Origin of the sequence: Lactobacillus sp. B3795 (assembly GCF_026535805.1) — a bacterium.
Taxonomy (GTDB): Bacteria; Bacillota; Bacilli; order Lactobacillales; family Lactobacillaceae; genus Apilactobacillus; species Apilactobacillus kunkeei_C.
The window spans coordinates 173014-285089 of record NZ_JAFNPE010000015.1; the positions used below are offsets into that span (position 1 = coordinate 173014).

The following is a 112076-nucleotide window of genomic DNA, read 5'->3' on the forward strand; positions in this document are numbered from 1 at the left end:
AAGATATTAAAGATGATGAAGTTGGGCTTAATTCCATCGTGCTTGGTGACTACCAAGATGACTGCGATGACCAAACTGATAATTAATGAAATAATTCCGGATAAGATCACCATTTCAATCGTTTCGACAATTGATTGGGTGAATTCAGGCCAGTTCGTTCCAACGTTTGGAAATAGACTATTCAACATCGTTAATCACCTCCACTTCAATTCCAATGTTTAGTTTTAATTCCTTGTAGGCATTTTCGATATCTTCCTCGTTTCCTTCAACGGAGATAATCAACCCACCAACGAGTTTACCTTGGATTAATTTGATATCACCTAACAAGATGCTGATGTCGACGTTGTACTTTCTAGATACCAATGAAATAACTGGATCAATCGTGTTTTCATTGTTGTAAGTCACCCGAATTAAGCGGTGACCTTCAGGTAAACCTAGTGCTTGATACAATCCCTTTGAAACGTTTAAGTTGGTGGTTGTCTTGACGAAACGTTTGGTAATCTCTTCTTTTGGATGGGAGAAAACATCATAGACGTTTCCAGTCTCAACAATCCGACCATTATGTAGAACAGCAACATCTTCACAGATTTGCTCAATTACTTTCATTTCATGGGTTACCACAACGACTGTGATATTAAGTTTTTGATTTAGTTCTTTTAAGATTTCCAGGATTGAATCCGTCGTTTCCGGATCCAATGCACTAGTCGCTTCATCACAAAGCAATACCTTCGGGTCATTAATCAACGCTCTAGCAATCGCTACTCTTTGCTTTTGGCCTCCGGAAAGTGAATTCGGATATGCATCCGCTTTGTCGGATAGACCAACCAATGATAGTAGTTCGTCAACCTTAGCTGCCGTTTGCTTCTTTCCGATTTTTTTGTACTTAATCGGCAATGCGACGTTTTCAGCAATCGTTCTTTGGGGCATCAAGTTGAACTGTTGGAAAATCATACTGATTTCACTTCTCAAATCAATTAGTCCCTTTTCACTCAGTTCGTTGACCACCGTATCAAGATATTTGATGGATCCTGAAGTTGGTAGTTCCAAACCGTTAATACAACGAATTAACGTCGATTTACCGGCTCCGGAATATCCGATGATACCGAATATCTTACCTTGTTCAATTTTTAAATTTACACCGGACAAAACCTCGTTTTGTCCTTCATCAGTTTCGAACGTTTTATTGACGTTTTCAAAACTGATAATGTCGGTCTTACTCATATCTTCACCTCCTAATAAAAAACGGCATCCCTCGATTATTTATAATCAAAGGACGCCGTTAGCGTGGTACCACCCAGTTTGGTAATTTTCATTACCCACTCATCGTAAATTACGATTAATTGAATATCGGCAATTGACCGCATCCGTTGCTGGACGATACCTCCTAGACCATCTATAGAAAAATTAACTTACTGCTTTTCACCATCCGCAGCTCTCTATCAAAGTAATTAGTCTACTCTTCTATTCATTGGTATGTTTTGTTTATTATTCGCCCCAGATCTTCTTAGCAGTGTCGACTACTAATCTAATCTTGGCCCATTGTTGTTCTTCCGTTAGGTGGTTTCCTTCTTCAGTTGAAGCAAATCCACATTGAGTACTTAATGATAAGTGTTTTAAATCTACATATTCGGTAGCTTCGTTTACACGTTGAATTAAGACTTTTTGATCTTCTAGTTCTGGACGTTTGCTGGTAACTAGACCTAAGACAACGTCTTTTCCTTTTGAAACTTCAGCAAGTGGTGCAAAGTATCCTGAACGGTCATCGTCAAATTCTAGGTAGTATGCTTGAACGTTTTCCTTACCAAATAGTGTTTTGGCAACCGGAGCATAGCCACCTTTTGATGCCCATGTTGATGCGTAGTTACCACGACATACATGAGTGCTGATACGTAAGTCTTCAGGTAAGTCGCGAATGGCTTCGTTGTTGAATTTTAGGTTTAAGTCTAGTAATTGTTGGAGGTTATCAAAACCATCTTTTACTAATGCCCAACCATCTGGATCAGCAAGTAAGCCCCAGGTACAGTCGTCTAACTTAACGTCGCGACAACCAGCATCGTATAAAGCAAGAATTAAATCGTGGTATGCCAAACCTAAATCATGAATTAATGCGTCGGTGTCAGTTCCGTATACCTTTTGTAAGGCGGCGACATTTTCAGGTCCTCTTACTAGTTCTAAGTAACATTGAGCTGGTGATGGAATGCTTTGTCTGGCAATCACTTCATCATTGTCTTCAATCAATGATTGTAAGTACTTGAATGCTAATAAGTCAGGATGATTAGGATTGAACTTAATCTTGCCATCTAATTGAGCTGAGTCATTTCTGGTTTCAACGTCATGGAAGATGTAACCATGTTCTTGTTTGGTATGTTTGATTCCATCAAAACCCCAGAAGGTATCTAAATGCCAGTAGCTACGACGGAATTCACCGTCAGTAACAATCTTTAAACCGTTAGCAATTTCTTTTTTAACTAAATCTTTGATCAACTTGTTTTCAATCTCAGTCAATTCTGCTTTAGTAATCTTTTCGTTGCTGAAGTCTTCTCTTGCTTGCTTTAGTTCCTCTGGTCTTAAGAAACTACCTACGATATCAAAATGTTTTTGCTTAGTTGCTACTTGTGTCATATCAATCACTCCTCTAAAGTTTTAATGAATTTTTTATCAAATAAAAAAATCCGCTCCTAGTATAAATACTAGAAGCGGATTCCGCGGTACCATTCTAATTTGGATGCAGCTTACACTACATCCCTCACTAACGTCTATCAACGTGTGCAATTAATAATGGTTGCCACCCCATCAGCGTTTAAGTATCGACGCTGCCAATTAACGGGCCATCTTCACCTTTGTCGAATCGATCTACTCACAGCTACCGTAGACTTTCTGAACTATCTTCAAGGGTTACTCTCCCGATCTTTTTGTTGTCTGATTTATTTGATTGAATAAATACTAATGCCGTAAATAATAAAAGTCAACACTTTTTATCATATTTTTCTAATTTATTTTTAATTAAACAAGCAAAAAGACCGCTATTGCGGTCTTTTGAAAGGTATAATATTTTTAATCTTTTGGTAGATTTGGATTGTCTAAGTGGTTAATTTGCCCCTTAAACTCATCAGCGTTAACTTCGATATCCTTACTGTGATCCTTGCCAGTTTCACCGTATGAAACCATGTAATCGGCAGCTTCACCGTGTTCTACGATATCTAGTCCGGCTCTTTCTTCTTCTTCAGTTACACGCATTGGCATTACTAGTTTTAGTAGTGAAATAATAATTGCACAAGCCACTGCAACGAAGATGATTGTTACTAAAGTAGCGATGATTTGAGTTAGGAATAACTTGAAACCACCACCGTAGAATAGACCATTGTCTACAACTGAGCTGTTTACTGCCTTAGTAGCAAATAGACCAGTCATGATACTTCCGACCATTCCTGAAACTCCGTGACAACCGAATGCATCAAGTGTGTCATCTGCACCTACTTTAGCCTTTAGCACGTTTACGTAGAAGTAACTTACTAGAGTAGCAACGATTCCGATTGCAAAAGCTCCGGCGATAGTTACGAAACCAGCAGCTGGAGTGATACCAACAAGTCCACAAAGTGTACCAGTACAGATACCACCTAATTGTGGCTTACCAACAAAGTGCATATCTAATAGCATCCATACCATCATTGAAGTTGCGGCAGCAACAGTTGATGTCATGGTAGCTTGCATTGCGACATTGTTTACACCTAAAGCTGATCCGGCATTGAAACCATACCAACCAATCCAAAGAATGGTAGTACCTAACAATACCCATGAAAGGTTGTAGTGCTTAGTTTCTTTACCAAAGTTTAAACGCTTACCTAGGTAAATGGATAATACCAACGCAGTAACCCCTGCATTAATATGTACGACAGTTCCACCAGCAAAGTCTAAAGTACCAAGCTTTGCTAAGAATCCAGTTGGTGACCATACCATGTGTACCATTGGGTAGTAAATGATAATTGACCATAGTATTACAAACCATAATAAGAACTTGAAACGAATACGACCAACAATCGCACCAACGAATAGCGCTGGAGTAATAACCGCAAACATCATTTCAAAGATTGAGTAAATGCTTACTGGAATCTTAGTTGGTGTAAGTGATGTAAGATCAATTCCATTCATAAATGGATGGGCTAGGTTCCCAATAAATCCACCTATATCACCTGAGAATGAAAGGCTGTAACCAAATACAACCCAAAGAATAACTGCTAAACCAGTCATAATGAATACTGACATGGTAGTGTTAACAACGTTTTTCTTTGAAACTAGGCCCCCATAGAAGAATGCTAGACCCGGTGTCATAAACAGAACTAAAATACTTGAAATAAAAACAAATCCCGTACTTGCTAAATCCATCAATATCTACCTTCATTTCCTTATAATGTTATATCATGTAACATATTATATCATTAAAATTAAATAAGTACAGGGTTAATTGTCTTTAATTTGAATTTAAATCCAAGTTTATGGCACATTATGTTATATCATATGACATAATACCCTCTTTTTGCATTCATCTCGGTTTTCCCATAAAATAATAATTAAGCAACTCAAGGGAGTTAGACAATGGATAAAAAGAAACTACTTAAGAAAATGAAGAAAAATAAAAAAATCATTCATAAGCCTTCATACATCGAAAGAATGAAGAAGTACTATGATTTATTCAATGATTTTTCTGACATTAAATATCTAATCAATAACGTTTTAGAAGCAGACCGTTTATTACAACAAAACCAATTACCACAAGATTTACCGGTATTGTTATTGCCTGACGATATCCAAGACACCATCTTCGCTTACGTGAACGAAAAGTACCCAATGGGCGACCCTAAGGGCGACGCCGTCTGGAACCAATTCGTTGATCAATTACCAAAACTAGATCAAGACTTACGTGAATTCCGTGACTACTTAGAAGAACAATACGGGATGTGGGCATACATCTCCGCCCCATTCACCAATGACATTGCCAAGTTCTTAAATGGCAAAAAAGCCTTGGAAGTGATGGCCGGAAATGGATACATCTCAAAAGGATTACGTGAGAATGGTGCTGATGTCATTTGCACCGATAACCTTGCATGGAAGAAGGAAAACGAAACCGGTAAACATCTAGTTACCGACGTTGAATCATTGGACGCAATCGATGCCTTCAATAAGTACAAGGACGACATTGACTACATCATCATGTGCTGGTCACCTGATGGTATCGATATCGACTGGAAGTTATTATCAGCCATCCGTGAATCTGGTAAGGACATTCCACTAATCACCATTGGTGAAAAGTACGGTGCCACCGATTCTAAGCAATTCTGGGACAACGCAGAATTCATCGAAAACGATGACGTTAAAAACTTAAACCGTCACCACAAACCATTTGACTTAATCAAAGATCAACTATACTTAGTAAAATAAAAAGACTAGTTCGTATGAACTAGTCTTTTTTGTTGATTAAATTAATTAATTCTCTAATTGGTTCTGAAATGCTCTTTTCCTTTGGTGTGACAAGACTCATCTTCAAGAGAGAATGCATATCGTTAATCTTTAGAACATTTAACTTTGATGCATCAATTGAATCTAAATAAGATGTCGTCACAAAAGTAACAGCCTTCATTTCTTCGGCAATTCTGATACAGCTTTGGTAGTTGTTCAGTTCAAATTGGTAATTGGGCGTAATCAAATGACTAGCAAAATAATCATCCATCATCCCTCTAATAAAGTACCCATCCCTAAGTACGGCCATATCCTTGTTCTTTAATTCACTGGATGAAATAAAATCCGTTTCGTTCTTATCTTCAGAAAAATCCAAAGCGACAATTTCATCGTTAAAACTGGCATGCGTGACAAGCTGAGAATCACTAACATCCTCATATAGCACACCAATATCAATTTCGTTTTTCTTCAGTGAAGATAAAATCATATTGGTTTCCATTTCGTGAATCGATATCTTTAGGTTATTAAAATGTTTCTTTAAACGGTGGATATATTTATAGATAAATTGGTTACCAGATATCCCAATCTTTAGCGTCGCAGAATTTGGATCATTGAACTGACTAGCAACTTGATTAAGTGAGTCCACTTCTCTTAGCACCTGTCCAACTTTTAAAGTAATTTGTTTACCTTCTTCAGTTAGCTTAATATTGCGTCCAACCTTATTAAAGAGTTTGACACCAAATGCATTTTCTAACTGCTTAATTTGTTTACTTAACGCTGGTTCACTAATAAGGAGTTCTTCAGCGGCCGTTCGATAGTTCAACTTTTCCGCTAATTTATAGAAATATGATAACTGGTTAAGTGTATAGTTTTCCATCCATATGAACTCCCTTTCTTTAATTGATAACTTATTGTTATCAATATAGTAACACATTGATAATTGTTGGCCCCTTATTTTGGCAATATGATAATGATATTCAATATGCAAAGGGGATAATTTATTATGTATACAGTTTCAGATTACTTAATTGATGTTATTAAATTTATGGGAAATGACCACGTATTCGGTGTTCCCGGTGACTATAACCTAGAATTTCTAGACCACATCGTCGATCGTAATGATATGACATGGGTAGGAAACGCAAACGAACTAAATGCTGCCTATATGGCTGATGGTTACGCTAAGAAAACCGGCTTCGCTGCACTTGTGACAACATTTGGAGTTGGTGACCTAAGCTCCGATAACGGTTTAGCTGGTAGTTTAGCAGAAAACATTCCTGTTCTTTCAATTGTTGGTGCACCCAAAACTGAAAACATGGACCAAAAGTTATTGGTTCACCACACATTCGGAGATGGTGAATTTGAAAAATTCACTAAGATGCACGAAGTAATGGGATTAAAGGTTAAGGATCTAACCGCCAAAAATACAGTTGATGATATTAACGAAATCGTTAAATACATCATCAAAACTGGTAAGCCAGCTTACTTAACACTTCCAATTGATGTCGCTAAAATCCCAGTCAATCCAAGTATCAAAGAATCATTTGCTGCTATCTTCAATAGAGATGAAGAAGTAACCGACTTTAACAACACAATTGCAGAAAGACTAGTTCAAGCAATTAACAACGCTAAACACCCATTGGTATTAGTAGGTCACGAGTTAAAGAATCGTCAATTGGCCCATTTCATCGAAAGATTTGTCGTTAACAACAATTTATTATTCACCGACCTAGGTCTTGGTAAGTGTGCCTTAAATGAATCATTACCACAATTCATCGGAACTTATAGCGGTGCTTTAACTGATGAACCCACAAAGCAAATTGTCGATGAAGCGGATTTAGTAATCAATTTCGGAGCGAAATTAACCGACTTCGTAACATCTATGTTTACACAAAGTTTTACTGAAGAAAAAATCATCAACATTTCAAATGACGACTTCGATTTCTTTGGATCACACAGAGATTTAATTGGTGACTACAGTTTCTACCAAGTTGTTAAAGCAATCAGTGATAAGCATCTTAAACAACCACTTACAAATACAGTAGAATTAAAGCCCGTTTTACCAGCAACTCCTTCAGATAAAGTCCTAACTCAAGACTTCTACGATAGAGCTGTTATTAACTCTATTAAACCTGGTCAAACACTTGTTGCCGAAAGTGGTACTTCATTCTCAGGGCTATCACCTTTCACACTTCCAGATAGTGTCGATTTCAGTGCTCAACCACTTTGGGCATCTATCGGTTATGCTTTCCCCTCAATGATTGGTGGTCAACTAGCTGACAATAACAGTCGTCACGTCCTTTCTACCGGTGAAGGTTCACTACAACTTACCATCCAAGAATTAGGTACACTAATCAAACATGACCTACATCCAATCATGTTAGTAATCGACAACAACGGTTACACCGTTGAAAGACTTATTCATGGTATGAAGAAATCATACAATGACGTTGCCAAACTAGACTACACACTAATGCCTCAAGCGTTCGGTGCCAAGCAAGATCAATTTATGACATTTGACGTAAGTACAGAATCTGAATTAGTTGATGCTTTAGATAAAGCACAATCAACTGAAGATAAATTTGTTTTAATTCAAGTTCATATGGATCAAGAAGATGCCCCTTCATCACTAACTAAGATGGGTGAAATGATTCAAAACAAAAATAACTAAATAAAAAAGAGCGTAACTTCAAATGAAGTTACGCTCTTTTTGGCATCTACTAAGTAGACGGATAAGTGGTGTTCACATCACCAACATATCAGACACGCGAATTACGTCCGCATAATGTGTCCCCTTCGAAAATATCGCTTAATCACATCTTGTGAATACAACCGTAGTTGCGCGATCTCCTCGACTCATCGCAACAAGTAGTATAACACATAAGAGTGATTTAGACTATTTTTTCTTGGTAGTCTTTTTAGCAGTTTTCTTCTTAGCAGCTGGCTTTTTCTTGTCTGTCTTTTCGGCAGCTTCTTGTTCAATCTTTTGATTTTCTTCGATTGAAGCAAGTTGGTCATTTGCCCATGCACCCAATTTAGCACTTAAATCAGCGTTGACCGCAAAGTCATCTTGTGATGATAATTCATCAATACGCATCTTTGAACGGTTCACATCAGGTGATTCTACGAACATGTAGACGTTTAGTGGGCAGTTAGTTTCGTCACTCATCATCTTTGAGATATTCTTGATGTATCTATATGGTAAGTTAACGATATTGTTTTGTAGGTAAAAACTAATGTCTTCACCCTTCACTTGTAGTAATGCAGAGGCCAAACGGCCGCTGTTCACTTGTTCTTCCATGAATTCCATCAATGGTTGAAATGCCTTTGCAGTATCATTCTTCAAATCCTTCAAAGATACTTCAGCTGAGTAAGTTTCAAAACTTTCATCAGTTACATCATCGATAAATTTTTGTGCATCCATTTCCATATTATTAAAACACCTATCTTATTTTTTTACGTTCTTTTTAACGATTCTTACGTAGTCGCTTTTAATTTGTTTTGCGGCGATTCGATACCACAATAAGTTTACAATAATTCCTAGCACCGCAAATACGACTGCTAGTACTGAAACACCACTATGGCTTTGGGTCGCAAAGATAAATACAATTCTAATCATCGCTAAAGTATAGATACCCACAACAAATAATAGGAAGTGGTAAGCTAGACGCCACTTAAGTAAACCACCTATAATTAGAAGTAGATATAATACTGCGGCAACGATAATTGTCTTGATTAGATCTTGGGCATTTTCACCCATTAAAAAATCACATATAATAAACATTAATAGTGATAAGAGACTCCAAAGGCTGATAATCTTTTTATCCATAATGCCCTCCGGTTTAAAATTACTATTTACACCTTATCACAACTCGACTGAATATAGTAACACATTTGACTAAAAGAGGTGAAAAAATGCAAAAATGGGAATATAAACTAACTGTTTCAAAACTCAATGAAGAAACATCACTACGAGAATACCTACAAAAGCAATTATTAATCCCTAAGCACCTCATATTCGACTTGAGGACCAATGAACGGGTCTTGGTTAACAATAAGTATTTACCCATGAATTTCGCGATTAAGAACGGTGATGAAATCCATCTTACGTTTGTTGAAGATGATTTTTCGTTGCCGGTACAAAATTTAATCCCAGATAGTTCAATTAAACCTGAAATCTTATACGAAGATGCAGATTTATTGGTGGTCAATAAGCAAAGCGGATTCAAGACCCACCCTAATCAACCTGGTGAGACCAACACTCTATTGAACTTCTGTGAGGCCTACCTCAATCAAACCAATCAGCATGCATTTATGATTCACCGTTTGGATCAATTCACCTCAGGAGCCATCATTGTCGGCAAAAATCCTGCAGTGGTCCCTATATTGGTTCGACTAATCAAGGATAAGGTCATTCATCGAAACTACCTAGCCTGGACCGATGGCATCATCACTCCTCCAACCGGAACCATCGATAAGCCAATTGGCTTTGACCCAGGTGATAAACGCAAACGAAGAATTGATGGCATCAAACCTCTTAAAGCTAAAACCGACTATATGGTGCAATCTACCACTGACAACAATTCTTTAGTCGAATTATCTCTGCATACTGGGCGAACTCATCAACTTAGGGTCCATTTAGCATCCATTGGCCACCCGATTGTGGGCGACCCTTTGTATAACCCTAATTCAGATAATGATGATATGTTACTTCATTCTTGGAAGTTAACGTTAATTAGACCTTATTATATGGATCGAATCGAGATTAAGTCACCACTTCCCGATTCGTTTAAAATATTTATGTAAACAAAAAGAACCGTATCAAAAGATACGGTTCTTTTCTTTATGGTTTGACCATAAGTAAATCAGATAAATTATCTAATTACTTTAATGGTTTCCATTGCCATTCGTTAACTTCTGGTAAGTCAGTACCAACTTCACGGATGTAAGCATTGTGCTTGTCAACCATGTCGTTCATACGTTGTACGAATGATGCACCCTTAACAGAGTATTCTGGAATGTCGTTTACAACTTCCTTAGCTAGGTCGTAACGATCTAGTTGGTTCAATACACGCATGTCGAATGGTGTAGTGATATCACCGTTTTCACGGTAACCGTGAACGTGAACGTTGTGGTTGTGACGATCGAAGAATACATCCTTAACAAGACCTTCGAATCCGTGGAATGCGAATACAACTGGCTTGTCAGTAGTGAATAGACGGTCAAATTCTTCATCAGTTAAACCACGAGGGTCAACCTTAGGTGAACGTAGTTTCAAGAAGTCAACAACGTTGATGAATCTGATCTTCATTTCTGGGAATTCGTCGTGTAGTAATGAGATAGCAGCTAGTGATTCCCAAGTTGGTTCAGTACCAGCAGCAGCAATAACTACGTCAGGTTCTTGACCTTGGTCAGTTGAAGCCCAGTCGATGTAACCTAAACCATTGTTTACAAGGTTAGTAGCTTCTTCAATTGAGAACCATTGTGGACGTGGGTGTTTTGAAGTAATGATTAAGTTAATCTTTTCTTGGCTGGCGAAAGCAACGTTACCAACAGCTAATAATGTGTTAGCATCAGCTGGTAAGTATTCACGAATGAATTCTGGTTTCTTTTCAGCTAAGTGAGTTAACATACCTGGATCTTGGTGAGTGTAACCATTGTGATCTTGTTGGAATACAGTTGAAGTATCAACAAAGTTCAATGATGGGTACTTCTTTCTCCATGGTTGGTCAGCAGCTTTACGTAACCACTTGAAGTGTTGAGTTAACATTGAGTCAACAACACGACCGAATGATTCGTAAGTTGCGAAGAAACCATGACGACCAGTTAATACGTAACCTTCTAACCAACCTTCAGCTTGGTGTTCTGAAAGTTGTGAATCGATTAAACGACCTGATGGTGATACGTATTGGTCATTTGGTTCCATAATTTCTTCCATCCATTGACGGTTAGTTTCAGCAAACACACCGAATAGACGGTTTGACATTGATTCATCAGGACCAAATGCACGGAAGTTATCTGGGTTAGCCTTCATAACGGCACCTAACCAGTTACTCCATACAGCCATATCTTGGGCTACAGTTTCACCTGGAGTCTTAACGTCAACAGCAAATTCTTTAACGTCTGGTAAGATAAGTGGCTTAGGATCGATACCACCGTTAGTGATAGGGTTAACTGACATTCTTCTGTCACCCTTAGGTGCTAGAGCCTTAATGTCATCCTTGATAGTACCGTCATCGTTAAATAGTTCTTCTGGTTTGTATGACTTCAACCAGTTAACGATTAGGTCAGCGTGTTCCATCTTGTCTGATGAAACATCAACTGGGATTTGGTGAGCACGGAATGAGTTTTCAATTGGGTTACCGTCTAAGTCAAACTTAGGACCAGTCCAACCCTTTGGAGTTCTAACAACGATTACTGGCCATACTGGTTCAGTAGCAGTGTCAGCAGTTTGGTTTTCACGTGCATTCTTTTGTACGTCTTTAATTTCTTGAACAGCTTCGTCCATAACCTTAGCCATCTTTTCGTGGTAAGCCATGTGATCATCGAAGTCTTGTTCGTTTTCAACGAAGTAAGCTTTCCAGCCCATACCCTTGAAGTAGTCAGTAATTTCTTGGTCTGACATACGTGACATGATAGTTGGGTTAGAAATCTTGAAACCGTTTAAGTTAATGATTGGTAGAACGGCACCATCTTTAACTGGGTTGATAAACTTATCTGAGAACCAACTTGCAGCTAGAGGACCAGTTTCTAATTCACCATCACCAATTTCAACAGCGGCAATTACATCAGGGTTATCAAAGATAGCACCAACACCGTGGGCTAGTGAGTAACCTAATTCTCCACCTTCATGAATTGAACCTGGAGTTTCAGGGGCAGCATGTGATGCAACTCCACCAGGGAATGAGAATTGTTTGAATAATTTAGCCATACCCTTTTCATCTTGTGAGATGTTTGGGTAAATGTCTGAGTAACTACCATCAATGTATGAGTTAGATACCATAACTTGGCCACCGTGACCTGAACCTTCAATGTAGAACATGTTTAGGTCATACTTGTTAATAACACGGTTTAAATGTGCGTAAATAAAGTTTTGAGATACGATAGTACCCCAGTGACCGATAGGCTTAACTTTAACATCACTTGATGTTAATTCTCTCTTTAATAATGGGTTATCTTTTAGATATAGTTGACCTACTGATAAGTAGTTAGCAGTACGCCAGTATTTATCTAATTCTTCCAAGTATTGCTTGGAATCGAAATCTTGAGCCATTAATTAACACTCCTTTTAAAATAAAAACTATTGAAATTAATAATGGAAAAATCATCAGACTACGCCCGATAATTTTAATTACAATGAATATAATAAAGACTTTTTACAAAAAGTCAACCTTTTTGCAAATTGATACGGTCCAATTTCTTCATTGCGATTAAACCATTATTACATCGTCATTATTATGAACGATTTTTCGATAATAGTCCAATGATTTTCATAACTTTTTTGTATTAAATTTCTACACCATAACGAAAGTATTGTAACGCAAATATTGATAGTGCAGACGCATGTTTGAGACCTCAAATGGAGTCCCGTCATCTAGGAAGAAAATCCCTTCCATGACACCAACTGGTTCGGTTGGTTTTAAATTAAGTAGTTCTTGATCTTGTTCATTCGATGGACTAGCCAAAATTGATAGGAATGAACGTGTGACACTCTTGTTTATTGTGTCTTCAACATAGTTAAAGATCGACTTTTCAACAATCTCTTGTGTTAGTTCAGGAGCAATCTTAATTGGAATGTATCCTGTTTCTATCATGAACGGTTTGTCATCAAACAAACGAAGTCGTTGAATTTCATACACGAAATCTCCGTCAGCTAAGAATAAGTCTTGTTGAATTTCCTTGCTGGCAGGTACAACCTTGAAACTCAATAGCTTAATCTTTGGAACTTTCCCCTGACTCTTCATACTGTCAGTAATCCCTAGGTTAGAACCTTCGTAATGAAAAATAGTCTTATTCTTCATAAATAGTGGATTGATAAAAGTTCCTGAACCACGTTTTTTGAAAATAATGCCGTCATCAGCTAACACTTTCAACGCCCGTTTCACTGAACTGCGGCTTACGTGGTATGTCTCACTTAATGTTCGCTCGTCGGGCAAGCGCTTGTTAGGAAATTGGTTATCGACTATCTTTTGCTTCAAGTCGGATGACACTCTCCTGTAAACTAAATCAGCCATTTTCTACTCCTTGCGATTAATTTTCTAAAAATCAGTATAACAGATTTATCACGTTAACTTTGCAAAATTAAAATAAATTCTTTGGATGTGGTTTACCCACCATCTCATGTTTAACGTGTTGAACCATGTCTGAAATCATCTCTACTACGTGCGGATCGTCGACACCGTATAACACGCTGGTCCCGACTTTTTCCTTACAAACAATTTGATACTTATATAGGATACCTAGTTGTTTTGAAACCACCGGTTGATCGAGATTAGTCTCTCCGCAAATCTGATTAACACTTAATGATTTGTCCGCATCCATTAAGGAAGTAATTATTAAAATTCTGCGTTCATTACTCAATACCTTGTAAATGGCTGCAACCTCTTCAATGATTTTCATTTTATCCTGCATTTAAACATCCCCTAAAACCAAGAAACAATATGGGCAATTAAGCCGCTATCAAACAGTACGTAGATTCCGACACCGATGTAGACCACCTTTGTCATAATCTCACCGTATTTTTCCATCAAATCATTGATTGGTTTGATATTACCAATCCACTTGATAATCAAAATTACCAGAATTGATAAAACGGTTAATACCGCAATCACTTCTAATATTTGAATCGCACTAATAGTAGATAGCACCGGCAAGAACAATGCCAGGTTGCATCCAGCACATACTGATAGGTAAGTAACTAGTGTAATCACGACTGGTGACTTGTGATTCACCTCTTTAGCGTCTTCGTCCTCATCCTTTAAGGCCATGTAGATAGGTAGGATTCCCAGCAAACCTAGTATCCATTCCGGTAGAAAACGGTCTAAAATTTGACCAACACTAAAGCTTAGTATTAGTAGTACCCATAATCCAATTAGATACCCCATCATAACTGAACCTAATTTATGTTTCTTCAACAATAAAAGTAGGATGAAAAAGAAGTCTAGATTTACCCCTAAAAACGTAATTAAAATTAATAACCAATTCATATTATATTCCCCTTTTTAAAATATACCTTTTTAGATATATATCATTTTTGGTATATACTACATTAACGTTAATTGGTTGTCAATTCTATGCTAAAATAATTACCGAGGTGATTTTGAAATGGGAAAAAAGAAGAAAAATAAAGTTCATAAGACATTAGTCGAACAAATTCTTGATAAAAATAACATTTCTTATATCCAACACCAATTCGCAACACACGACGAAAATAACGTCGCTCAACTAGAAGTCGAAGAAGACATGGATCAACATCGTATCTACAAGACATTAGTGCTTGAAGGTAAGGAAACTGGTCCAGTTGTTGGCGTGGTGCCCTTGGATCAACATTTAGACGAAAAGAGACTTGCCAAAGAATCTGGCAACAAGAAGGTCAACATGGTTCCACTAAAGGATCTATTGAAGACCACTGGGTATGTCCATGGTGCAAACACACCTGTTGGAATCTACGAAAAGTTCCACTACCCTATCTATATTGATAACGAAGCTAAGCGCCAAGGCCAAATTCTGGTATCATCCGGACAAGTTGGTCGCTCCGTTGAACTAGATGCAACTGATTTAGTTAACTTAGTTCACGGTCACTTCGTTGATATCGTAAAGTAATTACGTATCTAATTAGTGAATGCCTTGCCATTCATCCTTAAATTCCCTCACAAAATCGTGCATATATTGACTACGTCTGTCCGCCATTTCTTTGGCAACCGGCGTATTCATTAAATCAGGTAGTTTGAATAACTTTTCATAAAAATGATTAATGACCGTTGTATGCTCACGATATTGACTTTTGTCCATATCATTGCGAGGCATTTGTTCGGGGTCATAGATGGTATCACCAAAGTGACCTCCGAAGTACATAGCTCTGGCAACGCCAATTGCGCCAATCGCATCTAGTCGATCGGCGTCTTGGACGATCTGCCCATTAATCGATAATTCATAGTGATGTTTTAAATTTGCACTGTAAGACATGTGCGTAATGATATCCATCACTTCATCAATTTGTGCTGAGGTGTAATCCAGTTGTACTAACTTGGATTGCACCTCTTTTTGTTTGTCATATGTATCATCGATTAACTTATCGTCAATCACGTCGTGCAAGTATGCAGCAGTTAAGACAATTAATAAATCAGCATTTTCTATTTGTTCACTAATTGTCTTGGCCAATGCAACAACTCTTTGAATGTGGGTGTAGTCGTGTCCGGTAGTGTCATCACCCAGTTGTTGTTCGACGTATTGTTTTAACTTATCGATAGTTTCCATGCCAATCCCCCATTTTTCTTATTATTATAATCTAAACAAAAAGCATCCTACAAACGTAGGATGCTTTTTTATTATTCATAAATCATATCTTCAAAGATTTCGTTGGCAATCAAGCGGTTAACAATTGTATCCGCGATTGAACTTAATAGTTGTTCAATCTCTGAATCGTTGTTAGCGACCGACTTACCGTCTGCGATATGGTGTAGCTTTTGAACCAACATTTCAATGAATTCATCATAGGCTTGTTTAGGAAATTGTTGCTTAGTAATTTCGTCAATTCCACGTCTGATGTCCTTAATTGAAAAGACTGGTTTCAATAAACTGATAATTATAATGTCTGCCACATGGACAGTTTGATATTTCTTTTTAACTGGCGCAAATGTCGCCTTGTTTTTTACGTAATTATTAACCATGGACTTAGTTACTGTATCCATCCCTAGTGGTCCAATCGCCTCGTTGACAACGGCCACTAGCTGATCCATGTATAAATCAAACTTGGGAAGTTCTTCCCACTTTGGTAAAGTAACTTCTTTCATTTGGTCCTGCCACTTGGTATATTTGCTGTTCATTAGATCACCTCAATGTCATTATTATACCACATCAAGTAGTTTTATATACTAGCTTAAATGGAGTCATCAAATTTTTCTGGATTAATCTTAATCAAGATTCGACAAACAACTGATGACATTACGATAAACACTGGTACAGCTGTCACAACAACTAGGGCTGCCGGAATGAAGATTGGCATCGTAAATACATCTACCAGTGAGAATACCGATGGGAAGAATAAGAAGATGGCCGCAAATATCACAATTGATGGCACAATGATGGATAACTTAACCTTGTTGAGTGGACGTGACGCTTTAAACAAGGCAATCCAGTAGATGAATCCTGTAACCAAGACACTGATTGTCGCTCTTTGGACAAAGTTAAAGTCAAAGGCCTTTCCAATGTAGATAATCAACACAACGTATCCAACAATCGTCATCGCTGCTGGCAACGCAATGTTGTATATCTTGGTACTAAACTGGTTGGTAACCCTTTGATAGTTAGGTGCTAATGCCAATAGGAATGATGGCAATCCAACCATAAAGGTGTTGATTGGTGTCAATTGAATTGGTTGAAATGGATAGCTGTGAATGCTAAACATAAACAAGATGGTTAATGACAATGAGAACATTGTCTTAATCAAGTATAGCGAAGCCACACTACCGATGTTATTGATAACACGGCGTCCTTCGGCTAGGACATCGATCATTGCCGAGAAGTTTGAATTAATCAAAACGAAGTCGGCAATTCCCTTGGTGCTTTCACTACCGGAAGCCATCGCAATTCCACAGTTGGCTTGTTTCATCGCCAACATATCGTTAACCCCGTCTCCGGTCATCGCAACGGTATTACCGTTTAATTGATATGAACGAATGAGGCGTTTCTTTTGTTGTGGTGTCACACGACCAAAGACCGCGTTGTCCTTTACCAATTCTTGGTAGTCGGCGTCAAACGGAACTTCAGTCATGTCGACAATCTTGTCGCTGTCCTTTAACCCTACTCGTTTGGCAATTGCGCTAACGGTCTTGGGATCGTCACCTGAAATCACCTTCAAACTAACTCCCTGTTCAACGAAATATTGAAGAGTACTCTTAGCGTCCGGTCTAATTTCATCACTGATTAGGATTAAACCTAGTAATTGGGCATCATCTAAATCCTCAGTTAAGTCCTTGTGACTTTGTAGCAATGCCAAGACACGGTATCCTTGGTTGGCATAATCGCTAATGGTGTCTGAGACTTCTTTACTCATGTTTTCGATAATGAACTGAGGAGCACCCATGATGAAGTTACCTTCATCGGTGTCGACCCCACTCCACTTCTTGTCAGAAGAAAATGGAAAACTCTTTACGACATTCACGTTAGGATTTGCGATTGCTTGTTTGATAGCTGAAGATGTTTCGTTATCGTCTTCAAACGCATATACCAAGCTACCTAAGACGTGCTTTAATTCATCCTTGGAATGATTGTTGAAAGGCAATACATCTTCAAACTTTAGTTTTCCAGAAGTAATGGTCCCAGTCTTATCCAAACAGATGGTATCAACACGCGCCAAAGTTTCAATCGCTGGTAGTTCACGCACTAAGACCTTGTGGCGTGCCAACTTAGCAGCTGAAACCGCCAATGTCACTGATGACAATAGAACAAGTCCTTCCGGAATCATTCCAATCATCGCAGCAACGGTTCCTAGCATCGCTTGGTCTATGTCATCCCCACGCATAATCTTGGTGTACAACAACAATGCACCAAGTGGCACAATCACAAAGGTTAACCACTTAATAATCTTGTTGATGGTCTTTAACATCTTGCTGTCAGAATCCTTCTTAGTACGACTAACTTCGAATTCCATTCTATTAACGAATGTATCCTCGCCGACTTCGGTCGCCACAATTCTAGCACTACCGCTTAAAACGACACTACCAGATGTAACTGAATCACCGTGATTCTTTTCAATCGAATTGGTTTCACCGGTGATTTGTGATTCGTCGACTTGAAGAGAATCTGAGGTTAAGACCTTCCCATCGATTGGAATTTGATCCCCATGTCCAATTAACAAAACATCCCCCAAGACGATGTGGTCATCTTCGACTTCTTTGATTTGGCCGTCGCGCACGACTCTAATCAATCCTTGAGATAAGATGGCCATCTTATCTAGTTGGCGTTTTGATCTGATTTCTTGGATACTTCCGATGATGGTGTTAGAAACTGCAATCACTAAAAACAATAGATTTTTGTAGTCGCCGGTATAGAAAACCATTGCCGCCAAAACGATATTGATAAAGTTAAATAATGTGAATGCATTTCCCTGTAAAATTTGTGGAATGGTCTTGGTAAACCCCTTCCGTTTGGTGTTATGCAAGCCTTGATCATATAGACGTTTGGCTTGTTTGGTAGTCAGTCCCTTTTGACTGTCAATTCGTGATTGCAAAAAGACACCCCTAACATGTAAAAAATTTGATTTATCTTGTTTTTATGGACTATCATTAATCGTGGTACTTAAATAATCAAAGGAGGCCATTATTATGCCTAACTCAATTAAAGATACCGTCAAGCTAAGAGATGGAAACCAAATGCCTGTAGAAGGCTTTGGAACCTACAAACTAGCTGATCAAGATAGTATGGATGCAGCAATTAAGTCCGCATATGAAGCTGGATATCGATTATTCGATACTGCACAATTCTATAATAATGAAGAACTACTAGGTAATTCAATTAAAAAGCTACAAATTAACAGAAATGAAATATTTATCACCACTAAAATCCCAGAACCAAAGCAAGGTTACCAATCAACTTTAGACGCGATTGATGAATCACTTGCCAAACTGCAAACTGACTACATCGACTTATTACTAGTTCACTGGCCAGTTCGTTCACACTTCTTTGAAACTTGGCGTGCGTTTGAAGACGCTAAGAAAGCCGGTAAGGTTAAGTCAATTGGGGTAAGTAACTACCACCAAACTCACTTGGATTTACTAAAGACTAAGGCTACTGAAATGCCAGTCGTAAACCAAATCGAAGTTCACCCTTACCTAAGCCAAAAATCAATGCTAAAGGCAAACGACGACGAAGGAATCGTTACCCAAGCATGGAGTCCAATGGGTCGTGGTGCTACGCTAAACGATGACACCATCCAAGAAATCGCTAGAGCACATGGCAAGTCCAGTGCTCAAATCATCTTGAGATGGCACTTACAAAACGGTGTCACAATCATTCCTAAGTCCAGCACTCCACAAAGAGTTGCTGAAAATGCTGACTTGTATGATTTTGAATTATCAGACCATGAAATGAAGTTAATTGACGACTTAAATCAAGACTTCCGTACTGGTGACGATCCAGAAGTAGTTTACGAAATCGAACACCAATACCCTCGTCACAAGTAAAAAATCAGCAAGTAATTGTACTACGTGTATAATTACTTGCTAACAATACATATTAAGGAGTTTTGGTTATGGGTTATATAATTGTCGCTTTGCTAGCAATGGTAGTTTTCCTATGTTTTGGTTACGTTCTCGTCTACGGTTATCTATTCATCGTTTGGCTAATCAGCTTGTTCTTCGATCGTGATGAACGCAGAAGAGCGAATGAAGAAACAAAAAGAAGCACTGAAATGTTTCGTCAAATGACTGAACAAATCCGAGTTCAAAACGAAGAAATGCGTCAAAGAACAGAACAACTAAAGGCAGAAAATCAACGCAAGCGAGAAGAAATTGCTCGTAGTCAAAATAAAAATCAATAACAAACATATACACAAAAAAGACGCCCAAATGGCGCCTTTTTTATTTACATTCAACTATTCTTGATACGAACATTTTTTGGTACTTGTTGAAAAAAAGTTCAAATTTAATTGTTGACAGTCAAATTTTTTTGGTCTATTCTTAAAAGCAACTTGAAAGTAGTAATTCAAATCGACATGTTAAGCGAGTATCTGACTTAGTGAAACGAGATACCTTGTCCTTGAATGAAGGCAGTCAAGATTTATCAATTGAATCGAAATCTTAATGCGCATTAAGAGCCAGAGGTATCAAGTGTGAACTTGATATAAAACTAAGGTGGAACAGTGTTACGACGCCCTTGTACGAAAGTACAAGGGCGTTTTTTATTTACCAAAAAGGAGAATGAATTATGTACGATTTTTCAAAAGAAGATCCAGAAATTTTCAAAGCGATTGAACACGAAAACAATCGCCAAGATAACGTAATTGAATTAATTGCATCAGAAAACATTGCATCCAAGGCTGTTTGCGCGGCTCAAGGTTCTGTATTAACTAATAAATACGCAGTAGGATATCCCGGAAAGCGTGTCTACACCGGGAACGAAGCAATCGATGAAATCGACAAGATTGCCAAGAAACGTGCGGAAGAATTATTCCATGCAGAATATGCAAATGTTCACCCTCACTCAGGAAGTCAAGCTAACCAAGCTGTCTATGCTGCCTTCTTACAACCAGGCGATAGAATTCTTGCAATGAGCGAACATGCTGGTGGTCATTTCACTCACGGTCAAAAACATAACTTCTCCGGTCAACTTTACGAATCACATTTCTATGGCGTTGACCCTAAAACAGAATTACTAGATTTTGAAAACATTCGCCAAATTGCTCTAGAAGTAAAACCAAAACTAATCATTGCTGGTGCATCAGCATACAGTCACATCATTTATTGGGACGAATTTAGAAAGATTGCTGATGAAGTCGGTGCCATCCTAATGGTCGACATGGCCCACATTGCCGGTCTAGTCGCTGCCGGTGTTCACCCTAATCCAGTTGAAGTTGCCGACGTGGTCACTACCACTACCCACAAGACATTACGTGGACCACGTGGTGGTATGATCCTAGCCAAAGCCAAGTATGCAGATAAGTTAGACTATGCAGTCTTTCCTATCTCACAAAGCGGTGCTTTGGAACATGTTATTGCTGCTAAGGCGGTTGCATTAGGTGAAGCATTAAAACCAGAATTTCATTACTACGCCAAAAACGTAGTCAAAAACGCTAAGGCCATGGCTAAGGTTTTCAACCAAGACGAAAAGATTCGTGTTGTATCAGGTGATACCGAAAACCATGAAATTACATTGGACTTAAATGCTGTTGGTTTAACCGGTGATCAAGCAGCCGAACTACTTTACTCAGTTGGTATCGCTACTAATAAAGAACTACTACCACTAGAAGATGGTGATACTATGGAAGGAATCCGTATCGGTACCCCTACCATCACCAGCCGTAACTTCAATGAAGAAGAAGCTGCTAAGGTAGCAACCATCATTGTGGATGTCTTAAACCACCCTGGTCATCAAAACATCTTAGACGATGCGAAGCAACAAGTGCATGACCTAGTCGTTAAACATCCCGTTACCAGATAAATATGTAAAATAAAAAAGACCTTCTTGAGAGAGAGCGGTCTTTTTTGAGAGAGATAAGAAAATATAAATTTATTAACGAGATGAGAGGTCTCATTAACATAATAAATATGAGTTAACTGATCGCCTTTATGCGAACAACTGTTCTTATTATATATGACGATCTAAAAAAACACAAGAATTAATATAAAATAAAAACGAACCATAAGCAAGGGTATATAACATATTTATATAATTTTTAATTAGATATTAATTATTTACAAATATACCTCTCTTTTAAATCCAATCTAATATAACCCTAGAATAACGGTAAATCGTTGATATCATCGATGATTTGATCACTATACTGTTCAATGCCACCGTTTTCTAATTTAACATCTTCATCGGAAAGCAAATCAGAATCAATCCACCATGATTTTAGTTTATCGATATCGTGTGGCTGAATTTTTTGTTCGTTATACTTCACTGTTTGTTCGAAGGAATCGTTAAAGTAATAAACTAATTGTTGACTACCGAAGTCCTCAATTAATCCGTTTAGCATTTCGCCATAAGTATCCTTGGATAATACCCCATCTAGGATGACATAATGGAAATGCTTTTTACCATAGTTAATCAACTTTTGAATCATTTGAATTTGCGTATCGGCATGTTCTTCAGTGATATCTTGTTGAACCAACATTACGTCGGTGGTTCCTAATCTTTCTTGTAGAGATGAGGCGACGCTGGTCTTACCAGTTGCCGCGTTTCCCCTAAGCACAATTAATACGGGATCCATATTTTCCTCCGTTTTCAATAATTAATGTATCTATTATAAACTTTTTTCTACTATAATATAGGTGTTTAAAATAATTTGTACTTTCAAAGGAGCTGTTTATTATCAAACGTCTTAATAAAGAAAATATCTCTTTGGTTTTATTTTTCATATTTATTTTAGTACTATTTGCCAGTAACGATTATGAATATTTTTCACTTTTGATTCCAGCAATCATAATATTTATGAATAACAAGAAAACAATTTACAAATCTTTGTTTGGAAATATTAAACCGCTATATATGTCAATTTTGTTTATAGTATTGATTGTTTTATTAATTATTTATAAGTACTTGATAAACAAATAAAGAATAATATTCAAAATAATATTAATAAAAGCAGCAGGCATTTCGCCTACTGCTTTTATTTATTTTCATATTCAGCTAAAACTTTTTTCCATTCAGCTACGTGTTCTGGTGTATCGGGCTTTGGCATTAACATGTAGTTAAACTTGATATCTTCAATATCATCAGTTGAAGTTACTTGTTCAACAAGTGGACGTAACTTCCAACCTAACATAGGATTAATCATTTTTGATGTATCCATGAAAACATCCCCCTTTGCTTTTGTCACCATTATATACGTGAACACATGAAAGGAAAAATATTAAGCATTTTTATTAATGATTGGTAATAATCGTTTGGCAACAAACGCAGCAATAACTGCCTTGATAATGTCTCCCGGAATAAATACCATGTTAGCAAGTAATGATTGTTTCAATGTGATGTGCATTTGCACACTGATCCATACAATCGCAATTGTGTATGAAATAATGATACTTACTATAATAGTAGAAATTAAAACATTCCAGAAACTATTCTTATCAATAACCCTGCTAAGTAGTTGGTTAAATAGAGCCATTAGCGAAGGCATTAATAGCCATGATAATAAGTATCCACCGGATGGTCCGATGAAAATAACGGCACCACCGTGACCTCCAGTTAAAACAGGTAAACCAACAGCAACCATCACCATTAGAATAGCGACAGAAATGGTCCCCTTCTTACCACCTAATAGTAAGCCGGCTAACATGATTCCAAAATTTTGTAGCACGATTGGCACCGGAATAATTGCAACTGGAATCGCTGGTACAAATGCCAGTGCGATAATTAGCGCTGTCATCAGCGCGATTTGTGTAACGTCTCTCGTTTTCATATCTCTCTCCTTATTGTTAACCATTTATTTATAACAAGTTAACAATTAAATATAATATCTATTGTTAACCAAAATGTCAAATCAAGTTGTTAATAAAAGAATACAAAAAAAGACACTATCGTTTGATAGCGTCTTTTTTAGATTACTTAGTTAACTTACGAACAGCTTTTCTTAGTTGGGCACGTTTAGCGATTAAGCTACGTCTGTGCTTCTTAGTTAAGTGTTTTTTCTTTAACTGTTTGCTGATTTTAGCAATTGCCTTTTTGTCGGCTTTTACTTTTTTAGCAGCACGTTTTGTTAACTTCTTTTGGTGCTTCTTAGCTTTTTTAGCAGCTTTTTTTGATTTCTTAGATGACTTCTTTGAAACTTTTTTTGACTTCTTAGTTGTCTTTTTGCTCTTCTTTGAAGACTTCTTAACGTGTTTCTTAACAGTCTTTTTAGCAACCTTCTTCTTAGCAGGCTTTACGTAGTTCTTCTTAATTTCTTTACGAAGAGCTGCTGCTTGCTTGTGAAGACGTTTTTTAGTCTTCTTAGAAATCTTCTTGCTGTGTAACTTCTTGTTGATCTTAGCAAGTTTCTTCTTGTCACGGCTTACGATGGCGCGCTTAATCTTGTTCTTTAGTGCGTGAATCTTCTTTAATAGCGCCTTCTTAGCACGTTTAGTCATCTTCTTGTGCTTTAGCTTCTTGTTTAGCTTAGCAAGTGACTTCTTTGATTTCTTAATTGAAACTTTCTTAGCCTTAGGAGCCTTCTTGGCAGGTTTCTTACCTGGCTTCTTAGGTTGACCAGCATTGTTCTTGTTTGATGGGTTAACCGCAGGTTGATCAGGTTTTACATCAGGTGTAAGAGTTGAATCATTGCCCTTGTCACCATCAATCTTAGTAGATGAAGCAGTATTGTCATCGTTGTTCTTTTGATTGTCTGATGGTTTCTTGTCATCGTTGGCCTTTGAATCGTCTGATGGTTTCTTATCATCGTTGGCCTTTGAATTATCTGATGGTTTCTTATCATCGTTTGCCTTTTGGTCATCTGATGGTTTCTTATCATCATTGGCCTTTTGGTCATCTGATGGCTTCTTGTCATCGTTGGCTTTTTGGTCATCAGATGGCTTCTTGTCATCGTTGGTCTTTTGGTCGTCTGATGGCTTCTTGTCATCGTTAGCTTTTTGGTCGTCTGATGGCTTCTTATCATCATTGTTCTTTTGGTCGTCTGATGGTTTCTTATCATCGTTGGCCTTTGAATCGTCTGATGGCTTCTTGTCATCGTTAGCTTTTTGGTCATCTGATGGCTTCTTGTCATCGTTGGCCTTTGAATCGTCTGATGGCTTCTTGTCATCATTGGCCTTTTGGTCATCTGATGGCTTCTTGTCATCATTGGCCTTTGAATCATCTGATGGTTGGTTGTTCATTGCATCTTCAAGTAATGCTTGAGCATAGTCAGCCTTTAATTGATTAATTTGCTTAGTTAAATCACTAAAGTCAGTTGTAGTGGTGTAATTTTGGTTAGCATCATCATTCTTAAGTGTATCGGCGTATCCATATAATTGTGATAAATCATCGCTTAATTCCTTTGATGAAATAACTTTATCAGCATCCATCTTATCCAAAATAGCTAACTTATCTTTCATTGAGTTAACATTTGCTAACTTAGTTTCAAGATTCTTAACAATGTTTTGAATTACTGATGACTTCTTAATGTTTTCAATCAAGTATTTGTTGAATTGTTTTTCGTAACCACTTGGAATTCCAGTTAATGGACGTTCTTGGTAATCATCAGAATCGTCATCTGAAGCTGTCATTCTTAATGATAATTTCTTACCATCATTTGAATTATCTTTAGCGGATTGTTGTTCATTAAACTTCTTATCAAATTCTGACATACCTTGATCAAATTTGGCATCTTCTTCTGCTGCTAATTTATCTAATTCATTTTCAACAGCATCGCCAAATGTGTCGTGGTATGCCTTGATGTCGTTATCAACGTCAGAAGCACCAGTTAAGTCAATTTTGGCATCATTAGATACCTTATCATTCATTGATTTAACAATGTTTTGAACATTTTGTACTGCCTTAGCATCGCTTAATCCGGCCTTCTTCAAACCAGCAAGTGCGTCTGATAAAGCATCGTAATTATGCTTGCTATCATTGCTCTTGAATTCATCAACACTACTAATTAGAGCATCTAACTCATCATTAACGTTGCTTTGTGCACCTTTTTTCATTTCACTGTTGTGTGATTTGTTATTAGCATCAGCTTGTGAAACTAAATCGTTCAATGCTTTTAGACCATTGCTAATTGAGCTTTGGTTATCATCAATAACAATATTGTCGTTTCTGCTTGAGTTGTTACTCAAATTAATAACTGTGTTGTTTAGTGAGTCCAATGCATTGTTGATACCATTAGCATTCATTACCGCAAATACATCAGTATTATTTGATTTAGCAGCAGTTAGTTTTTGTGATAAGTCATTTAAAGCATTGGCAATCTTAGTTTGGTTTTGCTTATCGTTATCAACTTTAATAGTGTTATTGTCACTGATAGCGCCATAGAAAGCATCATCAATTGATGATGTAGCATTACTAATTCTGCGTACAAATGAATCAATTCGCTTGTCAGCCTTCTTACTATGACCCTTGTAGTTATTTAATGTGCTTTCAAAGCTAGCTGTTTGCTTACCAATAGCAATTAAACCGTCTTGAACATCATTCTTGTTATCGATCTTGAATCCTTTGACCGCCTTACTTAGCGCCTTTAGATGTTTGTCAATCAATTTAACGTGTGACTTGCTCATGCGTGATGTGTTCTTGTCATTTTCCTTAGCAACTTTGGCAATTTCCTTACCTAGTTCGCTAACTTTAGCATTAATATCACTTAATTGTCCCTTGCTTAGAGCACTGTAGTCTTTTTGGTTTGAGCGTTTAACTTCATTAAATACGTTAACTAAATTAGCAGCAGAATCATTAATAGCTTTAACATCACCGTCAATTAACAATGAATCATTCTTACTGTTTACATTATTTGATTTAGCTTGAGCATCAATTAGTGCATTCAATCCATCATTGATGTCATCAACGTTAGATGCGTAAATCTTAGCATCGTTCTTTTCATTAATTTCGTTTGATGTTTGAATATCTTGATCAAATATACGCTTTAGACGATCCAAGTTATCATTAATATCTTGGATTAATGCATCGTTCATCTTAGCTTGGTTGGCATCATTTTGTTCTTGATATTTTTGAACGGCATCTGCCAATGCATTTACTGAATTATTTAGCTCATCCATTTGGTCATTCATTTCGTCTTGAAGATCAGCGTTTACAACACCATTAATGGTTTCTTTTGTTTTCTTTTCAGCATCTTTAAGTGCATTGTTTAATTCATCTAACTTGTCTTTAAAGTTATCTAAACTAACTTGAGCAAGAGTGTCGTTAGTGTCGTCTTCGGCCTTCTTTAGCGCATTGCTCAATTCATCTAAATTGTCCTTAAAGTCATCTAGACTTACTTGAGCTGCTGTTTCGTTAGTTCTATCTTCAGCCTTCTTTAGTGCATTACTTAGTTCATCTAATTTGTCTTTGAAATCGTCTAAACTAACTTGAGCTACTGTGTCGTTAGTTCTATCTTCGGCCTTCTTTAGCGCATTGTTTAATTCGTTTAGTTTGTCTTTAAAGTCGTCTAAACTTGCTTGAGCAAGAGTGTCGTTAGTGTTATTTTCGGCCTTCTTCAGTGCATTGTTTAATTCATCTAACTTATCATTAAAGTCATCTAAACTAACTTGAGCTACTGTGTCGTTAGTTCTATCTTCGGCCTTCTTTAGCGCATTGTTTAATTCATCTAACTTATCCTTAAAGTCATCTAAACTAACTTGAGCTACCGTGTCGTTAGTTCTATCTTCGGCCTTCTTTAGCGCATTGCTTAATTCATCTAGTTTGTCCTTAAAGTCATCTAGACTAACTTGAGCTATTGTGCCATTGGTATTGTCTTCAGCTTTTTTTAGTCCATCGCTTAATTCGCTTAGTTTATCTTTGAAGTCATCTAGACTTACTTTAGCAATGGTGCCGTTAGTGTTATCTTCAGCCTTTTTAAGAGCATCATTTAATTCGTTAAGTGTATCTTGAAAGTCCTTCAAGCTACTTTCAGCAACTGTGCCATTAGTGTTATCTTCAGCCTTCTTAAGTTCATTACTTAATTCATCTAGCTTATCCTTAAAGTCGTCAAAGCTAACATTTGCCATTGTGTCATTTGTTTGCTTTTCAGCATCCTTAATAGCTTCCTTAATAGTGTTAACTTGATCATTAATTACTTTAACATCTGTACCAACAGCTACAGATTGTGCTTCATCGATAACATGGTTCAAAACTTCTAAATGGTTATTAATGGATTCGCTCAAAGCGCTGATTTCCGCTTTGTCGTAACCCTTATCAGTAAATTCCTTTTGAACACGTCCAGCAGCTTCAATTGCCTTATCAAGATTATCAAGGTATCCATCGATATCTTGTTCTTCTGAATCGATAATTTTTACTGCTTCTTTGTTGTTATTTGCTTGTGCCTTCTTAACTGCATTGTTAATAGAATCATTTAATTGGTTTAAATCATCATCAATTGAATTTTTCAATTCATTGTATACAGCATCGTCTTTGGCATCGTTTAGCATCTTAGCTGCTTCATCAAGTGACTTAGAAATGTATTCCAAATAATTCAAATTCTTATCAAAATTATCTGTTGATTGTTCGAATGCCACAGAATCCTTAGCTGCTTGAATTTCCTTAGCAAATTCATCTTGTGTTTCTGGATCATAGTTGATAGCTTGGGCTAAGTCATTAATAAAGTCACCCTTAACATAACTTAATGTTCCATTGTAGTAATTTGATAGTTCTGATTGGATTTTGGCCGCTGCACCAATAATATCCTTAGATGACTTATTCACATCATCCTTCTTTGAACCATGATTACTGTTATTTACTGCTGCTTTCGCATAATCATTTGAAGCATATGACATTACCATAACCGAAAGTGGAATAATTGCTAATGCCATATTTTTGAACCGTTTGTTCATTTTGAAAAAATCCTCCCTAAAATATAAATGAAAATAATACGAATATTTTCATACTAGCATTTTCTTTTTTAAAAAAATTAAGTATGTTAAATGTTTTATTATCTTTTAATAATGATTAATTTATAATTAATACAAATAAGAGCATCCCCTAATTTTTCTCTTAATTAATAACGTTAAAATTATCAAGATATAACTATTTATATTTTTAGCGGCAAAAATGAGAATAAAAAAATAACCGGCTTCATACCGGTTATCAATTCATATTAGCATTTATTTTTTCATAATCATTCCGTAATTCACGAAAGTTATTAGAATACTTGTTTAGCAATATTGAACGCTGACCACGCTTTGGGCCAACCGACATAAAAGGATAAATGTGTAATCATTTCTGCAATTTCATCCTCAGTAATGCCATTTTGTTTTCCCATCTTAAGATGAGCTTCCAATTGTTCAAAGTTACCAGCAGCAATTATGCTACTGATGGTAATCATGCTTCGTTGTTTTAAAGATAACTGTGATTCTCTGCTCCACACCTGGCCGAATAAAACATCATCGTTAATTTCAGCAAACTTAGGAGCAAATTCACCTAGATTATCTCTTCCTGCTGTTTGTTTCTTCATATTAATCACGCTTTCCTTCATTATTAGCTTGGCTGTATTGTTCATCACTGACAGCTTCTAACCATTCCGGAGTCCCAGCGGTGATTGCGACATGTGAGAACCAACTGTCGGCAGTTGCTCCGTGCCAGTGTTTGACACCATCATGAGTGACTACGACATCCCCAGGTTGTAATAATCTAGCTGGTTTGCTTTCTTCTTGGTATAAACCCTTTCCTCCGATCACCAATAGTAGTTGGTATCCATCATGATGAATATGCCAGTTGTTACGACATCCTGGTTCAAAGGTCACGTTTCCCACACCAACGTTGACTTCTGCTTCCGGACTAATCAATCCTTGTAAGTAGCTTTGACCAGTAAAGTATTGTGCGTATGCATCGTTCTTAGGTCCGCGATTAAAAATAATTCCGTTCTTTACTTCTTCGTTCATTAGCGATAACTCCTATCTAAATCGTTTAAGATATTCTTCGAATCTTTCGTCGACCTTATGATTTAGTTTGCCGTCATACCAATCAATCTTATGAGATAAGATATTTAGATGGGACTTGCGTTCATTAATTTCAGCCAAACTTCTCTTTCTGACTGATTGCAGTAATCGCTTTCGTTGGTCAATGGTGGAATCACCCTGTTTACGCAACTCGACATATTCCTGAATCTCAGTCATTAACATACCTGTTCCCTTAAGATGCAATATGAATCCAATCCACTTTACGTCCTGATCATCGTAATAGCGACGATCGTTTTCATCACGCTTAGGGATAATTAACTTTTGTTTCTCATAGTATCTCAATGTGTATGTGGTCAAACCGACTTTGTTGGCAAAGTCACCAATGCTGTATTTACTCATAAAAAAGGTCCTTTCTACTAACTTCAAGAATAAATGTACTATTTAGAGTTAACTCTAAGTCAAGTATATAAAAAAAGAATCATCATTTCGATGATCTTTTTTATTTTGACTATTCTTTGTGAGCAGCCTTTTTGTGTGAAGCTTTCTTTTCAGCCTTCTTGTGTGAAGCCTTCTTAGCATGTTTCTTAGTTACTTTCTTTGCGTGCTTCTTTGAAGCTTTCTTTGAATGCTTCTTTGCATGTTTCTTAGCAGCAGCCTTCTTATGTGAAGTCTTCTTTACATGCTTCTTAGTTGCTTTCTTTGCATGTTTCTTAGTTGATTTTTTAGCAGCTTTCTTTTCTGCGGCCTTCTTAGCAGCAGCTTTCTTAGCAGCCTTTTTAGCTTCTTTCTTAGTTGTCTTCTTTACAACCTTCTTTGAAGCTTTCTTTGATGATTTTTTAGCTACATGTTTTTTGGCAGCTTTCTTTGCTTCTGGTTTAGCTTCTGATTTTGTAGTTTCAGTAGTTGTAGCAGTCTTGGTTGCTTCTGGTTTAGCTTCTGACTTAGTTGCTTCTTTCTTAGTGTCTGTTGATGTTGTGGTTGCTTCTTTCTTTGCGTCTGTTGTTGTAGCTGCATCCTTCTTTGCATCTGTTGATGTTGTAGTTGCATCCTTCTTTGCATCTGTTGATGTTGTGGTTGCATCCTTCTTTACATCTGTTGATGTTGTGGTTGCATCCTTCTTTGCATCTGTTGATGTTGTGGTTGCATCCTTCTTTGCATCTGCTGATGTTGTAGTTGCATCTTTCTTTGCATCTGTTGATGTTGTGGTTGCGTCTTTCTTTGCATCTGTTGATGTTGTGGTTGCATCCTTCTTTGCATCTGTTGATGTTGTGGTTGCATCCTTCTTTGCATCTGTTGATGTAGATGCATCCTTATTTGCGTCTGTTGAAGCAGATTTATCATCTGATTTTGATGCAGTTGTATCTGATGATTTAGCATCTGAACTCTTGTTGGAATCTGATGATGAAGCTGGTGTGGTTGAAGTACTTGTTGTAGTAGTTGAAGCAGTTGCTGGAGTGGTGGTTGATCCAGTTGTAGTAGTTGAACCAGTTGTAGATGAACTGTTTGAGCTACCTTCTGAACTACCCTTGCTTGAATCTGATGAAGGTTGTGCTGATGCTGGTGTTGATTCAGTAGCAGCAAATGCGCTTACACCAGTTGAGAAAAATAGAGTTGCGGCAGGTACTAGAGCTAGTACGGCCTTTTTAAAGTTCTTTTTCATAATAAAATCCCCCTTGATATCCTTATTCAGGATTCGTTTTCAATTTAAAAATTTCGGTAATGACGTTGTCATCATCGTGAAACAGTAAATCTAAAAACTGTATAGATGCATCATATATGTACTATACAATCAGGTGATCATTTCGGTTAAAATGAAAAATTCTAATCAAAAAATCATCTTTATTGATACAAAAAGCCAAGAATACAGTCACCCGTATTTCAGCAAAAACAACAGACAAGACACATATTGCAAACCAGAGTAGATTATAAGTTTATAATCTACGCTTAATATATCACTAATCTTAAAAAATAGATGAATAAAATAACACTAAATATTAGACACGGTGTGTATATACACGTAAGAAACGTTGATAGTATAGTGTTTAAAAGTATTAAATTTTTTTAAAGATAATCATACATATTTCAACAATGTCTTGAATCGGTGAAAAAAAGACACCTTGAACAAGGTGTCTTTTAAAAATTACTTTTTATGCTTTTTATGAGTTTGTTTCTTTGCATGAGATTTTTTGGTTATGTGTTTCTTTGAGCGAGACTTTTTAGCAACGTGCTTTCTTGAATGTTTCTTTTTACTAACTTTCTTTGATGCTTTTTTCTTACGTAAAGTCTTCGAGAATACTTTTTTGTTAGCACTCTTCTTTTTGATCTTGTTTAATGCCTTCTTATTGATTTTCTTTTTGGCAACTTTTTTCGCACGCTTTTTACTAACTTTCTTTGATGCTTTTTTCTTGTTCGTATTCTTCTTTACACGTTTCTTTCTTGTTTTATTTACTGGCTTCTTGTTGTTCTTCTTTTTGGCAACTTTTTTCGCATGCTTTTTACTAACTTTTTTTGATGCTTTTTTCTTGCGCGTATTATTCTTTACATACTTCTTTTTTGCCTTATTTGATAGCTTTTTATTAGATTTCTTTGTGTCTACTTTATTTGCATGTTTCTTTGCTTCTTTTTTGTGGCGGTGTATGCTCATATATTTTAAAGTAGTGTCTAATTTGTGAAGAATAATTTTATCATTATCAATAGATTTATTTGGAACTTTATCATATCCATGATAAGTCCCTGGGATCCATTTACCATTACTATACTCTAATATATTACCGGAGTGATTTTCGAAATAATTCAAATCATCAATTACATCTTCAACTGCAAAGTACGTTTTTAATGCATCAATTGATTTATTGCTTGATTTTTTAGCTAATTTAGAAAATTCGACAGCTGACTTTGTTGATTCTGTTTCATAATTAGAAAACAATCTATTTACGTAACTCAAATTAGCAGAGGTTATGATTGGTATACCTCCATATAATATTTGATCTTTATCGTCTTGAAAGACTCCTTTGTAACCATCTCTTCCCATCTGAACATTCATTTTATTAAAGTTAATTATGTTCTCGTTACTATACACTACATATTTTCCATAAACATATTTAGCCTTAACCGTATTATCTTTTAGTCCATCTATAAATGGTCGGAAGGCATCAGTAAAAGAGAAGTCCTTAACTGGAAAATATTTTTTCACATTTTCATATTCGCTATCTGGTAAATAACCCCAAAATTTTGTAGATGTTTCATAAATGTTATTAACGTTATCATAACTAATATCGTTAACATCATAATTATTTATTTTATTAAGTAAATTGTTGAATTCATTAAGTCTATTTTGTTGATTAATCACATAGTTTTGTTCATAAAAATTATATGTATTTTTAAAAGCACCACTTATATCATTTTCAACATTTGAAAGTGTACTATAAATTGACCTATCACTATTTTGTTTAGAAAAAATAGCGACTTTTTTATCCATAGTTTTTCTGTATTTAATACGACTTTGTTCTTTTTGCTTCATAATTTCTCTTGTTGACCAAGAATTTGAAGCTTGTGCTTTAATGAGCCCTGCATCTGACATAGTAAGTATTAAAGCTAGCATTATAAATAAATATTTCTTAAATTTTTTATACATATTTCCACCTCTAATTTAAAAAATGCTTTTATAATATAGCACCATATTTTTAGTATTTAACAATAAATTGATGAAAAATACATAATTATATAATTATATAAAATTCAGTAATAGATAATTCGGTTATTCCTAAAATATAAAAGACACCTTGAACAAGGTGTCTTTTAAAAATTCACTTTTACGACTTCACCATTATTAATGGTTGTTGATTTTCCATCAACATCTAACAACAAGTGACCTTCTTTATCAATTCCGGTGACAGTTCCATCAATTGTTTCCTTGGTAGTATCAACACTGACCTGTTTTCCATTTAAGAATGACATCTTTTGGTAGTCTTCTATGAAGTTAGCTTCTAAATAGTGTGGGAACTCTTCATCAAAGCCATTAACGATGTCGGCAACTAGCTTGTTCTTATCGATTTCCTTGTCGCTGATCCAACCAACCTTATCCTTCATTTCTTCGGGAATTTCTTTGGCAGATAGACTAATTCCAACACCGACAACGATTGCGGAAGGTTGCATTAATTCAGCATCCATCACTAATTCAGTTAGGATTCCAACAACCTTCTTGTTGTTTACATAGATATCATTGATCCATTTAACCAAGAAGTCTTCTTCTGGATAGCTCTTTTTTAACGCCTTGGCAACAACCACTGCTGTCATGGTAGTTAATAACCCTGGGTTTAAATGTTTAGCATCATGGAATGGCACTACCATGCTCATGTAGATTCCACTATGGGCAGGAGAATAGAAACTTCTTCCCCTTCTGCCATGTCCTTGCGTTTGCTTTTCAGCAATCACCAAACGATGTTTGCCATCTGGATTTTGATCGTTGATTTGTTTGGCATATGAATTAGTAGATGTGATTTCCTTTTTGAAGATAATTTCGTAATCATTATCTAAGTCAGATTCGATTAGTTGTGGATTTAGTTCGTCGTTTCCTATGTACTTGTAGCCTTGATTAGTCTTGCTGTCGATTTGATGACCTTGTTCTTTTAGTTGATTAATCAGTTTCCAAATCATGGTACGACTAATGTTCATTTCATTTGCTAGTTGGTTACCTGACACCCATTCATCCTTGTGTTCGATAAACAATTGCAATAATTGATCTTTTTTCATCGTGAACTTCCTTTCGTTACTAAGTAAATCATATCATAAAACAATAATAAATATCGCAATCTATATCATAATTAAAAAGCACTTTATTTATTGATATATCAATGTTGCAAAGAAACTTAGCTAACTATTTTTGACAAACTTTTATATAATTATCACAATCAATATTTGAAAAGGAAGCGATAAAAATGCAATTTGGTGATCGTTTAAAGCAACAAAGAAAAATCAAAAAATTAACCCAAGACGACGTAGCGGAAAAATTAAATGTGTCTCGTCAAACCATCTCCAGTTGGGAAAATGAAAAGAGCTACCCTGACATTAAGAGCCTAATTTCATTAAGTGATATGTATGATATTTCATTGGATACGATGCTAAAGGAAGATAGTGGGATGAAGGAATTCATCGAAAAAAATGACCTAAGTAAAAAGCTATTAGGTTTAAGGTGCTCCATTGCTTCTTTTACTATGTTTGCTTTGTTACTATACTTTTTAAATTCAGTAAATGCCATATCATCAACATACGAAAATGCGACCATCTTTTTAATGTACTTGCTCTTTGTATTAATTCTTTTATCATTCAATAAATTTATTAAGTCCATTAATCTGGAAAGATCACAAATATCTGATACATTTAGATTGAATAAATATTTAAAATTCATATTAGCTGCGTTACTTATAGTAACCATTGAATTAGCAAGATATCATATAATATTACCTTTAATCATACTTATTGCCGCTTTGGAAATCTTCATTTTCATCTACTATTTCCGTAACAAATAAAAAGTTATCACAAAAAAGTGATAACTTTTTTTGTTTTTCGCTTGCATTGGAGTCAACTCCAAGGTTTATACTTTTTAATAATCAAGTCTGGAGGTAATCAAATGAACATTAATGAAGTCAGCAAGAAACTAGATATATCAAAGGATACTCTTCGCTACTGGGAGAAAATTGGCCTACTTCCTCCCGTCAAAAGAAAAGCGAGTGGCTATCGTGATTACTCAGATCGAGACGCCAATTGGGTATATTACATCAAGGCATTGCGCAATGCTGGTATGTCGATTGAAAGATTGCTGGAATTCGTTCATCTCTATCTAAAAGACATTGATGATTTAGATCGTCGTAAGGAGCTATTAATCGAACAACGCAATGAATTATTAGCTGAGATTGCCAAACGACAAGAGACTGTCGATTATCTAACATTTAAAATCGACCATTTCGAAGAACACGTAATGAATCAAAAAGACGAAAACAAAGGAGAATAAGTATGAACAAAAGAACTTTAGCAAACAACGTTACTATCCCTACCCTTGGTTTTGGTGTTTTCCAAGTACCAAATGAAGGTGCTGCCAAGCAAGCCGTCATTGACGCCATCAAAACTGGTTACCGTTTAATCGACACCGCCGCTAGTTACGGAAATGAACAAGAAGTCGGTGAAGGAATCAAAGCAGTGATTGAAGAAGGCATCGTCAAACGTGAAGACCTATTCATCACTTCAAAGCTTTGGGTGCAAGATGTGACTGCTGCAAAGGCACCTAAGGCAATCCAAGATTCACTTGAACGCCTTCAATTAGACTACCTAGACTTATTGTTAATCCACCAACCATACAACGATGTATTTGGAGCATGGAAAGCAATGGAAGCAGCTTATAAAAAAGGTCTAGTTAAGTTAATCGGTGTTTCCAACTTTGACAACGCGCAAATTACTAACCTGGCCGAATTCAACGACATCAAACCAATGGTAGCTCAAATCGAAGTGAACCCATTCTGCCAAAACATTGAAAAGGTTCAATACATGCAAGACTATGGTGTTCAAATTGAAGCATGGGCTCCTTTCGCTGAAGGTCAGCATGACCTATTCAAGAATGAACTACTTCAATCAATCGGTGATAAATACAACAAGTCAGTCGCTCAAGTTGTGCTTAGATGGTTGTACCAAAGAGATATCATCCCTTTGGCCAAGTCTGTTAAACCAGAAAGAATGCAACAAAACATCGATGTCTTAGACTTCGAACTATCAGACGAAGATATGGAACAAATCAAGACACTAGATACTAACCAAAGCCAATTCTTTGATCACCATGATCCAAAGATGATTAAGTGGATGGCTGGACGTACAATCGAATACTAAAAGAAAAGACCTGACGTTTGTCAGGTCTTTTTTTATTCTTCATTGTCAATTGTAGAATTATAGACTTGCAACCGCAGAAAATCCGATAATCGTAAACGCCTCTTCGAATTGAGTTCTCTTATAATTTGATATATCATGTCTAAGTAATACATTAATTATGAACGGATGTGAAAATGAAATGGGATTCATTATTTTTCTACTAGTCCTTGCCGCACTTTACCTACTAGAAGTGTATGTACTAACCGATACTAAATATTTTTGGGTCGGTGGAATTCTACCACTACTAATTGATATCTTAACCATCTTCTTAATGGTTGCTTCAAATAGTTATTCATTCCATGACTTTGCAATGGTATTTCTTGTCTTCTTTGGAACCCTTTGTATTTGGGGATACGGTGACGATCGACACAAAAAGAAAAACGGTATTAAAAAAGATAAATAAAAGACCTGACGTACGTCAGGTCTTTTTTTGAACAAATATATCAAAAGTTATTAACTTTACTTAATAAGTACAATATTAAGTTATCTTTTTAGATATAATTGACATTAATTACAAGGGGGTAATATTTTGAAGAAATTTTTAGTTTTAGTAATGTCTGCTTTAAGCATCATTTTCATTCTGAATGTAACAGCTAAGGCCGACGATACATCTGACAATTCATTTACATACACGGAAGATGCACCAGCTCAACCACAAAAGACCGTTACTATTCATTACGTCAACACCAAGGGGCAAAAACTTGCTGACGACAAAGTAATGACATCAACTGGTAATGCCGTTTCTGCCTATAACATGGATTCAGATACTTTAGATCCAATTTGGAACGGTTACGTCAAAAAGATAAAAAATTACATGCCTTACTACCTATATCAAAATGTCGATTACGATAAGTTACCATCATCAATTACCGTAAAATATATTGATTTAAAGACTGTAAATTCTAAGATGACAGCCTATGTCCTAAAAGACATCAACAAAGTACGTCGTCAACATAAACTACATGCTCTAAAGACCACTAAGGATTTGGCCAAACGTGCTAAGGTTCGATCAGAAGAACTATTTAAAAAGTTCGATCACGTTCGTCCAAATGGCAAGTCTTACAACGCCAAACTAAGTGGTTATGGTGAAGTCATTGTTAACTATCCTAGTGCTGCTAATTTCTCATACCAAAGTACTTTCGATGGAGTTCCTTTCCTAGTATTTAATAACAACGGAAAAGGACGTCTTAACTTGCAGGCTTCCGCATATACAGCATTAGAACAATACCTAACTGTTGACAAACTACATCGTGACACCATTCTAAATAAATGGGCTCACTACGTAGCACCTGCAACAACATTCCACTCAGATACAGTTGGTATGAATACAATTTTATTCAAATACTAGTAAATAAAAAGGAACCGGCTAATTACCGATTCCTTTTTTGTTATTCTTTAGTTTCTTTCTTTTCGCCGTTTTGCTTTAGTAGTTTTGCAAAAGTAGTCATTTGACCATATGAGTCTGCACCATCATTTGGTACAACCACCATGTTGGTATCTGAATTAGCTAGATTACTGAATGCTTCGATGCTTTGAGCATTGAAGTACTTGTCATCGGCACCTTGCAAAGCTTCTTGAATCTTGTCGATTCTGTACTTTTCAGCATCAGCCTTAGTCTTAGTAGCTTGAGCATTGGCTTCAGCAGTCGCAACTAGAGCTTCGTTTTGCGCCTTAGTACGTAATTCAACTGACTTGGCATCCCCTTCAGCACGTGAAATTTCAGCTTGGCGTTCACGGTCAGCAGTAAGTTGAGTGTTCATGGCTTCTTGGATGGCCTTACTTGGAGTTAATTCATCGATGTTAATACGATCAACGTTAATTCCATAGATGTCGGTTAAATCACCAATTGCATCGGCTAGCTCTTTATTGATTTCCTTAGTAGAACCCAACACTTCGTTTAAATCCATACGACCGATGATGTCTCTTAAGTGACCACGGACTAATTGGACCATGGACATTACTGAATCGGTATTTTCGTATTGGTACTTAACGGGTTCAGTCACGTGGTAGTTCAAACTGACACTACCTAATACTTCAGCGTTATCCTTAGTAATCAATGAATACTTTGGTAGTAGCTTAGGTTGCATTGCTAGACTAACGGTTCTAACGCGTTGAATTAATGGAATGTAGAAGTGCAAACCAGAACTTAAAGTGTGGCTGTACTTTCCTAATGTTTCAACTAATCCTTCGTTATTTTGACGAATGACTTTAACTCCAAATGGCATAACAAATACCTCACTTAATTTTTTGTAAATGAAGAGTATTACCTGTGTTATTCACGACCGAGTATTTCGCTTGATCATCATAGGTAGAATTATCGGATAAATCATAACGATACCAAATACCACCAACTTGAACCAATGATTTGTCGGTCGAGAAATCGTCACTTGTAACGACCCTACCTAAAAACATTCGATGTTCTAAATTGTCAGTCACGAAAAACACCTCCCCCTTTATTCACGTCCCATTATCCCATTGTTGTATTTAATAGTCGATATATTTTGCATAAAAATATTTTTCTTTTAAAACGTTGATATATCAACATGTCCAAGAAACTTGGCTACCAAAAATAGCATTTTTTATATAAAATAAAGTCATTATCTTAAGAGAAAAGAGACGATACATAATGAAATTTGGTGAACGTATCAGAGAACAACGCAAAATCAAAAATATGACTCAAGAAGATGTCGCAAAACACTTACACGTTTCTCGCAAAACCATCTCAAGTTGGGAAAACGAAAACAGCTATCCAGACATCAAGAGTCTAGTGAAAATTAGTGATCTCTATCAAATTTCACTAGATACCCTTTTAAACGAGGATTCAGGACTAAAAGAATATCTACAAAAGGATAAGGTCCAAAGTAATTACTTGGAATTAAAGTATGGAATTTCTGCACTTGGTAGCCTTGCGATTACACTGTTAGCGGTTATGAATAATGCCACTGCGTTGGTCTTTTTCATTGGAATCGTACTTGTTCAAGCCGCTAATAACCAATTTATGAAAAAAACTGGTTTAGAGTCACCAGAAAACAAAAAGTCCATTCTTAAAGATCCTAATGCAAGGACCTCTGTTAAAATTCTAACCATTTTCCTTATTTTAATAGGAATAATAATCATTATATGGATGGGCTATATTTCTATTGTCAGCAATACAGTAATTGGACTTATTGTCATCGGAATCTATACTCAGATAGTCAATTTATTTGTATACATCATCGATAAATTCCATCTCAGATAAAAAAGACGCCACATAAGTGGCGTCTTTTTTCTGAATATAATTAATGACCTTTATGTTTTTCCATCTTTTTATGTTGCTTCATCTTGAAGTTCATTAATTTCTTTTCTCTGTTATATTCACTTTTTTTCTTTTTACTTGTCTTCTTTTCTAATTGGCTTTGTTCTTTTAAAGCTTGTTGAGCCTTAGTACCAATTCCTTTAGAAACTTCTTTTCTACTAATTCTTTGTAGCCTCTTAGGATTGATTCTTTTTTCGGAAATATCCACTTCGTCAGCAGCTTTTTGATAAAACCTAAATCTTGACCACTTCTTATTTATAAGATTGTTTATCGAATATGCAGATGGCTCAGATGTTCCTAAAGTTATCTTTGCAACTTCATAATTATCATCAAAAGTATTTTCGATAATCAAACGATAAAAAGGAGGATCAAATACAACAACTGCCTTACCTTTAACAAAATTATCGATATTCATCCCCTCCTTTTTATGAAAAACTAATTATGGTTAAATAATAAAATAATTAATAAATATTATCAAGATATAATTTATTTAAATAAAAAGACGCCACATAAGTGACGTCTTTTTGCTTAGTCTTGTTTTCTTCTCTTCTTAATTGCATATACTACCAATCCGATAATGATCCATAGAATTACTGCGTATGGATATAGATTTCCAGGGAAATCTGGGATTGGGTATAGGTTAGTCCACATTGGGTAAACTAACACTAAGATTCCTAGAATTGGAATCAAGATATGTTTGATAAATGAACGCTTGATGGTATCTCTGTGCTTGTGGAAGTATAGAATTGTTCCGACACAGGCCAAAGCATATACTGTCAACATACTTAATACACCAAGTGTTGATGAGTTTGCATAGATTACTTCAGGACCATAAGGAACACCGAAGATTAGGTATGCCACAGCCATGATTACAGTTAGTAACCAAATCGCACGAGTTGGACTGTTTAGTTTTTCGTTAAATTCACCGAAGTATTTTGGTAGGTACTTCTTAACACCCATTGCATAGATCATGTATGCACCGGCATTCATGATACCAAGAACTGAACCAAAGCTACTGATTAGGATGGCAAAGTCCATGATAAGTGCCATTGGGCGACCCATGTACATCAATGAAAGGTCATTCAATGGTGATGAAGAATGTGCGAAGTCTGAGACGTGGTTGATACCAAATCCGATAACTTGCATGTAACTTGCGATAACAAAGAAAATTCCAGCAAAAATAATTGTAACAATAATAGATAATGGCACTGAACGTTTTGGATTCTTTGTTCTAACAGCTACAGTGGTAACACCTTCGAAACCACAGAATGATAGGATGGCAAATACCATTCCTTGACCAATTCCAGATACACTACTGTGAGTTGGGACGAATGGTTGGGCACTGATTCCATCACGACCACCCTTGGCAAAGATAATGATGGTCAATACGACTAAGATTGCAATCGCTAAGAATTCAATCGCAATTGCTGATTTACTGGTAAGTTTCAAACCAAAAGTAAGAACTAATGCGGCAGCAATCAATAATACATAAGCAATAATCGTATCGTTAAAGTTAAATCCTAACTGTGCGAAAAATACGTGGGCAAAGTTAGCATTGGCAGCCATACATGAGACGGCCAAGTTGACGTAGGCAAACGTCAATGTCCACCCACTGACTAATCCTAGTCGTTCACCTAAAGCTTGTTGGTTGTAAGCATATACTGAACCAACATCTGAGATATGTTTTGATAATTCGGCGAAACTAATTCCAACAAATAATAATCCAATCGCACCAAGTAAGAATGCAATTGGTACGTTAATTCCAGCGAATGGAACTGCTGGTACGGCGTTAAACGCGATTGAACCAGTTGGGGCAACAGCGGCAACGGCTAGCGCGAACGTCTCAAATTTAGTAATCTTTTTTGACTCATCTAAATCCATTATTCATTTCACTTCCTAAGTATTATGATGTGATGTATATTCTCTCCTCCAAACAAAAAAGCCGCTGATCCCATCACTATAGGTCAGCAGCTCTTCTCAGATTAATCGTATGTATCACGACGCGATTAAATAACCAGAGGAGAAGCCGCCGGTTTACAACAATCGCACATGTACATGTTCATAAAGTTATTCATTTGTGACTCCTCCTCCGATATATTTTCTAACGATTAAATCGTATACTAAACGTTTATTTATGATAAGTCAATTAAAAACACCTAATCATTTTCTAATTTAAATTATGAAGGTATAAAAAAAGACCGACATCAGTCGATCTTTTAAATATTAATCGTTAACAACAGTAGCTTTGATAGTATTTCTTTCAGCCATGTCTTTGTATGCTTGGTTAATGTCTTCTAGTTTGTACTTACCAGTGAACACTTTACCTGGATGAATAGCACCAGATAATACGGCGTCCAATAGTTCTTGTCTGTCGTAAGTAGTAACTGAAGCGATACCACCAGCAAGCGCAATGTTCTTACCAAATGGAGTAACAACATCTAAGTTACCTGAGTGTGGCAAACCAACACGACCAACCTTAGCACCTGGACGAGCAACGTCTAGAGCAGTTTGAGTTGATAGTTCAGTACCAACACATTCTAAAACAGCGTCTGCACCGTTACCGTGAGTTAGTTCCATAACCTTCTTCACAGCTTCATCACCACGTTCAGCGATGATATCGGTAGCACCAAATTCTTTGGCTAACTTTTGTCTGTCTTCATGTCTACTCATTGCGATGATTTGTTTTGCACCACGTAGTTTTGCAGAAATCACACCACATAGACCAACGGCACCATCACCGATAACTACCGCAGTGTCACCCTTTTGAACATCAGCAGTACGAGCTGCGTGGTATCCAGTAGCCATAACATCTGAAAGAGCTAGTAGTGAATCTAGCATTTCATCACTGTAGTCTTCTGGTTTACCAAGAACCTTAACTAGTGACCATTCACCATGTTGAGCTCTTAGGTATTCAGCTTGGGCACTTTGAGTAAAGTTATCTGAATGGTTCAAACAACTTCCATCGTAACCAGCTAAACAAGCGGCACAGTGACCACAACCGTGAGTAAATGGCACGATTACGAAATCACCAGGTTGTAAAGTAGTGATATCCTTACCGACAGTTTCAACAACACCCAATGCTTCGTGACCATTGTTGTAAGCTGTCTTCTTGTATTCGTCTAATCCACGGTATGACCATAAGTCTGATCCACAGACACAGGTACGAACTACCTTTAGGATAACGTCGTCATCTTTTTCAATCTTTGGCATGTCGACATCTTGCACTTCGACCTTACCAGGTTCAATAAATACTGCACTTTTCATAATTGAAGCCTCCCATATTTTCGATAAGTACAATTATTCCATATAAAGTGCACTTTAAGTCAAATAATAAGACTCAAAATTTTCGATGTAAAACATTTGCATTATGCGAACAAATGTTCTATTATAAATACAACATACATTTATCCATGAATTCATTCAAAAAAGACATCTTACAACGCTGCGTAAGATGTCTTTTTTATTCCCCTTCGAATCTAAGTCTAACCTGATTAACGACTAAAATTGATTCTAAAACATTTAAGAATCCTTGTCCGTAGATGATGATTGTGTATCGGTGTAAATTAATCGTTAATATTACGGTTAGAAGTACGACGATTAACGGGATTATTAACCCTGCTAATACGAAGTGTTTTCCGGATCTAACGTAGCAGTGTGTGCAACATAGACCTAGAAAAAAGATAAAAAATAGTGTTTCTAACATTAAGTGCTTCTCTCCTCTTGAAGTACACTTTACACCCCTTATTCTAAAATGTCTTTAATAAATTTTCTCATAATCCAACTTTTTTGAAATTTCGGCATTTTATGGGTATCAAAAATGTTACAAACCCGTATTTTATATACAAAAAAGAAGACTCGCTGGAGTCTTCTTTTTTAATGTTACTTGTTCTTTCTTCTTAATCCAAAGATTGCCAAGATGAATCCTAGCACCATTGAGATTAGACCGAAACCGAATAAGTTACGTTGGTTTGTTTCATCACCAGTTTGAGGTAACTTACCTGCTTCTTTCTTGTTAGCAAATTGGCCACGATGACCATTTACTTCCTTAGCTGAAGCATTCTTTTCAGTTTCCTTGTTTGATTTCTTAGTAGTCTTCTTAGAAGCAGCCTTCTTTGCAACAACCTTGATATCACCAAGTGACTTAGTTAGGTCAATTGTTGATGGTAATTGTGATTCGTCTGCTACCTTGTAACCCTTAGAAGCCAAGTACTTAACAAATTCTGCCTTAGTCATTGTCTTCTTTGAGCTTTCTACTTTAATAGTCTTGTTTGAGCCAGCAACTTTAACGTTTTGAACGTAAACTTTGTTTGCTTGGTTCTTGTCAGCATCAGTTTTGTTTGATGCTTGGTTCTTATCTGAATCGTTGTTGCTTGATGCTTGAGTGTTGTTTGAAACGGCTTCGATGTCACTAACTGGCTTAGTTAAATCGATTGTTTCCGGTAGTTTTGATTCATCTGCTACCTTGTAGCCCTTGTCATCCAATTCCTTAACAAATTCATCCTTTGTCATGGTCTTGTTTGCACTTTCAACCTTAACAACATCGTTTGAGCCAGCAACCTTAACGTCTTGTGCATAAGTTTGTGCTGCTTGGTTCTTATCGGCATCATTGTTGCTTGATGCTTGGTTCTTATCAGCATCATTGTTGCTTGATGCTTGGTTCTTATCAGCATCATTGTTGCTTGATGCTTGGTTCTTGTCTGCATCATTGTTGCTTGATGCTTGGTTCTTGTCTGATACAAGTTCGATGTCACTAAGTGGCTCAGTTAGGTCGATTGTTTCTGGTAGTTTTGATTCATCTGCTACCTTGTAGCCCTTGTCGTTCAAGTACTTAACAAATTCGTCTTTTGTCATAGTCTCGTTTTGACTTTCAACCTTAATGGTATCGTTCGAACCGGCAACCTTAAAATCTTGTCCGTAAGTTATGCTTTCTTGCCCCTTGTCCGCATCTTTGTCGTTAGAAGCTTGGTTCTTATCAGCATCATTATTGCTTGCTGATTGATCCTTGTTTGATACAAGTTCAATGTCACTAAGTGGCTTAGTTAGGTCGATTGTTTCTGGTAATTTTGATTCGTCTGCTACCTTGTAACCCTTAGCATCCAAGTACTTAACAAATTCGTCCTTTGTCATAGTCTTGTTTTGACTTTCAACCTTAACAGTATCGTTTGAACCGGCAATCTTAGCATCTTGTGAGTAGCTAGTGTTGCTTTCATTCCTATTGCCTTCAACGTTTCCGGCTTTAGAAATGATTAGTCCCTTGAAATCGTCTGGGTTAGTCAAGTCTAGGGTATCATTCAAAGCATCTGGGTTCATTAGCTTGTAACCATCTGCTTCAACCCTGTTGATGAAGTCTTGTTTTGAGATAGTCTTGCTGTTTCCGCTCACTGAAATAGTGTCACCAGTACCAACAACACCGACGTTCATCTTGTAAGTTGTAAAACCTTCGATTAATGAAGCAACCTTCTTCATGTCATCTGAGTTAGTTAAGTTCAATACATCGTTTAGCTTACCAGTATCAGAAACGTTTAGTCCTTGATCCTTTAATTGATTGATTAAATCTTGCTTAGTGATAAGTGGAGTATCGTGTTTAACTACTGGTGACTTTTTACCGTCACTACTGTTTAGTGTGTTAGTGTAGCTTGATGCATTTGGTGTAGCATCGTAAGCCTTACCAGCACTTAGGTCAATTGATGCTGGTAGTGAATCCATATCTGCAATTGTGTAACCTTGTGCTGAAACAGCGTTAACAAAGTCAGACTTGTTTAGGTATGAATTTTGTGAACCAACGTTTACAGTGATTTCCTTAGTAGTACCGTCACTTTGTTTAACGTTTAGTTGAACAGCATGAGCAGAAGCATTTGGAATAACCACTGGGTTAACGTTATCAACTGCAACACTTAAAGGATCGCTTAATGCTGATGGGTTCGCAACAGTGTAACCATTGTCTAGCATTGCCTTTACATATTCTGATGCTGAAAGTGAACCGTTAGCTGAAGGAACGTATACAGTCTTGTTAGTGAATGTACCGTCTTCGTTAGCTACCTTCACAGTTTGTGGGTAGTTAGTAACAGCTTGCGCATTTGGTTTTACATTAATTGAGTTGTCCTTAGTTAAATCAAGTGGGTAAGTCACGCCAGCGTTATCAGGTAAAACGTAACCTTGAGCAGCTAATTCCTTAGCTAGGTCGTCTTTATCGATAGTTGATGACTTAGAGTTGATGTTAACCTTAGCATTTGTACCATCTGGAAGTACAACTGTTTGTTGGTAACTAGTTGGTGCATCAGTTGGTTGGTTTACCTTGTATGCGTTATTAGCATTTGTAAGATCAACGTTTGCTGGAATGTTTTCACTATTTTGGACGTCGTAGCCTAAATCTTTTAATGCCTTAACATAGTCGTCCTTACTCATTGTTGAAGTAGCACTTGTAATTGAAACAGTTTTTGGCTTGTAGCTACCGTCTTCTTGTTTTACATTTACAGTTTGTGGGTATGCAGTTGCCTTATTAGCGTCAGTTGAAGTAATTACTGTGTATGCTGGTTTGGCATCACTTAAATCAACTTGGTTGTTACCAATAGCTTTTTGTGCATCTTCAGATAGAGTAACACCTTGTGCTGCTAATTGTTTCTTGTAATCGTCAGCACTGATTTGTGGTGTTTCACTCTTAATGTTAACAGTGACGTCGTTACCTTTGTCATCCTTTAGAGTTTGAGTGTAACTAATTGGTGCATTAGGGTTAGCAATTACTAATGGAGTAGTAATTGCACTCAAGTCGACTGAATCTGATAGCTTGTTCTTTTGGTCATCAGTTAGTTTGTAGCCCTTGTCTTCTAATGCGTTGATGTAGTCATCTTTAGACATAGTTGGTGTCTTGCTGTTGATGCTTACTGATACATCATGAGTTTGACCATTGCCATCAGTGTAGGTTAATGATTGTGGGTAGCTCTTAGTTGTTGATGCGTCAGCATTTGGAGTAACTGTAATTGGATCAGTTGAACTTAAGTCAGTGTTTTGACCTAATTTAGCTTTTTCAGCATCTGTCAAAGTGTAACCTTGATCTGCTAAAGCTTTAGCTAAGGCGTTAGTATCCATGCTAGGATTGTCACTCTTAATATTTACAATAGCAGTCTTAGTCTTTCCATCAGCATCTACAAAACTAACAGTCTTAGGATATACGCTGTTTGAGTTAGCGTTAGGAGCAATTGTCAAACCAGTGTCACCATTGTTATCGGTTAAATCAACAGGAGTGTCACCTAACTTGTTAATATCATCTTGTGATAGTGTGTAACCTTGGTCTGCTAAAGCCTTTTGTAGTTCTTTAGGAGCGATTGTTGGGTTAGCACTGTTAACAGTTAATGAGATTGTGTTGCCGTTAGCATCCTTGAACTTCATTGCGTAACCTTCACCAGTCTTGTTAGTGTTAGCTGGTGTTGCAACTGTACTATCAACATAGATAGTAGCAACGTGATTACCGTTACCTTCATCTTTAATAGCTGGGTTTAACACGTATTGTGCTTGGAAGTTATCGTAAGTTTGTGAGTTGAATTGACTTGATAATGATGAAAGTTCTGGAGCATAATTTTGGCTCTTTAATGAGTTAACCTTGTCAGCGATTGAGATGTTGTCAAAATCAGTCACATTATCTTTTTGAAGTGAGTCAACAACCTTACCAGTACTCTTGTCAACAAAGTTAATTGTTAAGTTTGAAACTGGAGCAGTAACGTTAATCTTAACTGATTGATCCTTGTAGAATGCTGGAACAGCTTGGTTTGATACGATTGAGTTACTTGAATCTGGAGTAACACCCTTCTTAGTTACGGTGTTCAAAACATCCTTAATTGAAACCGGTTGGTTAATTGCTGAGGATGGTAGGTTTGTTGAGTAAACAACGTTTCCGTGTTGGTCAACAAATGAGATTGGTAGAGAGTTCTTGATTAACTTGATTGCATAACTATCACTGTTTGCAAAATTAATAGGGTCCGGAAGGTCGTTTGGATTTACAACTTGGAAACCTTGACCAGCTAATCTTGCCTTGAATTGATCAGCAGTCAATGTTGATGAATTACTTGTGAATCTGGCTTTCATTCCAGTCGGATTGTTATTATCGTCGTCGATAGATAAAGTTTTTTGATAGTTAACATTGATAGTGTATGTTTCTGGTGCTGATTCTTGAGCTCTAAATGAATGAGTTTTAACCATGTCATTTGTAGGATCTAGTACTAAATAGCTAGGAACTGAATTAAGCACATCTGAAATATCGTATGGCGCATCATTATTAGCCTGAATTGTTTTAGAATATGCAACATTTTGATTTGAATCGACGAAGTTAAATGTTTTATCTGTTTTGATGTGGTAATCAGAGAATCTAGCACTGTAGTTACCATTACCATCGTCTTCAATAGTTGGATTGGTTGAAATACTTTCTGGATCAACACCCCAGTTGCTAATCATGAAATCATAGATACTTGAGTTACCAGAGTTTTGATTAGGGTAAGGGATTTTCTTTAAATCCAAGACAGTACTATCATAAGGAACTGTGACATCAAAAGGAACATAATCTGATGGGTTCATTGCATTATACACAACTACCTTAACTGTTTTAGTTGCGTTTGCATCATTACTTGAAGTTGAATTTGATGAACCACTGTTAGAGGTGCTACCTTGGGCAGATGAGCTGTTGTTCGCACTTGATGATCCATTGTTTGAATCTGATGCGCTACTTTGAGCGGCTGAGCTACTGTCTACACTTGATGATTCATTGCTTGATTGTGAGGCATTGCTGCTTTGAGCTGATGAATCATTTGATGCGCTGCTTTCAGAAGCTGAACTGCTTTGTTGTGCAGCTGATGATTGTTGTGATGCAGAACTACTTGCAACTGGATTAGTTAGATTCTTAACATGAAAAGTATATGAACTTTGTGAACCATCAACTGTATTGTTATTCATAGCTGCTTTAACTTCTGAAGCATCATATTGAGTAATTCCACCAGTCAAGCTAGTGTAAAGTGTGCTTAAGTCAAACTTACCTTTACCGTTGACTGTCAATTTCAATCCATTTGGATAAACTTGAATACCTCTGTCATCAATAACGTAAACCTGAACTGAGGTTGCTTTCTTTGCTGTTGCAGCCTTAGCGTCAATAGAACCGTTATCAGTGTTTTGAGCTGCTTTAGCACCAGTGATTAACACACCGGTAACTGCTGCTGCGTAGATCCACTTTTTAGAAATCTTAGATCTATTTGAATTTTTATTATTGTCAAAAGATTGTTTCATAATTCTCCACATCCTCTTTCCGAAATCAAAATTTAAACTATCTGTCTTATTACGATTTAGATTATAAGGCTAAAAATTTTTAATTTGTACCCGATTTGATTGCTTTTAAATCATTCTTAACTAACTTAATATTTAGCTAATGATTTTAATCTTTTTATAAGGAATTTAAGGAAAAATTTAGAAAAATTATAAAACTGCTTTTAATACCTTTCATATCAATGATTTCAAGGTGCTTTTGCAAAAAAATGTTTAAAAGTTATAAGATACAAAGGCTGTTATATCAACGTTTTAAATATAAAACGCAATTAAGCTGGTTGATCGATTTTTTGCATAAAATTTTAAATATTTTTAGCAAATTACGGCTAAAAACGTCATTTTTTGCTGACTAAAAATAAGTTTATGGTTATATTTTTTGGATAAAAAGTACAATTAATTAAACGAATTTAATGTCAATTTTAGATAATTGTTAAACGTTTTTTGTCTCAAAATGCAAAAAAGACGACAAGATTACATACGTAATTTCATCGTCTTAATATTTATATAAAATTGAAACGTTTAACCTATTTGTTCTTTCTTCTTAGACCGAAATAAGCAAGACCTAGACCTAGTGCAATGGTAGCAACACCTAATGCGATTGCTCTAGCTTGGTTAGTGTTATCGCCAGTTTGTGGTAATTTAGCACGAACGTCCTTCTTTTCTGCAACTGGAGTTTGTTTAGTTTCCTTTGCAGCGGCTTTCTTTGCTTCACCCTTGTTTGCAATCACCATTGTCTTTTCATTACTCTTTGGAGCTTGTGATGCAGATGATGAAGCGGTTGATGATTGTGCTGAACTTTCAGTTGAAGTAGCTGTAGTTGATGATGCATTTTCTGATGTAGCAACTGAAGAAGCAGCTTCTGATTTTACGTTTTGAGTTGCTGCGCTTGACTGCTCAGTTGAGTCACTTGATTGTGATGATTGGGTAACTTCACATGATTGCTGAACAGTGGTTGTTGCCGCACTTGATTGTTCAACCGTTTTAGTAGATTCACTTACTGAAGCACTTTTCTTTTTGTCATCACTTGATGAAGATGATTGACCTGCTGTGCTTGAAGCATCGGAAGTTGGTTGAGTGTTAGTTGTGGTTGTTGGCTTTGTATTTGATTCTGAAGTAGAGTTATTCTGTTGTTCAGCCTTTTGAACTGTTGTTGGTGCAATTACGGAAATGTTAAAAGTCGTTAATCCATTATCAACAGTTGCTGGGAAGTCTGTGTATGAATATCTATTTGATTGGGCCCATTCACTTAATTCTTTTGTACTAGTTTGAGTGTACTGAGTTACTTCTGGTTTCACTTCTGTGTAAACAATATTGCCGTTTTGATCAACTAAGTTGATTGTTAGTCTATGAGTAGGTTGAGTCAAATGGAAAGTATAATTTCCAGCTTTACTCATATCTAAAGCATCTGGAACATCATTTGTATCCTTACTAATACCAGGAAAACTTGCTAAAGTTGAAAGAATTTGGTCTCTATTAACTTTTACGGGTTGAACTTGATAAGCATAACTAGCTAACGAAAATTCGTTACCATCAGCTGGCTTCTCAATTTGAGAGCCGAATTGGTTAACAAATGTAATTACCACTTTTGACGTTTGCCCAGTTTCATCCGCATGCACTGAGTATGTTGGCGCAAATTGACCTACTTGTGTTCCAGTCAACAATACCCCTGTAATTGCTGAAACGTAAACGACCTTTTTAGTGTTCTTTAATAGTTTTGAACCTTTCTTATCGAACTTCATCATGCAACATCTCTCTTCTGTATAAAAATTTAATTACAATAGAATTAACTTTCTTTAATCATTATATATTCTTTTTGACTTTTTTATGTACTTTTTGTCTTATTTTAAATAAAAAAAGAAGACCCAACCGGGTCTTCTTTTCGTATTTATAGATAGATTATCTATTCTTTCTTCTTAATCCAAAGAATCCAAGAACAGCACCAACAATCATTGCGATGATACCAACACCGGCAATTGCTTGTTGGTTAGTTTTGTCACCAGTTTGTGGTAACTTGCTTGCTTCAGCCTTTGCAGGTTCACCAGCATTGTTACCAGCCTTTTCTGCACCTGGATTTACAGGATCATAAATAACTGATGTCTTTTCATTTTCTTTATTAGCTTCTGACTTCTTTTCAGCCATTGATGACGCTACAGATGAAGCAACAGATGATTCAGCTGATGAAGTATTTGCGGCTTCAGAACTTTGGTTTTCAGCTTGTGATGAGGTAGTTGCTTCACTTGAAGCTTCTTCACTGCTTTGGCTAGCCTTTGAAGATTCAGCTGAGCTTTGTGTTGAGCTTTCAGCGCTTGATGCGTTTGAACTTTCAGCACTTGAAGCTTCGCTGGATTGACTTGAACTAGCTGCGCTTGATATTTCAGCTGATGAACTTTCACTTGAAGTAGAACTTTCATTAGTGTTAGTTCCAGTTGAAGCAGCAGCTGATGATGTAGTGGTTGAAGCACTTTGCTTGCCTTCGTTATCGTAAGATGCGGAAGTTTGACCATGAATAGTAGTACCACTAGCGCTTGATACGTTAGCCTTTGATACTTCAACGTTGTATTGGTCTTCGTAGTTAAATGGATCTGAGTAACTGTAGCTGTAGTCGTTTGAGAATGGTTCAACTAAGTCTTTGATGTCAGTTGTACCAAAGTCAGTTACAGTGTATCCCTTGGTGGCAAGAACGGCACCGGTATCCTTATCAATGACGTTAACTGTCAAAGTGTGAGTTGGTTGATTCAAGGTGTAGTTGTATTCTGACTTGCTTAAATCAATGGTGTCAGGGATATCCTTGTCGTTCTTGATTTGGTCAGTGAAGTCATATGTCTTGTTGTTGTAGTGCAAAGTGTATGAAAGACGTGACTTTTGGAAGTTGTTGCCATCACTTGAAGCAGTTACACCACCAAGTGAGTTCTTGTTTTGATCTTGGAATTTAATTGTTGAATTGTATTTGTATTGATGCTGAGACGTATTGTTTGTGGTATCCGCCTTAGATAAATAGTTACTGGATGAATTAGCATATTGGGCTCCAGCAAATAATACCCCAGTCATGGCTGCGGCATATACCCATTTCTTAGTATTATTGAATTTAGTCATAATACACAGCTTCTTTCCTATTTCTTTTTACAATTCTATTCTAGGAGCTTTTTGAACAAAGTGTATATTAATGCAGTGATTTTTACTCTTTTTTAAAAAAGGTTACAAAGTTTTTAAGGGCAAACTAAAAAGCAGGCCTATTCAGGTCTGCTTTAATTATTACTTATATTTCTTTACAAACTTAGTAGCTGCTTTCAATGAATTGTTAGCTTTCTTTAAAGCTTTTTGAACTTTAGCGGCTTTCTTCTTGTTGGCCTTTGAATGATTCTTCTTTAGTTTCTTCAATTGAGCAGTTAATGACTTAATTTGTTTGCTATCGTGATTGATAGTTGAAACGCTCTTGAAGTACTTAGTAACCTTTTCTTCCTGTGTTTTTACTGATTTAAGTGCTTTCTTTTCAACGGCTAATTTTGCTTGAAGTTTCTTGTAAGTCGTCTTTTGTTCTTTGGTAGCATGTTTTTTCATCTTTTTCTTCAAAGATTTCAATTTAGCTGTATCAGTATTAACAGCATGTTCACTTTGTTTGTATGTCTTAGTAATCGTTTTTAGTTGTTCTTTGGTTGGTTTGGCATTTTCAGTCTTAGCTTTCACAACTGGTTTGGCAGTTTGTGGAGCGGGTTTTACTACCGGTTTTGGTGCTGGAGCCGGTGTTTTCTTTGTTTCGGGCGCTGGTGTTGATTTCGCTGTAGAAACAACTGGAGAAGCGGTTGAGTGTGATTGAACAGCTGGGGCAGCAGGTTGTTCGGCTGGCACAGATGATGGTTGTGCACTACTTTTTGCTGGTTCAATTGATGGTTGTGATGCAGATGATTGCGGATCTGCTTGTTGTGTTTGATTTGATTGTGAAGACTGAGCAGATGAAGATGCTTGTTGTTCTGCAGCTGCTTGACTCTTGGCTGCTGCACTTGATGCTTGTAGACCTGATAATGTATCCGTACTGTGGAATGTGTATGGACCCTTGGTTAGATCAAGGAATGATGGCAAGTCTTTAACGTTATTAAAATTAACAGGTGAAGTATAGTCTTGATTTGCAGGACCTATGTTATTAGTACTAACCAATTGTGATTCTAAACTACCTACAAGTAAAGATACAATGTTATTACCATCAGCTCCTACGACATTAACGGTAGTATAGTAACCATCACTAGTAATCGGTTGTGAGGCATCTGAAACGTATGGACTTGCATAGCCGTAGTCATATGTTTTAACATCACTTGGGTTCGTTGGGGCAACGAATGTACTATCAGTAGTCACATTAACGGTTGCTGTATCTTGATTATTTGAGACGTATTGTTGTCCAGGGTTAATAGAAATTCCATTGTCGTTAAACTTAGATGCATCATCGTTAAAATTGGTATGTCCATAGTTTGTGACTTGTCTAATTGTCCTAAAAACTGTTACATTATTTTGATTAACATAATTAATAGTTAAAGCATGGGTTGGCGCTACTACAAAAAAGCAAAAAACATTATTCCCCTTATGTAACTCAGTAGTATTTCCAATATTCTCGTTGATTGTTAGATCAATGGGCAAGGGTGATGTACTATTGAATAAATTGTTTAATCTATACTTTATTTGTTCTTGATTTAAATCATTTATAATTTTTTGATAGTCTGGATTAGTTTTATTATTCCAATCATACTCGTTACTATCAGTGCTGGAATACTTAGACTCAATATAGTTATAATTTTGATCCTTAATTTCAAAAATAAGCTTATTACTACCATTCAAGTCATTAGGTTCTTGTTCTGCACCCGTTAAATTAACATAAAAAGTATTTGCATCTGGATTTTGGGCATTTTCTTGTGTAGTCGGTGTATATGTATCTGGAATATTAGAGACATCATATCCTAAATCTTGAAGTTTTGTTTTGTAGTAAACCAAATTTGTTGGTTTTCCAATATACCCATTTACAAAGTCTCCAATCGCTTCACTATGGTCATCTGCATTAATGAAATCGATACTAACTTGATCTGATTGATTTGAGCTTTGTGTATCTGAAACTGTATCTGCCTTTGTTGGAACTGAGTCTACATATTGTCCACCAATAAAAATTGCACCAAGTAAAATAGATGAGTACAATGCTTTTTTCCAATATCTAGAAACCTTCAAATTATTATCATTTGATTCCTTCATACAATATCTCCCCTAAATATAAATTGTTAAGAATTTATTAAATTATAACTGTATTATAATATATTTAATCAGAATTTAAAAATCTGATTATATCGAAATTATTAATATCGTAAAAGCAAATTAAAAAGCAGACCTGTTAAGATCTGCTTTTTAATTACTTGTAGTTCTTTACAAACTTAGTAGCTGCTTTCAATGAATTATTTGCTTTCTTTAAAGCCTTTTTGTCCTTGGCATATTTCTTCTTACTTGCCTTAGAATGCTTTTTCTTTAGTTTCTTCATTTGGGCAGTTAATGACTTAATTTGCTTATTATCACGACCGATGGTTGCAACACCCTTGAAGTACTTAGATAGTTTTCCTTCTTGAGTTTTTACTGAATTAAATGTTTTCTTTTCTGCGGCTAATTTTGTTTGAAGTTTCTTGTAAGTCGCTTTTTGTTTCTTTGTGGCATGCTTCTTCATCTTTTTCTTCAAAGCTTTAAGTTTTGAAGTATCAGTTTTAACAACATGTTCACTTTTTTTGTATGTTTTAGTAATAGCTTTTAATTGTGCTTTGGTTGGTTTTGAACTATCAGCCTTAGCTTTAACAACCGGCTTAGCAGATTGTGAAGTTGTTTTAACTGCTGGTTGTGGTGCTGGAGATTGTGTTTGCTTTGGTGCTTGTGCAGGTGCTGGTGTTGCTTTCTCTGTAGAAGTTACTGGTGCAGCAGTTGCGTGTGATTGAACAACCGGAGCTGTTGTTGGTGCTGGTTGTGTACTACTCTTAGCAGGTTCAGCAGCTGATTGTTGATTGCTTTGAGCCGTTTGAGAAGAATTCACATCACTCTTGGTAGTTTGAGGTTCAGTTTGTTGTGAATTATTTTGGGCTTGTTGTTGATTTGAGTTTGAAGGTGTTGAAGTTGATTGTTGTGTATCATTTTTTGAAGACGACACATTATTAGAAGGTAAATTACTACTAGAATCATCATCTAGTGCCTTTTGATTTTCATACTGCAGCTTCTTAGATCCGCCTTCTCTCCATTCATTATCAATATTATCATCGTGGATAAAAGTATCGCCATGTGAAGCTAAGTATTCATCTGAAACTGTAAAAGTATATGGTCCCTTGTCCAAATCTAATACTGTAGGTATTACATTATCATCCATATACTTATCGGCCGTAAACAAATGAGTAAACCTTGTATAAATTAAATTGCTTTTTTGATTACTGAAAATTGCAGAATCTAAAAGTTTACCATTCTTATCAAAAAAATTAACTTTTGTGTGAAATTCATTTTCAGCTGGATTATATGAATCATCATTTCCCTCAGCTGAAGATACGTTATCAATATCTGGAATATCTCTTACATTTTCGTCACCATAAAAAGATTCATTATTTGGATTAAAATTAGATGTCCTATTTACCACAATGTCATAATTTGTTTCATTATTGGGTACATTTTTTAATAAATCATTGGGATTAGCGATTGAATACTCATCGTCTAATCTATCCTTAACATAATCTGTGCTGGTTGTTCCATAATTTGTAACTGCATATAAATACTTAGTTATAATTTTATTATTGGTACTATCTACGGTGTTAATGCTCAATACATGATAAGGCAGTTGAACAATTAAGTCATACACTTGATTTTTATTAGTTGTATCAATAATGCTGGATGAAGGTCTATAAACAACGTTATATCCGTCGTTTTTTATTTTGTTAATTAAATTATCAATATTATAGGTACTGCTTGGGGTATCATAATAACTTTTAATGTAATTACCATTAAAATCAATTAATTTAAATTGAGCCAATCCATCCTTGTGATCAACTGATTTCATTTGAATATGAATACCTTTATCATTCATAGTGACAGTACTAGGAATATTATATGTCTCGAATCCCTTGTCTTTTAAATATTGTGAAGCAAAAGAAGTATTAACTATAGTTCCTTTGTCGTAAACTCCAGCATAACTATTAGGATCATCCGGATCTGAAATTATGTATTTACCATTGTATGGAGTATCAAAATTTTCGGCACCAGGATAGTAATATGCATAATCAGGATCAAAATATATTTCTCCACCATCAGAGCTAGAAATAACTGGACCATCCCATGAATCATTGTCTGTCGTCTTAGAATCAACACCATTTTGATTGTTTTCACTTGCTTGAGCTTGAACAATACCTAGGTATTGCCACCCTGAGTATAATGCTCCCATTAAAATTGATGAATAAATTAATTTCATCAAACAATTAAATAATTTATTGTGGTTCGTTGAATCATTTTTCATTTAGCATCCCCCTGATATATTAAAATGTTTTTATCGAACTATAATAATATTATAATTCTTTTAGCAACCATTTAACAATGCATTTATTTTTCATTAACTATTTCCATATACATACGCACAAAAAAAGACCGACTCAATCGAGTCGGTCTAATTCTTTAAATATTCCACTTGCCGTCTACCTTTTTGAACTTAGGTGCACGGTGTTTTTTAATATCTTCTTCAGCTTCACTTACAGCTTGTTCACGAATGTCTTCTGAGTATTCGGAAATCATATCAATGAAGTCGTCGTCGGTGATATTTTGATCATTTTGGCTGTTGTATTCTTCCTTACTATTCTTTAATAGCACTTGGCCAATTTCTTCGACGTCAGCGTCACTTAAGTCTGAGTAGACAGCTACCCATAAATTATACATGTAATTAAAAACGATTTTATCGTTAAACACGTTATTGTCCCTCCTGATATGATTTACATTATTATACTTATAATTTTACTATATTTGCTAATAAATTTATATGCTATATCGTAAAATGATTATTCTAACACCGTAATTGTCCCTGTATTGGACTTAAATTGGTATTGCTTGTCGGTATTAACCGCCTTTACCGCTGTTTTTACAGTTGGTTTAGGACCTGATGTATTCACATCTAGTCTGGCATCTTCTGATTTCTTTAGCTGCGCAAAGATATTACCAGTGTCAGTAATAACTGAAAGATGGCTTTCAATTGTCGGTCTGTCAATATTGACATCCCCTGTAGTTGACTTGATTGCTAATGATTTAAAACTACTATTGTGTAAATCAACGTAGTTGTCTCCGGCATCAATTTGGCTAGCATCCCCATTGAATGTACTATCGGCGATTGAGACACGGTCTTCAATGCCGCGCACGCGAATGGATTTAGCATTAACGTCCTTTATTTTGACGTTCCCCCATCCGGTAACATCCAATGGTGACTTATTACTGTAGTGTTTTAGTTTTAGACTGAAACGATTATCTAAACCATCAACCTTAGTCAATTGGTGACTAGGCACAGTCACTGTCACAAATGATAGTCTTGATAGTTCACCCATTTGAAAGTTGGTTGAGAAGCTACTTTCGTTATTGTCTTGGCGTAATTCCAAAGTCCCATTTTGCACCTTATATACTAGTGGATGATCCTTTGAATCAGTGGATGTGATGGTAAACTCACTACCGGATTTTATTGTTAGGTTGATGTTTCCATACGCGCTAATCTTATCGTATGCCTTCACCGGCTTGGTGTATGTCTTATCCATATTACGACTAAAGAAAATATCGGTGATACTTTGGTCGGACTTAGCGTATCCGATTGAAAAGACGATTCCTCCAGCAACGATTAGACCTAATCCGATTAGACTAAATTTCTTCATTGTTGACTCTCCCTTCATCATTGCCATATCTTAGGCACTTCTTGTATGTCCAGATTGTGACGTGTTGAATCCAGTTGGCCAATCTTTTCACTAACCATTTTGATAATGGATATAATTCCATGGATAGACCAAGGGAGAATAGTGCCATCCCTAATACCATGATGCTTTCAAACAAGTGACCTGTGATGTTGGTCACACCCCATACCGTTGCACATAGAAAAACGATAAAGCTCAAAATTAGTACTAATACAACCGCAAGCACCATTAGGCTGGCTGCCAAAACGGCACCAAAAATCACTAGGATTAGACTAATTACGACCGGAATTAATAGTGGGCTGGCAAACAATGCCAAGATCACAATTGATGGTAATTCCCAGAACTTTTGCGGTGTTGAACTATCTGAATTGTTGATAGAAATATCGGCACGTATTTGTAGTGCTAAACGCTTCGGTGCGCCCAATTCCTTCACACATTCCTCGTATGTATTTAAGTTTCCATCCGTTAGATAGTCGGCGTAGTAGCTGATAGCGTCCATCGCGTCTTGTTCGCTAAGTTTCTTCAAGTGTTGAGTCAGTTCCTCGATATACTGATTCAATTTTATCCCCCCATTAAATCATCGATGCCGTTCTTAAACGTCATCCATTCTGTCTTTACTTCTTCTAGCTGTGTCTTCCCTGCTTCAGTAATTCGGTAGTATCTGCGGTTACGGCCTTCAAACGATTCATCGTATGTGTCGACCAATCCTTCTGATTTTAAACGGCGCATGACCGGATACATTGTCGAATTAGAAACGTTAATGGATTCTTGAACTCGCTTAGTAAGTTCATACCCATACATATCTTCTTGTTCCAATAGACCCAAGACACAACCATCTAATAGCTTTGTTGCTACTTTAATGGCCATTTGAACATCTCCAGTTATATTTCAAATTATATTATATGACATATAATATTATACAAAAATAAAAAAAGCAACTAGAAATTTAATCTAGCTGCTTTTCATTTAAAACCGGTCTGAGTATTTATCGGCTAATTTTTCTGTTCTAAAAAAGCCAACCTTATCTCCGGTATTATTGTTTAGCATCACTAATGTTTCATGTCCTCTGTACTCACCATATCCATAAGTCGTCTCTGGATCGGTCGACTTGCTGGTCCCCCATGGCTTTGAGAAGTATTCATTGTGACCGTTTTGTCTGTAGTATCCGCTGTAGACCGGAGTGAAAAACGTTGCTTTACGGACTTTGACGTTCTTTGCGTTAATACTATAAATCTTGCTTCCGGTTTCTGATCCGTTACCATCCACGAAAACGGCCTTCTTTTTATCAAAGGAAATCGACATGTGATAATCTTGACCATCAATTTCTTTTTCACCATACCAGGTTCCACGAATGCTCTTTGGATTAGAGCTAATGTATTGGACTTGCGCTGAGGCTTTGGTGGTTGAAAAACTAACGGCAATGAATGCAAACATTATTAACACTATCAATTCGATAATGCTTTTCAGCTTCATAAATGTATCCCCCGATACGTAATTATTACAATCCTATTATGATTATATTATTAAGTATTGATTAAGTCGATAAAAATAAAACCGGCAACCAGAAATATAACTAGTTGCCGTTTTCTTACATGTTACTGATTTTGTTTTGTTTAACACTCATATTTTCACTATTAACCCTGACTTCATTACCGTCGTGGAAGAATTGTCCGGTCATGGTAATCTTGCCGCCTAGGATGTAGATTTCAAATACTGTGTTGTCTAAATAGAAATCGACTGATGAAGCTTCACCCTTGAATGTGCGAATTGAAGCATCTTCACCGACATTCTTGCGTTTCAATGTCCATTCTTGGTCACTTTCATCGTATGACAAACGAAGATAGCTATCTTCTGATTCCAAGTTCAAATTGAAGTGTTCATCAAATGGTGCCGCTTCAATGTGTTTTTGTAAATCAGTGTCACTTGCTTCATCTTCTTCGATTAATTGTTTGAATTCTTGGACTGGGCGTTGAGTTAAGTCACCATCTTCAATGTGTAATTCTCTTACCATTGAAAGTTCACCTTCCCAACCTTCTTGATCGGATAGGTATTCGGTATCAGGCAAACCAATCCAACCGACAGATAGCAAGCGACCATCGGGAGCATTCAATACTTGAGTGGCGTAGTAGTCGAAACCTTCATCAAGTTGTTTCATTTCCGAAGGATTAATCAATTTCATTTCTTCGAAGTCTAAGTCATCCGCAACAATGTATGCGTTTGGGTGAACGTTGTCATAATGGAATTCGTGTTTGTCGGCACCTTGTGGGCAGAAGATTACTACGACTTTTCCATCGATGAAACCAACGTTTGGACATTCAGCCATGTAGCCTAGGTTGTCAGTTCCAAGATCTAACTTCTTGTATAGTTCCCAGCCGTTTTCAATGTCTTTAGTGCGGTAGGTTAGGATTTCACCGGCATTATCGACGGTTTGGGCACCCAAAAATGCGTAGTAGTAGTCGCCGTTCTTAATGACTTGGGGGTCTCTAAAGTGACCGGTAACTCCAGTTGGTTCACTTTCAATCAATGGGTGATCTAGTTTTGAGATATTATTATCGTCATCCATCCAAGCACCTAATTGGTAAGGATGTCTGGCCATCTCTTCACCCTCAAATGTGTTTCCGGTGTACATCAAGAATAGCTTGTCGTCAACGTTAATGGCACTACCGGAATAACATCCATTACGGTCAGAATATAAGTCCGGCACCATTGGCTTGTCGATGAACTTCCAGTGAACTAAGTCATCTGACACCATGTGTTGCCAACTCTTTAGTCCATGAACAGCACCGTATGGGAATGCTTGGTAGAACAAGTGCCATTGGTTATTGAAGTATGAAAAACCGTTGGGGTCATTCAATAAACCGGTTTGAGTAGTAATGTGGTATCCAGGACGCCAGTGAGATTTAGCAATCTTTGTTTCCAATTTATTTAACACTTCTGGGTCCCAATCTTTGTATAGTCGACCTAATCGATCGATATTCCAGTACTTTGTATCCATTTCTCTAGCCTCACTTTTTTCGTATTATTGTGTCTAATTGTAGCAGGTTTACGGGTTAAATGAAACCGTTTACATTATCTTTATGAAATCTTTAAAAAACCCGCCATTATAGTTATATATCCATGACAATTGATTTTTCAATTCTTAACCTTTTTTTAACTATTTTTTACTTGTATTTAGAAAAATCGGGTCCATAATAAAAATTGGGAGCGCATTCAAAAACTAATACTCCCCATAGAAAAAGGTTAAAGGAGATTCAACTATGAAATTTGGTAGCATTGAAGCAGGCGGAACAAAATTTGTTTGCGCCGTAGGTAATGAAAACTATGAAATTCTTGACAGTGTGAGAATTCCTACCACCACTCCTGATGAAACATTAAGCAAATGTATTGAATACTTCGAAAAATTCGACGACTTAACCGCCATGAGTATTGCGTCATTTGGTCCCATCGAAGTGCGCACAGACTCACCAAAATATGGTTATATAACAGACACACCAAAACCAAACTGGTCCAACACTAACTTCTTAGGAACAATGAAGAAACATTTCGATATTCCTATTTTTTGGACTACTGATGTTAATGGTTCCGCTTATGGTGAATACATTACATCAATTAGAAATCATAATCCATTACAAACACTGGTATACTACACTTTCGGTACTGGTGTTGGAGCCGGAATTATCAATGAAGGCTCATTCATTGGTTCTCTAGGTCACCCTGAAGCTGGACACATTTATCTAAAACGCCACCCAGACGATTTAGACTTTAAGGGATTATGTCCATACCACCACAGCTGTCTAGAAGGTCTAGCAGCTGGTCCTACTTTTGACGTTCGTTGTGGTAAGAAAGGTAAAGATGTTCCTATGGATGATCCTGTATGGGACATCATGGCTTACTACATTGCCCAAGCAGTAATGCAAGCTACCCTATTCATCCGTCCACAAAAAGTTATTTTAGGTGGTGGAGTAATTTCAGAACCAGTTATCAAGAAAGTTCGTGAACAATTCAAGGAAATGTTCAACGACTACGTTGAAGTTGGCGACTTAGACTACTACATCACTATGCCAGCATGTGAAGACAACGGTTCAGCTACAATCGGTAACTTCGCATTAGCATCAAGACAATACTACAAAGAAAACATCGTTAAAATTGATTAATCGATGGAGGAACATAAAATGAAACGAGTTGAATTAGACACCAAAGGTCTAAAGTCCTTTGTGCAATCAAATGAATTAAAGGAAATCGCCCCAATGGTACAAACCGCCCGTGACTTATTAGTTCACGGAACCGGTGTTGAAGCCAAAATGGGTGACTGGGTAAACTTACCAGACGAATACGATCCCGTTGAATTCGACCGTATTAAAGACGCTGCCAGAGACATTCAAGAAAAATCAGATGTCCTAGTTGTTATCGGTATTGGTGGTTCATACCTAGGTGCCAAGATGGCATTAGATTTCCTACACGGCAGTTTCTTCAACTTAGAAGGTACTGACAAGCACCCTCAAATCTTCTTCGCAGGTAACACAATTAGCCCTGCTTACACTGCCGACTTACTACGTGTAATCGGTGATCGTGACTTCTCAGTTAACGTTATTTCTAAGTCAGGTACCACTACTGAACCAGCAATGGCATTTAGAATCTTCAAAGAAAAGTTAATTGAAAAATACGGTGAAGAAGAAGCTAACAAGCGTATTTACGTAACTACCGACGCTAAGAAAGGTGCTTTACACGATGAAGCAATCGATCAAGGCTACACTAGTTTCGTAATCCCTAATGGAATTGGTGGAAGATACTCAGTACTAACTCCGGTTGGTCTTCTTCCAATCGCCGCATCAGGTGCTAACATCGATGATTTAATGGACGGTGCACACGAAGCTCAAGTTGCATTAAAGGACGCTCCTTTATATGAAAACGACTCACTTCTATACGCTGCTTACAGAAACATCTTATACCGTAAGGGCTACACTAATGAAATCCTTGAAAGTTACGAACCACATCTTCGTTTTCTAGCCGAATGGTGGAAACAACTTGCGGGTGAAACCGAAGGAAAGAACTACAAGGGTATCTACCCTAGTTCAGCTATCTTCAGTACTGATTTACACTCATTAGGTCAATACATCCAAGAAGGGATGCGTAACCTAATGGAAACAGTTGTTGAAATCAAACAACCTGCTTCAAACCTAGGTATTCCTGCCAACGAAGAAAACTTAGATGGTCTAAAGTACTTGGAAAACACTACAATGGACGAAGTTAACAAGACTGCAAGAGAAGCCGTTGTTATCGCCCACACAAATGGTGGCGTACCAAACATGTTGGTAACCGCTGAAGACAACAGTGAAGCTACTTTAGGTTACTTAATCTACTTCTTCGAATTTGCGATTGCAGTTTCAGGTTACCTAAACGGTATTAACCCATTCAACCAACCAGGTGTTGAAGACTACAAGCAAAACATGTTTGCCCTACTTGGTAAACCAGGATACGAAGAAAGACGTAAGGAAATTCAAGAACAAGATAACGAAAAATTTCACTAAAAAGAGGCGTTGAATATGTTATTAGGAAGTCTCTGTACCACTGATCACAACCAAATGGTTTGTGCTGTTGGTGACGGTAAGTGCAACATCTCAGACTGGATTGTAATTGATTTAACTGAACCTCAAGAAACTTTGAAAAAAGCTATCGACTACTTCAAAGGTTTTGACGATTTAGCAGCTATTGGTATCTCATCATTCGGTCCTTTGGAACTTCGTACTTACTCTTCTCAATACGGTTATATTAAAGAATCTTCCCGCCCTAACTGGCAAAATATTAACCTATTGGGTACATTCAAACATCATTTCAATATTCCAATCTCATTTACAACTGATGTTAACAGCCGTGCCTATGGAGAGTACATTAGCTCGATTCTAAAAGATGATCCTATCTTGAGTCTGGCATACATCACAATCAGTGATGGTGTCGGTGTCGGAATTGTAAACGATGGAAAGTTTGTTGGACACATGGGAAGCCCTGAAATTGGTCATATCATCCCCCAAAGAAACGTTAACGACCAAGACTTCAAGGGAACCTGTCCATATCAAGGTGACTGTTTAGAAGGACTTGTATCAACCAAGGCCATTGAAGCCAGAACTCACCAACGCCCACAAGAAATCTCAATGTTTAACCCCCTATGGGATACTGTGGCATTCTACATCGCACAATCCGTAATTCAAACCACTGTCTTCATCAGACCACAAAAGGTTATCTTAGGTGGTAGTATTTTAAACGAAATAGAATTAGGCAAGATTAAGGAACAATTCAAGAAGCTATTTGATGGCTACCTTGATGTTGGTGATATCGATCAATACATCACCCTTCCTAGTCAAGACGCTGACAAGTTATCAATCATTGGTAACCTTGCTTTAGCAAAACAACAATTCTACTCAGAAGACATTAGATAAATAAAAAAGACGCCGTAATGGCGTCTTTTTTATTGATATATTCATACTGTTATGCCAAAATATATGCAATCTTATGTTATGAGGAGATAGAATATGGATAATTTTATTTTTGATTTTGATGGTACACTAGCCAATTCCGGAAAAACAGGTGAATTAGCTACGAAATTAGCATTCAAGGAATTTGATTTAAAAGAACCAAGCTCCGATGATATTAACTACTATATGGGAATCCCAATTGAAGTGTCATTCAAAAAAATGGCACCAGATAAAAAGTTTTCAGACGCTGAATTTGAAAATTTATTATCTATATTCAGAAAGTGTTACAAGGATTTAGAAACGAGTAATCTTACTCTTTTTGACGGGATTTTTGATTCTTTAAAAGAACTACATCGTCAAAAAAGAAAACTCTTCGTTGTGTCCAGCAAGCACTCTACAGCATTAACTAGAAATTTGGAATCATTAAATATTAATCAATTTTTTGATGGTGTAATTGGATCCGATCAAGTTGAGCACTTCAAACCTGCTCCTGATGGTGTATTGGAAACACTAAGTAAATTTAATTTGTCACCTGATAAATCAATCATGATTGGAGATGCCATCTTTGATTTACAAATGGGTAAATCGGCTGGTGTCCATACTGCTGGTGTAATTTGGGGTGCCCATGATGTTGAAGCATTAAAACAAGAAAATCCAGACTATATTCTAAAATCTCCAAAAGAATTACTAGAATTATAAAAAAAGACGCCAAACGGCGCCTTTTTTATTATGTTTACTTGTTTTCGTTTTCACGTTGGCTACGACGTTCTTCTGACTTACGACGAGCTTCATCGAAGCTGTCCTTCGCCTTACCGAAGAAGTTTTGTGCCTTACCCTTTAATTCATCTAGCTTGCTACCGGTGGCCTTACCTTTTAGTTCGGTTGCTTTACCTACAATCTTGTCTTTTGTATTTTCCAAATTCATAATATCACCTCAAGATATAGATTGGATAAATTCCTTTATCTGCCCCTATCATAGAACATTTTTCGTGTAATAGTGGTAAAGATTTTACTAAGATTATGTTACAGTTTTGGAGTTGGTAAAGTTGTCCAATTAAAGATATAATAATGACAAATACTTCGGAGGCGATTAAAATGAAAATCCTAGTTATTCAAGGTCATCCAGATGGAAAGTCATTTTCACATGGCAACGCCATGAACTATGTAGAACATGCTAAATCCTTAGGTCACGAAGTTGAAGTAGTCGACTTGAGTGATGCTGATTTTGATCCCGTTTTACGTTACGGATACAGACAACACATGGAAGATGAGTCATTTCCAAATCACGTCCAAGAATTGGTAAAGAATGCTGACCATATCGCCTTCTTCTTTCCAATCTGGTGGTCAGCTGAACCTTCAGTATTGAAGGGACTATTCGATCGTGTCTTCACTCCTAAATTTGCCTACATCTACCACCCAAATGGAAAACATGAAAAGCTACTAACTGGTAAAACAGCTAGCGTCTTCACAACCAGTCATGGACCAGCATTTTTCTACAAGATGTTTGGTAACGTGTTATTTAGATGGAAGTACCTACTACTTGCCTACTGTGGTATCAAGGCTACTCACTGTTTTGATTTAGGAAACATGGAAGACAAAGTAGACACTCCTGAACGCCGTCAACAATATATTGAAAAGTGTGCCAACACAATTAAATAACTTCGGAGGTTTTCACCAATGAAAAACATCTATACAATCTTGATGATTGTCCTATTATTAATCAATTTAGCACTAATTAGTAACGATATCCTACCGCACACTCCTTCCGGTACTATCTTTCACATAATCATAATTATCGCTTTATTCACCACCGTTATTTTATGGATTAGAGATCGTCATAAAAAATAAAAAGGCTGCTCGCTTGAGCAGTCTTTTTTATTTAACTAATTCTTTCTCGCAAGTATTCACCAAATTCCGCAATAATCTCATCGACAGACACGCGCTTGGAGATGCTATCAATATGATTATTCACGGAGACGATTCCACCTTCAATATTTCCATCAAGCATCCCTGTCTTCATACCACAAAGCTTTTTAATCTCTGTGTTTACATCAATGGGATTACCCTTATCAACATAAATATTATGTAGTTGTTGAGCTTTTGATGTGTTAATTGAACGAAGTTTAGATGAAACACTAATCAAATCGCCTGATTTGGAGCTAATGATTAGGTCTTTAGCAGACTCTGAGATTGGTGATTCTTTGGTGGCAATGAATAATGTTCCCATGAACAAACCACCAATTTGATATGAACTAAGTGCATTAATATCATCGATGCTATTAATACCACCTGCCGCAAATAAAGGAACGTGGATGTGTGGAATCACTCGTTTGATGATTTCAGCTGTCGTTAATTGTTGTTGTGGAAGTGATCCACCGGCCTCACATCCGGTAGCCACTAAGATATCAGCGCCGTTTGCTTCTGCTTGCATCATGTTTTCAATAGTTGGGGTAATTGGACGGTGAATTATAATTCCGCCATGATGCTTAATTTCATCAAACACTATTTTATTCGGTACGCCAACCGTCACATAGTACTTGATGTCCTCCGCAAAAGAAACTTCCAACATTTTTTGCACGTAATCTGTAATGTCATCCATTGCATCATGCATAACAATGTTGATTGCAAATGATTTATCGGTTAGCTTCTTAGCTTTTTGAATCTCGATCTGCATCTTTCTAGCAGCATCTGAAGCGTTATCAGCTTTTTGGTGTTGACCTGCATTTGCGCCTAATACTCCTAGTCCACCAGCATTTGAAATTCTGCTGACAAAATCAGCGTTTGTGATCCACGACATTGGTCCTTGAATGATGGGATATTCTATATTTAGAATTTCCATCGCCTTTGTTTGCATACTCATATCTACTCATCTCCAAAACTCTCAATCTATAGACCGAAGACCGGTCCAACCATATATACTCCAAATCCCATTACGATTAGTGAAAAGGCAATCGTCAAAAACTTGTAGATGCCCTTCATTCTAAATTGTTTTGGTAGTGCTTTGCTTTCTAGAACTAGTAGGAAACCAAGTACGATTGGAATCATCAATGCATTTACTACTTCAACAGTAATCGCTGTAGAAACAAGATTCTTATTGAACAATACTAGCCCGGCACTGATCATTAGGGTAATGGCATACATTGTGTAAAAACCAATGTTGCTCTTATTCACCCTTTCATTCAAAGAATGGCGCCAGTTCAATACTTCGGTCATGCCCCATGTTCCGGCAAGTACAACGACGATTGCAGCTACTAGCGCTCCACCCAATATGCTGGAACCTAGTATCGCCTTTGCATTTTGAATGCCGATAAAGTTGCCCATCGAATATACCAAGTCACTGACTGTATCTTCACTGGCCTTCATGTGTGTTGTGAAGACGGTAGCAGCGAACAATACAACGAAACCAATCATGATGCCTTGGGTAATGAATGTTCCAACAAATGTGTCAGTTTGTTCTTTTTTAATCATGCTTGGTTTTAGGTGCTTGTCGACGACGGCACTTTGTTGATAGAAAATCATCCAGGGCATAATCACGGATCCAACGTTTGCAGCAATTAGATAAACGTAGGAAGAATCATGAATTGGAACTGATTGAATTCCTTGCATAAACGAACCCATATTAGGATGAACCATAAAGATTCCAATGATGAAGGTTAGTTCGAAAATGCCGAATAGAATCCCAATCTTTTCAACGCGACGATAGCTTCCAGCGAATCCGATTAGAATCAATACAGCGGTGCTCATTGGAACGGTGACGAATTTGGAGATTCCAAATAGTTCTCCGACACCGGCAATTCCAATGAACTCTGTCAACAATGCGCCAATACAGGAAATCATTAGTGTAATAGCTGAAATATAGGCCCAATATCTACCGAAATATTGTCTTATTAGTTCACCATGACCCTTCTTGGTGATGATCCCTAGTCTTACTGTGATTTCTTGAACCATGAAAAGAATCGGAATCAATGCAATCTGTGGTAATACCATGGCATAGCCATAGGTTGCTCCCGATTGTGCGGCAGTAATCAAACAACCAGCATCAGTGTCGGCTAGCATCACAATTAAACCTGGTCCCACCACCATCATCCATTTCTTTAGTTTATCCACCCAGCTGCTTGCCTTTACTGCAATGTTTGTATTCATTGCTTCACTAGTTACTGCACTTGCTCTCATACCACCACTTCCCTTCTATGGTCATTTTAAAAATTTAGTGTATTCCAAGTTGTAACCTTGCTTCCCTGGACATGTTATCTATGGTCCAGGCGGGTTCGAAGATTAGATTAACTTTGACGTCATCAATTTCTTCAAACCCAATTAGTTGTTCCTTAATTTGATCGAATAAATAATCACTTAATGGGCAGCCCATGATTGTTAATGTCATGGTGACCACGCATTGTTTATTGTCATCGACTTCGACTCGATAGATTAAACCCAAGTTCACGATATCGATATATAATTCGGGGTCGATGACGCTTTCTAAAGCATCAATGTATTTATTTCTTTTGATTTCCATTTGCTCCTCCTAACCGATTGAACCTTCCATTTCAAAACTAATTAGGCGGTTCAATTCAACAGCGTATTCCATTGGAAGTTCCTTGGTGAAAGGTTCAATGAAACTCATGATAATCATTTCAGTCGCCTTTTGTTCGGTAATTCCTCTAGACATCAAGTAGTACAATTGTTCTTCTGAAATCTTAGAAACCTTGGCTTCGTGTTCCATTGAAACGTCACTGTTATAAATTTCGTTATAAGGAATCGTGTCACTGGTTGATTTGTCATCCATGATGATGGTGTCACATTCAACGTGACAATGTGATCCAGCACTTTCCTTGGCAAAGCGAACCTTTCCTCTGTAATCAACAGAGCCACCATCTTTTGCGATGGACTTAGAAATGATTGATGAAGAAGTTTCCGGTGCGTTGTGAATCATTTGAGCTCCTGTATCTGAGCGAATGTTGTTACCAGCAACCGCAATTGATAGCATGGTTCCCTTAGCACCACGACCGTTTAGATATACTGATGGGTATTTCATAGTAACCTTTGATCCTAAGTTTCCATCAACCCATTCCATGACGGCATCTTCTAGTGCTTGGGCACGCTTGGTTTCAAGACTGTAAACATTGTTTGACCAGTTTTGAATTGTTGTGTATCGACAATATGCATGTGGTAATACGTTTACTTCCACCACGGCGGCGTGAAGACTGTCGGCATTATAGGTAGGTGCAGTACATCCTTCGACGTATTCCAGATGAGCGCCTTCATCAACGATGATTAATGTTCTTTCGAACTGACCTGACTTAGCAGCATTGATTCTAAAATAGGTTTGAATCGGTGCTGATACTGTGACTCCCTTTGGTACATAGATGAAGGTTCCACCTGACCAAACGGCTCCGTTTAATGCGGCAAACTTGTTGTTGGTTGGTTTGATTAACTTACCGAACCACTTCTTGAATAGCTCTGGATACTTCTGTAATGCGGTATCGGTGTCGGTGAAGATGACCCCTTGTTTGTCTAATTCATCCTTCATGTGATGGTAAACGGATTCTGATTCGTATTGAGCTGATGAACCAGCTAAGTACTTTCTTTCCGCTTCCGGAACCCCTAATCTATCGAATGTTTCCTTAATCTTATCTGGAACATCATCCCAATCACGGTACTTCTTATCGGTCTGCTTTTGGTAGTATTTCATGTGTTCCAAATCAAGACCGCTTAAGTCAGGGCCAAATGGTGGATCTTCTATTTTTAGATATGTTTGATAACACCTTAGGCGGTAATCTAACATCCATTCGGGCTCGTTTTTTTCTTTGGAAATCTGTCTGATAATATCTTCATTGATTCCTTCACCTGTTGAGAAGAATGGTTTGATATCATCATGGAAACCAAATTCATAATCTTTATCGGGTAGAACTTCAGCGATATCAGTCATATGAAATCACTCCTTTATAGTCATTAATTAGTTTGTCTGTGGCATGCCATCCTAATGTCGCGCATCGGATTCTGGTGGGAAACTTCGCCAAATCACTTAATAATCTGGCATCCCCCAGCATCTTCTTATCGTCATCATCGATGTCTTTTTTGATAATATTGTCGGAAAAGGCCTTGATGATTTTCTTGGCATCGTCGACGTTTTTTCCCTTAATCTCTTGAGACATGATGCTAGTCGAGGCTTTAGAAATGGTGCAGCCGACGCATGTGTACTTAATATCTTTAATCACGTCGTCTTCAATATTGACGAAAACCTTAATAATATCTCCGCAGCTAGGATTTCTTAGTTCAACGGAACCGGTGCAATTATCCAAAGAACCAAAGTTTCTAGGGTGCATTGAATGATCGAAGATAACGGATTTATATAATTGATTCATCCTGTCGATTCCCATTGGCAAAGAACTCCTTTACGTTGATTAAGGCTTCAATGAACCTTTTGACATCATCTTGATTGTTGTAGAAGTAAAAGCTAACTCGGACGGTGGATTCAACTTCCAAGTAGTCCATCAATGGTTGCGCGCAATGATGACCCGCTCTTACTTCGATTCCTTGTAAATCAAGGCCGGTTGCTACATCGTGGGGGTGAATTCCTTTGATGTTAAATGTGATAATGCCGTTATGATGTTTGAAATCATCTGATCCATAAATCGTGATTCCATCTATCTTTTGCATCTCTTGCATGCAGGACTGCGTTAGTTGTTCCTCGTACTCATGGATGTTGTCCATCCCGATTGAATTTAGGTAATCAATTGCTGTGCCTAAGGCAATCGCTCCGGCAATGTTGGGTGTCCCAGCTTCAAACTTATGTGGCACCGGTTGAAAAGTTGCGGATTGTCTTGAGACAATATCAATCATTTCACCGCCAAACTGAACTGGGTCCATCTCGTCTAAGACATCCATCTTGCCGTATAGGACACCAATGCCAGTTGGTGCTAACATCTTGTGTCCGGAGAATGCTAAGAAATCGCAATCAATATCGGTTACATCCACTGGCATGTGTGGTGCGGCTTGTGCTGCGTCGACTATCATCTTGGCGCCCACAGCATGGGCCATATTAGTAACCTCTTTAACTGGATTGGTGGCACCCATGACATTTGATACCATCGCCATCGATACGATTTTGGTCTTGTCAGTAATCTGACGTTTGGTATCGTGTAAGTCGATTTGGCCCTCATCATTGACCTGGACGTACTTTAATTTGGCTCCCGTACTTGCGGCAACCTGTTGCCATGGAATGATATTACTGTGGTGTTCGGCCACGCTGATGACGATTTCATCACCCGGCATCAATCTGTCCTTAGCGTATCCATTGGCAATCCAATTTAATGATTCAGTTGTTGATCTGGTAAAAACGATTTGGCGGTCTGATTCAGCATTGATGAACTTGGCGACTTTTCCTCTGGCTTGTTCATACTCATCGGTTGCTTGAACTGAGATACTGCTGACACCGCGATGTACATTGGCGTTAGTGTTGGTGTAATAATCAGTAATCTTGTCGATAACCACTTGGGGCTTTTGTGAGGTAGCGGCACTATCAAGATAGATCATCGGTGCGTCGTTAATGCGACGACTCAAGATTGGGAAATCTTCTCTTATTGAAGATTTATCCATTGGCTAGTTTTCCTTCAATGATATTAATCATTTGGTCCTTAATGGCTTCTGATGGAATGTGAGAAAGAATAATTCCTAGGAAACCTCTAATTACCAATTTCTTTGCTACCTCGGGTTTAATCCCGCGACTCATTAGATAGTACAATTGACGTTCATCAATCTTACCGATGCTGGCCTTGTGACCGGCAATTACGTCGTTTTCATCGATTAATAAGATTGGGTTAGCATCACCTGTCGCTTCATCTGATAACATCAAAACACTGTTTTCTTGTTGGTTGTTGGCACCATGAGCACCATGAGCAACCTTTCCGATTCCGTTAAACACAATCTTGGCACGATCTAAGATGGCACCACGTTGGCTAATTTCACCATCGGAATGTTTACCATAGTTAGTCACTCTGGTGTTGATACCTTGTTGTTGACGGCCATTAGCTAATGAAACGATTCTGGTATTACCCTTTGAACCTTCACCGTTTAAATCGGTGGAAACATCAGAAATGGTATTTCCATCATTGAATGATCCAATCATCCAGTTCATCTTGGCCTTTCTACCAACGTCTGAATGACGCATCACATAGGTGATATTTTGTTCACCCATTGCATCTAATGCGAAGAATTGAACGTTGCTATCGTCCTTGGCGTAGACATCGATGTTGACGTGTGAGACCTTCTTGTTACTTCCGACACTGACTAATTTTTGGACAACATCGAACTTACTATTCTGATCTCCGACAACGATTAATCTGCTAAAGGTAGACTTGGTTTGGTAATTATTTTCAATCATGTAGACACTGATGGGTTCCTTTAACTCAACATTCTTGGGTACATAGATGAAGATTCCATTATTAATCATGGAGCTTTCAAGGCAGCTTAAGCGGTTGTTTTGCATCGCTTCGTTCTTAGTGAAGTATTCTTGAACAATTTCTGGATACTTGCTAATCGCTGTCTTAAAGTCACAACAGATCACTTTGTTTTGAATCATTTCATCATTTGGGTGCATCCCAATCGTCTTGGTTCCCATAGTAGTAATGCTGTAGTTAGCGATTTCTTTTTCGATGTGATTATCAATCACCTGTTCTTGGTTCTTGTCATCGTTGTTAGTACTGATGAACTTCCAAGCGTGATAATCCATCTTATCAATTTGTGGTAACTGCTTAGTTGCCATCTTTTCAAAGGCGTCACGACGGAAATCAGTCATCCATTCTGGTTCTTGATCAAATGTTGAATCTTCGACCATTTCCGGACTCATTTGACGCATGAATTTATCTTTTATCATTGGCCAATCCCCCTTATTTATTAGACATCTTCATCGGTAAGATTAATGTCTAATCCAAGTTCGTCTCTAAGTGAGGCATATCCATTATTTTCTAGTTCGGCAGCTAAGCTAGAGTCACCGGTCTTAACGATTCGTCCGCCCATCATGACGTGAACGAAATCTGGTTTGATGTAGTTTAAGATTCTTTGGTAGTGGGTAATCATTAATGTTCCTAATTCCTTGTTATCCATGGAATTAACACCACGTGAGACAACTTGGAGTGCATCAATATCTAGTCCTGAATCGATTTCGTCTAAGATTGAAAACTTAGGTTTAATCATCATCATTTGTAAAATTTCGTTACGCTTCTTTTCACCACCGGAGAATCCTTCGTTTAAGTAACGATCCACCATTTCTTGGCTCATGTTTAAGATTTTCAAACTGTGGTCTAATTCATCGATGAATTCACCAACCGGCACTGGGTTGTCTTCACTTCTTCTGGCGTTGACCGCTGCTTGAATGAATTCCGCATTGGTAATTCCTTTGATTTCTGCCGGATATTGCATGGCTAAGAATAACCCAGCACGTGCTCTTTCATCCACGGTCTTATCTAAGATGCTTTCCCCATCGATTAAAATGTCCCCTTGGGTGATGGTGTAGTTGGAATTACCCATGATGGTTTCGGATAAAGTAGATTTACCGGTCCCATTGGGTCCCATGATGGCATGGGTTTCCCCGGTTCTAATGGTTAGGTTGACTCCCTTTAAAATCTCTTTGGATGTTTCTTCTTCCTCGTCAATGAAACTTACGTGTAAATCTTTTACTTCAAGTGTGGTCATAATAAACGCCTCCAATATTAGTTAAAGTCAGGAATGTGACTTTCGTATTCTTTAATTTCATCCATCATGTTCATCGTGATGGCGATATCATCTAATCCGTTCACTAGTTTGTATTTGATTCGTTCATCAATGTCGAAGAAAAATTCCTTGTCATTGATTTGAACCTTTTGATCGATTAAGTTAACGGTAATTTTTTGTTCTGGTGGAACGTTTGCTAAGTATTCGCGTTGGTCCTTAGGTAATTTAATAGCTAAGACCCCGTTCTTAGTACTATTCATATAGAAGATGTCACTGTATCCACCAGCGATGATGACCTTAAATCCGTAGTCCTTTAAAGCCCAAACAGCGTGTTCTCTAGATGAACCACAACCAAAGTTTTCACCGGTGACTAAAATTTGTGCACCCTGTCTTTCTGGTTTATTTAACACAAAGTCAGGATTAGGAACGTTGGGTTTTAAATAACGCCAATCGTATAATAAGTCCTTCCCAAAACCAGTCTTTAAGATGTTCTTTAGGAATTGCTTTGGAATAATTTGGTCAGTATCAATGTTGTCATTCATTAATGGCACTGATCTGGCTGAGAAAATTTTGATGGCATCCATCTAAATCGCTTCCTTTCTAATGTCGATAAAGTGACCGTGAATCGCTGCGGCAGCAACCATTGCGGGACTTGCCAAGTGGGTGATTGAACCAACACCTTGGCGTCCTTCAAAATTACGGTTCGAAGTCGATGCACAATGGATGCCGGCAGGAACATGGTCGGGGTTCATCCCTAGACAAGCCGAGCATCCTGGCTCACGCCATTCACAACCTGCATCCTTGAAGATTTTATCGATGCCTAACTTTTCAGCGGTTTCCTTAATCGTTCTAGATGCTGGAACCACCCAGGCGGTGATGCCTTCAGCGATATGGCGACCCTTTAAAATGCTGGCCGCAATCTTCAAATCGGATAATCTACCGTTGGTACAAGAACCAAAGAATATCCATTTCAAATCGACATCCTTAAGTGATTGACCAGGTTGTAAATGTACATAGTCGTAAGCCTTTTGATCATCTGCGTTCTTAATCTCAGGAGTGGTCTTATCAATTGGAATGGCCATTCCTGGGTTGGTTCCCCATGAGACAAATGGTGCTAACTTGGTAGCATCCAAGTCGATGATTTTATCGTATGCACTTTCGTCATCTGTGTAGAATTGCTTCCAGTGGGCAATCGCCTTTTCCATGTTCTTTGGTGCGTATTTACGACCGCGAACATATTCATATGTCTTTTCATCAGAAGCGACACATGCCATCTTGGCACCACCTTCGATGGCCATGTTACATAAAGTCATGCGTTCTTCCATTTCCATGTTTCTGATGGTGTCACCGTAGAATTCGGCACCGTATCCAGTTCCAAAGGCAACCCCTTCTCTGGCAATCACGCCCATAATGACATCCTTGGCATAGACACCCTTAGGTAACTTCCCGTGAACGCGAATCCCCATCTTCTTGGGCTTGTTTTGCCATAAAGTCTGGGTAGCTAAAACGTGTTCGACTTCACTGGTCCCAATCCCAAAAGCGATGGATCCAAATGAACCGTGGGTGGCAGTATGTGAATCACCACAGACAATTAACATTCCCGGTTGGGTTAATCCTAATTGTGGTCCAATTGCATGAATGATTCCTTGGTCAGCATGTCCCATGTCGGCAACGCGGACGCCAAAGTCCTTACAGTTTTGACCTAATGTTTCAATTTGTTTCTTTGAAATCATGTCCTTAACGTTGAAGATATCAACGGTTGGAACATTATGGTCCATGGTGGCAAATGTCTTATCGGTTCTTCTGACCGGACGGTTATTTTCCCTTAAACCTTCAAAGGCTTGGGGTGAGGTAACTTCATGAAGTAAGTGCAAATCTACGTATAATAATTGCGGTTCGCCCTCTTTTCCTTTAATCACGTGTTGATCCCAAATCTTGTCAATCATTGTTTTAGCCATTCTGATTCCCTCTTTCATATGTTATCGATGACTGCATCAGTAACCTGTTCTGTCTTGTAGTGTCCACCTAAGTCCGGTGTGACAGCGCCATCTGTAATCACTTGATTGATTGCTTGATAAATTTTTTGCGCTAAGTCGTTGCGGTTAAACGAGTTGGCTAACATCATTGCCACCGAATTAATCATTGAAAATGGATTAGCAACGCCTAATCCGGCAATGTCTGGTGCTGAACCATGAATTGGTTCGTATAAGGCCGGACCGCCATCCCCGATACTCATTGATGGAATCGTTCCTAACGATCCGGTAATTTGTGCTGCCTCATCACTTAAGATGTCACCGAATAAGTTCTCGGTTAAGATGACATCGAATTGACCAGGGTTACTGATAATCTTCATCGAAGCAGCATCGACGTAGCAGTAGTCTAATGTCACATCCGGGTAATCCTTGGCAACCTCTGCGACAACTTCTCGCCAGAACTTGGAAGTATCTAAGACGTTTGATTTATCAACTAACGTCACGTGATGGCGTCTTCTTTCCGCCATATCAAACGCGATTTTGGTAACTCGTTTGATCTCTTCTCTGGTGTAATACATCGTATCTAAGGCTTGGAAGTCGTCCTTATGACGAGGAGTGCCGAAGTAAATCCCACTGGTTAATTCCCTGACAATAACGAAGTCGACATCATTTGCATTCTTAATTGGTGAATATTGCGTCATCGCTTCAGAAATGTTGGTAGGTCGGATGTTGCTATATAAGTTCAGCTTTGATCGAATCTGTAACAATCCTTGTTCCGGTCTTTTTTCAGCGTGGTCCCATTTTGGTCCGCCAATCGCTGATAGTAGGACGGCATCACTTGATTGGCATTTTTCGATTGTCTTGGGCGGCAGTGGATCACCGCATTCATCGATTGCTTCGCCACCAAAAGGGGCTTCAACAATCTGATAATCGAATCCATATTTATTAGCAATGGCTTCTAAGACTTTTAGTCCGGCATTCATAATTTCAGGGCCAATGTAGTCACCCTTTAGTACTGTAATCTGATTAGGCATGAGACATCACTCCTACTCTTTTCATAATTATTTTTAGGTCGTTGTCGTCAATAATTGCTTTATGGTCGGCAACACTTTTGAAGACTGGAAAAATCTTCTTCATTTCTTCTTTTGAAACATCGAAACCGATATTTTGTAATTCTTGCATGACCGCGTGTGAACCAGATAGTTTACCTAAAACGATATGGGTCGCATCCATTCCAACTGATTGTGGAGTTAGGATTTCGTAGGTGCTGCGATTCTTTAACATCCCGTCTTGGTGGATTCCCGATTCATGTGAGAATGCATTGTTTCCAATCACCGCTTTATTGTTTGGAATCGCCATCTTAGTAAATTCACTGATCATATCTGCAGTTTTTTTGGTTTCTTTTAAATTAATGTTAGTGGTGAAATGGTAGTAATCATTTCTGACCATGAATGCCGCTGCAACTTCTTCTAAGGCTGTGTTTCCAGCGCGTTCACCAATTCCATTGACGGTTCCTTCAATTCTTGAGGCACCGTGTTGGACTCCGGCGATTGCGTTTGCGACCGACATTCCTAAATCATCATGACAATGTACGGAGAAGACTACGTCGTCAAAACGTTCAACGTTTGCTCTTAAGTAATCGAATAACTGGCCAAACTCGATTGGATTGGTATATCCAACGGTGTCTGCAATGTTGATAACACTTGCGCCAGCATCGATAGCTGTATTGATTGCTTCTACTAAGTAGTCAGGTTCAGTTCTGGTTGCATCTTCAGGTGAGAATTGAACGATGTCGAAGAATTGTCTAGCGTAGCTGACCCACTTATGGATGGCAGCTAAGTTTTCTTCTTTGGTCATGTTCAATTTGTATTCACGGTGAATTGGGCTAGTACCGATAAAGACATGGATTTGCTTGTGCTTAGCATTCTTGGTCGCTTCCACACATGCATCGATGTCGCCTTGTTTGGCTCTGGCTAAACCAGTGACGCAAACTCGATCAACACTCTCCGCTACTGCCTTCACGGCTTTAAAGTCATCCTTTGAAGCGACTGGAAAACCAGCTTCAATAACGTCGACTCCCCATTTTTCCATTTGTTGAGCAATCTTTACTTTTTGATCAATTGAAAAGTTAACTCCAATGGTTTGTTCACCGTCTCTTAGTGATGTATCAAAAATCTGAATCTTCTTATCCTCTTTTGTCATAACAATTCCTCCATTTCATCTATAAATAAAAAACGTCCTAACTATCCCAAACCATTTAAATGGTCAGAATAGAAAGGACGCCTAACGTGGTACCACCTTTATTCGCTGATTACTCACATAACCAGCCTCATTGAGTACTTTCTCGAATTCACATTCACCAGATTTATACTCAGACATTGATAATGGTAGTCGCACCAGAATTTCTCGAAAAAAATTCATCATAATATCGACTTTTCGATTTAAGTTAATGCATTGTCACACCAACCAATGCTCTCTTTGAAAAACTTAAGTCTGATTTCTCGGTAAATTAGATCACATATTTTAGAATGCTCTTCGGCGTTATCAATTTATCATGATTTCAAAATGATAATGATTATTGTTTGTGCCTCTGAGATTGTGAATAGAATAACACCCCGAGAAAACTTTAAAAGTCATACTAGATATAATAGTACAAGTTGTAAAAGAATTTGAATCCTATTAAATCAACGTTTGTAGCAGGTCAATGATCAAAAATACCTCTTATATTAAACTTTCTAATGGTAGAATAAGCAAATTTTATATCCCTTCGCTTTTCACAAACTTTCATTTTATAGACATGCTGTCTAAAAGCTGTTTTAACACTGATTTCACGCCCTTTTTCGTTTTATTTATAATGGTTACAAACAAATAATTCACATAATATATGATGATTTTGATTTGAAATAAAAAAATTCGAGGAATATACTCAGTCTGAAATTATGAATGGTCATGGATAAATGGGATAAATCCAACATTTTTTATCAAGAAAGGATAATGCTTATGATCAATATGATTGATAGCCAGAATAATCTTGGCGAAAGAATGGACTCTGCAAAAGAATCACCTTTGTTTTTTAAGGTGTTTAGTTTAATCGGAGTCGGCCTACTGCTGGATAGCTCAGACGTTTATATGGCAAGCAATGTTAACTCATCAATTGTTGCCACCCACTTTGCTAGCCTGACACAGGGTTCAATGTTCTTATCTGCCGGATTTTTTGGTTTATTTATCGGATCAATTATTACTGGATTTATCGGTGATTACTTTGGTAGACGCAGTGCATTTCAATGGAATCTATTAATCTTTGGGTTCGCAACATTAATTGATGCCTTCTCTCCTAACATCTATTTCCTAATCTTTATGCGCTTCATTGCTGCAATCGGATTAGGTGCCGAAGTTGTTACCGGGTTTGCGATGGTCAGCGAATTTGCTCCCGTTAAAAACAGAGGTAAATGGAGTGGCTTTGCCTCAGTGATTGCCAACCTGGGGGCACCTTTTGGTTTCTTCTTGTCTACTATTTTGATAAGTCGATTCGGTTGGCGCTCAATGTTCATCGTTTTAGGTGTATTCGCGCTAATTGTTTGGTTCATGCGTCGTAATCTACCAGAATCACCACGTTGGCTAATCAGTCATCATGATGACAAGAAAGCAAACGTCATTATCAACCAACTAGAAAAGAATGGCCACTATGATAAGAACCAAATGAAGAAAAACGACAACGGTCACATCAGTCGCTTCAAAGGTACCATCATCGCTACTGTCGGTGTGTCCGCTACTTTGCTTTGCCAATACATGTTCACATCATGGGTACCAACCTTGTTATTGAGTCGTGGACTAAACATCGTTCACTCAATGTGGTTCTCCACCATCATGATGACAGGTGCTCCCCTTGGTGCATTGATGGGAGTAATCCTAGTCGATGTGATTGGTAGAAAGAAAACCATCGTTCCTTCTTTTGTACTTATTGCGGTTGCCGGAATTATGTATGCTTTTGAAACTACTAGTACCGGTATTTTGATCAATGGTTTTGTACTAACCATGCTTATGTACCTATCAATGGCCAGCAACATCTCCGTATATGCTCCCGAACTATTTACCACTGACTTTCGATTCAGAGGAAATGGCTATGCAAACGGTGTTGCTAAACTATTGACGACACTTTCCCCTTACTTTGTTCTTTGGATTATTAAGGCTCATGGGGTTACATCCCTATTCATCGCTATCTCTGCGATTGCCATCTTTGCTTCACTATTCATCGCGATTTTTGGTCCAGAAACAAAGAAAACATCAATTCAATAACAAAATAAAAAGGCTGCTCGTTTGAGCAGTCTTTTTTATTTGCTTAGGATATTTAGTATTTCGTCTGCCACCTCTAAAGGTGTCTTGTCATCGGTAAAAATGGTGTGGTCGGATAGCTCGCTGTAGATGACGTCTCGTTCATGCTTCAACTCGATAATCCCATTTAACCCGTGCTTATCTACTAGTGGACGGCCCTCGTTTTCACTTAGCCGGCGTTGGATGGTCTCGTCTTTGGCATCCAATAGAAAAACTGGTAAATCCATGTTCTTAATGACATCGACATTGTAGATTGGCGTACCTCCACCAGTCGCTAAGATGCCGTTTAGACTAACCGATTGTTTTAAAACCTCAGTCTCAACTTCTCGAAACTTTTCTTCACTATTGTCTTCGAAGAAGTCGCTAATCGATTGGCCAATGTGGTCGACAATCAGACTATCCAAGTCCATGAAATTCACGTTTAACTTCTCGGCTAATAACTGGGTGACGGTGGTCTTACCACTGCCCATGAATCCAATAATAATTGCGTCCATCCCGACACCTCCTAGTCTGATAAATTTTGTAAGTGGTCGAAGAATTGTGGGTAGGAAATGCTAATCGCATCTTCGCCATTCAATTGCACGTCAGTGTCCAATAGCAGTGCTGCCACCGCCAAAGTCATCCCGATTCGATGATCGCCGTGGCTATCCAATGATGCATCGACTACCTGCCAATCCTTGGAACCATCGATTGAAAAACCATCGGGTAATTCTTCAATGTGAATACCGATTTTTTGGAGTTCTGCTACAACCGTCTTGATACGGTCGGTTTCTTTAAAACGCAGTTCCTCGGCACCGGTGATGGTGCTATGACCATTAGATCTAGCAGCCAATAAGGCCACCAAGGGTAACTCATCAATCATCAATGGGATGCTTTCTTCATTCAATTTGATTGGTTTTAAATCCGGTGTGTATGTCACTTCAATGTCGGCGGTTGGTTCACTTCCGTTGGTTTGATTAAGTAGTTTGATGTTAGCACCCATTTTGATTAATACGTCTAAAATCCCAGTTCTAGTGGGATTAATGCCGACGTTTTTCAACACAATGTGTGAGTTTGGTACCAATGTGGCGGCGACCAAGAAGAATGCGGCTGATGAGATATCGCCAGGAACATTGAATTCCTGTGCGGTTAATTTAGGTTGGTGATGAACAGTAATTTCATTGCCGTGTCTTTCAATCACACTATCACCAAACTGATTCAGCATCGTTTCGGTGTGATCTCTGGTCACCTGTGGTTCGATAATGACACTGTCCTCATCGGCATTTAAAGCAGCCAGGATAATCGCACTTTTGACCTGCGCACTCGCCATTGGTAATTCGTATTTCACCGCCTTGATATTCCCAGGATTAATGGTCATTGGTAAGTGCCCGTCGGTAGTTTCAATTGAGGCACCCATCATTGATAACGGTTCACTCACGCGTTTCATTGGTCGTTTGGATAATGAGTCATCACCAATCAATTCTGTGGTGAACTTTTGGGCGGCCAATAGGCCTGATAGTAAACGGGTGGTGGTTCCGGAGTTCCCCATTTCTAACTTAGTTTGCGGTGCTTGTAATCCATTCAAACCGATTCTAGTTACGGTTAGTTCATCCCCAGCTAAATCAATCTTGACGCCCATTTCACGGAAGGCGTTGATGGTGGAGATACAGTCGTCGGAAGCTAGAAAGTGATGAATGTGACTGGTGCCCTCACTGATGGAAGACAGGATGACACTGCGGTGAGAAATGCTTTTGTCACCTGGAACTGCTAGGTCGCCATGCAAACCAGTATTCTGATCTACTACTAATTTTTTCATCGCTTTTCCTCCTAGAATTCATTAATTTCTTGTCTGTAATCCTTTAGTTGTCTGGTTAATCTTTCCATGTTGCTGCCGTCGAAAGTTTCAGTGATGATGTTGGCAATTTCAATCGCAATTACACTTTCAATCACGATGGAAGCCGGCACAATCGCCGTTACGTCTGAACGTTCGATGTTGGCCTTGCTGACTTCCTTGCTGTTAACGTCAACACTCTTTAAAGGTTTGTATAGTGTTGGAATTGGCTTCATTGCGGCTTGGACAATAATTGGCATTCCGTTGGTCATTCCACCTTCGAACCCACCAAGATTGTCGGAGTCTCTAAACCAACCCTTTTCTTCGTTCCAGTCGATTGGATCCATTACCTGACTACCAAACTTGGTAGCCGCTGCGAATCCTTCACCGATTTCGACACCCTTCATGGCATTCACACCCATTGCGGCGAAAGCTAGACGGGCATCGAATTTTTGATTCCATCCAGTGTAGCTACCCAAACTGGCAGGGACGTTTTCAGCAACGACCTTGATAATTCCACCCAGGGTATCACCATCACGTTTGGTTTGATCAATCATGGCGTGGACTTCATCGACCTTGTCTTCATTTAAAACGCGTAGGTCATTGTTCTTAATCTTGTCTTCGATTTCTGAAACCGGTAGTAAGTGGTCAACGTCGGCGTTAACTTGGCCAATTTGTTTGACGTAGCCGACAATGTTGATGCCTAATTGTTCTAGTAGTTGTTTGCAGATGGCACCGATGGCCACACGCATGGCGGTCTCTCTGGCGGATGAACGTTCCAAAACGTTTCTAAAATCGCGGTGGTTGTACTTCATCCCACCGACTAGGTCGGCATGACCAGGACGGGGACGAGTCACCTTTCTGACTGAGTTTTCCGCGGTTTCTTCTGCGGTTGGGTCCATGATTTCATTCCAGTGTTTGTGGTCTCTGTTCATCACGGTCAATGAAATGGGTGAACCCAAGGTAATCTTGTGGCGAACCCCACCGGTAATTTGAACAACATCGTGTTCTATGGCCTGGCGGTTACCACGACCGTAGCCACCTTGGCGTTTGGCTAGTTGATCGTTAATCGCGTCGATATCTAGTTTTAATCCTGCTGGAACACCTTCTAAGATTCCAGTTAATTGCGGTCCGTGTGATTCTCCTGCTGTGATAAAGTTCATAGTTGATTCTCCTATTCGATGTTTTTAGCTTGTTGCATGATTTCTTCAAAGACGATTTTGATTTCTTCGCCGTACTTTGTTGCGGTGGCTTCAATTCCCGCTAGAACCTCTTGTTCTCTTTTTTCGTCTAAGATTGGGAGATTGTTTGCACGCTTAATCTCGCCAACCTTCTTACATAGTTCAAAGCGTTGTTCTAACAACTTGATAATCTCGTTATCAATGTCGGTAATTTGTTTTCTGATTTCTTGCATGGCCCTACTCCTTATTGGATTTCATAATTATCATTACTAAAATCACGAAGACTGAGCTGATTAGTGAGATTAGGATGCTGAAGTTAAATGCTAGACCGATGCCCTTAGTTGATAGTAAACCAGTTACCAATGGGACGGTTAGTGAAGCGATACTACCGAAGAAGTAGAAGATTCCGGTGATGGCGCCTCTGTGCTTAGGGAATAGTTTCATGAAGATTGTTAGACCAGTTTGCATTACCCCTCCAGCTGCTGAGAAGCCAAATACTAGACTGGCCGCTTCAACGACTAGCGGTGTTGTTGCTAGGTTAATCACGACAAGTGCCAATAATGCGGTTAGGTTCAAGATAACGACTAGTAGTTCTTCACATGATTTTTGTTTCAAAATAAATGAAATTACTAACACCCCGGTAATTGATCCGATACTGTACAAGGAAAGTAGGAAGTGTGAGGTAATCGCACTTAGGTGAAGCACCTTTAGGCCGTACAAAGTAATCCATTGGGTGAAGATAAGCATTAAGGCCATTGAAGTGTATCCGTATACTAGTAATCCGATAGTGGCAAAAATCTTCTTTACCTTGCTGATGGATGAACTAATCATTTCCATGCTGTCGTTAATTTGTTGAATGTCTGGGAACTTGATACTTAGGATGTTGAATAAGTTCAAAATCAAGATGGTCGCAGGAAGAATGAATGAAATTCCAAACCATAAATGTCTGCTATCTAGGAAAAAGACTAGTAGTGGTAGGATGAAATCCCCCGCTGACATGAAGGCCTTGATTAACACTGTCGACTTACCTGAACCATTGTTAATTTCAACCAAAGTGGTGTAGGTTCCAGCATCCAATGCTGAGTTCCCAACACCTGCCAAGATTGCTAATATGTACGCGAATACAATGTTGCTAGCAAATGGCATCGCAGATAGGAAGATGATGTATAAAATCATGCCAATTAATACGAATGTCTTTCTGTTTAGTCGATCGGATAGGATTCCTGTGATTGGGTATGCAATCAGACGGCCAATTCCGATACCGGAAATTACGTATGACACGACTGCGATGGAAGTTGACCAGCTATGTGCCAGTGACAACATGTTTTGCATCAAGATTACCAATACCATGCCATGCACGAAGTAATTGATGAATAACGCTAAAGATAATCTCTTCTTACTTGTAATATGAATATTGTGATCCTCATTAATCATTTCCATGTTTAATTCCCCCTGAAGTAAAAAAACGCCGACTAGACAAAATCTAGTCGACGTTTTCTAAAAGAATATAATTTATGGTTATACCTTCGACTAGATTTTTTAGTTAATCATCTAATCGAACGGTTAGTATTCGGGCGAACTCCCACTTAACAGCAACTCGATTAGACTTTACAGGTATCTAATCGAATTTGTTATAGCAACTTCGTTAGATACAAGCATCATGTGCTTGCATCCAACAAATCAAATGCAAGCACTACATAAAGTACCAATAGTTGCTATAATAACTGGCTGCTAAGTTCTTCATAAATTACATCCTCCTTCGGTTTTAAATTAAAATATCATTAAATTATCATTAGAGAAAGCATAATTCTAAACGCAATAATTGTCAACGTTTATTTGCCAATTATTTTATACAGACACCAAATCATGGTAGGAGAAAAACGTTTAATCACTTCAAACCGACTACCGTCAATCCCTTGATTCGTCGAGCTTTCAAACCATTCCTCACTGACAATCGCATAGGCATAATCACCGCGTAAAAAATTTTTCAGTGCTTCTGGTTTACTGGAAACGTAGTCATGGATCAAATCGTCGTCAAAATCATGTAAGAATGCTGATGTAGCTGGGTGTAAGACGACTTTTTGATTATCTTGGTGTAGATTATGCACCAAAATCATCGGCATGGTCGGTAGGAAAAAAGTATCGACAATCGATAGTTGATCGACGTATTTGTAGTTATTATCGACCCAGTTATCATTACTTTGAGCACTGCGGAAAGCCACTGGTACCAACATATATTGCCCTTTTAGTTTTGCTAGTTCACTATAAATATCATCAAAACTAGCGTGTAGTCTGATATCCACTTCTTGTCTTTCTGCAAGATACTGGGCGGCTTGATAGCTATCGGTCTGCTTAGGGCCCAATGTATTGATAATCTTCATCGTCATCACTCAATTTCTCTAATCGTTTTCTAATAATTAATTATACTAAGTGGATTTTCCTAGTTTGTCAAAATAAATATAAAAAACGACCCACCAATTACTGGCGAGTCGTTTTTTCGTTTGCCTAAATCATTTTAAGCAAATGTTATTTAATTTTTTGAACTAAGTTCTTGTTAGCACTGATGTAACTACCATTATTTAATTGCAATCTGTAAGTAGTACCAATCTTCTTCACTGCTTTAACGTTCAAAACAGTTCCGCGTTTGTATGACTTAACAGACTTAGTTAACTTAACGTTCTTGTAGGCGCGGATTCTAGAACCGATTACGCGAACCGAACGTACCTTGCTGCTGTAGTACAAAGGTTTTACGTATGAAGGCTTAGTGGTGATGTAACCCCACTTCTTGTGATCTACTCTAAATAGTCCCTTCTTGTTACGAACGATTTGGTATACCTTGTATCTCTTTAGTCCATTCTTGTTGGTAGTTTCGCCAACAATTCTGAACATCACAGCGTTTGGACGAGCTTGCTTCTTGTAACCTTGGATTCTGTTCTTGTGACTGAAGTTAACACTTGAGTATCTGTAGAATCCTTTAACCATGTATACGTTACGTGGTGTTGTTTGCTTACGAACCAAGTTCTTGTTAGCGGTAATGTAGTGACCGTTAGTTAATTGTAATCTGTATGTGCTACCGTACTTCTTGACTGCCTTGACCTTCAAAACAGTACCGTGCTTGTAGCCCTTCACAGCCTTACTTAACTTAACATTCTTGTATTCACGGATTCCCTTACCAATAACCTTGATTTGTTGAACGTTGCTACGGTAGTACAAAGGTCTCATGTAAGAAGGTTTAGCGGTGATGTAACCCCACTTCTTACGGTCCACTTTGAATGAGCCGTTCTTCTTAACAACGATTTGGTATACCTTGTATCTCTTTACACCGTTCTTGTTGGTAGTTTCACCGATGATTCTAAACATTACAGCGTTTGGACGGGATGTAGCCTTGTAACCTTGAACACGGTTCTTCTTAGTGAAGGTAGTGCTTAGGTATCTGTAGAAGTTCTTAACCATGTAAACATTACGTGGAATAGTTTGTTCAGGACCACTTCCGTTGTTTTGTTTCTTAACATGTTGAATATCCAAGATGTGTAATTGTGGCAAAATCCTAGCTTTAATGGTATCTGCATTTCTTGATGAATCAATTTCTGCTTCAGCATTGACCTTGGCACGTTCAAGATTCTTCTTTTGACGTGCCTTTTCAGCACTGCTCAATGTTTTATCAGCATCAATTGCCGCTCTAACCTTGTTGGCCTCTTCTTCAATTCTTGCCTTTGCAGCTGATCTTTGAGCATCCAATGATTGACCGGCAACATGATCTGCATCAATCTTTGCGTTGGTGTCGCTGATGATTTGGTTAATGCTATCAGCATTAGTTGCATTATCAATAGCTTGTTCACTGGCTGATTTATCAGCGTCAACTTTGGCCATTTGAGCATCCTTTTCAGATTGAGTCAATGTGGCATCGTTTGCGATGTCATTCTTAACCTTAGCGGCCTTGGCATCTAGGTCAGCCTTAGCGGCACTCTTTTGGTCATCAACTGGTTTGCCTGGAACATAGTCAGAAGCAATCTTAGTATTACCATTGCTGATAGCTTGGTTAATGCTGTCAGCGTCTGGTGCGTTGTCGATGGCTTGTTCAGCGGCAGATTTATCAGCATCTACTTGAGCCATTTGAGCATCCTTTTCTGCTTGGGTTAGAGTGGCATCATTTGCGATGTCATTCTTAATCTTGGCAGCTTGGGCATCTAATTGAGCCTTGGCGTTGCTCTTTTGGTCGGGTAGTGAAGTCTTGCCTGGAACGTAATCGGCGTCCATCTTGGCATTGCTATCACTGACTGCTTGGTTAATACCATCAGCATCTAAAGCATCGTCGATAGCCTTTTCTCCAGCGGTCTTATCAGCATCTACTTGAGCCATTTGGGTATCCTTTTCAGCCTTAGTTAATGTGGCGTCATTTAAGATATCGTTCTTAACCTTAGTAGCTTCTTCTTCAAGTTTAGCCTTGGCATTAGTCTTTTGATCACTCAATGAAACCTTACCTGGTACATATTGAGCATCAATTTCTTCGACACCTTGAGCAGTCATTGCATTGATGTTGTCAGCATTAGTTTGAGCATCAACATTGTCTTGGGCTGCCTTGTTCTTGGCATCCACATTAGCCTTTTGTTGTGCTTTTTCAGCACTAGTCAATGTCTTGTCAGCATCAATGGTTGCCTTGGTCTTGTCAGCTTCAGCATCTAGTTGCTTCTTAGCTGCGTCCTTTTGGTCAGTTAGTGACTTACCTGGAACGTAATCAGAAACGATAGAGTTGTTGCTATCAACCAATGCTTGGTTAATTGTATCAGCGTTCTTGGCATCATCAATTGCCTTTTCTCCAGCAGTCTTGTCAGCTTCAACCTTAGCGATTTGTGCTTCCTTTTCTGCTTGAGTCAATGTGGCATCATTTGTGATGTCTTGCTTAATCTTAGTAGCTTGGTCTTCCAATTGTTTCTTAGCAACAGATTTTTGACTATCTACTGGTGTGCCAGCAACGTGTTCCTTATCAACTTGAGCGTTAGTATCACTAACTGCTTTGTTAATGTTATCAGCTTCTGTGGAATTGTCGATAGCTTCTTTTCCGGCTTTGACATCGGCATCAACCTTAGCCTTTTGAACGTCTTTTTCATCACTGGTTAAGGAGTTATCGTTATCGATATCACTCTTAACCTTGGTTGCTTCAGCATCTAGTTGAGCTTTGGCGTTGTCCTTTTGAGTATCTACTGAAGTTCCTGATTGATGATCGTTAGAAATATTGTTGTTTCCATCAGCAATTGCCTTGTTAATGGAATCAGCATCTGTGGCATCATCAACCGCTTTTTCAGCAGCAGTCTTGTCTGCATCCACCTTAGCAACTTGGGCATCCCTTTGTGCTTGAGTTAATGTGGCATCGTTTTGGATGTCTTGCTTAGTCTTAGCAGCTTGTGCTTCTAGTTGTTGCTTTGCTGAGGACTTTTGATCATCTACTGATGTGCCTGGTATGTGGTCACCAGTAATCTTGGTGTTACCATCACTTACTGATTTATTGATATTGTCAGCATTTTGAGCGTTATCAACTGCATTTGAAGCTTCATTCATATCTGAAGTTGCTTGAGCTTTTTGAGCATTCTTTTGGTCGGTAGTTAATGTGTCATCATCGAAGATTTGTTTAATTAAATCATCTAATTTTTGAGATAGTTGTTTCTTAGCAGCAGATTTTTGATCTGACAATGGTGTTCCTGGTGCATAGTTGTTATCAACATTTCCAATCATTCGGTCAGATAAATCATTGATATCGTCTGCATTAGTTGCTGCATCAATGTTCTTCTTAGTATCTTCTGCTTCGCTATCAACCTTGTTCTTTTGTGCTTCTTTTTCTGCACTGGTTAAGGTGTTATCAGAATCGATTTTATCTTTTGTACTTTTAGCTGCAGCATCAACCGCATTTTTGGCGTCAGATTTTTGCTTATCTAATGATGTCCCTGATTGATGGTCTTTAGAAATCTTATCTTTTCCATTGCTAATTGCCTTATTAATATCGTCTGCATTTGTAGCAGCAGATACAGCTTTTTCAGCAGCAGTCTTGTCTGCATCTACCTTATCTGTTTGTTCCTTCTTTTGGTCAGAAGTTAATGTTACATCATTTTGAATATCATTCTTAATCTTAGCTGCTTGATCATCTAATTGCTTCTTAGCAGCATCTTGTTGATCCTTAACTGATGTACCTGATTTATGTTGACCATCAATATTAGTATTACCATCTTTTATTGCACCGTTAATTTCATCTGCATTTGAAGCATCATCAATCTTAGCTTGGGCAGCTTTATTAGCATCATCAACATTCTTCTTTTGTTGTGCTTTTTCTGCACTAGTCAAAGTGTCATCAGCGTCAATATCTGCCTTAATCTTGTTAGCTTCAGCGTCTAATTGCTTCTTAGCGTCAGATTTCTGAGTGTCTAATGGTGTACCTGATTTGTGTTCACCATCAATCTTTTGGTTACTGCTATCAACAGCTTGTTTGATACCTTCTGCATCGGAGGCAGCGTCGATAGCCTTCTTACCAGCGTCAACATCAGCATCGATGGCTGCCTTTTGAGCATCCTTTTTGGCTTGAGTTAATGTGTTATCGCTATCAATTTGACTCTTAACCTTGTTGGCTTCGTTGTCTAGGTCATTCTTCTTGGCTGCCTTTTGAGCATCCACGGATTGTCCTGAAACGTGGTCACCATTGATTTTACCTGTAGTGTCACTGACTAACTTGTTGATGTCATCGGCGTTAGTTGCACTATCAATGGATTTTTCGCCGGCTTCTCTATCAGCGTCAACCTTGGCACTTTGGGCATCTTTTTCGGCTTGGGTTAATGTCGCATCGTTTGCGATATCTTGTTTAATCTTAGTTGCTTGGTCGTCCAATGACTTCTTAGCAACTGCCTTTTGGTCATCAACTGATTCACCTGGTACATGGTCACCATTGATTTTATCGTTACCATTATCAGTTGCTTCTTTGACACCTTCAGCATCAGTGGCAGCGTCGATAGCCTTTTCAGCAGCTTCCTTATCGGCTTCTACCTTGGCAGTTTGAGCGTCCTTTTCTGCTTGGGTCAATGTTGCATCGTTTTGGATATCGTTCTTAGTCTTAGCTGCTAGGTCTTCTAATTGTTTCTTAGCAACGGACTTTTGGTCATCAACTGATGTTCCTGAATTGTGATCGTTAGAAATATTCTTATTACCATTATCGCTGGCTTCCTTGACACCTTCCGCATCTGAAGCGTTATCGATTGCCTTTTCAGCAGCTGTCTTGTCAGCATCCACCTTAGCAGTTTGGGCATCTTTTTCAGCTTGAGTTAATGTCGCATCGTTTGCGATGTCTTGCTTAGTCTTAGTTGCTAAGTCTTCTAATTGCTTCTTAGCATTACTCTTTTGATCTTGTAATGGTACGGTACTTGTTACGTAATCATTATCAACTTGAGTATTAGTATCACTGATTACTTTGTTGATACTATCCGCATCTGCAGCCTTTTCAATAGCATCTTTACCAGCTTGAGCGTCAGAATCAACTTTATTCTTCTGAGCTTGCTTTTCAGCATTAGTTAATGTCTTATCAGCATCAATTTTATCTTTTGTAGCTTTAGCTTCAGCATCAATCTCATTTTTAGCGTTAGATTTTTGTGTGTCTAATGATGTTCCTGGTGTGTAGTCAACATCAATAGCCTTGTTAGCATCACTAAGCGCCTTGTTGATGCTGTCGGCATCTGTTGCGTTATTAATAGCTTGCTTACCAGTTTGAACATCAGCATCAACCTTAGCCTTTTGGGCATCCCTTTCAGCTTGAGTTAATGTTGCATCGTTTTGGATTTTATCCTTAATACTATTTGCTTCTGCATCTAATTGAGAAGTTGCATTACTCTTTTGACTGTCTACTGATGTTCCTGGTACGTGTTCACCAGCAACCTTCTTATTAGCATCACTCAATGCATCATTAATACCGTCAGCGTCGGTTGCACTATTAATAGCATTCATACCGTTTGTAACATCTTGGTCAATGTTAGCTTTTTGAGCCTTCTTTTGGTCACTTGTTAATGTGGCATCATTGTCAATATCTTGCTTAATCTTAGCAGCTTGGGCATTTAATTGATCTTGAGCAGTTTTCTTTTGGTCTGACAATGGAGTACCAGAAACATGTTCACCATCAATTTTATTCTTAGCATCAATAATTGCTTGGTTAATGCCATCAGCATTTGATTGCTTGTCAATGGCATCCTTACCAGCTTGAACATCGTTATCAACCTTGGCCTTTTGAGCATCTTTGGCTGACTTACTCAATGTTGGGTCGTTATCGATGTCTTGTTTAATCTTGTTAGCTTCAACGTCTAATTGCTTCTTAGCGGCATCTTGTTGGTCCTTAACTGATGTACCTGGTTGGTGTTGACCATCAATATTAGTATTACCATCTTTGATTGCTTGGTTAATTTCATCAGCATTTGAGGCATCATCAATCTTAGCTTGGGCAGCTTTGTTAGCATCATCAACATTCTTCTTTTGTGCTTCTTTTTCAGCACCAGTCAAAGTGTCATCAGCATCAATAGCAGCCTTAATCTTGTTGGCTTCAGCATCCATTTGTGACTTAGCATCATTCTTTTGGTCAGCCACAGACTTACCTGAATGGTGTTCACCATCAATCTTTTGGTTGGTACTGTCTACGGCTTGTTTGATACCTTCTGCGTCGGAAGCAGCGTCAATAGCCTTCTTACCAGCGTTAACATCAGCATCAATGGCTGCCTTTTGAGCATCCTTTTCGGCTTGACTTAAGGTGTTGTCAGCATCAATAGCTGCCTTAACCTTGTTCGCTTCTGTATCTAGGTCATTCTTCTTAGCTGTCTTTTGATCAGCTACTGCTTGGCCTGAAGTGTGGTCACCATTGATTTTAGTTGTAGTGTCACTGATTAACTTGTTGATGGCATCGGCATTAGTTGCGCCATCAATGGCCTTTTCGCCAGCGTCTCTATCAGCGTCAACCTTTGCGCTTTGGGCGTCTTTTTCAGCTTGAGTTAATGTTGTATCGTTTGCGATGTCTTGTTTAATCTTAGCTGCTTGGTCATCCAATTGCTTCTTAGCAGCAGCCTTTTGATCATCAACTGATTTACCTGGTACATGGTCAGCATTAATTTGCTTGTTACCAGCATCAGTGGCTTTCTTGACACCTTCAGCATCTAAGGCAGCGTCGATTGCCTTTTCAGCAGCTTCTTTATCGGCTTCTACCTTGGCAGTTTGAGCATCCTTTTCCGCTTGAGTCAATGTGTTATCGTTTGCGATATCTTGTTTAACTTTGGCTGCTTGGTCGTCCAATGTCTTCTTATTACTTGCCTTTTGGTCATCTACCGATGCATGTGAAACGTGGTCGGCAGCAATCTTATCTTTGTTGTCTTTAATCAAGCTGTTAATGCTATCAGCATCAGCTGCGTTGTCGATTGCTTGTTTGCCGGCATTTGTATCTGCATCAACCTTGGCGCTTTGAGCATCCTTATCAGCTTGAGTCAATGTCGCATCATTTGCGATGTCTTGTTTAATCTTAGCTGCTTGAGCATCCAATTGTGACTTGGCAGCTGCCTTTTGGTCGGCTAAACTCTCACCTGATTGGTGTACATCATCAATGTCGGACACACTTTGAGTGATTTGGTTATGGATGTCATCCACATTTGTTAAACCATCAATCTTAGCTTGTTCAGCAGAGCTTACACTATCAACCTTGTTCTTTTGATCAGCCTTTTCATCACTAGTTAAAGTTGGGTCTGCATCGATTGCCGCTTTAACCTTGTCAGCTTCAGCTTGAATAGCTGCCTTAGCGTCAGCTTTTTGATCAGCAATTGGCTTACCTGGTTGGTGATCTTTTTCAATAGTTCCATTCCAATCGCTAATTGCTTGGTTAACACCATCGGCATCTTTAGCATTGTCAATTGCTGATTCAGCTGATTGTCTATCAGCATCAACCTTGGCCATTTGGGCATCTTTTTGACTTTGGGTTAATGTGGCATCGTTTGCGATGTCTTGCTTAATCTTGGCAGCTTGGGCATCTAATTGAGCTTTTGCATTAGCCTTTTGGTCAGGTAATGAAGTCTTTCCTGGAACATATTGAGCATCAATATCTTTGATACCTTGGTCGTATGCAGCCTTAATACCATCAGCATTAGTTGCAGCATTAATCTTAGCTTCAGCAGCTGCCTTTACGCTTTCCACATTACTCTTTTGTTGGTCTTTTTCTTTACCAGTTAATGAAACGTCAGCATCAATTTGGTTCTTAACCTTGGTTGCTTCAGCATCCAAGTTAGTGTTGTTAGAATCCTTTTGATTATCAACTGAGCTTCCTGGTTGGTGATCGTTAGCGATTTGACCACTGTTATCACTTAGTGCCTTGTTGATGCTATCAGCATCAGTAGCGTTTTGGATTGCTTGTTTACCAGCGGCTGCGTCGGCGTCTACCTTGGCAGTTTGAGCATCCTTTTGCGCTTGAGTTAATGTTGCATCGTTTGCGATGTCTTGTTTAATCTTAGCTGCTTTTTCATCTAATTGGTTTAAAGCATCTGATCTTTGACTGTCTACTGGTGCCTTGGAAGTGTGATCAGCATCAATGTTGCTTGTTCCATCACTGATTGCTTTATTAACACTGTCGGCATCACTTGCATTATCAATTGCCTTTGATGCGGCATCTGCGTCAGCATTTACCTTAGCAGTTTGAGCATCTTTTTGCGCTTGAGTTAATGTTGCATCGTTTGCGATGTCTTGCTTAATCTTGTTTGCTTCATTAGTAATTTGTGACTTAGCGTTAGATTTTTGCGTATCTAATGGTGTACCTGATACGTGTTTGCCATCAACGTCGGAAATACCTTGTTTGATTGCTGAATTGATATCGTCGGCGTTTGTTAAACCGTCAATATTAGTTTGGGCCGCGGCAGAAGCTGAATCTACAGCATTCTTTTGCTTTGCTTTTTCTTCACTAGTCAAACTGGAATCCGCAGCAATGGCAGCTTTTACCTTGTTAGCCTCAGCTTGAATAGCTTGTTTAGCAGTTGCCTTTTGATTATCAATCGCTTGGCCAGGTTGATGGTCCGCTTCCATATTCAAATTACCATCACCCAATGCCTTATTAATGTCATCCGCATCAGCAGCATTATCAATTGCTTGCTCAGCAGCAACTTTATCAGCTGCTAACTGATCCATTTGGTCATTCTTTTGATCTTGCGTTAATGTAGCATCATTTGCGATATCATTTTTAATCTTAGCTGCTTGGACATCCAAATCAGCCTTAGCGTTAGTCTTTTGGTCGGCTAATGAAGTCTTACCTGGAACGTATTGGTTATCAATGTCTGTGACACCATTATTGTATGCGGTATTAATGTCATCGGCGTTAGTTGCAGCATTAATAGCAGCTTGTGCAACACCCTTTGTACTATCAACATTGGCTTTTTGAGTATTCTTTTCTGCTGTAGTCAAAGTGTTATCGGCATCGATTTGATTCTTAACCTTGGTTGCTTCTGCTTCTAGGTTAGCGTTGGCATTTGCTTGTTGATCAGCAACTGAGGTCTTACCTGGAACGTATTGTTTATCAATGTCAGTAATTCCTTGGTTGTATGCGTTATTGATGTCATCGGCATTGGTTGCGGCATCAATTTTTGCTTGGTCAGTCGCTTTGACACTATCAACGTTGGCTTTTTGACTGCTCTTATCTGAAGTAGTCAAACTGTTATCGGCATTGATTTGATTTTTAATCTTGGTTGCTTCTGCTTCTAGTTGAGCCTTAGCATTAGCCTTTTGGTCAGTTAATGAAGTCTTTCCTGGGGCGTATTGGTTATCAATGTCTGTGACACCTTGGCTATAAGCATTATTGACGCCATCAGCATTAGTTGCTGCATCAATATTGCCTTGGTCATTTACTTTGACATTGTCGACGTTATTCTTTTGAGTAGCTTTTTCTGCGCTAGTCAAAGTGTTATCCGCATCAATTTGATTCTTAATCTTGGTTGCTTCTGCTTCTAGATTAGCCTTGGCATTAGCCTTTTGGTCAGCTAATGATGTCTTTGACGGAACGTATTGGTTATCAATAATTTTAACACCGCTGGTATTCAAATTGATGATATCGTCTGCGACATTGGAAGCATCAATTTGAGATTCAAGGCTAGCAAGAGCACTATCAACATTATTCTTTTGTTGTGTCTTTTCGGCACTAGTTAATGTGTTGTCAGCATCAATTTGACTCTTAACCCAACCAGCTTCATTCTCTAATTGATTTTTGGCTTCAGATCTGCGTTGATCTAATGTTTTTGAACTTGGTGCATATTGTGCGTCAATATTTTGGATACCTTTATCACGTGCATCGTTGATTTTATCAGCAGTAAATGAATTTTGAATATTTGATCGTGCCTCACCTCTAGCCTGAACTAGGTTTGATATTTCTCGTTCTTTTTCGTCAGAGGTTAGTGTGTTATCAGCATTAATAGCATTCTTCATCTTTGTGAATTCAGCATCGATAGTAGCTTGAGCGGTAATCTTTTGATTAGGAATACTTGGACCCGGAACATATTCACCATTAATTTGGTTTACACCTTGGGTACGAATACCCGCTACGTTTGCAATATCAGTAACGGCTTGTAGTTGACTAGTGTAGTTATTCTTATCTGCCACAACATTTTGCAATTGTTGGTCAGATTGGTCCTTAGCAATTGTTCTATCATTTTGAATATTATTAGTAGTGTTTGTAACGGCATTGTTAATATCATTAATGGCGGAATTAATGGTAGCTTGTAGTTCCACCTTCTTAATAGAATTAATACCATCTGATAAAGCACCAGCGATTTGACTTGATTGAGAAACGCCCAATAAGTTTGCTTGTGCTGTTTGCAATGCACTATTAACAGAATTAGTAAATGATTGCTTATCATTAGAAGACAAGTTGCTTAGGTTTGAAACGTTGCTTGTTGATGTAGATGCTTGGTTACTTAATTGAGAAAGCGCGTTAGATAGTGAAGTATTGTCAGCTCTATATGCGCTTTGAATAGCGTTCAATTGAGAAATAAAGTCACCATCGGTTGTAACTGCATTAATTTGAGAAGTGTAGTTATTTAATAGTTGAGTGGCTTGATTTAATGGAGTTGTTTGGTTTAAATCATTTAAAGTTCTACCTCGCAAATTGTCAAGTAACTTAGAGTTAAAGTCATTACCGAATTTGTCATATGTCAAACTTCTAGTGGATGAGAAAGCAATTTGAGTACTAGGTTTAATAAGTTCTCCCTTACTATTTTCTCTATGAGTGGACATGAATGCTGAAATCCAGTCATCAGGGGTCACCTTAACTGGATCAACATATACTGCTAAATCAATATTTCCACCAACAACTCTACCGGTCCTATACTTGATATAATATCTACCATTATTCATTGTTAAATCCTTAGTACCATCATCATTAGAAACAGTTACTCTGCTAACTCTGCTTGATAGGTTAGGACTCAAATTCAATGCGAATTCTAGAACACGATCTACCCCACCGGTACTACTAATTACTTCAGAACCGAATTGAAAGTTGATAATGTATTTATTACTGGAAGGGTCATAAGTTACCCCGTTATAAGTTAACTTAGTATTGGCAATGGCTTTCTTATATTGAGCACCATTTTCTCCACCAGGTCCACCTATAAAAGTATTGCTATCAGCAGGAGCACCACTTCCATCCCTCAATGATAGTCCTTCATTACTATCGTCTGAGCTAGATGAAGAGCTTGCCAAAGAAGCGTCTGATGATGTTGATGAGGCGCTTGATTGTTGTGATTGAGAATCACTTGAACTTTGACTATTTTGATCAGCACTTGAACTAGCATCACTGGATGCATTTGAGTCACTACCATCTTGGTTTGCAACATGACTTGCATCAATATTATTCTTACCGTCACTTAGTGCTTGGTTAATGCTGTCAGTGTCAGTAGCATTGTCGATTGCTTGTTCACCTGCTGCCTTGTATGAATCTACTTCAGCATTTTGGCTATCCTTATCGGATTGAGACAAAGAAGCATCATTGTTGATGGCATCCTTGACCTTGCTAGCTTCAGCGTCTAGTTGAGCCTTAGCTTCGTTTTTTTGGTTATCAATAGTTGAATTATTACTGTTATTATCTTTGTTATTATCTTGATCAGTGGTTGTATTTGCGGAAACTTGAGTTTCACTAGCAAATGCAACATTTTGGTTAGATTGCATTACAGCAGCGGCTCCAATTAGTGAAAATGAAGCTACTGATAAAACAACCCAATTTTTCTTTACTTTTCTCATAATTTTCTTGTCAGAATTTTTTCTGAACTGTTTGTGGTTGTATAACATTTTATTAACCTCCTATCAGAAAATAAATTTTTTTCAGCAAAGGAAATTATAAACCGAAATTTAATTCTATCAAGGTCACCAACGGCTGATATATCAATACCTAGTCTACTTTTTATAATGTTTTTTTAATCAAGGTTGTCACAAGCTTGATTTATAGGCATTATGAAAGTAAAAAATATTAGAAAATCCATTGTTTAAGTTTTGTTTAAATTTCATCCAACCGTGATAATTCACAGAAAATGAGAGGTAAATGAAAGATTGATATATTAACAATGATGTGACAGTGTGCATATATCATTCATTAAAAAAATAAATATTTTTAAACAAATGTCTAATTTTTTTGAAATAAAAAAGACTGCTCAAATTGGCAGTCTTTTTATTTCAAATTTTTGGCTAAATGGCTAAATGTAGCCATGTATCTTTGGCTAAATAGATACATTTATTTGCGATGAAGTCGTTTGATATTAGTCGCCATAATTAATGGAACTAACATCAATAGTGACATTAATAGTGTTTGGTAGTGATAAGCGGTAATCACATTAGCAATTCCGGCGGTCAAAGTGACCACTAGTGACAATAGAATCGAACTCCCTAGTTGATGGAAGACGTTAACGGCACTGGAAGTCGCCCCACCCAATTCCTTTGGTGTGTTGGCAACACCTGATACCGTCAGTGGACCGAAGGAGAATCCTTGACCGATCCCAATCACAATCATTGGTAGTGCCACTGAAATCATGTAGCCGTGTTTTAAATCCAAACCGAATAGCATTAAGACACCAATCAAGGTCACGATGGTACCAAATAGCAATAAGTTTTCGTTTTTATACTTGCTTGATAGCTTGGATTGAATCATCCCAAACAAGAATTGTGGAATCGTTTCTGGCATGAAACCAAACGCGGAAAGTAGCGGCGTGAATCCATAGTACTTTTGTAATACCTGTGGGACTAAAAAGAAGAATGAAAACATTGATCCGATATAAAAGAATCTGGCGATATATGCGGAAACACGTTCTGGATCCTTGAAGATTGCCATTGGCATGATTGGATTATCAATCTTAACTTCGCGGAATAAGAAGATCACCAATAATACGACAAAAATGGCGATAAATAGTCCCTTGTGACCGGTACCGTTAATTGCATTAACCAGTGATAAGATAGCTAGCACGGACAGAATTGAGCCGATATAGTCCAAATGACTGTGCACTCGGGCGTTTGCATTTGGCACGAAGAAAATAGTTAATAAAATCAATAAAATGCCCAGTGGGACGTTGATTAGAAAGCCTAATCGCCAGGAATAAAATGTCGTCACTAATCCCCCGATGATTAATCCGACACTGGCACCTAATCCGGCGGTCACTCCGTAAAATGAAATGGCTTTTTCTCGTTTCTTCCCCTCATAAGTATCAAGTAGTAATGCTAGTGAGGTTGGCGCTAGAATAGCGGAACCGATTCCTTGAAACGCACGCATCACGATGATAAATAAGCCGTTTGGTGCGATACCAACTAGTAGTGAGAATAATGTGAAGATGACCAGACCAATTAAGAAGACTGGTTTTCTTCCATACAAATCACCTAAACGACCACCTAGTAACAACAGACTACCAAAGACCAATGCATAGATATTCGTAATCCATGCAACACTTTGACTAGTCATGTGCAAGCTGCTGGCGATTTGGACCGTACTAGTAAATACGACGGAATTATCCAATAGAATCAAAAAATAGCTAATTAAAATAATCGGCAGGATAATGCCAAATTTATACTTCATGCTTGTGTCCTCCTAAAAATATGATAAAGTAATCATATTACTTAAAGTTAACTTTAATGCAAGACATTGAGGTGAAAAATTTTGAACATTAAAGAAGCCAGTCAAATTACTGATGTGCCAGCATCTACCATCCGTTATTACGAAAAGGAACACATCATCCCCGCCGTCGACAGAAACGAATCTGGCGTGCGTGACTTCGATGACCATGCGATTAGACGAATTAGTTTTGCGAAGAAAATGCGTGATGCCGGAATGGAAATCAGCACATTGAAAAAATACATTAACCTGTTCGATAACGTTGAAGACAGTGAAGATGAACAACTAGCCCTACTAGTTGAACAAAAGCGTCTAATGGAAGAAAAACGCGACAAGATGAATGATGCCATCGACCACTTGGCTCACAAGATTGAGAACTTCGACACCCACATGTTAAGAATCGAAGACGAATTAAGAGCAATGAAGGCAAATAAAAAAGAACGACTATAACAGTCGTTCTTTTATTATGCTTGTTCTTCATTTGCAGCTACGAAATGGTAGATGATGTAGCTAACAGTCCAAACAAAGATGAACACTAGAAAGATTAGGAGTGCTTTTACATCTAATTCGATGTTGAAGTTCAAGAATCCCTTTAGCTTGATGATGTTAAAACCTAATAATGATCCCCAGGCACCTTTAGAGTGCACCAAAAGTTCTACAAAACTATCAAGTAAAATTAGAACCAGGTACAAGATGGTACCATATGAGAACCAATTAAATGTCTTTTTTAACATGGTCTTCCTCCTAAATATCGGTTACTGTTATTATACACAAAAAGCAATCCTTTGTCGGATTGCTTTTTGTTTTATCTTGGCTAATTCTATGAATGCGAGGCCTAACAGCACTGTAAGTAAAGGATGAGGTAAAGGATTAAATTCCTCATGGCGTGATGTTAATTATTAATAGTGATTACGGAAACTATAATCGATCAATTAATCTTTTCGGCTGGAGATAAACGACAATTACCTACCATAATCACCATGCATCCAGTCGACGAATTAGCCAAGTTACGGCCTTTCTTCATATTATTCGTTCAAAATACAAGTCATCTCAATTATTTTTCGTAATCAACCTTCATGCTAGCTGATTCCTTTACCTTGTGGCTTTGTAGATACTTAGCACCCTTTTGGGCGTAACTTAGATCACCAACCTTTCCAAATGTAGCCTTACCTGTCTTTACGTTGTAGTAGACTTTGGTAACACCTGAGTTAGGAATTAGTCCGTTAGTTAATAAGCTCTTGTCGGTCTTGCTTAGGTTATGGTCATATTTTGATAAATATGCCCCAATAATTTCACCTGAACTGACTACTAAAGCATTCTTACCGTGCTTTTTGTATGTTGCATCAGCAACTCGTTTGATACCCGCTGCTTCTCTAGCTAGTACCTGATTAGCACTTTCTGCACGGTCTTCAGCAGGTGTTGAGTCATTCTTTTTATCTAGTTCATAGATTGCTTGAATTCGTTTGGCAGTGGTATCTAGACCAAACTTCTTGGACAATGCAGCATTGTCTTTTACTCCATAATAGTCATCAATTGCCTTACTGTGATCAGCTTCTTGATATAATTCGTACTTTCCGCCACCAACTTCTCTCAACTGAGGAGTCTCTAGAACAGTTAGTTTACTATTACCTGAATAGTCCAACATGTCTTTGATTGTGTCTAAATGACGCACCAGTTTACCACACGCTGCTTCTGTGAAGTGAACTCCTCGAAGTCCTGCTCCCACCTGTTTGGCAACCAAGTCACCCTGCGGCGTCAATGGATAGTCATCCCATCCTTCCGCTAGTGTCATTACGTTCCCGGTGGTCTGCCCATGTCGAGCAAGATAAACCGTCACAACGTCATTACTCTTATTTGAACTTGGTGCTTTACTCTTGGCTGAAGCGGCCACCCCAGTACTTGAAAGTGTTAAAAATAGCAATAAGCCACTCATTAATTTGGCTTTGGAAATCATTAGCGTCATCTCCTGATGAATTATTTATGGAACATCTTTAATATATGCCTTCCATGTAAATTTGCTATAAAGATTATGTAAAAGTTATGTAAATATAAAAAAGAGAGGCGCCGATAAAGCGCTTCTCTTTTTATTTATTAGTTTAAGTCGATATCTACGGTGTGGTTATCGAAGAAATTAGGTTGGTATTCCAACTTTAACTTAGCGTTTGGATTAGCTTGACCGATTAAGTAACCAGTAACTTTTGAACCTTCATCTAAGGTACCGCTATCGATAGTATTATTATCATAAGTATCATTACCAGTAGTTTCATCTAGATCAGTACCATTACCATCAGCACTCAACTTAAAATCAAAAGGATTGTAGTCTTGCTTGTCACCAGTATCGTTTTGGATGGTAACATTAATTGCAACATACTTATTACCACTCTTAGGAGTGTCAATATCATCACCATCATCATACTTAATATCATTTACAGTGACTTTGTATCCCTTGTAATTAATGGTTTCTCCAACCTTGTATTGTTTGTTCAATACAGCTTCAGAATCTGATTTTGAAGATGAGTCTGTGTCTGAGTCTGTGTCTGTGTCTTGTGATGATTTTGTTTTACCTTGTGTAGTAGAAACATCACTGTCTGATGAACTTGAGCTTGAACCATGTGATGATGCAGTAGCAATAATTGCAATTGAAAGAAGTACTGAAACAGCAATAACTACCCAAATCCACCATACCTTATACCAAGGAGCAATTACATCATTTACTTGTGATGCTTTCTTGGCTGGTTTTTGTAGAAATTCAAAAACAACAGCGATTATAAGTAATACAATTGATGGGAAAGCAAAAATCATTGATAAACCAGATATCGCACTACCAATAATCCCCAATACTGGCCCTACGATTGAAATATTTAATTGCTTAGCATAATACAATGAAACAGTGTTTAAAATCACACCGATCCATGTAACTAAATAGAAAAATCCCCCGTTGGTATTTCCATTATTTGCAATTGCTTGCGCAATTACGACAAACCATGAAATAAACAACATTAAACAGTTAAAAATGTTAAACGCTGCAGTCCATATATTAATTTTAGACTTCATGTAAAAAATTCCCCCTAAATTTTAATCCATATTTAATAATATCATAACGAAAAATCAATTCAAAGGAATCTTTTATTAAGATATTAGTGAATAATACTTCACAAAGGGTTATACTCTAATTAAAAATAGGAAGTGATAATTATGAATAATATCGCTGAATTTAAGCTGGATAGACAAAATTATGGTCTAGCGTTAGTCGAAGAATTTATGTCCACCGAAATTTACGACATCATTAACAAAGACCGCGAAGAATTAGCCAAGTGGCTACCATGGGCTAAGGACATGCAATCAATTGATGACGAAGCAAAATTCATTCGCTATGCTAAAGAACACAATATATTCGTTCTAGCAATTTTAAATGGTGCAAAACCAGTCGGTATGATTGATCTACACAATGTGGATCAAGTTAACCATACCGCTGAAATTGGCTACTGGTTATCCAGTGAATATCAAGGTAAAGGAATCATGTACAACAGTGTGCAATCACTTGTTAGTTATGCATTTAACTTCTTTGATATGGAAGAGCTAATTATTAAAGCTGAAGTTGACAATGAACCAAGCAGACACGTTGCTGAACGCGCTGGATTCACATTCCAAAAAACAGAAGAACCATTTGCGATTTATGCAAAACAAAAGAACGGCTAATTTAGCCGTTCTTTTTATTAGACTTTAAACAATTTATCATTTGACGATAGCTTTAATATCTTAAATTCATCTTTTTTGGCACTATCAAATTCAGTATTTTTCAAGGAATTTTCTAAATGTTCATTTAACACAGAAACAATAAACTGTGATTCAGATAGTTCTGCCTTCTCTATAATCCTACCTAAAACATCGCTTTCTATATTTTCGATAAGATCATGGACAATAAATCTAGGAGTTACTTTATCAATCTCTTTAGCATAACCTTGATAGGCCAAATCGTATGCGGCTATCATCGATTTCCTGCTACCCTCGCTGGAGCTGCTGACATTGTTAATATCTATTGGGAACTTTTTTAATTCATCATTATACTTTATCTTCGGAATTTCTCCATTTATATATTCGGTATAACTAGTAAAATACTTATTAAATAAATCTATTCTATTTTGATTAATGTCATAGTTATTTATTAACTCATCAAGACTATCTTTATATTTCTCTATATCACTTTTACAAGAAGTTATAGATTTATACAAAGCCTGTTTTTCAGATAATTCATTTTGAAAATGAATTAATTTTTCTCCCAATGATAGATAATCATCTATTTCATCATTGTTAATCAGAGAAATGTATTCCATATTATCTCTTTCTAATATTTTTAAATCATTTTCTCTATCATTCTTTTCCTTTATCAAATCGTCATTTAAATGTCTTAAGTATTTTATCCTATTAATCATTAATTTACGATTAAAATCTATCAGGTCGTTAAAATCCTTGTCAACGGATGGAAGTAACACGCTAATTTCCTTATAAAAATCTAAATATATATTATTTTTGTCATTCTTTTTACTTTGTTGGGTTAAATTTTCCAAGAAAATATTATTCATTTTAATTTCATAGTTAATTCTATCAATATCATTGTAAATTTTATTATATTCATCTCTATACTTGCTTATTTTTTCTTTATTGTCTTTAAAGTAATCATTACTAACAATGTTTAATAATTGTGCTTTTATTACTTTTGCTTTTATGTTAATGCCATCTATTGATTCTTTTAAAGCTACTAGATTTTGAACATTATTTCTTTTTTCTAATTCGTTTATATATACTTTCAATGATTTAAGTTCTTTTCTTATTTCTTCTCTCTTATTATCAACTTTATAATCTCCTACATTAAATAAGTAATCATAAATCATACGATAAGTTGTATTAGGAGCACTATTTAAATTTCTCAAAAATTTTGTTTCTTCTTTAGCAGTAGATATCCTAATAAACGATTGAATTAATTGTCTAAATGTTGGCTTTTCATCGTATTTTATAAAAAGAATTTCTCTAAGTGTTTCATTATACGTTTTTAAAGATACTTCTTCATCGTTTATATAGTGTTTACCTTCATGAAACAAATCTACCTTAAGTTCAATTAAATCATCTTCATGTTCACTAGCAAAAGAACTACTAATTAAAAGTTTAGCTTGCACCTCATTTTCATCTATAAAGTCTTTTAATTCATAGTTTATAGAACCAATTTCATCGTCTTTATAAATGCTTCTTGTACTTCTCGCCCCCATTAATATATCGATTAGTCTTAGAAAAGTTGTTTTACCAACATTATTATGTCTATTCGATGATGAATCGTCTACAATACAATTAAATCCTTTTCTGAAATTAACCTCTCGAATTATTGATCCGTTATTTTTTTTAATTATTAGTTTCTTTATAAACATGCAATCCTCCATATTTGTTTACTGTTATTTTATCTATGTAAAACAAAAAATCTAAAGACAAAAGAAGAAAATCATATCTTATCGCTTCATATGAACAATCATCATTAATGAGATTATATAACCTACAAATATCAATACCATCATTATCGTGTATATATTTATATGATAAATTAATTGTGTAATATACCGTTTCATATGGATTATTATTTTTATCTAAGATTATCATCTTTACTATCTCCTAACGGATTTTCCAAAATTTTGCACTTTTCAAGGCTGTAAGTAAGCAACAAAATAATAAATAAATTTATTTTTTCTTCCGAAATCGTTTTTTCTATATCAAAACCATTTCTGGAATCTGACTTTATTGATTCATAAATATCCTGATAAACTAAATCTAATATTTGATCTCCATCCATTGGCCTAATCTTATTCATATTTTCGTCATAATTAGCATGGTCATAATAATATGAACTAACTTTTCTTATTATTAACTCAGAATTTGTAAAAGAACTAATCACATTATTAAAAGTCATCAATTGAGAATAAGCGTCTTTTGATTTGTACACAAACTTTGGTGCACGATTATATTTAAGCTTATGATTAAGTTCATCTGGAATTTTAAGGTCATAATCATCCAAATTTTTATCTTCATCTATTTCACTTACTTTTAGCAATAGAGTATAAATTTCAGATTTAGTAAGTCGGTTTGGGTTACAGTTAATTATTTTATAAAAGTTATTATCACCGACGTTTATGCTGTTATTATCACCGACATGTTCAACAACATTCTTTTTTGAGGAACTAAATTCGACCATAAGACACCTCTCTATTTTTTAATGTTGTCGCCAATTTTAACACTATTATTATTTCCTATTTTTTTTACAATATTTTTATTATGGATGTTCACGTTTATTCTATTTGATGAATTAAAAAATTTTTTTATTCTTTGTATTAATTTAATAAACATTTTTTATCTCCTTGTAAATAATACTTATATATAATTATATATTCCATTTATACAAAAGAAAAGAACGGCTAATTTAGCCGTTCTTTTTATTTTCCTTTAGCATGTAGTCCATGAATCCATATAAAGCCATCCAGATTAACATGATGACAATGAAGTAAATCAATGTCTTCCATGTGATCAATAGACTAAAGTTGAATTCCCCGGGGTTAAAATTCTTAACGACTCTTACGCCCATTAGAGTGCGCCAAGTAGATGGTGATTGATAGTAAAAGCCTTCCAAAAATCCATCAATAATAGTTAAGATTACATATACCCCAACGCCAAGTGAAAACCATTTGCTCATCTTCATTTGCATAATGTAACCCACCTTTATTATGTACTAACCACATAATAGCACAGCAATTCTCTTCGTTGCATCAAAAAAGGCTATAAAAAACATGTTATATCAACATTTTGACGAGTTAATACAAAATGATGACAATAGTTTGTCATTTTCATTAAGTTTATAAAGTGGTATATTCTTATTACTACAAAATTCAAAGGAGGTGCCATGATGAAGACAATCAGAAACATTATTATCCTAGTATTCCTTGCTGTGCTTATCTTCATTGCTTTGCCTGTTGGAAAAGACTTCTACATCCAAAGCTCATTAAGCAAACAAGCTACTTCAGCAATCAGCAACCAACAAGAATTAAAGAAAGTTGCTGCTAACGAATCAACATACGTGTACTTAACTCAACACAATAATGATCGTATCTACAATTCAGAATCAGATACTGGTAAAGGAGATACCTACCGTTACTCCGCCAAGTATGGTGATAAGAACATCACACTTACTGGTACCCTATCCAACGCTGGATTTAAGGTAAAACTAGATAAAGTGGAAATCACACAATAAGAAAAAGCTCTCCTGTTTGGGATAGCTTTTTTGTTTTAAATTTTATCGAACTAAATACTGAACACTTCACATCTATGGTGATACTATATAGTTGGATTCAGATATAAATTGAATTGATAGAGGCGATTAATATGACTGAATCAGAAATTATAGATGGAATTAAGCAAGTAAAGACAACACCAGGTATGATTAATTACCTAAGACAATTACTAAAGGATTGTCGAAAAGAAGATCCTACTGACGTTCACACATTCCATAATTTTGAAAAGGCATTGTATGATTATGAGAATCATCAATACCAAACTCATAACCAAGCAGATAATTCACTATAATCTTGTTAAGTCAAAGAAGGTCTTATGATGATGAAGAGATTTCGAATTCATGATTGCACTACTTTGTTACTTGATAGATTTTCAATATAATGTAGAGACATTCTAAATAAAAAGACACCCATTTGTTGGGTGCCTTTTTATTTATTAACATGTTCTTCTATAATATACTTTAATAACATAATTACAGTGTATGGAGAAAAATATGAACAAGAAAGAAACTATACAATCTTTAGCTAACGCATTGATAAATTTAACAATTAAAAAAAATGTAAATTCAATAAATAATTCATCTATATTCAAAAAAAATATTAAAAATGATACCAATGCGTTTAAATATGTTAAAAAAATTCAAAACGACATTATTAAATCAACTGGCGGGTGGAATAGTCTTCAAAAATATCAAAACGATATTATAAATGGCTCCAATGCATTTGAATATGCTAAAAAAATTCAAAACGACATTATTAAATCAACTGGCGGGTGGAATAATCTTCAAAAATATCAAAGCGATATTATAAATGGCTCCAATGCGTTTGAATATGCTAAAAAAATTCAAAACGACATTATTAAATCAACTGGCGGGTGGAATAATCTTCAAAAATATCAAAACGATATTATAAATGGCTCCAATGCGTTTGAACATGCTAAAAAAATTCAAAACGACATTATTAAATTAACTGGCGGGCGGAATAATCTTCAAAAATATCAAAACGATATTATAAATGACGCCGGAGCATTCGAATATATAAAAGTTATACAAAATGTTACAAAAACAATTAATAAAAACATATTCTTGGTTAATAACGATAATCTATCTAAGAAATCACAAGAAATAGAAACCAATTCAACGTTAATTAATAAATTATCTATTCAAGAATCTAAAATAGTTTTAAGTAGTGAATTAGACCATGAAGACAGTAAAATAATTGAAATACTTGGTGAAAATTGCTGGGTATTACCAAAGGAATTAATTAATGATGTAGATTTTTATAAATTAATCCTATCTAAAAATAATAAGGATATAGATAATTTTATTTTGAATTACTTTGAAAATAATCATTACGATATGTTGAATACTTATTTTACAGAAATAAAAGAGAATATACTAAAAATGAAATCCCAGTTATCTAGTGAATACCACGATTTTGCCTCTACAATTATAAATACATTTCATAAAGACCACTCCTCTTTAAAAGTATTAATTCCATCTTTATTTGTTCTTTTAGAATTTATAAATTCCACAGGAAAAAAATATAAACCATTCGACTCAAAAACGAGTGGTAAAGCATTTTATAATGATGGTGCTAAAGAAAACAAAAGACATGTAAAATATAGCATGTACTTAGTTGGAGTAAATGTATATTTAAATTTTGATGAATACAAAAAACATGGAGAAAAAAATCTAAATAGAAACGTAATTCAACACGGAAAAGCTAACACTAGCAAATTAGGGATTGTCGATTTTATAAAGCTGTCCATATTATGCAATGCTTTTTCTTTTGAAAGCATATAAAAAGACCTCTAATGAGGTCTTTTTTTAATCATCATATTCATTTACGATTTCTTTAATTCCTTTACCTATACCTTCGATAATAGAAGTAACAAGTGCGTTACCCATGAAGAACATTCTCATTCTATCGCTAACTTCTTTAACTTCACCATCAACGATTTTATATTTAGTCCAATCATCTGGGAAATCTTGCATTCTCTCTGCTTCGATTGGTGTTAACACTCTATATCTATCATTAATCTTCAACCAATGAGTTGATCTGTTAACACTTCCCTCAGAGGTAAGCATGGTTCTACCTGGTAGTGATAAATCTTCATAAGGAGACATTCCACCTTCGCTGTAGGTATAAGTATGTCCATCGGCGGAAGTTCTTTCAATATGTTTTGGACCACGAAGATAAGCAAACTTATCAATTTTAGCTTGGTCATCTACATAATATTTTTCATCAATATCATCTTCTGGTTGAACAATATCTCTTAGTGGAGTTGGTTTTTTATCAGAATTTGGAACAGAGTCGATAGTAAAGTACTTGCCGTGTCTCATAATTCCAGTATTGAATACTTTACCAGTGAAATTATCTGATGCAGCTACAATATCATCTGGTAGTTCATAATAAGCTCTTCTACCTTTATATAACTCTTCTTTAATTGGGAATTGCTTTGCAAATAGACCTTCTTTAAAGATATATTCGTCATAAGCATCATCTGGGATTAATTCTTCGTCAAAATCATATTTTTCGTCCAAATGTTTTGCATATGGTAGGTCATTACGGAATACGAAGAAATAAACACGACGACGGCGTTGAGCTCTTCCGTAATCAGCCGCATTAATAACACGCCATTCTACAGAATATCCTAGGCTATTTAATGCAGTAAGCATAATTGAAAAATCTCTTCCTCTTTGCTTAGCAGGAGCTTTCAATAATCTATCAACATTTTCAAAAATCATATATTTAGGATGGATATCTTTAGCAGCTCTGATAATTTGCCAGAATAAAACACCCTTTTTACCTTGAATTCCCATTTCATTTTTCTTAGATCTCGCTACTGAGTAATCTTGGCATGGAAATCCACCAACTATCATATCTGCATCCATCGAACTGAACTTTTCATCAGAAATTTCAGCAACATCAATTCCAATATTCTCGGAATCTGGGAAGCGGTAGTTGTATACATCAAAAGCATCTTGGCTTTTTCTTGATGGTTCATATTGATTGGACCACTTTGTCTTAAACAATGATTTATCTGCATTATCTAATCCGATACGGAATCCACCGACTCCGGCAAATAATTCTAAGACTTTAAGTTCTTTCGCCATGCTAATCACTCCTTTTTTTGAATTATTAATATATATTATATAATATATGTAGAAAAGGATCAACACATATTATTCAAGAGGGGCCAAATATGGATTTTAAAACGAAGGAAGAAGTACATAATAGAGCTGTTCAGATTGAAAACATTAAGCAAAAAGATCTTATAAAAATGCTAAATCTGCACATAAAAGGTAACAAAAATGCCATGGGTGACGTGTTCGAAGCTTGGTTTGGAAAGCCAAAGGACTCAGCAAGTCAACCTGATTTAGGTGTGTCCGAACTAAAAGCAACTCCTTTCAAACGTTTAAAAAATGGTGATATTAGTGCTAAGGAAAGATTAGTCCTTAACATTATTAATTACGAAGATTTAGATAAAGAAAATTTTGAAAATAGTCATCTTCTTGAAAAAAACAAAGTGCTGGAACTTGGATACTATGAATATAACAAAGACATCCCCAAAGAAGATTGGTTTTTCGCAAAATGTGTTATGTATGAAATGCTTAACAACAAGAACGATTTAGAGATTATCAAAAAAGACTGGGAAATCATTCAATCATATGTAAAACAGGGTAAAGCTGAAGAAATAAATGAAGGAATCACCAACTATTTAGCCGCTTGTACAAAGGGTGTAAACAAGCATTCAATGAGAACACAACCAAATTCAAACGTCATGGCTAAACAAAGAGCTTTTTCCTTAAAAGGAAGCTTTATGACGACCCTTCTGAGAGACTACATCTTTGGAAATAAACATTCAGATGCAATTATTAAAGATTCAACTGAATTATCAACTCAATCTTTAGAAGATATTATTCATTCAAAATTTAAACCTTTTATCGGAAAATCAGTAAAAGAAATAGTTAACGATTTGAATATTCCGATTAAAGAGATTAAAACTATTGGTAAATACAATGTTGAAATTGTAAATAGAATTTTAGGTATTAAGAGTAGAAATGGAATTGAAGCTGATGAGTTTAAAAAAGCTTCCATTGTGCCTAAAACGGTTCAATTCAATCAAAGAAATACAAACAAAGAAAGTATGTCTTTACCACCTTTCAAATTCAAAGATTTAGTTGAAGAAAATTGGAATGACAAAGATGGTTCTCCAGAAGCATCCTTGAACGTTTATTTTTCAGAAACAAAATTCTTGTTTGTAGTTTTCAAAACAGATGATGATGGAATTAACTATCTAAAAGGAATTAAATTCTTTAGAGTTCCAGAAGACCAAAGAGAAGGTGTCATAAGGGAAGCTTGGCAACAAACTGTAGACACCCTACTTTCTGGCGTAAAGCTCACTTTTGAAAACAATAGAGTCTCAAATAACCTTATTTCTTCAAAAGATAGAAAAATAATCCATGTCAGACCACATGCCGCAAAAAGTAGCTATGTTGATAGTAAAGATTCTAATGAATTACCAGTCCCCGCAAATTGGACCAATAAGCCCTCTGAATACTCTGATAACTTTATGACAACTCAGTCTTTCTGGCTAAATAGTAGGTATATAAAGTCAGCAGTAGAGGATTTATTATAAAAAGCAGTGTGACCTGAACCCCTAAAATTGGAGGATGGTTATGCAATTTTCTGGGAGGAATTGTTCCGGTATTCAACCAGTGACATTCCTCCCAGTTTTTGTTTTATACGATAATTGTTGTAATAGGATATATATTCCTTAACCGCTTGGTTAAGGGAAT

General features: G+C 37.2%; 96 protein-coding genes and 1 other annotated feature (1 of these 97 running past the window's edge). Of the genes, 26 read left to right on the forward strand and 70 right to left on the reverse strand.

The genetic code is table 11. From position 1 onward, the window contains the following. From J3U50_RS06815 to J3U50_RS06830, 4 genes are all read right to left on the reverse strand, one after another. Positions 1 to 188: the 5' portion of a methionine ABC transporter permease gene (locus J3U50_RS06815; protein WP_053791411.1), read on the reverse strand. The gene continues 484 nt to the left of window position 1, outside the view; the window shows 188 of its 672 coding nt (coding positions 1–188); it begins with the start codon at positions 186 to 188; its stop codon lies off the left edge, out of view. Then, positions 178 to 1221: a methionine ABC transporter ATP-binding protein gene (locus J3U50_RS06820; RefSeq protein WP_301945907.1), complete on the reverse strand. Its 1044-nt coding sequence runs from the start codon at positions 1219 to 1221 to the stop codon at positions 178 to 180. Before J3U50_RS06820 ends, J3U50_RS06815 begins: the two co-directional genes overlap by 11 nt. 264 nt (positions 1222 to 1485) lie before the next feature. Further along, the gene (locus J3U50_RS06825; RefSeq protein WP_301945908.1) at positions 1486 to 2622 is read right to left on the reverse strand and encodes a 5-methyltetrahydropteroyltriglutamate--homocysteine S-methyltransferase; all 1137 of its coding nucleotides are present in this window, start codon (positions 2620 to 2622) and stop codon (positions 1486 to 1488) included. A gap of 67 nt (positions 2623 to 2689) precedes the next feature. Beyond that, positions 2690 to 2920 (reverse strand) — a binding site (T-box leader). 134 nt (positions 2921 to 3054) lie between these two features. Further along, positions 3055 to 4383 (reverse strand): ammonium transporter, encoded by a 1329-nt coding sequence (locus J3U50_RS06830; protein WP_034530975.1) that lies wholly within the window; start codon positions 4381 to 4383, stop codon positions 3055 to 3057. A gap of 210 nt (positions 4384 to 4593) precedes the next feature. Here J3U50_RS06830 and J3U50_RS06835 point away from each other — a divergent pair, with 210 nt between their 5' ends. Beyond that, a complete protein-coding gene (locus J3U50_RS06835) occupies positions 4594 to 5436 on the forward strand; it encodes an SAM-dependent methyltransferase (protein ID WP_301945909.1) in 843 nt (280 codons plus the stop codon). Positions 5437 to 5455: 19 nt separating this feature from the next. Here J3U50_RS06835 and J3U50_RS06840 read toward each other — a convergent pair whose 3' ends face one another. Further along, the gene (locus J3U50_RS06840) at positions 5456 to 6331 is read right to left on the reverse strand and encodes a LysR family transcriptional regulator (protein WP_301945910.1); all 876 of its coding nucleotides are present in this window, start codon (positions 6329 to 6331) and stop codon (positions 5456 to 5458) included. A 126-nt stretch (positions 6332 to 6457) separates the two neighbouring features. On the opposite strand from J3U50_RS06840, the gene J3U50_RS06845 reads away from it, so the two are divergent. Further along, positions 6458 to 8125, forward strand: a complete 1668-nt coding sequence (locus tag J3U50_RS06845) for an alpha-keto acid decarboxylase family protein (protein ID WP_301945911.1) — start codon at positions 6458 to 6460, stop codon at positions 8123 to 8125. Between the two features lie 225 nt (positions 8126 to 8350). Here J3U50_RS06845 and J3U50_RS06850 read toward each other — a convergent pair whose 3' ends face one another. Both J3U50_RS06850 and J3U50_RS06855 read right to left on the reverse strand, forming a co-directional pair. Beyond that, positions 8351 to 8884 carry a hypothetical protein gene (locus J3U50_RS06850; RefSeq protein WP_301945912.1) on the reverse strand — a complete coding sequence of 178 codons (534 nt, stop codon included), beginning with the start codon at positions 8882 to 8884 and terminating at the stop codon, positions 8351 to 8353. Positions 8885 to 8902: 18 nt separating this feature from the next. Beyond that, positions 8903 to 9283: a hypothetical protein gene (locus J3U50_RS06855; RefSeq protein WP_301945913.1), complete on the reverse strand. Its 381-nt coding sequence runs from the start codon at positions 9281 to 9283 to the stop codon at positions 8903 to 8905. An 86-nt stretch (positions 9284 to 9369) separates the two neighbouring features. Here J3U50_RS06855 and J3U50_RS06860 point away from each other — a divergent pair, with 86 nt between their 5' ends. Next, the gene (locus tag J3U50_RS06860) at positions 9370 to 10260 is read left to right on the forward strand and encodes an RluA family pseudouridine synthase (RefSeq protein WP_301945914.1); all 891 of its coding nucleotides are present in this window, start codon (positions 9370 to 9372) and stop codon (positions 10258 to 10260) included. Positions 10261 to 10336: 76 nt separating this feature from the next. On the opposite strand, the gene J3U50_RS06865 is transcribed toward J3U50_RS06860, so the two are convergent. The 4 genes from J3U50_RS06865 to J3U50_RS06880 form a co-directional block, all read right to left on the reverse strand. Then, the gene (locus tag J3U50_RS06865; RefSeq protein WP_301945915.1) at positions 10337 to 12727 is read right to left on the reverse strand and encodes a phosphoketolase; all 2391 of its coding nucleotides are present in this window, start codon (positions 12725 to 12727) and stop codon (positions 10337 to 10339) included. Positions 12728 to 12968: 241 nt separating this feature from the next. Further along, positions 12969 to 13688, reverse strand: coding sequence for a GntR family transcriptional regulator (locus tag J3U50_RS06870; RefSeq protein WP_053796204.1), 720 nt, complete (start codon positions 13686 to 13688; stop codon positions 12969 to 12971). A 67-nt stretch (positions 13689 to 13755) separates the two neighbouring features. Continuing rightward, positions 13756 to 14085 (reverse strand): helix-turn-helix transcriptional regulator, encoded by a 330-nt coding sequence (locus J3U50_RS06875; RefSeq protein ID WP_301945916.1) that lies wholly within the window; start codon positions 14083 to 14085, stop codon positions 13756 to 13758. Positions 14086 to 14096: 11 nt separating this feature from the next. Further along, complete coding sequence (locus tag J3U50_RS06880) at positions 14097 to 14660, reverse strand: cadmium resistance transporter (RefSeq protein WP_301945917.1); 564 nt, start codon at positions 14658 to 14660, stop codon at positions 14097 to 14099. A 118-nt stretch (positions 14661 to 14778) separates the two neighbouring features. Between J3U50_RS06880 and J3U50_RS06885 the strand changes: the two genes are divergently transcribed. After that, positions 14779 to 15276 carry an aminoacyl-tRNA deacylase gene (locus J3U50_RS06885; protein ID WP_034530987.1) on the forward strand — a complete coding sequence of 166 codons (498 nt, stop codon included), beginning with the start codon at positions 14779 to 14781 and terminating at the stop codon, positions 15274 to 15276. 12 nt (positions 15277 to 15288) lie between these two features. On the opposite strand, the gene J3U50_RS06890 is transcribed toward J3U50_RS06885, so the two are convergent. The 3 genes from J3U50_RS06890 to J3U50_RS06900 all read right to left on the reverse strand — a co-directional run bounded on the left by J3U50_RS06890 (position 15289) and on the right by J3U50_RS06900 (position 18904). Then, positions 15289 to 15930, reverse strand: a complete 642-nt coding sequence (locus tag J3U50_RS06890; protein ID WP_301945918.1) for an HD domain-containing protein — start codon at positions 15928 to 15930, stop codon at positions 15289 to 15291. 71 nt (positions 15931 to 16001) lie between these two features. Beyond that, positions 16002 to 16499, reverse strand: coding sequence for a DUF1836 domain-containing protein (locus tag J3U50_RS06895; RefSeq protein ID WP_034530989.1), 498 nt, complete (start codon positions 16497 to 16499; stop codon positions 16002 to 16004). Between the two features lie 53 nt (positions 16500 to 16552). Continuing rightward, positions 16553 to 18904, reverse strand: coding sequence for an HAD-IC family P-type ATPase (locus J3U50_RS06900; RefSeq protein ID WP_301945919.1), 2352 nt, complete (start codon positions 18902 to 18904; stop codon positions 16553 to 16555). 94 nt (positions 18905 to 18998) lie between these two features. Here J3U50_RS06900 and J3U50_RS06905 point away from each other — a divergent pair, with 94 nt between their 5' ends. The 3 genes from J3U50_RS06905 (at position 18999) to glyA (ending at position 21831) form a co-directional block, all read left to right on the forward strand. Further along, positions 18999 to 19856, forward strand: a complete 858-nt coding sequence (locus tag J3U50_RS06905) for an aldo/keto reductase (RefSeq protein ID WP_301945920.1) — start codon at positions 18999 to 19001, stop codon at positions 19854 to 19856. A 68-nt stretch (positions 19857 to 19924) separates the two neighbouring features. Further along, the gene (locus tag J3U50_RS06910) at positions 19925 to 20212 is read left to right on the forward strand and encodes a hypothetical protein (RefSeq protein ID WP_301945921.1); all 288 of its coding nucleotides are present in this window, start codon (positions 19925 to 19927) and stop codon (positions 20210 to 20212) included. A gap of 386 nt (positions 20213 to 20598) precedes the next feature. After that, complete coding sequence (gene glyA, locus J3U50_RS06915) at positions 20599 to 21831, forward strand: serine hydroxymethyltransferase (protein WP_301945922.1); 1233 nt, start codon at positions 20599 to 20601, stop codon at positions 21829 to 21831. 295 nt (positions 21832 to 22126) lie between these two features. On the opposite strand, the gene J3U50_RS06920 is transcribed toward glyA, so the two are convergent. The 10 genes from J3U50_RS06920 to J3U50_RS06965 form a co-directional block, all read right to left on the reverse strand. Beyond that, positions 22127 to 22603: a hypothetical protein gene (locus J3U50_RS06920; protein WP_301945923.1), complete on the reverse strand. Its 477-nt coding sequence runs from the start codon at positions 22601 to 22603 to the stop codon at positions 22127 to 22129. 399 nt (positions 22604 to 23002) lie between these two features. Then, complete coding sequence (locus tag J3U50_RS06925; protein ID WP_034530997.1) at positions 23003 to 23185, reverse strand: hypothetical protein; 183 nt, start codon at positions 23183 to 23185, stop codon at positions 23003 to 23005. A gap of 60 nt (positions 23186 to 23245) precedes the next feature. Then, entirely contained in the window at positions 23246 to 23794 is a 549-nt protein-coding gene (locus J3U50_RS06930; RefSeq protein ID WP_301945924.1) for a biotin transporter BioY, read from the reverse strand. 142 nt (positions 23795 to 23936) lie between these two features. After that, positions 23937 to 28847, reverse strand: coding sequence for a hypothetical protein (locus J3U50_RS06935; protein ID WP_301945925.1), 4911 nt, complete (start codon positions 28845 to 28847; stop codon positions 23937 to 23939). Positions 28848 to 29155: 308 nt separating this feature from the next. Next, positions 29156 to 29467, reverse strand: a complete 312-nt coding sequence (locus J3U50_RS06940) for a carboxymuconolactone decarboxylase family protein (protein WP_301945926.1) — start codon at positions 29465 to 29467, stop codon at positions 29156 to 29158. 1 nt (position 29468) lies between these two features. Continuing rightward, positions 29469 to 29894: a cupin domain-containing protein gene (locus J3U50_RS06945; RefSeq protein WP_301945927.1), complete on the reverse strand. Its 426-nt coding sequence runs from the start codon at positions 29892 to 29894 to the stop codon at positions 29469 to 29471. Between the two features lie 12 nt (positions 29895 to 29906). Then, positions 29907 to 30311, reverse strand: coding sequence for a MerR family transcriptional regulator (locus tag J3U50_RS06950; protein ID WP_301945928.1), 405 nt, complete (start codon positions 30309 to 30311; stop codon positions 29907 to 29909). A 109-nt stretch (positions 30312 to 30420) separates the two neighbouring features. Further along, the gene (locus J3U50_RS06955; protein WP_301945929.1) at positions 30421 to 31572 is read right to left on the reverse strand and encodes a hypothetical protein; all 1152 of its coding nucleotides are present in this window, start codon (positions 31570 to 31572) and stop codon (positions 30421 to 30423) included. Between the two features lie 480 nt (positions 31573 to 32052). After that, a complete protein-coding gene (locus J3U50_RS06960; RefSeq protein ID WP_301945930.1) occupies positions 32053 to 33546 on the reverse strand; it encodes a hypothetical protein in 1494 nt (497 codons plus the stop codon). A gap of 164 nt (positions 33547 to 33710) precedes the next feature. Continuing rightward, a complete protein-coding gene (locus J3U50_RS06965; protein WP_140967876.1) occupies positions 33711 to 34664 on the reverse strand; it encodes a biotin--[acetyl-CoA-carboxylase] ligase in 954 nt (317 codons plus the stop codon). Between the two features lie 185 nt (positions 34665 to 34849). Here J3U50_RS06965 and J3U50_RS06970 point away from each other — a divergent pair, with 185 nt between their 5' ends. From J3U50_RS06970 to J3U50_RS06990, 5 genes are all read left to right on the forward strand, one after another. Then, the gene (locus tag J3U50_RS06970; RefSeq protein ID WP_301945931.1) at positions 34850 to 35440 is read left to right on the forward strand and encodes a helix-turn-helix domain-containing protein; all 591 of its coding nucleotides are present in this window, start codon (positions 34850 to 34852) and stop codon (positions 35438 to 35440) included. A gap of 101 nt (positions 35441 to 35541) precedes the next feature. Further along, complete coding sequence (locus J3U50_RS06975; protein WP_301945932.1) at positions 35542 to 35922, forward strand: MerR family transcriptional regulator; 381 nt, start codon at positions 35542 to 35544, stop codon at positions 35920 to 35922. Positions 35923 to 35924: 2 nt separating this feature from the next. Continuing rightward, positions 35925 to 36788, forward strand: a complete 864-nt coding sequence (locus tag J3U50_RS06980; RefSeq protein WP_301945933.1) for an aldo/keto reductase — start codon at positions 35925 to 35927, stop codon at positions 36786 to 36788. Between the two features lie 178 nt (positions 36789 to 36966). After that, positions 36967 to 37230 (forward strand): hypothetical protein, encoded by a 264-nt coding sequence (locus J3U50_RS06985; RefSeq protein ID WP_248605952.1) that lies wholly within the window; start codon positions 36967 to 36969, stop codon positions 37228 to 37230. 126 nt (positions 37231 to 37356) lie between these two features. Continuing rightward, positions 37357 to 38175: a CAP domain-containing protein gene (locus J3U50_RS06990; protein ID WP_301945934.1), complete on the forward strand. Its 819-nt coding sequence runs from the start codon at positions 37357 to 37359 to the stop codon at positions 38173 to 38175. Positions 38176 to 38215: 40 nt separating this feature from the next. Here the strand turns inward: J3U50_RS06990 and J3U50_RS06995 are convergent, their stop codons facing one another. Together J3U50_RS06995 and J3U50_RS07000 are read right to left on the reverse strand one after the other, a co-directional pair. Then, the gene (locus J3U50_RS06995) at positions 38216 to 39052 is read right to left on the reverse strand and encodes an SPFH domain-containing protein (protein WP_054607829.1); all 837 of its coding nucleotides are present in this window, start codon (positions 39050 to 39052) and stop codon (positions 38216 to 38218) included. Positions 39053 to 39062: 10 nt separating this feature from the next. After that, positions 39063 to 39263, reverse strand: coding sequence for a hypothetical protein (locus J3U50_RS07000; RefSeq protein WP_053791378.1), 201 nt, complete (start codon positions 39261 to 39263; stop codon positions 39063 to 39065). Positions 39264 to 39453: 190 nt separating this feature from the next. On the opposite strand from J3U50_RS07000, the gene J3U50_RS07005 reads away from it, so the two are divergent. Further along, the gene (locus J3U50_RS07005; protein WP_301945935.1) at positions 39454 to 40065 is read left to right on the forward strand and encodes a helix-turn-helix domain-containing protein; all 612 of its coding nucleotides are present in this window, start codon (positions 39454 to 39456) and stop codon (positions 40063 to 40065) included. A 40-nt stretch (positions 40066 to 40105) separates the two neighbouring features. Here J3U50_RS07005 and J3U50_RS07010 read toward each other — a convergent pair whose 3' ends face one another. From J3U50_RS07010 to J3U50_RS07075, 14 genes are all read right to left on the reverse strand, one after another. Beyond that, on the reverse strand, positions 40106 to 40537 hold the full coding sequence (locus J3U50_RS07010) for a YjdF family protein (RefSeq protein ID WP_301945936.1): 432 nt from the start codon (positions 40535 to 40537) through the stop codon (positions 40106 to 40108). 113 nt (positions 40538 to 40650) lie between these two features. Then, a complete protein-coding gene (locus J3U50_RS07015) occupies positions 40651 to 42003 on the reverse strand; it encodes an APC family permease (RefSeq protein WP_301945937.1) in 1353 nt (450 codons plus the stop codon). Positions 42004 to 42345: 342 nt separating this feature from the next. Then, complete coding sequence (locus J3U50_RS07020) at positions 42346 to 43386, reverse strand: zinc-dependent alcohol dehydrogenase family protein (protein ID WP_301945938.1); 1041 nt, start codon at positions 43384 to 43386, stop codon at positions 42346 to 42348. A gap of 615 nt (positions 43387 to 44001) precedes the next feature. Beyond that, the gene (locus J3U50_RS07025) at positions 44002 to 49389 is read right to left on the reverse strand and encodes an LPXTG cell wall anchor domain-containing protein (protein WP_301945939.1); all 5388 of its coding nucleotides are present in this window, start codon (positions 49387 to 49389) and stop codon (positions 44002 to 44004) included. Between the two features lie 560 nt (positions 49390 to 49949). Beyond that, positions 49950 to 51167: an LPXTG cell wall anchor domain-containing protein gene (locus J3U50_RS07030; RefSeq protein ID WP_301945940.1), complete on the reverse strand. Its 1218-nt coding sequence runs from the start codon at positions 51165 to 51167 to the stop codon at positions 49950 to 49952. 154 nt (positions 51168 to 51321) lie between these two features. After that, a complete protein-coding gene (locus J3U50_RS07035) occupies positions 51322 to 52518 on the reverse strand; it encodes an LPXTG cell wall anchor domain-containing protein (RefSeq protein WP_301945941.1) in 1197 nt (398 codons plus the stop codon). A 159-nt stretch (positions 52519 to 52677) separates the two neighbouring features. Then, positions 52678 to 54654 carry a hypothetical protein gene (locus tag J3U50_RS07040; RefSeq protein WP_301945942.1) on the reverse strand — a complete coding sequence of 659 codons (1977 nt, stop codon included), beginning with the start codon at positions 54652 to 54654 and terminating at the stop codon, positions 52678 to 52680. 154 nt (positions 54655 to 54808) lie between these two features. Continuing rightward, a complete protein-coding gene (locus J3U50_RS07045) occupies positions 54809 to 56929 on the reverse strand; it encodes a hypothetical protein (RefSeq protein ID WP_301945943.1) in 2121 nt (706 codons plus the stop codon). A 155-nt stretch (positions 56930 to 57084) separates the two neighbouring features. Beyond that, positions 57085 to 57372: a hypothetical protein gene (locus tag J3U50_RS07050; RefSeq protein WP_034530871.1), complete on the reverse strand. Its 288-nt coding sequence runs from the start codon at positions 57370 to 57372 to the stop codon at positions 57085 to 57087. An 89-nt stretch (positions 57373 to 57461) separates the two neighbouring features. After that, positions 57462 to 58316 (reverse strand): DUF4097 family beta strand repeat-containing protein, encoded by an 855-nt coding sequence (locus tag J3U50_RS07055; RefSeq protein WP_301945944.1) that lies wholly within the window; start codon positions 58314 to 58316, stop codon positions 57462 to 57464. Continuing rightward, positions 58303 to 58911 (reverse strand): DUF1700 domain-containing protein, encoded by a 609-nt coding sequence (locus tag J3U50_RS07060; RefSeq protein WP_301945945.1) that lies wholly within the window; start codon positions 58909 to 58911, stop codon positions 58303 to 58305. Before J3U50_RS07060 ends, J3U50_RS07055 begins: the two co-directional genes overlap by 14 nt. Positions 58912 to 58913: 2 nt before the next feature. After that, positions 58914 to 59219 carry a PadR family transcriptional regulator gene (locus tag J3U50_RS07065; RefSeq protein ID WP_301945946.1) on the reverse strand — a complete coding sequence of 102 codons (306 nt, stop codon included), beginning with the start codon at positions 59217 to 59219 and terminating at the stop codon, positions 58914 to 58916. 99 nt (positions 59220 to 59318) lie between these two features. Further along, the gene (locus tag J3U50_RS07070) at positions 59319 to 59825 is read right to left on the reverse strand and encodes a hypothetical protein (protein ID WP_301945947.1); all 507 of its coding nucleotides are present in this window, start codon (positions 59823 to 59825) and stop codon (positions 59319 to 59321) included. Positions 59826 to 59940: 115 nt separating this feature from the next. Further along, entirely contained in the window at positions 59941 to 61347 is a 1407-nt protein-coding gene (locus J3U50_RS07075; protein WP_301945948.1) for a sucrose-6-phosphate hydrolase, read from the reverse strand. A gap of 262 nt (positions 61348 to 61609) precedes the next feature. Between J3U50_RS07075 and scrK the strand changes: the two genes are divergently transcribed. The 4 genes from scrK (at position 61610) to J3U50_RS07095 (ending at position 65521) form a co-directional block, all read left to right on the forward strand. Beyond that, a complete protein-coding gene (gene scrK, locus J3U50_RS07080; RefSeq protein ID WP_053792353.1) occupies positions 61610 to 62506 on the forward strand; it encodes a fructokinase ScrK in 897 nt (298 codons plus the stop codon). An 18-nt stretch (positions 62507 to 62524) separates the two neighbouring features. Further along, positions 62525 to 63880, forward strand: a complete 1356-nt coding sequence (locus J3U50_RS07085; protein WP_054607792.1) for a glucose-6-phosphate isomerase — start codon at positions 62525 to 62527, stop codon at positions 63878 to 63880. Positions 63881 to 63895: 15 nt separating this feature from the next. Next, positions 63896 to 64786, forward strand: coding sequence for an ROK family protein (locus J3U50_RS07090; protein WP_053796163.1), 891 nt, complete (start codon positions 63896 to 63898; stop codon positions 64784 to 64786). Positions 64787 to 64879: 93 nt separating this feature from the next. Continuing rightward, the gene (locus J3U50_RS07095; RefSeq protein WP_301945949.1) at positions 64880 to 65521 is read left to right on the forward strand and encodes an HAD family hydrolase; all 642 of its coding nucleotides are present in this window, start codon (positions 64880 to 64882) and stop codon (positions 65519 to 65521) included. Between the two features lie 34 nt (positions 65522 to 65555). On the opposite strand, the gene J3U50_RS07100 is transcribed toward J3U50_RS07095, so the two are convergent. Next, the gene (locus tag J3U50_RS07100) at positions 65556 to 65747 is read right to left on the reverse strand and encodes a CsbD family protein (RefSeq protein WP_054607791.1); all 192 of its coding nucleotides are present in this window, start codon (positions 65745 to 65747) and stop codon (positions 65556 to 65558) included. 170 nt (positions 65748 to 65917) lie between these two features. Here J3U50_RS07100 and J3U50_RS07105 point away from each other — a divergent pair, with 170 nt between their 5' ends. Further along, complete coding sequence (locus J3U50_RS07105; RefSeq protein ID WP_301945950.1) at positions 65918 to 66481, forward strand: NAD(P)H-dependent oxidoreductase; 564 nt, start codon at positions 65918 to 65920, stop codon at positions 66479 to 66481. Between the two features lie 18 nt (positions 66482 to 66499). Beyond that, positions 66500 to 66670 carry a hypothetical protein gene (locus J3U50_RS07110; protein ID WP_301945951.1) on the forward strand — a complete coding sequence of 57 codons (171 nt, stop codon included), beginning with the start codon at positions 66500 to 66502 and terminating at the stop codon, positions 66668 to 66670. Positions 66671 to 66701: 31 nt separating this feature from the next. Here the strand turns inward: J3U50_RS07110 and J3U50_RS07115 are convergent, their stop codons facing one another. The 12 genes from J3U50_RS07115 to J3U50_RS07170 all read right to left on the reverse strand — a co-directional run bounded on the left by J3U50_RS07115 (position 66702) and on the right by J3U50_RS07170 (position 78705). Next, positions 66702 to 67682, reverse strand: coding sequence for a nitronate monooxygenase family protein (locus J3U50_RS07115; protein WP_301945952.1), 981 nt, complete (start codon positions 67680 to 67682; stop codon positions 66702 to 66704). Positions 67683 to 67708: 26 nt separating this feature from the next. Further along, a complete protein-coding gene (locus tag J3U50_RS07120; protein WP_237756969.1) occupies positions 67709 to 68965 on the reverse strand; it encodes an NRAMP family divalent metal transporter in 1257 nt (418 codons plus the stop codon). 64 nt (positions 68966 to 69029) lie between these two features. Continuing rightward, positions 69030 to 69335 carry a metal-sulfur cluster assembly factor gene (locus J3U50_RS07125; protein WP_053791358.1) on the reverse strand — a complete coding sequence of 102 codons (306 nt, stop codon included), beginning with the start codon at positions 69333 to 69335 and terminating at the stop codon, positions 69030 to 69032. Between the two features lie 9 nt (positions 69336 to 69344). Beyond that, positions 69345 to 70748, reverse strand: coding sequence for a Fe-S cluster assembly protein SufB (sufB, locus tag J3U50_RS07130; RefSeq protein WP_301945953.1), 1404 nt, complete (start codon positions 70746 to 70748; stop codon positions 69345 to 69347). After that, on the reverse strand, positions 70741 to 71199 hold the full coding sequence (gene sufU, locus J3U50_RS07135) for a Fe-S cluster assembly sulfur transfer protein SufU (RefSeq protein ID WP_053791356.1): 459 nt from the start codon (positions 71197 to 71199) through the stop codon (positions 70741 to 70743). Before sufU ends, sufB begins: the two co-directional genes overlap by 8 nt. Continuing rightward, on the reverse strand, positions 71168 to 72418 hold the full coding sequence (locus J3U50_RS07140) for a cysteine desulfurase (RefSeq protein ID WP_301945954.1): 1251 nt from the start codon (positions 72416 to 72418) through the stop codon (positions 71168 to 71170). The genes sufU and J3U50_RS07140 overlap by 32 nt, the downstream gene beginning before the upstream one ends. Continuing rightward, complete coding sequence (gene sufD, locus J3U50_RS07145) at positions 72411 to 73694, reverse strand: Fe-S cluster assembly protein SufD (RefSeq protein WP_301945955.1); 1284 nt, start codon at positions 73692 to 73694, stop codon at positions 72411 to 72413. The genes J3U50_RS07140 and sufD overlap by 8 nt, the downstream gene beginning before the upstream one ends. Positions 73695 to 73714: 20 nt before the next feature. Beyond that, entirely contained in the window at positions 73715 to 74512 is a 798-nt protein-coding gene (gene sufC, locus J3U50_RS07150) for a Fe-S cluster assembly ATPase SufC (RefSeq protein WP_054607785.1), read from the reverse strand. 17 nt (positions 74513 to 74529) lie between these two features. Next, the gene (gene leuD, locus J3U50_RS07155) at positions 74530 to 75114 is read right to left on the reverse strand and encodes a 3-isopropylmalate dehydratase small subunit (RefSeq protein WP_053791353.1); all 585 of its coding nucleotides are present in this window, start codon (positions 75112 to 75114) and stop codon (positions 74530 to 74532) included. Then, positions 75115 to 76488 carry a 3-isopropylmalate dehydratase large subunit gene (gene leuC, locus J3U50_RS07160; RefSeq protein ID WP_054607784.1) on the reverse strand — a complete coding sequence of 458 codons (1374 nt, stop codon included), beginning with the start codon at positions 76486 to 76488 and terminating at the stop codon, positions 75115 to 75117. A 14-nt stretch (positions 76489 to 76502) separates the two neighbouring features. Next, the gene (leuB, locus tag J3U50_RS07165; protein WP_301945956.1) at positions 76503 to 77537 is read right to left on the reverse strand and encodes a 3-isopropylmalate dehydrogenase; all 1035 of its coding nucleotides are present in this window, start codon (positions 77535 to 77537) and stop codon (positions 76503 to 76505) included. Next, a complete protein-coding gene (locus J3U50_RS07170) occupies positions 77530 to 78705 on the reverse strand; it encodes a 2-isopropylmalate synthase (protein ID WP_301945957.1) in 1176 nt (391 codons plus the stop codon). Before J3U50_RS07170 ends, leuB begins: the two co-directional genes overlap by 8 nt. A gap of 798 nt (positions 78706 to 79503) precedes the next feature. Between J3U50_RS07170 and J3U50_RS07175 the strand changes: the two genes are divergently transcribed. Next, positions 79504 to 80799: an MFS transporter gene (locus tag J3U50_RS07175; protein WP_301945958.1), complete on the forward strand. Its 1296-nt coding sequence runs from the start codon at positions 79504 to 79506 to the stop codon at positions 80797 to 80799. A 35-nt stretch (positions 80800 to 80834) separates the two neighbouring features. Here the strand turns inward: J3U50_RS07175 and J3U50_RS07180 are convergent, their stop codons facing one another. The 8 genes from J3U50_RS07180 to J3U50_RS07215 all read right to left on the reverse strand — a co-directional run bounded on the left by J3U50_RS07180 (position 80835) and on the right by J3U50_RS07215 (position 99910). Beyond that, on the reverse strand, positions 80835 to 81329 hold the full coding sequence (locus tag J3U50_RS07180) for a shikimate kinase (RefSeq protein ID WP_301945959.1): 495 nt from the start codon (positions 81327 to 81329) through the stop codon (positions 80835 to 80837). Between the two features lie 11 nt (positions 81330 to 81340). Then, positions 81341 to 82630 (reverse strand): 3-phosphoshikimate 1-carboxyvinyltransferase, encoded by a 1290-nt coding sequence (gene aroA / locus J3U50_RS07185; protein ID WP_301945960.1) that lies wholly within the window; start codon positions 82628 to 82630, stop codon positions 81341 to 81343. 11 nt (positions 82631 to 82641) lie between these two features. Continuing rightward, positions 82642 to 83808, reverse strand: coding sequence for a chorismate synthase (aroC, locus tag J3U50_RS07190; RefSeq protein ID WP_301945961.1), 1167 nt, complete (start codon positions 83806 to 83808; stop codon positions 82642 to 82644). 11 nt (positions 83809 to 83819) lie between these two features. Continuing rightward, positions 83820 to 84059 (reverse strand): chorismate mutase, encoded by a 240-nt coding sequence (locus J3U50_RS07195; protein WP_301945962.1) that lies wholly within the window; start codon positions 84057 to 84059, stop codon positions 83820 to 83822. A gap of 4 nt (positions 84060 to 84063) precedes the next feature. Beyond that, entirely contained in the window at positions 84064 to 85266 is a 1203-nt protein-coding gene (locus tag J3U50_RS07200; RefSeq protein WP_301945963.1) for an MFS transporter, read from the reverse strand. A gap of 392 nt (positions 85267 to 85658) precedes the next feature. Then, complete coding sequence (locus J3U50_RS07205) at positions 85659 to 86207, reverse strand: hypothetical protein (protein ID WP_301945964.1); 549 nt, start codon at positions 86205 to 86207, stop codon at positions 85659 to 85661. 145 nt (positions 86208 to 86352) lie between these two features. Beyond that, positions 86353 to 98142, reverse strand: coding sequence for a DUF1542 domain-containing protein (locus J3U50_RS07210; RefSeq protein WP_301945965.1), 11790 nt, complete (start codon positions 98140 to 98142; stop codon positions 86353 to 86355). A gap of 439 nt (positions 98143 to 98581) precedes the next feature. Next, positions 98582 to 99910: an MFS transporter gene (locus tag J3U50_RS07215; RefSeq protein WP_301945966.1), complete on the reverse strand. Its 1329-nt coding sequence runs from the start codon at positions 99908 to 99910 to the stop codon at positions 98582 to 98584. Between the two features lie 81 nt (positions 99911 to 99991). Here J3U50_RS07215 and J3U50_RS07220 point away from each other — a divergent pair, with 81 nt between their 5' ends. Then, entirely contained in the window at positions 99992 to 100396 is a 405-nt protein-coding gene (locus J3U50_RS07220; protein ID WP_301945967.1) for a MerR family transcriptional regulator, read from the forward strand. Between the two features lie 14 nt (positions 100397 to 100410). Here J3U50_RS07220 and J3U50_RS07225 read toward each other — a convergent pair whose 3' ends face one another. The 3 genes from J3U50_RS07225 to J3U50_RS07235 form a co-directional block, all read right to left on the reverse strand. Then, positions 100411 to 100680 (reverse strand): hypothetical protein, encoded by a 270-nt coding sequence (locus tag J3U50_RS07225; protein ID WP_301945968.1) that lies wholly within the window; start codon positions 100678 to 100680, stop codon positions 100411 to 100413. A 320-nt stretch (positions 100681 to 101000) separates the two neighbouring features. After that, positions 101001 to 101900: a histidine phosphatase family protein gene (locus tag J3U50_RS07230; RefSeq protein WP_301945969.1), complete on the reverse strand. Its 900-nt coding sequence runs from the start codon at positions 101898 to 101900 to the stop codon at positions 101001 to 101003. 137 nt (positions 101901 to 102037) lie between these two features. Next, entirely contained in the window at positions 102038 to 103000 is a 963-nt protein-coding gene (locus tag J3U50_RS07235) for a DUF4352 domain-containing protein (protein WP_054607764.1), read from the reverse strand. Positions 103001 to 103141: 141 nt separating this feature from the next. Between J3U50_RS07235 and J3U50_RS07240 the strand changes: the two genes are divergently transcribed. Next, positions 103142 to 103645 carry a GNAT family N-acetyltransferase gene (locus J3U50_RS07240; protein WP_301945970.1) on the forward strand — a complete coding sequence of 168 codons (504 nt, stop codon included), beginning with the start codon at positions 103142 to 103144 and terminating at the stop codon, positions 103643 to 103645. A gap of 17 nt (positions 103646 to 103662) precedes the next feature. Here the strand turns inward: J3U50_RS07240 and J3U50_RS07245 are convergent, their stop codons facing one another. The 4 genes from J3U50_RS07245 to J3U50_RS07255 all read right to left on the reverse strand — a co-directional run bounded on the left by J3U50_RS07245 (position 103663) and on the right by J3U50_RS07255 (position 106688). Continuing rightward, positions 103663 to 105366, reverse strand: a complete 1704-nt coding sequence (locus J3U50_RS07245) for a hypothetical protein (protein WP_301945971.1) — start codon at positions 105364 to 105366, stop codon at positions 103663 to 103665. Further along, positions 105341 to 105592, reverse strand: coding sequence for an ABC-three component system middle component 6 (locus J3U50_RS07345; RefSeq protein ID WP_368042537.1), 252 nt, complete (start codon positions 105590 to 105592; stop codon positions 105341 to 105343). The genes J3U50_RS07245 and J3U50_RS07345 overlap by 26 nt, the downstream gene beginning before the upstream one ends. Then, positions 105576 to 106181 carry a hypothetical protein gene (locus J3U50_RS07250; RefSeq protein ID WP_301945972.1) on the reverse strand — a complete coding sequence of 202 codons (606 nt, stop codon included), beginning with the start codon at positions 106179 to 106181 and terminating at the stop codon, positions 105576 to 105578. Before J3U50_RS07250 ends, J3U50_RS07345 begins: the two co-directional genes overlap by 17 nt. 225 nt (positions 106182 to 106406) lie before the next feature. Then, the gene (locus J3U50_RS07255; RefSeq protein WP_301945973.1) at positions 106407 to 106688 is read right to left on the reverse strand and encodes a hypothetical protein; all 282 of its coding nucleotides are present in this window, start codon (positions 106686 to 106688) and stop codon (positions 106407 to 106409) included. 198 nt (positions 106689 to 106886) lie between these two features. Between J3U50_RS07255 and J3U50_RS07260 the strand changes: the two genes are divergently transcribed. From J3U50_RS07260 to J3U50_RS07270, 3 genes are all read left to right on the forward strand, one after another. Beyond that, positions 106887 to 107231, forward strand: coding sequence for a hypothetical protein (locus tag J3U50_RS07260; protein WP_301945974.1), 345 nt, complete (start codon positions 106887 to 106889; stop codon positions 107229 to 107231). A gap of 131 nt (positions 107232 to 107362) precedes the next feature. Further along, positions 107363 to 107563: a hypothetical protein gene (locus J3U50_RS07265; protein WP_301945975.1), complete on the forward strand. Its 201-nt coding sequence runs from the start codon at positions 107363 to 107365 to the stop codon at positions 107561 to 107563. 202 nt (positions 107564 to 107765) lie between these two features. After that, the gene (locus J3U50_RS07270; protein WP_301945976.1) at positions 107766 to 109076 is read left to right on the forward strand and encodes a hypothetical protein; all 1311 of its coding nucleotides are present in this window, start codon (positions 107766 to 107768) and stop codon (positions 109074 to 109076) included. 24 nt (positions 109077 to 109100) lie between these two features. Here the strand turns inward: J3U50_RS07270 and dcm are convergent, their stop codons facing one another. Then, complete coding sequence (dcm, locus tag J3U50_RS07275; RefSeq protein ID WP_203619634.1) at positions 109101 to 110390, reverse strand: DNA (cytosine-5-)-methyltransferase; 1290 nt, start codon at positions 110388 to 110390, stop codon at positions 109101 to 109103. A gap of 89 nt (positions 110391 to 110479) precedes the next feature. On the opposite strand from dcm, the gene J3U50_RS07280 reads away from it, so the two are divergent. Beyond that, positions 110480 to 111916 carry a Sau3AI family type II restriction endonuclease gene (locus tag J3U50_RS07280; protein ID WP_301945977.1) on the forward strand — a complete coding sequence of 479 codons (1437 nt, stop codon included), beginning with the start codon at positions 110480 to 110482 and terminating at the stop codon, positions 111914 to 111916. A 38-nt stretch (positions 111917 to 111954) separates the two neighbouring features. Here J3U50_RS07280 and J3U50_RS07285 read toward each other — a convergent pair. Further along, a partial coding sequence (locus tag J3U50_RS07285) for an IS3 family transposase (protein ID WP_301945981.1) occupies positions 111955 to 112076 on the reverse strand: 122 nt, incomplete at its 5' end.

Bases quoted from the DNA above. Each gene is read 5' to 3' on its own strand.
- J3U50_RS06950 (WP_301945928.1), bottom strand. From the start codon at position 30,311: ATGAGTAAATACAGCATTGGTGACTTTGCCAACAAAGTCGGTTTGACC.
- J3U50_RS07015 (WP_301945937.1), bottom strand. From the start codon at position 42,003: ATGGATTTAGATGAGTCAAAAAAGATTACTAAATTTGAGACGTTCGCG.
- J3U50_RS06940 (WP_301945926.1), bottom strand. From the start codon at position 29,467: ATGAAGAAACAAACAGCAGGAAGAGATAATCTAGGTGAATTTGCTCCT.
- J3U50_RS06995 (WP_054607829.1), bottom strand. From the start codon at position 39,052: ATGCCATTTGGAGTTAAAGTCATTCGTCAAAATAACGAAGGATTAGTT.
- J3U50_RS06855 (WP_301945913.1), bottom strand. From the start codon at position 9,283: ATGGATAAAAAGATTATCAGCCTTTGGAGTCTCTTATCACTATTAATG.
- J3U50_RS06870 (WP_053796204.1), bottom strand. From the start codon at position 13,688: ATGGCTGATTTAGTTTACAGGAGAGTGTCATCCGACTTGAAGCAAAAG.
- J3U50_RS07230 (WP_301945969.1), bottom strand. From the start codon at position 101,900: ATGATTTCCAAAGCCAAATTAATGAGTGGCTTATTGCTATTTTTAACA.
- glyA (WP_301945922.1), top strand. From the start codon at position 20,599: ATGTACGATTTTTCAAAAGAAGATCCAGAAATTTTCAAAGCGATTGAA.
- J3U50_RS07075 (WP_301945948.1), bottom strand. From the start codon at position 61,347: ATGGATACAAAGTACTGGAATATCGATCGATTAGGTCGACTATACAAA.
- J3U50_RS06925 (WP_034530997.1), bottom strand. From the start codon at position 23,185: ATGGATACATCAAAAATGATTAATCCTATGTTAGGTTGGAAGTTACGT.
- J3U50_RS07045 (WP_301945943.1), bottom strand. From the start codon at position 56,929: ATGAAAAATGATTCAACGAACCACAATAAATTATTTAATTGTTTGATG.
- J3U50_RS06945 (WP_301945927.1), bottom strand. From the start codon at position 29,894: ATGAACGAAGAAGTAAAGAACGGAATTATTTTTAATCGCGGACCTAAG.
- sufB (WP_301945953.1), bottom strand. From the start codon at position 70,748: ATGACTGATATCGCTGAAGTTCTACCCGATAAAGATTATGAATTTGGT.
- J3U50_RS06985 (WP_248605952.1), top strand. From the start codon at position 36,967: ATGGGATTCATTATTTTTCTACTAGTCCTTGCCGCACTTTACCTACTA.
- J3U50_RS07235 (WP_054607764.1), bottom strand. From the start codon at position 103,000: ATGAAGTCTAAAATTAATATATGGACTGCAGCGTTTAACATTTTTAAC.
- J3U50_RS07090 (WP_053796163.1), top strand. From the start codon at position 63,896: ATGTTATTAGGAAGTCTCTGTACCACTGATCACAACCAAATGGTTTGT.
- J3U50_RS07110 (WP_301945951.1), top strand. From the start codon at position 66,500: ATGAAAAACATCTATACAATCTTGATGATTGTCCTATTATTAATCAAT.
- J3U50_RS07035 (WP_301945941.1), bottom strand. From the start codon at position 52,518: ATGACTAAATTCAATAATACTAAGAAATGGGTATATGCCGCAGCCATG.
- J3U50_RS07170 (WP_301945957.1), bottom strand. From the start codon at position 78,705: ATGACAAAAGAGGATAAGAAGATTCAGATTTTTGATACATCACTAAGA.
- J3U50_RS07030 (WP_301945940.1), bottom strand. From the start codon at position 51,167: ATGATGAAGTTCGATAAGAAAGGTTCAAAACTATTAAAGAACACTAAA.
- J3U50_RS07195 (WP_301945962.1), bottom strand. From the start codon at position 84,059: ATGCAAGAAATCAGAAAACAAATTACCGACATTGATAACGAGATTATC.
- J3U50_RS06850 (WP_301945912.1), bottom strand. From the start codon at position 8,884: ATGGAAATGGATGCACAAAAATTTATCGATGATGTAACTGATGAAAGT.
- sufC (WP_054607785.1), bottom strand. From the start codon at position 74,512: ATGACCACACTTGAAGTAAAAGATTTACACGTAAGTTTCATTGACGAG.
- J3U50_RS07095 (WP_301945949.1), top strand. From the start codon at position 64,880: ATGGATAATTTTATTTTTGATTTTGATGGTACACTAGCCAATTCCGGA.
- leuC (WP_054607784.1), bottom strand. From the start codon at position 76,488: ATGGCTAAAACAATGATTGACAAGATTTGGGATCAACACGTGATTAAA.
- J3U50_RS07240 (WP_301945970.1), top strand. From the start codon at position 103,142: ATGAATAATATCGCTGAATTTAAGCTGGATAGACAAAATTATGGTCTA.
- J3U50_RS07085 (WP_054607792.1), top strand. From the start codon at position 62,525: ATGAAACGAGTTGAATTAGACACCAAAGGTCTAAAGTCCTTTGTGCAA.
- J3U50_RS07105 (WP_301945950.1), top strand. From the start codon at position 65,918: ATGAAAATCCTAGTTATTCAAGGTCATCCAGATGGAAAGTCATTTTCA.
- J3U50_RS07180 (WP_301945959.1), bottom strand. From the start codon at position 81,329: ATGGACGCAATTATTATTGGATTCATGGGCAGTGGTAAGACCACCGTC.
- J3U50_RS07345 (WP_368042537.1), bottom strand. From the start codon at position 105,592: ATGATAATCTTAGATAAAAATAATAATCCATATGAAACGGTATATTAC.
- J3U50_RS07065 (WP_301945946.1), bottom strand. From the start codon at position 59,219: ATGGCCATTAAAGTAGCAACAAAGCTATTAGATGGTTGTGTCTTGGGT.
- J3U50_RS07215 (WP_301945966.1), bottom strand. From the start codon at position 99,910: ATGAAGTATAAATTTGGCATTATCCTGCCGATTATTTTAATTAGCTAT.
- J3U50_RS07265 (WP_301945975.1), top strand. From the start codon at position 107,363: ATGACTGAATCAGAAATTATAGATGGAATTAAGCAAGTAAAGACAACA.
- scrK (WP_053792353.1), top strand. From the start codon at position 61,610: ATGAAATTTGGTAGCATTGAAGCAGGCGGAACAAAATTTGTTTGCGCC.
- aroA (WP_301945960.1), bottom strand. From the start codon at position 82,630: ATGAAAAAATTAGTAGTAGATCAGAATACTGGTTTGCATGGCGACCTA.
- J3U50_RS07260 (WP_301945974.1), top strand. From the start codon at position 106,887: ATGAAGACAATCAGAAACATTATTATCCTAGTATTCCTTGCTGTGCTT.
- J3U50_RS07200 (WP_301945963.1), bottom strand. From the start codon at position 85,266: ATGGAAATGATTAATGAGGATCACAATATTCATATTACAAGTAAGAAG.
- sufU (WP_053791356.1), bottom strand. From the start codon at position 71,199: ATGGGAATCGACAGGATGAATCAATTATATAAATCCGTTATCTTCGAT.
- J3U50_RS07175 (WP_301945958.1), top strand. From the start codon at position 79,504: ATGATCAATATGATTGATAGCCAGAATAATCTTGGCGAAAGAATGGAC.
- J3U50_RS07245 (WP_301945971.1), bottom strand. From the start codon at position 105,366: ATGTTTATAAAGAAACTAATAATTAAAAAAAATAACGGATCAATAATT.
- aroC (WP_301945961.1), bottom strand. From the start codon at position 83,808: ATGAACTTTATCACAGCAGGAGAATCACACGGACCGCAATTAACTGGA.
- J3U50_RS06965 (WP_140967876.1), bottom strand. From the start codon at position 34,664: ATGAAAAAAGATCAATTATTGCAATTGTTTATCGAACACAAGGATGAA.
- J3U50_RS06935 (WP_301945925.1), bottom strand. From the start codon at position 28,847: ATGAACAAACGGTTCAAAAATATGGCATTAGCAATTATTCCACTTTCG.
- J3U50_RS06845 (WP_301945911.1), top strand. From the start codon at position 6,458: ATGTATACAGTTTCAGATTACTTAATTGATGTTATTAAATTTATGGGA.
- J3U50_RS06825 (WP_301945908.1), bottom strand. From the start codon at position 2,622: ATGACACAAGTAGCAACTAAGCAAAAACATTTTGATATCGTAGGTAGT.
- J3U50_RS06970 (WP_301945931.1), top strand. From the start codon at position 34,850: ATGCAATTTGGTGATCGTTTAAAGCAACAAAGAAAAATCAAAAAATTA.
- J3U50_RS07040 (WP_301945942.1), bottom strand. From the start codon at position 54,654: ATGAAGGAATCAAATGATAATAATTTGAAGGTTTCTAGATATTGGAAA.
- J3U50_RS06880 (WP_301945917.1), bottom strand. From the start codon at position 14,660: ATGAATTGGTTATTAATTTTAATTACGTTTTTAGGGGTAAATCTAGAC.
- J3U50_RS06960 (WP_301945930.1), bottom strand. From the start codon at position 33,546: ATGTATAAAAAATTTAAGAAATATTTATTTATAATGCTAGCTTTAATA.
- sufD (WP_301945955.1), bottom strand. From the start codon at position 73,694: ATGATAAAAGATAAATTCATGCGTCAAATGAGTCCGGAAATGGTCGAA.
- J3U50_RS06875 (WP_301945916.1), bottom strand. From the start codon at position 14,085: ATGCAGGATAAAATGAAAATCATTGAAGAGGTTGCAGCCATTTACAAG.
- J3U50_RS07005 (WP_301945935.1), top strand. From the start codon at position 39,454: ATGAAATTTGGTGAACGTATCAGAGAACAACGCAAAATCAAAAATATG.
- J3U50_RS06975 (WP_301945932.1), top strand. From the start codon at position 35,542: ATGAACATTAATGAAGTCAGCAAGAAACTAGATATATCAAAGGATACT.
- leuD (WP_053791353.1), bottom strand. From the start codon at position 75,114: ATGGATGCCATCAAAATTTTCTCAGCCAGATCAGTGCCATTAATGAAT.
- J3U50_RS07270 (WP_301945976.1), top strand. From the start codon at position 107,766: ATGAACAAGAAAGAAACTATACAATCTTTAGCTAACGCATTGATAAAT.
- J3U50_RS07070 (WP_301945947.1), bottom strand. From the start codon at position 59,825: ATGAAGCTGAAAAGCATTATCGAATTGATAGTGTTAATAATGTTTGCA.
- J3U50_RS07255 (WP_301945973.1), bottom strand. From the start codon at position 106,688: ATGCAAATGAAGATGAGCAAATGGTTTTCACTTGGCGTTGGGGTATAT.
- J3U50_RS07010 (WP_301945936.1), bottom strand. From the start codon at position 40,537: ATGAATATCGATAATTTTGTTAAAGGTAAGGCAGTTGTTGTATTTGAT.
- J3U50_RS06905 (WP_301945920.1), top strand. From the start codon at position 18,999: ATGCCTAACTCAATTAAAGATACCGTCAAGCTAAGAGATGGAAACCAA.
- J3U50_RS07280 (WP_301945977.1), top strand. From the start codon at position 110,480: ATGGATTTTAAAACGAAGGAAGAAGTACATAATAGAGCTGTTCAGATT.
- J3U50_RS07125 (WP_053791358.1), bottom strand. From the start codon at position 69,335: ATGGAAATCAAAAGAAATAAATACATTGATGCTTTAGAAAGCGTCATC.
- J3U50_RS06830 (WP_034530975.1), bottom strand. From the start codon at position 4,383: ATGGATTTAGCAAGTACGGGATTTGTTTTTATTTCAAGTATTTTAGTT.
- J3U50_RS07140 (WP_301945954.1), bottom strand. From the start codon at position 72,418: ATGGATAAATCTTCAATAAGAGAAGATTTCCCAATCTTGAGTCGTCGC.
- J3U50_RS06930 (WP_301945924.1), bottom strand. From the start codon at position 23,794: ATGAAAACGAGAGACGTTACACAAATCGCGCTGATGACAGCGCTAATT.
- J3U50_RS07100 (WP_054607791.1), bottom strand. From the start codon at position 65,747: ATGAATTTGGAAAATACAAAAGACAAGATTGTAGGTAAAGCAACCGAA.
- dcm (WP_203619634.1), bottom strand. From the start codon at position 110,390: ATGGCGAAAGAACTTAAAGTCTTAGAATTATTTGCCGGAGTCGGTGGA.
- J3U50_RS07205 (WP_301945964.1), bottom strand. From the start codon at position 86,207: ATGAAGATTATCAATACATTGGGCCCTAAGCAGACCGATAGCTATCAA.
- J3U50_RS07020 (WP_301945938.1), bottom strand. From the start codon at position 43,386: ATGAAAAGTGCAGTATTTATTGAACCTGGTAAGGTCGAAGTGCAAGAT.
- J3U50_RS06835 (WP_301945909.1), top strand. From the start codon at position 4,594: ATGGATAAAAAGAAACTACTTAAGAAAATGAAGAAAAATAAAAAAATC.
- J3U50_RS06920 (WP_301945923.1), bottom strand. From the start codon at position 22,603: ATGGATCCCGTATTAATTGTGCTTAGGGGAAACGCGGCAACTGGTAAG.
- J3U50_RS06895 (WP_034530989.1), bottom strand. From the start codon at position 16,499: ATGAACAGCAAATATACCAAGTGGCAGGACCAAATGAAAGAAGTTACT.
- leuB (WP_301945956.1), bottom strand. From the start codon at position 77,537: ATGCCTAATCAGATTACAGTACTAAAGGGTGACTACATTGGCCCTGAA.
- J3U50_RS07025 (WP_301945939.1), bottom strand. From the start codon at position 49,389: ATGAAACAATCTTTTGACAATAATAAAAATTCAAATAGATCTAAGATT.
- J3U50_RS07210 (WP_301945965.1), bottom strand. From the start codon at position 98,142: ATGTTATACAACCACAAACAGTTCAGAAAAAATTCTGACAAGAAAATT.
- J3U50_RS06885 (WP_034530987.1), top strand. From the start codon at position 14,779: ATGGGAAAAAAGAAGAAAAATAAAGTTCATAAGACATTAGTCGAACAA.
- J3U50_RS06860 (WP_301945914.1), top strand. From the start codon at position 9,370: ATGCAAAAATGGGAATATAAACTAACTGTTTCAAAACTCAATGAAGAA.
- J3U50_RS06865 (WP_301945915.1), bottom strand. From the start codon at position 12,727: ATGGCTCAAGATTTCGATTCCAAGCAATACTTGGAAGAATTAGATAAA.
- J3U50_RS06910 (WP_301945921.1), top strand. From the start codon at position 19,925: ATGGGTTATATAATTGTCGCTTTGCTAGCAATGGTAGTTTTCCTATGT.
- J3U50_RS06890 (WP_301945918.1), bottom strand. From the start codon at position 15,930: ATGGAAACTATCGATAAGTTAAAACAATACGTCGAACAACAACTGGGT.
- J3U50_RS07120 (WP_237756969.1), bottom strand. From the start codon at position 68,965: ATGAATACAAACATTGCAGTAAAGGCAAGCAGCTGGGTGGATAAACTA.
- J3U50_RS07115 (WP_301945952.1), bottom strand. From the start codon at position 67,682: ATGAGTATGCAAACAAAGGCGATGGAAATTCTAAATATAGAATATCCC.
- J3U50_RS06820 (WP_301945907.1), bottom strand. From the start codon at position 1,221: ATGAGTAAGACCGACATTATCAGTTTTGAAAACGTCAATAAAACGTTC.
- J3U50_RS06980 (WP_301945933.1), top strand. From the start codon at position 35,925: ATGAACAAAAGAACTTTAGCAAACAACGTTACTATCCCTACCCTTGGT.
- J3U50_RS07250 (WP_301945972.1), bottom strand. From the start codon at position 106,181: ATGGTCGAATTTAGTTCCTCAAAAAAGAATGTTGTTGAACATGTCGGT.
- J3U50_RS06840 (WP_301945910.1), bottom strand. From the start codon at position 6,331: ATGGAAAACTATACACTTAACCAGTTATCATATTTCTATAAATTAGCG.
- J3U50_RS06955 (WP_301945929.1), bottom strand. From the start codon at position 31,572: ATGAAAAAGAACTTTAAAAAGGCCGTACTAGCTCTAGTACCTGCCGCA.
- J3U50_RS07055 (WP_301945944.1), bottom strand. From the start codon at position 58,316: ATGAAGAAATTTAGTCTAATCGGATTAGGTCTAATCGTTGCTGGAGGA.
- J3U50_RS07225 (WP_301945968.1), bottom strand. From the start codon at position 100,680: ATGTTAAAAAAGACATTTAATTGGTTCTCATATGGTACCATCTTGTAC.